Origin of the sequence: Halorubrum laminariae, assembly GCF_024494655.1 — an archaeon.
Lineage (GTDB): Archaea > Halobacteriota > Halobacteria > Halobacteriales > Haloferacaceae > Halorubrum > Halorubrum laminariae.
In genome coordinates, this window is record NZ_JANHDL010000001.1 from 1 (window position 1) to 114,519 (window position 114,519).

The following is a 114,519-nucleotide window of genomic DNA, read 5'->3' on the forward strand; positions in this document are numbered from 1 at the left end:
TCCAGAACGCCCGAAACAAAGCCGCCGACGCCGTACAGGGCGTCGTCGCCCGCTGGAAACAAGGTGAGTACGCGGGCAAACCACACTTCTCGAACCCGACCGCTGTGTACGACAAGCGGTGTGCGACTTTCCACGACGAGTACGTGTCGTTGGCGACCGTGGACGGACGCATCGAAGTCGAGTACGTCCTGCCAGACCCCGAGCGGGACACGCCCCACAGTCGGTATCTCGACAACAGTGACTACGAAGTGACGGGCGCAGAACTCCACTACACGGACGGCGAGTGGTTCCTTCACCTCCGAACAAAGGCGGAGGTGGAGTCTGACACGCCGAAACAGGCGATGACCGGGCACAGCACAGTCCTCGGTGTTGACCTCGGCGTGAACCAACTCGCTGTCACTTCGACGGGCACGTTCTGGAGCGGCCACGAGTTCGACCACTGGCGACGAGAGTACGAAAAACGGCGTGGCGACCTCCAGCAGTGTGGAACTCGGCACGCTCACGAGAACATACAGGCAGTCGGGCGCAAAGAGACGGGACGGTTCAAGATGATGCTCCACCGGATTGCGAACGGTATCATCGCAGAAGCCGTCGAGAACGGCTGTACGGTCATCGCCGTCGAGGAGTTGACTGGCATCCGCGACCGGCTCTCCGGTGCCTCGTGGGGACACAAGTGGGCCTTCGAGCGGTTGTACGAGTACGTCGAATACAAGGCCGAACTCCACGACATCGACATAGCACAGGTAGACCCGGAGAACACGTCACGCCGTTGCTCACACTGTGGGTTCACACACCCGGACAACCGCGAGGACGAGGGCTTCGAGTGCATGAAATGCGGCTACGAGAACCACGCCGACTACAACGCCGCGAAGAACATCGGATTGCGGTATCTCCGTCGTAACCAAACTGGGGACGGCGGAGGCGCACCCGTAGGCGTGCGCTTGAATCGCGGGACGTTGAACGCGAACGGAGAGTATGAACCTCCTGCCGGAGATTCCGGCCAGAGCGGGAGTCCACGCGAAAGCCCCATCCTCAACGAAGCGAACGGCGAAGCCGTGCGCGAGTAGGGTGGGGTAGTTTACGTGTGAGACGATCGCCTCTGTCGGGATCGATTGAGCGATTTTTTGCGAGCGACAACCGAACAATACCTTGTATATTCGAGAAAGCGTATAATGAACATAGGAACAACGTTAAGGTCTATCCCGCGGTACGAACGGGCATGGAAACGCGGAAGGTCCAACGGCTGGGTCCGTCGACGCTGGCGATGACCCTCCCCGCCGAGTGGGCGAAGGAACACGGCGTCAACAAGGGAGACGAGGTGTCGTTGCGGATGGGTGGAAAAGGAACGCTCACGGTGCTTCCCGAGTCGGTGAGCAGCGAGGAGTCGGAGGCCGTCATCAACGCCGACGGGCTCGATGCGCAGTCGTTAGAGCGGGCCATCGTCGCGCAGTACGTGCTCGGTCGGCGCGTGATCCACGTCCAGAGCGAAGGGACACTCGACAGCGAGCACATCAACGCGGTGTACAAAGCCGAGACGCAGCTGATGGGGCTCGGCGTTATCGAGGAGACGCCCGAGGACATCTCCATCCGGTGTTCCGTCGATCCCGAGGACTTCACTCTCGACAACCTGCTCGAACGGTTGGAAAACACGGGCTCGACCATGCGTGGCGAGGCCGTCAAGGCGCTCGCGCACGGTAACCCCGATCTCGCCCAGCGCGCGCTCAACCGCGAGCGACAGGCGAACAAGATATTCGTGCTCCTCCTGCGGCTGATCTTCACGGCGTACCAGAACCCGAACCTCGCCCGGGCGGTCGGGTTGGAGGAGGGCTTCCCGCTCATCGGCTACCGCTCCGTCGCGAAGAACCTCGAACTCACCGCGGACAACGCCGAGGACATCGCCGAGATCGTCATGGAGGCGGATGGGCACACTCTCGATGTCGACAGCGCGACGATGCGACAGATTCGGGAGTTCACCGATCAGGTTGACGAGCTGACGGCAGTCGCCGTCCGCGCCGTCGTCGAGCGCGACTACGACCTCACCGTCGAGTGCCGCGAACTGTTCGCCCGGCTGGAGGATCGCGAACAGGAGATCCTCGGCGAACTGCCGGCAGATCTGGACAACGACACGCTGCTCATGACCCGCGAGGTGCTCGTCAGCCTCCAGCACACCGCCGAGTACGCGATGCGAAACGCCGAGATCGCCGCGAACCTCGCGCTCAACGAGGAGTCCGACCACGTCGAGATCATCTGACGGGTCGCCCGTCGAGCGGTTCGTGTGAACTAAGTAGTCGCCCGCGAACCGACCCGTATGAGCGAAGCATCCATCGAGTCTGACAAGGGGATCGGCGTGGCACTCGCGTTGGGGGCCGTCGCGCTCGTCGGGAGCGTCGCGATGTTCGGCGCGCCGTCACAACTCGGCCGCGCGTGGGGGTTCGCCGCGGCATTCGTGTTCGCACTGTGTGCGGTTCTCGCCGTCCAGCTATACCAGTAGCGAGAACCGAAACGGTCGACGAGAAACGGTTAAACCCGTCACGCCCGTACCGCCGACAATGAGCGAGTACACCGAGGAAGAACAGCGGATCCTCGCGTACCTCACCGACAGCGTCACTCGCGGCGAGCGGTACGTCCGCTCGAAGACGATCGCAGACGCGATCGGTCTCACCGCGAAACAGGTCGGGTCGCGGCTCCCCCGGCTCGCCGAGAAGTCGGACGATGTGGACATCGAGAAGTGGGGTCGCGCTCGGTCGACGACGTGGCGAGTGACACCGCAGAGGTAATCGGAGACGCGGCAGGACCCGCGGGCAGACTCGCGTATTTTTAACCCCCGTGGTACCAAGAGTGAGTATGACAGTCCGAGTCTCTCGGACGTTCGAGTTCGACGCGCCCGCTGAGGACGTGTGGGCGTTCATCTCGGACGCCGAGAAGCGCGCCGGTGCGATAAGCGTGGTCGACACCTTCGAGGTGCACGGCGACGGGAACGCGACGTGGCACGTGGCGCTTCCGATTCCGGTGATCCGGACGACGATCGCCGTGGAGACCGAGGAAGTCGCACGCGACCCCCCGAACCGAGTGAAGTTCGTCGGGAAGTCGCGAGCCTTCCGCGTCACCGGCGAACACGAGATCACGGAGACAGACGGCGGCTGTCGGCTGGCCAACGAGTTCGTCGTCGACGGGCAACTCCCCGGTGTCGAGTCCTTTTTCGAGCGCAACTTCGACGCAGAGCTCGACAACTTGGAAGACGCGCTCCGAGCGTCGCTGGGATCGCCGGTATGAGGATCGCGTGCGTGCAGCTCGGTGTCGAGGGAGGCGCGGTCACGGCCAACGTCGAGCGCGCGCTCGCCCGCATCCGGACGGCCGCGGCGGCGGGCGCAGACGTGGTTGTTCTCCCGGAACTGTTCGACGTCGGGTACTTCGCGTTCGAGGCGTACGCGCGGGCCGCGGAGAGCGTCGCCGGCGACCGGCTCTCGCGGTTCGCGGCGGCGGCGGCCGACGAGGGCGTCCACGTGCTCGCGGGGACCGTCGTCGAGGACCTCGCGGCCTCCGCGGCCGACGGCGTCGTCGTTCCGGCAACGGAGGGACTCGCGAACACCGCCGTCCTGTTCGACCGCACTGGCGACCGCCGACTCGTCTACAGAAAGCGCCACCTGTTCGGGTACGGGTCAGAAGAGACGAACCGGATGGTCCCCGGCGAGTCAACGCCGGTCGTCGAGATCGACGACGTGTGCGTCGGGGTGACCACCTGTTACGACCTCCGCTTCCCGGAGCAGTTCCGGCGGCTGGTCGACTCGGGGATCGACTGCGTGCTCGTACCAAGCGCGTGGCCGTACCCCCGAGTGGAACACTGGCGCACGCTCGGCCGGGCCCGCGCGATAGAGAACCTCGCGTACGTCGCGACGGTGAACGGGAGCGGCACTTTCGACGGGGACGCGCTCTGTGGACGGACGTCCGTCTACGACCCGTGGGGAACGACGCTGGCGTCGGCGGGCGACGAGCCGACGACGGTGACCGCAGACGTCGATCCAAACCGCGTCGCGACCGTCCGCGAGGAGTTCCCGGCGCTTCACGACCGCCGATAGCGTCGTGCTTCTCGCGTGCTCGCCAGCGCGATAGTGGGTCGACCGACTGCGTCCGTCGACCGCCTCATTTATACCGGAGAACATCGTACGTGGACATGCCGAAGTCCGACGCTTTTCTCGTTGGAGTTCGGTAACCAAACCACGCGCGCCCGTCCCGACCGCTCGGGCGGCGACGCCGCACACAGCCCGGGGGTCCGCTGTTCGGCCGCCGCCCGCCCGCCTCTCGCTTCGCTCGCCTTTCGCCTCCCCTTTCGTCGCCGACTCCACGATATCAGGCCCGTGTCTCGTGTCGGTTCGGTCTGGGCCATCTCGTATCGATTGTGATAATTTGACCAGTATATTCTTATATCGGTGTCGGCAGGTGTGAAACGCCGCGGACGAAGCCGGCCGGCCCCATCCCGACGCCGGGCGGGCCGGTCGGACACTCGCTTCCACCGTCCGTCGTCCGCCGGCTCACGGCGTCGGGTCCGACCGCTCCCACACCGTACCCGACCCGTTTCACGGCACCCGAACACAACCCCTGTCATCGACGTGCGTGGTGCCGATCCCCCCACTTTCATCGATTCCGCGTCGAGTGAAATCTGTCGACCGCGCGGCCGACCGCTCAGGCGGTGACGGAATCGGGTTCGTTACCTCCGAGACGCGCGACGAACCGGGGTGAAACGCAAGGACGAAACCCCCGCGTCTCGAATCGGCGCTTGAATGTTTCCCCGCGAGTATCGTGGCGTCGCCTTCGTCGTCGGCCTGTTTCTCGTCGTGCAAATCGGCGCGCTCGCGCTCGTCCCCGAGTTCGTCGAGAGCGGCTATCAGGCGGTCGAGAACCCGAACGACCCGACGAACAGCCTCGTGTACATCCTCGCCATCCTCGCAATGACGGGGCTAATGCTCGCCGCGTTTCGGTACGACTTCGATCACGCGATCCGGCTGTTGATCGTCGGCGTCTCGGCATGGCTCTCGTGGTACGTCTTCTCGGCCGTCCTCTCGCCGATCGCGGCGGCCGTCCCCGCACTCGCGGTCGCCGTCGCGTTGCTCGTCTACCCCGAGTGGTACGTGATCGACACCGCCGGCGTGTTGATGGGCGCGGGCGCGGCGGGGCTGTTCGGCATCTCGTTCGGTCTCTTGCCGGCGTTAGTTCTGCTCTCGCTGCTTGCCGTCTATGACGCCATTTCCGTGTACGGCACCGAGCACATGCTGTCGCTCGCGGAGGGCGTCATGGATCTGAACATCCCTGTCGTGCTCGTGATCCCGCTATCGCTGTCGTACTCGCTTCTGGACGCCGACGAGTCGGACGAGGCCGATGATGCAGACCCGACCGAGACCGCCGCAGACGACGAGCGCGATATCGACGGGGACGACGAGCGCGATCCCACGTCAATCGAGGACCGCGACGCGTTCTTCATTGGACTCGGAGACGCGGTGATTCCGACGGTGTTGGTCGCGAGCGCGGCGACGTTCTCCCCGGCGTCGAGTTTTGCAGTGCCGTTCGTGGGGCTGAACCTCCCCGCGCTATTCGCGATGATCGGACAGATCGCAGGGCTGCTCGTCCTGATGAGCTGGGTGATCAAGGGCCGTCCCCACGCCGGACTCCCGCTGTTGAACGGCGGTGCCATCGGCGGGTACCTGATCGGATCTATTGCGGCAGGCGTCTCGCTGGTCGAGGCGCTCGGCCTCTCGGGACTCGTTTGAGGTGCGCGAGGCAAGCGGCCGCGGTCACGCGGACCGCTGACGGATGTCGTAGACGCGGCCCCCTCCACGCGAAGTCGTGGGGAGCCGCGATACCGAAACCGTGAGCCCAGCAGAAGGCTCAGAGCGGAATGACTCGGTCAACAGGGACGACCACGCGAGTGTGTTGCGGTGTCGGAGGTAGATCCCGCGACGTGTGGATCAATTTATAACAGAATATACACTGTTTTGTTGAATAGACAACAAACAATAACAATAAGATAAAGGAGCAGTGCGAAAAGAGATCCGTAAAGAATGAATTTTATAATAATATAGAAATAAAAATGTGATAAATGAGTTTGTCCCTATATTTTTACTAAATTCTAAAATATACAAAATGAAATTTATCAGGTCCACTACGATGGTAGAAACATGACGAGAAAAATATTCATCTATATATATTATGTGTCGTCAGGATGAATAGTCGAGAGGACCGGAACGGACGCGTTGAGGATGATCGACTGTGCAGCGCTACCGAACAGCACTTTACCGGTTTGCGAGCGTCGCTTCGGGCTCACGACGATGTATCTCGCGTCCTGTTCGTCGGCGTATCGCACGACCTCTTCTGCGGCTCCGCCGACGAGACCGACCGTCTCGTAGGGGACACCGATGTCGGTGATCGCCTCTTCGGCCATGTCGCTGGCCGCCTCGCGAATCTCGTTCATGTCTTTCGGTTCTTCGGCCTGCGCGCTGGTAATTCCGAGGTCGAGGAACTCCGACCGCGTCAGGGCGTGCACCACGTGAACGGTGTCGTCGAACGCCGCCGCAAGTTCGGCTGCCTCGTCGACAACACGTGATGCTCTCTCGGACCGATCGACGGCTGCGATGACTGGCATACGCTTCAATTCCGTACCGGGTATCATATAGCTTTGGCGACCACACCGCCAAGGGCTCGACGCGAGTTACCGCAGCCTCAGTTTCACTCATAGTGAAAGATATGCTCGTTTACTGATTGAGAATTACATTCATATGATTGTAATTATTCTAGCGTATACGGATATTCACCCAGATATTTTCAGCAATGATGAAATAGTGGATCTGAAATCGACTCGCGATATGTGGATCCTGTGTGCGTGATGCGATGCCGAAGGCTACGCGGACACCGGACCATCAAAAACATCGTATCGCGGAAGCCGACGCGGCGAGAACTACTCGCGGATCGCCCGCACGGCGGGCAGGAGAACCGTTCCGACGCTCAACAGGAGGATAACGAGCGCGATGGGGCTCGTGAGGAAGATGTCCGGAGAGCCGTTCGACAGCTCGAGCGATCGGCGTAGATTCTCCTCGGCAATCGGCGCGAGGATCAGTCCGAGGACCATCGGCGCGAGCGGATACCCGCGGAGGCGCATCGCGTAGCCGAGCACCCCCGAACCCAGCATGATCCACGCGTCGAACAGGTTCCCCCGGAGTGCGATGGCACCGATGACACAGAGCAGCAGGATGATCGGCCAGAGGAACTGCTTGGGGATGTTGATGAGCCGCGCCCAGTAGTTGGCACCGAGCAGTCCGAAGACGAGGATGAACACGTAGATGAGCAGGAATCCGACGAATATCGTGTACAGCAGCTCCGGCTCGTCTTGGTACAGTCCGGGACCGGGATTGACGTCGTGGACCAGCAGGGCACCGATGAGGATCGCGGAGACGGAGTCACCGGGAATACCGAGCGTCAGCGTCGGGATGAGAGCGCCCCCGGTGCTCGCGTTGTTTCCCGACTCGGCGGCGGCGACGCCGCGGACGTTACCCTCTCCGAACGCGGGCATCGCGTCTTTGATCCACCGCGTCGCTTCGTTGTAAGTGATGAACGCGGCGATATCGCCGCCGGCACCGGGAATCGAGCCGATGAGCGATCCGAGGACACCGCCGCCGGCACTCACGGGGAGGATCGCCTTCAGGTCCGAAAGGGAGGGGAACACCCCAGAGACGTCTTGATCGACCCGCTCTCTGTCGGCTTGGATACCCTGTCCGTACTTCCGGAACCCCTCGGCGATGCCGAACAGCCCGATCATCACCGCGATGAATTCGACGCCGGTGAGAAGCGCGGGGAGGTCGAACGTGAATCGGTGGTACCCGGTGACCGGGTCGATCCCGACCGTCGCGATCAGCATCCCGAGCAATCCGGAGACCATCCCCTTCGTGACGGAATCGCCGCTCACGCTCGCGATGATCGTCAGCCCGAACACGGCGAGCGCGAAGAACTCCGGAGACCGGAAGCGCTGTGCGGCGTCGGCAATTATCGGCGAGAAGAACATCAGCGCCAAGACGCTGATGAACCCACCGACGAACGAGGCAATCGTGGCGACGCGGATCGCCCGTCCGGCTTCTCCCTGCTGTGACAGGGGATACCCGTCGAAGATGGTCGCCGCCGCGGACGGGGTACCGGGAGTCCGAATGAGGATCGCTGGGATCGATCCCGCGTAGACCGCACCGCCGTAGATGCCGAGAAGCAGCATCATCCCGTTGGCGGGGTCGAGCGTGAACGTGAACGATAGGAGCACCGCGATCGTCATCGTCGCGGTCATCCCGGGAATCGATCCCATCAATATCCCGAGGAGGATACCGAGAACCATCAGCGCGATGGAGATCGGTTCCGTCGCGTTGAGCGCGCCTTGGACGATGTACTGGACCGTCATCAGAGTCCCACCACCAGCGGTAACTGCGGCAGCAGCCGGGACACGGGAACGATCGCCTCGGGGAGCCGAACGAGGAATACCCGTCCGAAGACGTAGAACAACAGCGTCGGCACCCCGAGTGAGAGCACGAGAAGGAGCGGCGGGGATCGGATGGCAGAGTAGTACAACAGCGCCCCGAGGAACAGCATGGAGCCGACCCAGAAGCCCAGAATCGGCATCGAGACGACGTACACGACGAGGAGTCCGAACACGACGGCGGGCGGCCGCATGTCGATATCACTAATTTCGAGTTCGGATTCCGCCCCGTTCAGCATGTCCGCGACGGCGAAGACGATGATCCCGATCGACGTGACGATCGGGAATAAGCTCGGTCCGAACAGGCTGTCGTCGGGGAATGAACTCGCCGCAACGATGACCACGAGCGAGACGAGGACAAACCCGACCGACAGCGGGTTCGACACGAGTGTCCCCACGGAGACACGATCGATTACGTCTGCGATCCGTTGTCGTACCATGTGTACTTCTCACTCGACATACAGGGAATATGGTTGTATAAAGCTACTGGAACATTCTACGCGGGCGAATCACGAGCGGGACGGTCGATCGCCCGTCTCAGCTGACGGACCGAATAGCGACCATCGCTCACACGCGCAGACTACTCGGATCTGAGAAGATCCGGCAGATTTAATTCTCGGCTTCGGACAACGGTAAGACGACTATGAGCGCCAGTAACGTAGTCGACGGAATCGACCAGATCCAGTTCGAACACGTTCGCGTGTTCGTGCTCGAAGACATGCCAGAGCCCGGATCGATCACGCTCGTCGACACCGCGTTCGACGAGAACGGCGCGGAGCTCGTCAACGTGCTAGAGTCTCGATACGGCGACGTTGACCGCGTGATCCTCACTCACGGTGACCACGGACACCACGGCGGGCTCTCCCACGTCGTGGAGGCGTTCTCACCGGAAATCGCGGTGCCGGCCGAGGAGTCGAAGCTCTACGACCACTTCGAAGAGGCGGGACTCGACATCGAGCCCGATATCGCCTACGAGGACGGTGACGTCCTCGACGGCAACATTCGAGTGATACAGGTCCCCGGTCACACGGAGGCCACATCGGCGCTGCTGCTCGAAGACAGAGACATCCTGATCTCCGGCGACGTGCTCGACGGCTCGGACCGCGGGGGGCTTCCCGCGGGGTACCTGCTCCCGCCGCCAGCGCTTTTCAATGACAGCCACCGAGACGCAGAGCTGAACCTCTACGCACTGCTCGACTACGACTTCGACACGCTGTTGGTCTTCCACGGGTCACACGTCTTCGACGATCCGAAGCAGAAGCTTGACGACTACCTCGTCGAGCGCGAGTGGAACGAGTGGGATCCGCGAACTGACTGATTTGGACTCTGCAAACGGACTAACTCGAAATCTGCGGACGGACTGACTCGGTTTCGCGGTCGGCGTTTCTCACGAGACAACGACACAACGGCGGCCCTATTCTCGCAGGACGGACACATCGAACACCGGCTTACACGTCTCACCGGCCAAGAACGTCTCGAACGCCTCCGCCGCGTCAGTGAGGGAGAATCGGTCGTCGAGGAACGTCTCGAGGTCAACGTCACCGGTGGCGATCAGTCGGAACGCGCGATCGAAGTCGCGGTACAGCGCGCTGTACGAACACTGCAGGTCGACTTCCGCGCGGACGAGTGGCGTTGTCGGAATCGATGTCTCACCGGCCTGTCCGACCAAGACGATCTGGCCGCCTTTCCGAACCGCGTCCGCCGCCATCGGCAGTCCCGAAGGATGACCGGTCGTGTCAAAGACGACATCGTACCCGATGCCGTCCGTGGCCGCCTCCCAGTACGCTTCCGCGTCGGTGTCCTCGATGTTCACGGTGTCGTATCCGAGTTCCGTCGCCAGTGGGAGTCGGTAGCTCGTGTCCCGGCCGACGCCGGCGACGGTCACCGTCGCCCCTTGCGCGTCCGCGACCTGTGCAGTGAGGAGTCCGATCGGGCCTGGTCCGGCGACGAGGACTCGATCGCCGGCACCGACGCGCGAGTTCTCGATGACCGCGCGCGTACAGACCGCAGTCGGCTCCGCGAGGGCAGCGTGCCGGGGATCGACACCGTCCGGGACAACCTGCAGCGACTCGACCGAGGCCGTGATGTAGCCGGCGTACGCGCCGTCTCGATCGATACCCGTCAGTTGGATGTCCTGACACAGGTTCTCCGCACCGGTCTGACACTGGAAACACTCACCACAGCCGCGGATCGGTCGTTCGACGACGCGCTGACCGGGAGCGAGCCGTGTGACCTCCTCGCCCACCTCGACGACGGTACCCGTGTACTCGTGGCCGATTATCGTCGGGACCGTCATCCGTTCGAACGCGGGCTTGAACTGGTATATCCCGGCGTCGCTGCCACAGAGTCCCGCGTACTCGACTTCGATGAGCGCCTCGTCTGCCGCCGGTTCCGGGCGGTCGACGGTGACGAGCTCCATACTCTCAGCGTCGCGGCTCGTTTTTGCGAGTCCTCGCATACCAATCGCTGGGCGGGTGTGTGTTATAACGTTTTGGTCTCGGACGCTCTGCGGAGCGCGCCACGCGGGCTTCCCGGTGCTCGTACACGCCAACCGATGGATCTCGCGGGCTGATTGCGGCACCGATCCAAATATTTATTATACATGGTCGAAAATGGGAGATCCGCATGCCAAGAGATACTAGCGGCCGAACCGCATCGAACAGGCGGACCTTTCTGAAGGGTGCCGGCATCACCGGACTCGCGGCGACTGCGGGCTGCCTCGATCAGCTCAGCGGCGGGCAATCCTGGCCGTCACGACCCGTCGAGATCGTCTCACCGTGGGCTGCCGGCGGCGGAGCAGACCGGACGAGCCGTGCGGTTGCCGACGCGGCAGAAAACTACACGGAGGTCTCCTGGAACGTCAGCAACCAGACGGGCGGGTCGGGTTCGGTCGGAATGAACGCTGCCGCCAACGCCGACGCGGACGGCCACACGATCGGCTGTACGGCTCCGGAGATCGCCCTGTTCGAGCATCTCGATATCGCCGATCTCAGTCCGGACGACATCACGCCGATCATGCAGTACACGGAGTTCCCCGCGACCCTGCTTGTCAACCAAGACTCCGAGTTCGGCTCCGTCGACGACTGGATCGCCTACGGACAGGACAACACGATCCAGATGGCGAACTCAGGGTTCGGGTCGTCTTGGCACATGGCCGCAGCGGGTATCGCGAGCGAGGCCGACGTGCAGGTCGAACATATCTCGTATGAGGGTGCCGCGCCCGCGATGAACGCCGTCGTGAACGGCGAGGTCGACGCCACCGCGGTCGGAGCCGCGGAGGCGGCACCGCAGGTGCAGGACGGCCAGCTCGAGGCGCTCGGGGTCGCGTTCAGCGAACCAGTCGCCGCGCTGCCTGACGTGCCGACGCTGGCCGACGAGGGCCTCGACATCGAGATCGGGTCGTGGCTGGCACACTTCGCGCCCACCGGAATCGCCGACGAGGTCCAACAGAGCCTCCTCGACACGTATCAGTCGGTGTACGAGGACGAAGGATTCATCGAATTCATGGAGAACAACGGGTTCATCCGGACGCGGCGGACCGGCGACGAACTCAGTACGTTCCTCGACGAACAGTACCAGTTCTACGGAGACCTCGTCGAGGAGCTCGGCATCAACGAGGAATAGAGCCACCGCGAACGAGATACGCTTCGCGTCCAGATAGAGCGATCCCTGATTTTCGGTCGTATTGGAAGACGCAGATGGGCGGCGACGAGAGATCGCAGCACCGGCGTCGTCTCCTCACCGATGAATTTATGCGTTGGGTCGACCTCGCCCGAAATGTGCACACGATCGAGCACGACATCGAGCGACCAGATCGGCGTATCGTCGACGCGTTCGAGGACGTTCCGAGCACGATCGTCTCCGACGTGACGGGGAACATCGGTATCACCATGGACGCCGGCATGAATCCCGCGGGCGACGGAGTTGAGATGGCTGGGACGGCGGTGACGGTCAAGGCGGCACCGGGTGACAACCTCATCATCCACAAGGCGATCACGATGGCCGAGCCGGGCGACGTGCTCGTCATCGACTGCGATGGGTACACCGACGTCGGCCACGTCGGAGAGTTGATGTGCGGCTCGTGTAAGGCGAACGGACTCGCCGGGCTCGTCATCGACGGCGGCTACCGGGACAGCCGCGAGCTCGCCGAGATGGACTTCCCCGTCTACGGACGCGGCGTGAACCCGCAGGGTCCACTCAAGCAGGATCCGGGATCGGTGAACGTCACCGTCTCGGTCGGCGGCGTGAGCGTCGATCCCGGTGATATTCTCGTCGGCGACGACGACGGGATTGCGGTCATTCCCGGCGACGGGGCCGAGCAGGTTCTCGACCTCGCGAGAGAGAAGATGGACGCCGAAGACACCACGCGCGAAGAGATCCAGTCGGGCGACTACCTCCTCGATCTGAAGGGGTACGACAAACTGCTAGAAGACCTCGAAGTCGTCGGCCCGGAAGATTCGATCCAGTAGCGACGCGGCGAAGTCGCGTCGAGGCGACCGCTTCATGCAGTGATCGGCCGCTTCACCACGAGCGAAACGGCCGACGAAACGAACTGACCAAGAACGCGGTCCACACCTGTGACAGGTATCGGGGCACGCGTACGACGGGGTCTCCGTTTTTGATCTGTTCTGATGACCGATACCGTGTCGCTATGCTACCAATTCTCGTACCGCGTCGTTATTCCGGCGGTCCGTCCCACTCTCCGCCGTCGTCGCGGGGTTCGTAGCCGAGAACGGCCTGTGCGTGCTCGATGTCGAACCAGCGAGCGGCGTTCCCGCTCACGGCGTAGAACGCGTCGTACGTGACCTCGTCGTCTTCGAGACAGCACTCGAGTAAGTGTGCGAAATCGCGCTGCGACGTCCACGAGGCCTTCAGCCGGTTCACCATCTCTTGGTACTCCTCGCTGCCGCGCTCCCAAGAGCCGGTCTGTGACTGGTCCCACACCTCGTCGTCGTCGACGCGGTGTTCGTCCCCGCGGTCCACTCCCCGCTCTGCGTCCCCGTACGGGTGGTCGTACTCTGCGGTTCGGACGCTCGAAATGCGCAGGGAGTACACCTGTTCCGGCGCGCCCTCGCGACGGGCGTGGACGCGACAGATGTGTTCGCCGAACATCTTCGACGCCCCGTAGTAGCCGTCAGGCTTGGGGAGCGTCTCGTGAGTGAGCCGCAGCGGGTCGTGTTCGCTCGGGTAGTCCTCGTCGTAGAGTTCGGGGGCGTGGTCCTCTTCGTAGAGACCCATCACGCGCTGTGAGGACGCGTAAATGAGCGTTTCGACGCCTGCGTCCTCCATCGCTTTGAGCACGTTGTACGTCCCGAGGATATTCGGGTCGATGATATCCTCAAACTCAGCACCAGCGTCGGACTGCGCCGCGAGGTGGATGACGGCGTCTTGTCCGTCGAACGCGGGACGCATCGCCTCGTAGTCGGCGATGTCTGCGACGTGCGTCTCGTAGTCTGGGTGGTCGCTTCGGTTGAGATACGTGAATTCGTACCGATCGTCGTCCGCAAGGTGGTTGAGGATCGCCTCCCCGGCTTCGCCATACGGACCCGTCACAAGGACATGTTGGGCGTCCATCGCTATGTGGCGCTCGTTCGTCGGGTCATATAATTCTTTGCATGAGCGGAAACCGATCCGAGGATAGAACCGCCCAGTCGGCGCTCGGCGACGGCCGCCGACCGGAAACGTCTGGGTCTACACCCTCTCGATCTCGGTCAGAGACTACTACCGCGACTCTGCCGCGAGCACAGCGGCGTTCGCGCTGAGTTGTTTCACTATTGTTGGAATAGACATATCGAATATTCATTGCAATTACATCCATATATATGTAATATCACTCCGCGATCCGGTGAGCGAAGCGAGAGACGTCGACCAAGGATGAACTGATTGCCATCCAGATCCAACCATTATGAAAACACATGACCGAGACAGTACCGACATGTCGGCAAAATGACTGGAGCAGCGTTACGGAAGCCGGTCGGGATGGAGCCGAGACGATACACTGGCAGACCGGTGGACTTTTTTAACCGCTCGTGAAGCGTGCGGACATGGATCGGGCACGGGCGTGGACAGTTGCGGTGTTCTCGTTCATCTTTGCCGATGCGGTGGCGGTACAGGCGCGCGGGCCGATACTCGCGAGTCTCGGCGAGGAGTTTGGCGCGTCGACGGCCGCGCTCGGGCTCGTCGCGCCGGCGGGGACCGCGGGATTTCTTGTAGCCGTCGTGGTCACGGGGATACTCGCCGGTCGGGTTCGGATGCGACCGACGCTGCTCGCCGGAGCGGCGTGTACCGTCGGCGCACTCGTCGCGATGAGTGCGGCCCCCACCTATGCCCTCTTCCTGTTCGCACTGCTCGGCCAAGGGACGGCGGCGGGCGCGTTTCGCGGACTCGACCGCGTCGTGTTGAGCCATCTCCACGCTGACAGCCGCGCACGGATATACACGGTCTACACACTCGTGTGGGCCGTCGGTGCCGTCCTCACGCCACAGCTCGTCAGCGTCGTCCTCGCTGTCGACGAGTGGCGGACACTGTTTCTCGTCGTCGCGTGCGCGTTCCTCCCCGCGACGCTGCTGGCCGCGCGGTACGATCTCCCGTCCGTGGACGCGGAGCGGTCGATATCGCGGTCCGATCTGGCTCGACTGCTCCGGCGACCGGCCGTCCTCGGAAGCTGTCTGGGAATGGCACTCACCGGCGCACTCGAGGGTGTCCTCTTCACGTGGCTCGTCTACTACGCCGAGACGATGTACCCGACTACGACGGCGAACGCCCTGCTGTCCGTCTACCTCCTCGCGTACATCCCGGCGCGGCTGGGGTGTGCGACGGCGATAGAGCGAGTCCCCCACCTACTGCTCCTGCTGACGGCACTGGCTCCCGCGGTCCCGGCGCTCGCCGTCGCGTTTTCGGGCGTGACGGGTCCGACGCTCTTCGTGACGGTGTTCGTCGCCGGTGCGGCGATCTCGATCGGCTTCCCGGTGCTTTCCGCGTACGCCGTCGAGTCGGCACCCGAGTACAGCGGTCCGCTCAACGCGGTGACGAACGGATCGACGTACGTCGGCCTCGCCGCCGCACCGGCGGTCGTCGGCGTGCTCGCAAACCGGTATGGGATCGGCTCCGCGATCCAGTGGACAGTCGTCGCCGTCGCCATCGCGTTCCTGCTCACCATCGGAACGCTGTGGCGGTGGACAGGGACACCGGGCGTTCCGCAAGGCGAATAAGTATCAAAATTTAATATATAATATAATATATAGACTTTGTCGAGAGTAGAATACAGAGAAAATACAGTAAGTATTGGTATAAAACCAGATCAGTAAATTTTTCGGGTTCAAACAGAAATATAGATAATTCATCCCGCTTAAAGTATATACAATCTCAAATATTATCGAGATTATCCTCTTCACTGCTACTAAGGCAATCTAAACGTGATTCAAGTCTCCTAGAATTGTGTTTCCATCAACAGCAGCCACAATACATCCTGATTTTAAAAAGTAAAAAATGGAATATTTTTTTGAAAATATAGAGATGTTTATATTAAAGAAAGGTGGGGGTTCAGCGTCGAAGTTTGAGTTCGATAATGTTCTTTTTGTTCAGCAGTTCGGGACCGAGGTCGCTCTCGATCCGATCCGAGTCCATTCGCCTGAGGGGGCCGCTGACGCTTATCGCGCCGATCGCGTCGTCTCGTTCGGAGACGATGGCCGTGCCGACGGCGCACACGCCTTCGAAGTGTTCCTCGCGGTTGATCGAGTAGCCCCGCTCGCGGATCTCGTCGAGTTCATCGCGGAGCCGATCCGGGTCGGTGATCGTCGAGTTGGTCACGGAGACGAGCTCCCGCTCCGCCAAGATGCGGTCGATGTCGTCCGCGGGCAGCGCCGCGAGGATGGCCTTCCCCGTCGCCGTCGAGTGAATGTGGAAGCGATCGCCGAGCGGGGCCTGATCATCAACGGAGGTCGGGCTCTGTGACTTGTACAACTGGACCGAGTAGCCGCTCTCCTCGACGACGACATTCGCGTGTTCGCCCGTCTTCTCCCGCAGGTCGTCGATTTCGGGCTTCGCAGCCTGGTACAGCGCTGTCCCGTCACGAAGTCGGCCGCCAATCCGCAGGAATTCGAGCCCACACCGGTACTCCCCCGACTGCTTGACGACGTACCCCGTCTCGACGAGGGTCGACAGATGGACGTGAGCCGTGCTCACGGGCATGTCGAGGCGCTCCGCGGTCTCAGAGAGCGTCGCGCCGCCGCTCTCGTCGAGGAACTCGATGATGTCGAACGCGTGGCGGACGCTCTTGATCTGACGCGATCCGGTCGAGTCCGACCCGTTCGGCTTCGGCATGTCCGGACCGTTTCGAGCCCCCGTACTAATAGCTGCGCGTTTGTTTCAACGATAGTGGAACGATAGCGCATACTCGTGCGTTGACGACCGATATCGGCGGGAAGGTCGAGGGAACACTGGCGATCGATCAGGTGGGAGGTAGCCGGAGAGACAGTGAACGTTTTTAGCTCTCGGATGATAGCGTGTCGCATGAACTTCGATACGTTCGCGCTCGCGGCCACGACGAACGACCTGACACGGGAGCCAGCGGCGCGCGGGCTCGCCGACATCATCGAGTTCCGCATGGACAAAGCAGACGATCCGCTCGCGCAACTTGACGACTACGACGGAGAGCTACCGCTCATCGCGACGAACCGGACCCGCTGGTTCGGCGGGCAGGCGATCGACACGGGACGGCTCGACCGGCTCTCGGCGGCGTCGCGGTCGGATCACGTCGAGGTCGTCGACATCGAACTGGAGACGGCACGGGGAATGGAGTGGGTGCTCGACGAGTTCCGCGACAACGGCGTCGACTGTATCGTCTCACATCACACGTTCGAGGACACTCCGGAGCGCGAGGTGCTCGACGCGATATTCACGCAGTGCGGGGAATACGGCGACATCGCCAAGGTGGCCACGTTCCCGCGGAAACACACCGACGTACTCCGCCTGCTCCGCTCGATCAACGTCGCGACGAAGACGGGGATCGACGTAGCGGGCATCTCGATGGGACGGGTCGGGAGCCACTCCCGGGCGATCGCTCCGATATACGGCTCAAAGCTCGGCTACGCACCGCTCGCGGACGACGAGAGCGACTACGCTCCGGGGCAGATCCCCTTGGAACGGCTCCGCACCCTGATCAACGACCTCACCGAAGACAGCGAGATCCAATGCGCCGCCGCGCCCGTAGAGGACCAGCCGGAGCAACGACAGCCCGCAGAACACTGATTCGTCTCCGACCGCCGCGGCGATCGTCGGCGAGCGGGCCGTCTCCGATGCGACGTTTTGTCGGCGTTTCGGAAGCCCCGTTCGAGACTCGCCGTTCTAGGAGAGCCGTTTCGGGATTCTTATGGTCGTACCGCGCGACCTACCGCCAATGTGTACACGGAGCCTGAGCGGGGGCGACCTGCGATGAACGAGGACGAGGATGCGGTCAACGCCTACATGATCCGGCTCGAACTCGTCGACGAGCCGGGGGAACTCCTCCGAGCGCTCGAACCGATAGGCGAGAACGGCGGGAACCTACTGTCGATCTTCCACGAGCGCGGGAACATTACGCCGCGCGGACACATCCCCGTCGAGGTCGACATCGAGGCGACGGCCTCGCAGTACGAGGCGATAGTCGAGGTGCTCAAAGAGGAGGGAATAAACGTGATTCAGGCGGGCGCAGAGCGGTACAGCGAGTCGGTCGTCTGTATTCTCTCGGGGCATATCGTCGACACCGACCTGTCCGACACGCTCTCGCGGATCCAAGAGATGTCGAACGCCACCGTGACGGACCTCTCGCTTTCGGCACCTCAGGGGACGCGAAACACCTCGAGCGCCAAGCTCCGGCTCGCCGTCGAGGAGGGAGAGATCGGTGACACGGTCGCGAGCGTCCGCGCAATCGCCGACGAGAAGGACCTGCACCTCATCGAGTCGCTGACGCGGGGGGACGCGTGAGGCTCGCAATCGTCGGCGCAGGGATCGTCGGCCGCGCCGTCGCCGAACTCGCGCCCGACCGCGGCCACGAGGTCGTCGCGATCGGCGACTCGACGAGCGCGGTCGTCGCCGACGGCACGGGCGAGTCGGTCGACGTCGACGCCGCGCTCTCGCGTAAGGCCGAGCGAGGGATCGTCGGCGACGACGCCCCCGACGACGTGCTCGCGGCCGACTACGACGCGCTGGTGGAGGCGACGCCGACGACGCTCGGCGACGCCGAGCCGGGGTTTGCACACGTCGCCGCGGCGCTGGAGCGGGACCGCCACGCCGTGCTCGCGAACAAGGGGCCGGTCGCGGAGCGATTCGGCGACCTGCGAGCGGCCGCCGCCGACAGCGCGGGCGAGGTCCGCTTCGAGGCCACCGTCGGCGGGGCGATGCCGGTTCTCTCGACAATCGAGGACCACGGAGCCGCCCACGTCGACGCCGTGCGGGGCGTGCTCAACGGGACCGCGAACTTCGTCCTCTCGCGGATGGCCGCGGAGGGGCTCGACTACGAGCACGTGCTTGCGGAGGCGCAGGACCTAGGCGTCGCCGAGGCGGACCCCGCCTTCGACGTGGACGGCACCGACGCGGCGCTCAAGTGCGTCATCCTCGCGAACGTGCTCTCCTTCGGTGCGGCCGACAATATCGACGACGCCCGCGAGTTCACCCTCGACGACGCTGACGTGGAAGGGATCCGGAACGTCGCCGGGAGCGCGCTCGACCTCGCCGGCGAGGACGGACTGACAGTCCGGCTGATCGGCGAGGTCGCCGACGGCTCGGTCCGCGTCGCGCCGCGGCTCGTGAAGCGCAACTCGGCGCTCTCGGTGTCCGGGACGACGAACGCAGCGCAGATCGAGACGGCGTCGGCCGGGACGCTCACCGTCTCCGGCCGCGGTGCCGGCGGCGAGGAGACCGCAAGCGCGGTGTTGATGGACCTCAACCGACTCCAGTAAGGCACGATCCGGCGCGTGCGCGTTCGCCGTCGATCGCCCGAGATAGGTCAGTCGACTCGATCGGCGGTGAAAGCGAGCTCGATCACCCGACGCGGCCGACCGTCACGTCGAACGGGACGCGCTCGACGCGCTCGTACTCGTCGGCGCGCATCGCGTCTACGATCGCGCGGCCCATCTCCCGCCAGCGTTCGCGGAGGTCGTCGTAGGTGTGCTCTGAGGTCGCCGCCACCAGTTCCTCTCGGTGGTCCGCGAGCCCCGCACCGGAGGCCTTTCGCGCCGCCGAGGTCAACGCGGCCTCCGCGTACGGCGGCTCAGTCCGCTTCTCGTGGACGTATCGTCGGGTCCGAACGTCGCCGATTTCCGCCTCGGCGAACGCTTCGCGGACGCGGCCGCCGAGCGCCACGTCGGTTCCGACGCCGTCGACGTACGCCTCTCGCGCTTCGCGCTCCAGTCGCTCTTCGGCCGGAACAGTCGAGGACACCGACACGTCAGCGTTGTTCGGTTCGATCGCGGCCACGAGATCGGACGAGACCCGCGCGAACTCCCGGACCGCCGCAGTCGGATCGGGAAGGTTGATCAGGAGCGCCTGACAGACGACGAGGTCCACGGCGTCGTCGGGAAACGGGAGCCGCGTCGCGTCGCCGGCGAGGAAGGCGGCCGTCCCGTCGGTCGACCCGCGAGCGACTCCGAGGAGGTCGCGGTCGGCGTCGGCCCCGATCACGGTCGCGTCCGACGGCGACTCGGACTCGAGGACGCGCGTCAGCTCGCCGGTGCCGCAGCCGACGTCGAGGACGCGTCGACGGTCCGGGAGCCGGAGTGGCGCGAGTGCCTCGCGATCGTCGTCCCACATCCCGCGACGCGTGTGTTCGAGGTACTCGGCGGAGAAGCGTCGCACGAAGGCGCGTTCGTCCCATGGCGAAATAAGCGTGCGGGAACGCGTGCCGGAACCGGCGGTCGACCCATCGTGTCAGTCCCTGTCGTCGGTCGCGGCGTCGTCGATCGCGTGGTTCCGTTCGTCCGGTTCGGTGTCGGCGGCGTCGTCTCGGAGCCCAGCGAGATCGGCGAGCATCGCGGCGGTGACGCCTGCGCAGTATCCGACGAACGCGCTGCTCACACCGACGAGCACGAACGAGGCCGTGACGCCGCCGAGCGGCGCGTCGGCCCCGCCGACGCCGGGAACGCCGAGGACGGTGCCGACGAGGACGAGAGCGGCGAACACGACGGCCGGGACCGCGCCAACCGCGAGACAGGCGGGACCGCCACAGCGCGCGTAGGCACCGGCCGCCGCGATCGGAGCCGGCGCGTAGAAGACGAGCAGGGGAACGAGTCGGTCGGCCAGCCTGCCCACGGTCTGCAGGTCCGCGAGGTCGGCGACAACGGTACCTGCGAGCGCGAGTGCTACCAGACCGGCGAACCCGGCGACCATCGTGACGGCCAACCGCCGTCGACGCCCGAGGAGGAGCGCCTCCGTGGTGGTCATACCCACGGATCGGCGCGCAGGATATATAAAACCGCGTCGGACGCGGCACACGACCGCGCTGGGCCGGCCTCACTCCGCTCGCAGTTCGCGGACGCGATCGATGTTCCACGCGAAGCTCTTGCCGTCTTCCGTCGGCGTCTCAAGCGCGAGCGGCACGTCGGCCACGGCCGGGTGGTTGAGGAACCACTCCATGCCGGCCTCGCCGATCTCGCCCTCACCGATGTGGGCGTGTTCGTCCTTGTGGGTGCCGCAGGCGTGTTTCGAGTCGTTGAGGTGGACGTACCGGAGGTGATCGAGCCCGACCACGTCGTCGAACTCCGCTATCGTCTGGTCGACCGCCTCGGGCGTCGAAAGGTCGTAGCCCGCGGCGAAGGCGTGAGCGGTGTCGAGACAGACGTCGATGTCGGTCTCGGTGCGGTCGATGACGCCGGCGAGGTGTTCGAACTCGCCGCCGAGCTTCGTGCCCGCGCCCGCGTCGCTTTCGATCAGGATCGTGACGCCGTCCGGCACGTCGAGTTCGTCGATTACGGAGGCAGCGTTGTCGAGCCCCCCGTCGACGCCCGCGCCGGTGTGCGCGCCGAGGTGGACGTTGACGTACGGAATTCCCAGCTTGTCGGCCGCGTCGACCTCCGCTTGCATCGAGTCGAGCGACTTCTCGCGGAGCCCTTCCTTCGGCGTGCAGAGGTTCACGAGATACGACGTGTGGATGACCCACGGTCCCGCCAGTTCGCGTTCGGTTCCCCCGCGGAACCGCTCGGCCTCCTCGTCGCCGATGTTCGGATCCTGCCACACCTGCGGCGAGTGAGTGAATATCTGTCCGCAGTTGCCGCCGACGTCGAGCTGGTTCGCCACGGCGTTGTCCACGCCGCCCGCGATTGAGACGTGCGCGCCGACTCTGAGACTCATACGGGGTCCACGCTCCCGTCCGAAAAAGCCCCTTCGGAACCCGATTCGGCCCGCCTACCGGTCGCCGCCCACCTACCGGTCGCCGCCGGGGCGCGTCCGGACCCACTCCGGGTCGCGGTACTTCGCACCGGCGAGTTCGGCCGCGCGTCGGAGTTCGGCGTCCGTCCACGAGCCGTCGCGGTCGACGGTGGCGGTCTCACGGCCGGTGTCGCTCCCGGAGGTCCCTTCGGCTCCGACCGACCCGTCGCCCCCGATCGTCTCGTCGCTCCCGACCGCCTTCTCACTCCCGGCCCACGTGGCGAGCGCGTCCGCGACCGCGGACACGGCATCGTCGCGGGCGGCGTCGGTGAGTTCGTCCATCCCGACGACGCGGTTCCGAAACGCTTCCGGCGTGACGGGCGGATCCGCGAAGGTCCCGAGGTGTCGATCCGCGTCGACCGAAAAACTCAGCGAGCCGTGCTGGATCACGGCCTCGCGCTTCCGGTACTGCGCGTTGCCGGCGATCTTCCGCCGCCTAGATCCGTCCGCGTCGGACGCCGCCGATCCGGACCCGTCCGTTCCGCCCGCCACCACGTCGTGTGCCGGGTGGAGTTCGCGGAGGTAACACGCCGGGTGATACAGCTCCGGCGTCTTTTCGTCGACGTAGGCGGCGTCGATACCGAGCCGCGCGAACGCGTCGAATATCGGCTCACACAGCAGGTGATAACAGTCGAGCAGTTCGCCCGGAACCTCGTCCGCTGGGACCGCGATCGAGTAGGCTATGTCGCCGTATGCGTCGTGATAGATCCCGCCGCCGCCGGTCTGCCGTCTGGTCACGTCGATCCCCTCGCGCTCGCAGAAGGCCCAGTCGACCGTGTCCGGATCCTGCCGGTAACCGAGCGTGAGACAGCTCGGGTCCCACCGGTAGGTGCGGACCGTGGCGGGCCCTCCCGCGGCGGCCGTCTCGGCCGCGACCTCGTCGAGCGCCATCTGCATCGGCCCCGGACGGGCCTCCTCGGCGATCACCCGCCAATCGACGGACGGTGCGGTCATACCGACACCGAAGCCGCCCGCTCCGATAGCCGTTTCGCTCGACGGATCGTGTTTCGTTTGTTGTACGAGGTATGGCTTCAGTTTTTCACTATTTTTCTATCCGAATCACCCGGTAGAACGAATCTTCGAAGTGGGCAAGGACAGTTTATCAGATTCAGATACTCTCTGAATAGAGGGCGCATACCCAACAGAGAGTCGAGAATCAAACAGTACCCTAGCACCAGAACCATTGGGGTTTGTCTCTCTTTCCAACTACACGGTTTGAACGAAGCGAAATCAGAAAACGGCCGAAAGCACCTCCAATAGATCGATCTTCACGCCTATCCATTCGACTCCCTTATATCCCAGAAAGATTCCGATGATTCCAAGGACACCGGGGAGATTTGGCGGGGCCGGGATGGGTACTTGTATCACACTGAACAGGCCCCCGGCGAAGATCCCTGACAGCAAGGCCAAAACGAGTGTTGAACCCATACTCACACCTGTTGTTCACGTACAATAGAGAATTCGATATACCTCGCTCGTGAGCGAGTCACTAGACACGGACGCGTGAGGAGTATCCCACTGTCTGCTGTAACAAGTCATCTAGATGTCTGATGAGCCAAGATACCCAGTGCTGCGTGAAGTACCACGGGCGCGGTGGCCCGTGGCGTCCATGTTTAGTCCTGCAAAGCTGACGCAACGGATTTTAATTCCTCTCGCGCTTGGATTCCACCTTGCGCCGACGTTCCGTGTCGGTCAACACCCGAAGCGAAAATTGCTCCGTGAGAGTCGGTCGCTCCACCACGACCCGATGCCGCCCGTCTCACCTTCTTTACTCTTGGAAGGGTTTCGAGAGACGGCACATTTCCATGCTGTTCATCAAACCAGTTCTGTCCCACGCATACTGCTGCTTTCCGATCGGCGTGATCTTGGAACTCACACTGTCGGCACTTGAACCGCTTTTTGCGCCGATTCGCTCGTTCTGTGTGTTGGCACTCCGTTCGTGGACATCGTTGACTCGTGTACTCGGGATCAACCTTCGTCGAGGGAATCCCGTCCCACGCAGCCTTGTACGCAACCATGTCTTGGAGTGCTGCGAACGGGAGCGAATGCAGTCGGCGGTTCATGCGCGTTCCGTAGTCGATTGAGTCTCGCATATCTTTGAGGTCTTCAAAGACGATGAGCGGAGTCGAAAACTGCGACACCCAGTCGACTACTTGACGCGATACTTTGTGTAAACAGTCGTGGACATAGTCGCGCTCTTCAGTCTTCACGACCGTCTCGAAGGCGGTCTGATTGGCTTTCTGCATCCGCTTTCGCTTGGTGAAAAACTCGTGGCGTTGTTCCTTGATTTCAGGATACTCCAGAACCACGGAGTCTTTCACGTCACCGTCTCTGTCCATCCCAGCGAGCGCAACGCAATCTTCGTTCACATCCACGCCGACGATCGTCTCTGAATCGTGCTGGCCGGCAACGTGATGATTCTCATGCGTGACGGTCACGTGGAGTCCCCGTTCGTCGTGTTTGTGAACGACTTCAGCCGTTCCAACTCGCCACTCGTCATTGCTGAACGCGGTTCGCAGACGATCGAAGTGGCCGGGGCTCCCCCGCAGCTCACCTTTGACGTGTGTCCCTCTTGTCGCAGTGATGCGGAAGCGAACCGTGTCCTCATCTTTGATGAAGAGACGATAGCCCTCGCCGTGGTTCATCACTAGCGGGTACATTCCATCCTTGTACGGGTACGGACGACCCCAGCCGTCATCGGTGTGATCGTGATATCGTTCGATTTCACCGAGAGCTTTGTCAACGATGAGTTGACTAGTGTTTTTGACGTGATCGGCGTTATCAACAACAGTCGATTTGAGGTTGGTCCACTCCCAGCCGTCTTTGTCGAGACGATTAGCTTCGTTACGGATGCGTCGCGCTTCGAGACAACCAGTTTGCAGATCGTCACCACCCCCCGTCTCGATATCTAATCTGAACGACAGTGTGTGGGTGAGTTGTGACGCCTGCACTGTATTCTTATATGGTTTAGATATTGTTAAGTGTGGGGATTTGAACGCGCTTCACCCCCGACCGCGGTGGGTCGGGGTACTCGCGCTGCTCTTTTTATAGATCCTCTATATTCAGCTTGGCATAGGCGCTAAGCGAAGTCACCCCGTGGAGACTGCGATCTCTGTGGAAACCGAGAGAGGTTCTTCTTCGTCGGTTCCTGCAAGTCGCGTCGTTGAAACGGGAAGCCTCGGGGCTTGACCCCAAGGCGGCTCACTCATACGTACGCCTCGAACTCCTCGCCAAACGCGAGGAAGTAGCCGGTGCCGATGACGCCGATGGCGGCCGCGATGGTGAACGCGACCTCGGGGCTCACGAACTCCCAGAGATATCCCCCGAGCGCGGCGCTCGGGATGACGATCGTGTTCCGCAGGAGGTAGTATGTCCCCGTGACGCGTCCCCCAGAACCCTGTTCTGCGGGACCAACGATCAGCGCCTTGTGCGAGGGCAACCCCGCGAACCGAAGGCCCGAGAACGCGAAGATGAGGACCATCGCCCACTGAAGAGACATCACCGGATCGAGGAGTTCTGGCCCGCCGATGAGGACGATCGGGAATAACGCGTACACCGCGAATCCCAGCGCAACGACTGGCTTGAGCCCGACCCGTTCGGCAGCTTTGGCGGCCGGTGCCATCGAGACGAGGGCGATCAGCATCTCGACGCCGAGCAGGAAGCCGAAGAACGCCTCCGGCGAAAGGTCGAGCGCGTACGAGAAGCTAGCCAACGACACCGTGGTCTCGAAGCCGACTTGGTAGAACTGGGTGATCACCAACACGAAGAAGACGTACACCATCCCGTTCGCGAACCTGACGAGCGTGTCCCCGACCAACAGCGGTCGGAGCGGCGCTGGCATCTCCCGCAGATCGCGTTTGATCTGATCGATCCCGTCGAATGAGTCACCGATGGAATCGCCGCTGGCGTCGTACAAGAGGTGCTGAGCGACCGTCCCGATGATTCCGAAGACGACGGCGACGGCGAGGACGTACTGGAAGCTCACCGTGAAGTCGGGATGGAGGCCGATGAGGAGTGCCGCGAGCACCGGCCCGATGAGGAACGCGATGCGGCGGAACGTCTCGGTGCTGGCGAAGCCGGCGGCCAACCGTGAGGGATCGGTCGCCTGCTTGACGACCGCGAACGTGGCCCCCAGCCCGAACGACTTCCAGCCCTGCGCGAACAGGAGTCCGACGAAGATCCAGATCCACGGCTGGATCGTCACGCCGGCGACGGTGACCGCCCCGAGGTTCGGTGCGACCAGCCAGACTCCGAGGCCGAGCGTCGAGATCAGTCCGAACAGCGTGAGCGCGTACCGCGACCCGATCCGGTCCGAAATGGCACCGCCGGGGTACGGGAACACCGCCGAGACGACGTTGCCGACGGTCCCGAACAGCCCGACGACGAACCCCGATGCGCCGAGCGCGACGATGTACTCCGGGAGGAACCGATTGGTCATCTGGAAGCCGAGGCTGAAGGCGAACATCGCCAGCGATAACACTAGCACGTCCCGCTCCAGCGCGAAGAACTGCCTGAATGTATCTAGTGGACCCGATTCGTCCGTCTCGGCCGCAGATCGTTCCTGTCCCATGATCGGGGTCGGCAGCGGCGGTTGCTGTGCGCTGTGCGTCCGTACCTCCCGGACATACCGCACGGAGCATTGAAGTACCGGTTCCGGAACCGCAGACAGTATCGGCCGTCGGATGTTGTTTTGGTATCGCAGTATATGATTTATACACTCATCCGTGGAACGCGCGTCCCTTTTAGGATTCGCCGGAGTACGGTCCGTATGGTTCGAAACGTCGCCAGCGACATGGCGGACCTCGACACCGAGGATTTCTATCTCCTCTCGGGCGTCGAGCAGGGGATGCGGTTTTCGGAGTGGGTCCGCCGCGACAAACTTCCCGAGTACGCCAGTCTAACACGCGAGGAGGTCGACTATCGGATCGACCGGTGTCTGGACCGCGAGCTCATCGAACGGAAGACGATCCAGTACGAAGGGTACCAACTCACCTTCGAGGGGTACGACGCGCTCGCGCTCCGAACGTTCGCCGAACGCGAGACGATAGACGGCGTGGGGTCACCACTCGGGCTCGGCAAGGAGGGCGACGTGTACGAGGTGCAGTCGTTCAAGCCGCTCGCGCTGAAGTACCATCGGGAGGGCTACACCAACTTCCGAGAGGTGAACCGCGAGCGGGAGTACACCGCCGACCGCGATCACGTCTCGTGGCTGTACACCGCGCGCAAGGCAGCTGAACGCGAGTATGAGGCGATGGAAGCGCTGTATCCCGACGTTTCGGTGCCTCGGCCGGTCGATCAGAACCGACACGCCATCGTGATGGACAAGTTCGATGGCGTCGAACTCGCTCGCGCGACCCTCGACCCCGAACAGGCCGTGGGTATCTTGGATTTGGTGCTCCGCGAACTGCAGACGGCCTACGACCTCGGGTGGATCCACGCGGACGCGTCCGAGCACAACGTCGCCATCGCCGAAAGCGGCGTGACAATATTCGACTGGCCGCAGGCCGTCGCCGTCGATCACGAGAACGCCCGCGAGTTCCTCGAACGCGACGTGAAGAATCTCTACCAGTACTTCGGACGGAAGTATCCGCATGAGATCCCCGACGCCGATATCGGCGCTGTCGCCGCCGCTATCGCCGACAACTCGTTTGAGAGCGTTCGGGCGTTTAGCGAGACATAAATCATATAGTGCAATAGAGAATATGCTCCCTGTGGTTCACAAGTTCTGAAGGTAGCTCTGTACAAATGAATAACTTAATCACACTTTTTGACGGAGTCTGCGCCTATGCTAACAATTCACTCATAAACTATTACGTAAAATATACATATATAATGTGTGCTTGCCTCTGCTGAAATCCACTTGTTCAGACACAAGCTGGGTGAAACAACTGGTCGCTGATAGTACGTATTGCTTACAGGAGGGAGCGAAGAGATGTTACCTCGACAAAAGGTTAATGAGAAATATAGTCGAATGCTACTGTATGGAAGAGAGTCAAAACCGACTTGGAGCGTACCTCGTTGGTGATGATCTCGATTTGACTAAACGTTGGGGAGCAATAGCTGCTAGCCTCTTTGTCGTCACCTTCGCCATCTATGTGTTCGGGTACTACCAGACGGTATATGCGCTCATACCGGGCCGAGTAATTGTCTACGGGGCCGCAGGGATCCTGGTTCTGTTATCTGCGTGGCAGGCGTATCAGAACCGTAGCCTCGTAGGGAGCCTTCTGCTATGTATTGCACCCGTGACTGCGCTCTTTTTTACCATTATTGGAGAGGGCCAAGTCACCGATCCGACGGTCGCTAAAACACTCCTACTCGGCACCGGATGGGGACTGGTGTTTGGCGTTCCACTTGGTGTTCTTGGCTTTATTCTTGGATACGCGGGTCGGGTATCGACCGACCGTTTCATCCGTTACTCTGAATAAAGAAACTGTGTTACATGCGGTTAGGCCATCTGTGTTCCGGTGAGTCGTTTGATGGTAGCGTCGGCGAGAACAGCGAAGACGAGGATAGCCGTGGCGAGGGAGACGAAGAGCGAGCCCCAGACCACGCCGGGGGTGAGGGCGAGGTGTTCGTAGAGGGCATAGGCCACGGCGAGGATGCAGGGCACGGTGACGGCGGCGAGGATGATGTCGACGGGTTCGTGGGTGACGGCAGCGCGTGCGAGGACGGCAGCGACGAGAACAAGGGGGCCGAGAAGGATGGCAGTTGTGGATAGAGGTTCGACGTCAGGGAGAGCAGCGGCGAACGGGACGAGCAGGGTGAGGGCGGCAAGAACGCGCGGGAGGGCGCGGATGGTGCGTTCGCGGTTCATGCGCCGGCGTCTCTCGGGTGGGAAGTTAGGTGTTACTCCTCATAACGCTCATTCGCCTTGATTGAGGGCTCAAATTCAGCCTAACGGCTATGTTGAATCGCCTTCTTCAGACACATTTGCTCTGTTGAATCCGATGACAGCAAGCGGATCACGATATCTGAAGGAGCGATTATATTGCTCTTCGGCATAGCTGTGATGCCTCGATATACCCTGCGATGTCTATCTTTGCACCTCCTTGCTGAGTTTGCTTCTCAGGACCCTCTCGTTAGTGACACTGAACCAGCCGTATTGCGACCCGATCCCGACGCCTTCTGCGGATTCAACAGAGCAGACACATTCGAACCTGAAACAGCTGGCCGCTGAAGAGTGCGTACGACTCAGTACGATATTTTATCTTGGTTTCTTGAGTGGAAAACTCGACTCCATATAGTGTAAAGAGCTCCCGACCCAGCGCTGATTAGTATCCCCGTTGTGAGGCTTACAATCAACCATTCTCGCGGGTGAGTGGTAACCGTTCTCCCTTTAATTACCTCAAAGTACAGATAACCAATTTTAGACTCGTGAAAATATGGAACAAGAAACCCACAGAAACTGATAAGTCCGACGATACTCAGCCACAAAAGTCGACTTGAAGTTGGTAGTCCACGGCGCTTTGTATCGAAATAACTGATACCACCGAGGATCGATGAGGCGAGCAACCCACCAATCAAGAGAGTTCCGAGATAGGTCATATAATATCGGTTCGTAAGGCGGTAGTAAATCCTTTTCACCACAATTACGACTTCATCTGTACTGAGCGATCCGCGGATCCCCTGAACTGAGCGATCTACGGTCAATTCTTCCGAGTTTGTGTAGCTGAATCAACCAGAAGATCGCGCTTGCTTATTGACCCCGGCCATGGAGTCCCTGCTCGTTTTGGATACTATCTCTCCCGAAGGCATTTATTCTCAGTCAAATCACTATAAATCAATGAACAGGCGTCAATTCCTTGCCGGAACCATACCAACAGCATCCGTATTTTTGGGCGGATGCCTCGGTGGTAATCCGTCTTGTACGGGAGAAGATAGCTGGCCACCGGATGTCCAAGTGGAAGAATTAGAACTCACACCGGGCGACTCGGACACCTTCGAGATACAGGTAAACGGTGTTACGGGATTCCGTTCGACCAACGATTATATTCATGCGGCACCACTGATGCGCCAGTTAGATTTGGAGATATCGACATATCACCAGCGATAGATGCTCAACTTGATTCGTGCCCGCCAATGTGGATATGGGATGACTGTACACGTGTGACGGTGAACGTGCCGATTCATATTGCTCCTGATGCCGAAATCGGCACCCACGAATACGGTTTCAGCGTTAGAGAAACGATTGGCGATCGGAATTCACAAGACTATGAATATACGATCTCTGTGACTGAAAACTGAAACCTGACGGTCAAGTACTAAGCAACAAACCTGTACTACGCGATTCGCGAGGCTCTGTACTGACTATAGGCAGAGGCAAACATATCACTCTCTGAGGATTTCAACAGAGCCAAATCTTATACACCAGTGAAACAATTTACATGTATGGATCCGCAGTTAGAATCGTTTCTTCTAGGGAAGTCGTTGAAACGATCGCTTCGGTATCTCGGCTACTCGGTCATTCTCCTAGCCTTGTTCTTCGGCCAACTCTATCTTGCTGGGAATTTCGATGTGGGAGAATCATCTAGTTTACTTATGAGTCCACTTGGAGTCGCAGTATCAGCGAGTATCCTCGCAGGGATACATACATATCGAAATGACGGAATACTAGTGAGTATTGCTGCCGCCGTCATCACCATCATCGGCTATACTCTGTACGGTGTCATCTCGCTTAATCACCCCCAACCTGACTATGGACTGTTAACCGGTGTTGGGGGAGCAATTCTGTATGGTGTACCAATAGGGATTACAGCATCCACTATTGCGTATGTGTTACGTCGATATGCCCCGAGCCGATCTTCAGTAGCATCTGAGGAAAAATAGTGTAGTATGGCTTTGTTGAAATCTGATCCTTCAGATATATTGTCGCCTGAAACCCGTTCGGTGAGAGTTGCATGTTAAACGAGTCTGTGTTTAGGACATACTACTCAACGGGAATACATTCCATGAGATCGCCATCAGTAGGGTTTTCATTGGGGTCATCGGTTCGTCTAATGACTCTCTCATCGATGTAGTACCGTGCGGATTCTCTATTGTCAGATACTCCTTCCCCGTCGCCCATCTCAATGGTTATAGACCAAATCGTTTCGACGTGGACCACGAGACTATCTTCGGTGGTATTGACTTCACGAACAGTAGAGGATGGTTCTGTCACGAGCGATTTTTTCTCGCCATCGGTATCAATAAGCTGGTCAGAGATATACTCTTGCTCGTAGTTCTCCACAAACGATCTTGCTTCGCTTACAGTGGTATTGTCAGGAAGAGGGACATTGTAGTCGTGAGAAGTGGGGCATTCATCAGGGTAAGATTCGGTGTCCGCTTCAGCGGATTCGTTGACCGAGTTGGATCTCGCTATACAGCCTGCGAGGAGAACATTGGTTCCGAGAAGGGTGAGAAGCGTTCGGCGGTTCATACCTGTATTTAATGTGTTGTGTTGTAACTGCTTTCTGGTGTAATATATTCCACCGATACTGAGCGATCTGTGAGTCCCCTGTACTGAGCGATTGAGGGTGTAAAAATGTCAACTTTTGAGGATTTCAATAAAGCCAGAATTCTATTTCACCCGAAAACACTTATTCTCAGTCAAGTTCTGATAAAACAATGAAACGTCGTCTATTCCTATTCGGTGCTACTGGTGTTGTGGGATTGTCTGGGTGTCTTGGAACGCAAACCGGTTATATTCAACCTGAAGGTGACCCTACCGAAATTCCTAGTGAGTTCGTCTGTGAGAACAGCGAATTCAATAGACATGTCAAGCCGTATGATTTGGATCGCCTCAGATGGGGTGACACTGAGGACGAATCACTTCGAGTGAACGGACTCTCGTTCAACTATGGGGAAACTGCTGAGATCAGCTTACATGCTAACGAACGAGGTACTAGTGACTCATTCAACTTCGAGATATACACCGAGAACGGGTGGCGCGATGTGCGTGGGACAACAGACGGGAGTGACATCGGCTACACCGATGAAGGTGTCAGTGGTGGCCACACGTGGGAAATCGAATTGACTGAAGATGGAATCATCTCCGCAAGTAATGATTCAATGCCCCTCAAAGTTTGTCCTGATCTCGTTTCCGGCCGCTATCGGTTCGTCTTCTGGGGTTTAATTGGCGACGAATCTGTTGCAGTCAGTTTCGATATTGACGTGTGAATAAACTGTGTTGAGCGATTTCTGAGTCTTCCGTACTGAGCGACTGAAGGAGCAAAAATGTCAACGGTTGAGTATTTCAACAAAGCCCAACAGGAGGAGTGGGTGATACTGCGTACCAACTGCTCCGTCTATCAGATCTCGACCACGAGTACAGAACTGCGCTTTTCACGTGCCGATCGCATAGATATCACCTGCTGCAGTTCCGAGAAAGACACCGTCGTCTGTGACGACCGGTTCACACGAGACAGCACGTTTTCTTTCGTGCCCAACGGCACCTTCTTCCACAGTTTGCTCCCAGAGGTGCGTCCCGTCTGTCAGATCTAGACACACTGCACGATCACCCGGTACGAGAAGTGTTTCACCGGCAACCACTGGCGCACTGCCCAGCGTATTCTCACTGAGGGTTCCTGTCCACTGCTCCGCTCCGTCATCACTATCGAGGATCGTTATCTCATTCATCGCGGGAACGTACACAGACTCGGTAGTTGCTGCGACTGATGCACTTGGATTCATGTCAACGCTCCACTCTTCTGTGCCGTCAGTAGCATCGAGTGCGTACACCCGCTGAGCGAAACTAGAGGGGATGTAAACCGTTCCATCAACGACTGTCGGTGGTAATCGCATCCGATCCTGAGTCGAGAACTCCCAGCGTGTCTTACCTGTTTCTGCATCGAGTGCGTACACGATACCGTCGTTACCACCACCGACGTAGACTGCCCCGTCGGCAACTGCTGGTGTCGGTGGCATCTGTGCCGTTTGGAACCGCCAGCGGACATCTCCATCAGCGGTATCGACGGCGATGATCGCCCCTCCCCGAGACTCACCTTCTTCGAGGACGGACAGATATACTGTCTCCTCGACAAGAGTCGGGCTTGACGTAACCGAAACGACCGAATCCAATCGCCATCGCTCGCTCCCGTCTGTCAGGTTGAGTGCGCTGAGGCCACTCCCATTTTTATCGTTCGAGGAAACGTATGCGGTATCAGCTGAGAGGGCGGGCGTGACTGCACGAGTGCCGCCGCCATCTCCAGTATCTGTCTGCCAGTGTTCAGCCCCGTCGCTAGGATTGAGCGAATGGACTGCCTCCCGTGTCGCTACAAGTAACTGATCGTCACGGGCTACAAGGCCGTCGATCATCTCTTCATTCGAGCCTAACTCGTCTCGACGTACTCGCCAACGTAGAGACCCGTCCATCGGCGGTCCACGCCCCGCCACACTCGTGTTTTGCGCATCGTACTGGAGCTGTTGCGGTTCGGTCGCGGGTTGTCCTGAAGGAGGAAGATCGCCGAGCGAGCTTGACGTAGACCCATTGGTTCCAGTGGTGAGACAGCCGACTAGGCTAACAGTGGCTGCGGAACCCAAGGCGAGCACAGAGCGCCGGGTAAGTTGATCTGTCATCAGTCTCTCGATCTATTTTTGAAAATGTATGCTACCCTGATCATTCTTTTGGGGTAAAGAGGCCATAATAGCGGTGTCAATCCTATCGTTCCTGTGCGAAACTGTTGTTGCTTATCTACTGTTTGCTTGGTCTCTTCAAAACATCAGAACACATATAAAACAGTAGAAATAACATAATTCATAGAATTTGCTGTCATTGTTATTACCACATAACTATGTGAAATCAAGTCATGAACATTCTCTGGCGTTCGTAACTACAGTGCTCCGGGTCGTCGATCGACGCAGAGCGGTGAATCATCGTCCTTCGAGGGATAGGCGTCTCGGCCGGGAGTTTGCCGGCAGATCGCGTTGGAATTGCCGGCAACCGTAAGCGATTACGCCGGTGCCGCGTTTCGACGAGATATGGAGACGGAGTCGGAGACATCGGGCGAGTCGGCAGAATCGGAATCCGAGCGACGCGGACGCGACGTGGTCGTCGTCGGTGGCGGCGTCACGGGGCTCTCGGCAGCCGTATTTACCGCGCGACACGGACTGGACACGCTCGTCATCGACGCCGGTGGCTCGATCCTCCGCCGGAACGCTCGGCTGGAGAACTTTCCGGGGTTCCCGGCCGGCGTCGACGCCCGACAGCTGCTCGATCTCCTCGGTGAACAGGCCGACGCAGCCGGAGCCGACCAGATCGACGGACGGGTCACCCGGATCGAACGCCTCGATACGTCGGTCGACAACGGGGACGCGCGGATCAGCGACGACGATATGCGCCGGTTCGCGGTCGAGTCCGAGTCGGGGAACCGATTCGAGGCTACGCACGTCGTCGCCGCGAGCAAGAACGAGGTGGGGTACCTCACCGATCTCGCGGGCGTCGACATCGTCGACCGCGGGAAGGCCTATCTCGATGTCGACGAACGGGGACGAACCGGCGTCGATGGGCTGTACGCGGCCGGCCGACTCGCGCGAAAGCCGCATCAGGCAGCGGTGTGTGCCGGCCACGGTGCGGAGGTCGGCGTGACGCTCTTGGAAGACGCCGACCGCCCGTTCTACCACGACTGGGTCGCGCCGGATGGATATTTCACCGACCGCGGACGGGACCTGCCGTCGGGTTGTGAGGAGATCGACGCCGCCGAGCGGCGCGAGCGCGCGACGGACGCCCGCGAAACGATGCGATCGGCGTTCGCAGAGCCACACCCGGACCCGCAGGAGACGCATCCGAGTCTCGAAGAGTAGATAAGAACGGTCTCGAGCGTCAGCAGGCGTCTCGCGACGGAACCGACTCCCTACACAAAACATTAATACGATTTCGAGTCAATACCTTCGCAGATGCAGCTCCGAGACGCGCTCGACGACTACAAGCGGACCACCGGCCACGAAACGCGGTTTCCCGGCGAGCGCCGGACCGTCACTGGTCGGTTCTCCGGCGGTGACGGTCGCCTCGTCCACGTCGACGGCGACGGTGAACTCCGCGACTTCGGCTATCCGCTGACGGGGCAGACCGGCCTCGTCCGGGCTCGATTCGGACTCACGATCGATGGCAATATCTCTTGGTTCAACGCGGCGGACACGCAACAGCGATATGTGGACGACGCGCCACTGGTCGAGACCACGCATGAGGTCGCCAGCGCGACGGTAACCCGCCATGACGCGACGATCGGAGACGCCCATGTCACGCGAGCGGTCGTCGAGGCCGGCGACGACCTCGCGGTCGGGGACTGCTCGCTCGTCGTATACGCTCGGTTCGCGCCCGACGGGCGCGACGAGCGCGTCGGTCAGCTCCGGTACGACGACGCAGTCGAGGTGTACCACGCCGACGAACACGACTTCCTCGCGAGCGCCACCGGCTTCACTGACCTGCGCGGGCAGCTCCCGGCGACGTTCGAAGAGCTCCTCGACGATGCGCCGACGGAGCTACCGCGCGACCGCGACAACGCTCGCTACGAAGAAGAGCGGCTCTCGGGAGAGGTCGTCGTCGACGTTCCCTTGGAGGATGGGGTCGCCGTGGTCGGGACACTGCTGACCGACCGCGCTGAGTGGAACCGCGAGGCCGCGCACGATCACCTCTCGACGCTACTCGCCGACGCGCAGTCCGTCGACGCACTCGCCGACGCCGCGAGCGAGACGGTCCCGACGGTCCCGGAGTCGACTCCCGCCCGAGAGTCGCTCGTCGCGGATCTCCGCGTGCTCTCGTTGCTCTCGGCGGACTCGGGGCTCCGGATCGCCGGGCCTGACTTCGATCCGCACTACCAGCACTCGGGGGGATACGGCTACACGTGGTTCCGCGACGACGCTGAGATATCGACGTTCGTCTTGGACGCCGACGACCGGCTCGGGATCGGGCTCGACGACTGGCACGCCCGATCGGCTGCTATGTACGTCGACACCCAGCGACCCGACGGATCGTGGCCGCACCGCGTGTGGCCGCGGGACGGCGCGCTCGCGCCCGGCTGGGCGAACGCCCGCATCGAGGACGGACCCGATGTCGACTACCAAGCCGACCAAACGGGAAGCGTCATCACCTACCTCGCGCGAGCGCGCGCCGCGGGCGTCGCCGGACAGAGTCCGGCTGCTAGCGGGACGTCGTCCCGCTCCGTCGACGGGCTCGACCGGGCACTCGTCGCCGCGCTCGCGGGCCTCGACGCCGCGCTCGCTTCGGACGGTCTCCCCGTCGTCTGTCAGAACGCGTGGGAGGACTCTATCGGCCGGTTCGGGCACACCGCGGCGACGTTCCTAGAGGCGTACAGCGAACTCGCGCGCCACGGCGAGGGGATCGACGCGGCGGCGCTCGACGCAGACAGCGATCTACCGGACGGGAGTCGGTTGGACGCGGATCTCCCCGACGACCTCGCCGCCCACGCCCACGTTCAGGCCGAACGAGTGTTCGACGCGCTCGACGATCTGTGGGTGTCAGATCGGGGATGTTACGCCCTACGCGAGACGCCCGAGGGCGACATCGACGACCGGCTCGATTCGTCGACGCTGGCGCTTTCGAGCGCACACCGCTCGTTCGACGCGGTTCGAGATATCGGCGAGGAACGGCTCGATCGGCTGGTCGCGCACGTCGAGACCGTGGTCGACGGGCTCGCGCACGAGACGGAGAACGTGTCGGGGTTGCAACGGTACGAGGGCGACGGCTGGCGGCGCGCGAGCCAGCACTCGGAGAAGGTGTGGACCGTCTCGACCGCGTGGGGGGCGAATGCCTGCGCCGAACTCGCCGTGCTGCTCGATGACCACAACGATCCACGGGCTGACGAGCTGTTCGCCCGTGCGCGCGAGCTTCTCGCATACGTCTCTCCGGGCGGATCGCTCTGTGCGTCGACGGGACACCTCCCCGAACAGTTCTTCGACGACGGGACGCCCGACAGCGCGACGCCACTCGGCTGGCCCCACGCGATCCGGCTCGCGACGGTTGCGCTGCTCGCCGACGCCGATCGCTTGTCGCCGGTCGTGGCCGACTGAGCCGCAATCTCGCCTCACGTCGCGTCGGCGAGCACGGCCCCGCCGGTCTGCTGGACGACGTAGAAGACGATGATCGACGCGGTGACGAGCGGCTCGGCAAAAGGTAACGAGACCAGCAACGCGATTCCGAGGTTCTTGAGATTGGTGGTAAAACACAGCGCGAACCCCCGCTCTCGACCGATACCGAACGCGCGCTGACACACCACGGTGAGCGCCGTACCGACAACCAAAAGGAGGACAGCGACGCCGACAACCGCGAACAGCGCCGCCGAGTCGATACCGGAGAGTCCGACACCGGCGACCGCCGTGTAGATCAGGAGGAGTATCGCGAGCGTCGAGGTTCGCTCTATCGTCTCGGCCGACAGCGTGTCGGTCGGAACGACAACGGTGAGCAGCACTCCCCCACCGACGATCACCGCGAGATCGACGAGGATGGACGCGGTGGGGACGGTGATCCGCGAGCCGACGAGTCGGGTGAGAACGAGGGGAGTCGCCGCGGGCGCAACGAGGAGGGATGCGATTGAGGTGATCGTCGCTAGCTGTACGTCGCCGCGTGCGAGCCGTGTCCAAATTATCGCGCTCCCCGCGGTCGTCGGGACCGAAAGCGCGATCGCGAAGCCGAGCACAGCCGCGTCCGAGAGCACGGCTTCGACGAGATGCATGCCCGCGACTGGCAACACGACGTACGAGAGGCAAAGCGAGAGCGCGACGACTGCGGTGTACGACGAGTAATCGATCGCCGCGAACCGGACGCCGCGGAGCGACGTGAACACGAGGAAGATGACGAGCGGCGTGATGAGCGGGTCCAGATACGGTGACAACTGCGGCGCGAGCACGCCGACGCCGGCGGCTCCGAGCACGAGGAGCACGTTCGAGAACCGCGCGAGTGCGTTCCGGATCATTGCGTGGAAGTCCAGTCTCACTCACTCTGACGGGACGCGGAATATATCTGCTGGCTCGCCGCCGACCGCCGGCCGCCGCGAGCGACGGTCGATGATACCCGCCGACCGACTGCGACGATGAAAATAAATTACAGGCGGACGCGGTCGGCGCGCCGGTGAGCGCCGCTCGCGGCGCGAACCGCCCGCGAGGGAAGCCGTGAGCGATGTGGGCGACCGTCGAGAGCCCCGAGCGAACGGCGAGGTTGGGGAGGGTGAGGCTGCGGTGCTGTGCGGGGCGGGACCCGAAGAAGAAGCCGAGAGGCCGGAGATTTGGCGGGCGACACCGCGTCAGCGACGAGATCAATATGTCCACTCCAACGCGACTACCATTTATAAGCAAACGCGACGGGACGGCGAACAGTTATAAACGGAACACGGCTCACGGCAGAACTCAGGTATCGAACGTCCCCAAACGCCGCTCGCGTCGACCGCCTACTCCGTGGCCGTCGCTTCGAACTTCTCGCGCACTTTCTCCATCTTCGGCTTCGCGTGGAAGGTGCAGTAGGCGTCGTCGGGGTTCTTCGCGAAGTAGTCCTGATGGTGTTCCTCGGCGCGGTAGAACGTCTCTAGCGGTTCGATCTCGGTGACGACATCGTCGTCGTATGCTGAATTAAGCGCGTCGACGTACGACTCGGCGACCTCCCGCTGCGTCTCGTCGTGATAGAGGACGATCGACCGGTACTGACTCCCCACGTCCGGCCCCTGTCGATTGAGTTGGGTCGGATCGTGGATCTCGAAGAACGCCTCCAGCACGTCCTCGTAGGCGATCACCGTCGGATCGAATTCCACCTGCACGACCTCGGCGTGGCCGGTGTTCCCCGAGCAGACGGCCTTATACGTGGGATCGTCGGCATTGCCGCCGGCGTATCCGGAGGTGACTGACTCGACGCCGGTGAGCTGTTCGAGCGCCGCCTCTGTACACCAGAAGCACCCACCGCCGAGCGTCGCCGTCTCGCGTGTCTCAGACATACTCGGAAGGAGGACACGGAGACGTATCAATCGTGTGCGTCAGAAAGTAGCGAGAGGACGACACGTATCGGTCGCGACCGACCTACTGCACGTCGTAGACGACGTTGACCGACACCTGCACGCTCACGTCACCGGTCTCGATGCCGGTCGACGCGTCGCCGGCGTCACCGCCGTCAAGCGCTGCGGTCTCGGCAACCCGGTACGGCGACACGCCGGACCCGCCGGTCGAGACGGCGTGGACACCCTCGATCGTCAGGTCGCTGGCGTTCGCGAGCACGTCGGCGTCGGCCCGGGCGTTCGTCATCGCGTTCTGGAGCGCCTCCTCGCGTACCGCTGCCTCGCGCTCCTCGCTCAGGCCGAACTGGATCTGTTGGACCTCGTCAGCACCGGAGCCGATCGCGACATCGATGACCTCGCCGACGGCGTCAACGTTGTCGAGTTCGATCTCGTACTGGTGGACGCCCTCGAACTGCGTGCGATTGGGATTCTCGCGCGACGCGTACGTCTCGCTTACGTCGTAGCGGACGGTCTGAATGGCGTCCTCGGAGAGTCCCCACTCCGTCAGTCCGGCGCGCAGCGAGTCTTCGTCGGCCGCGAGGTCGTCACGGACCGACTGTGCGTCCGATCCCGACGCGGTGACTGCCACCCGGATCGTCGCGCGGTCGGGGCTTGCCGTGGCTTCACCGTTCGCGGCCACGTCGATGCTCTCGTCGAGCGTCGCTTGGTCGCCGGTACCGCTGCCGGCCCCACCGGTCGAGCCCGCGAGTCCAGAACAGCCTGCCAGCGCGACGAGCAGCGTCACGCCGACGATCACTGTGAGTCGTCTGTCCATACGAGGCGATACGACACTCGTCTCCAAGAAGCCGCCGGTGACACAAAGAGCCGTTTGCGCTATCGATCGTCGCGGCCGCTATCGTCTGTTTCGGACGCGTCGTTCGCGTCGCCGTTGCTGTTGTCGGTCTCTGAGCCGATATCCTCGTCGTCATCATCTGCAACCTCGTCTGCGTCGTTCCTGTCCACATCGGCTGCGTCGGCCCGGTCCGAATCGTCTGTGTCATCCTCGTCTGCATCGTCGTGATCGGTGACGACCGCCGGCTCGATCGGTCCGTCGTCGTCTCTGTCCGTATCGTCGTCTCTGTCCGTATCGTCGTCTCTGTCCGTATCGTCGTCTCCATCCGCATCGTCGTCTCCATCCGCATCGTCGTCATCGTCGTGATCGGTGACGACCGCCGGCTCCGGGGATCGATCGGACTCGGTGTCCTGATTGAGCTCCTCGTCGAGAACGACCGTCTCGTCGTCGCCGGGCGTCTCCCGATGGGTTGATTCGGCGCGCGTGCTCCTCGCGTCACCCGTCTCGTCGCTTTTGTCGACCTCGGCTCCGCGGGTATCCGTCGAGTCGCCGAGTGAGTTGTCGTCCATATCCACGAGATCGGCACCGCTCGACTGCTCTGGGTCGCGTTCGACACCGTCGAGGACGGGGGTCGAATCCCGTCGACCGGAGCCGAACAGCCGCTCGCGGAGCGAGCGCCTGCTCGGGCGCTCGGCGAGCAGCAGCGAGCAGTCGACATCGTTTGTGATGTCGATGTGCAGGGAGTTCGAGACGAGCCGCGAGAGCATTCCCTTCTCCGTCGCGCCGAGGATGACGAGCGTATTATCGGTCGCCTCTCGGACGATCGCTTCCTCCACGTCGCCGCTGTCGTCGACGACCTGCTCTGCGTCAGCCAGTCCGTTCTCTCTCGCCCACGCCGCGAGGAACCCCTCACCATCCTCGCGATTCTCGGGGGCGTCGACGACGTGTAACAGCCGCACCGTCGAACCGGCCGTCCGCGAGAGGACGCTCGCGACCTCCGCACCGAGCGTCGAGTCGGGGCCGCCGGAAGTGGGGAGAAGGATCCGCGACGTGTCGAGTTCGTGGTCGTTCAAGATGAGGAAGTCACAGGGGAGCTGGTTCGTCAGCTCGTCGATCGGGCGCTCCGCGCGGGCGGCGCTCCACAGCTGGTCGTCGCCCCAGCCCAGCAACACGGCGTCGGGGCGCGTGCGGCGAGCCATGTTGAACACCTCCTCGAAGGACCGATGCGTGACGACCGTGGAGGTGGAAACGTCGATGTCGTACGACTCGGCAGTCGCTTTGAGCCCCTCCATTCCCTCTTCTGAGACATCAGCGATCCGACCGGCACCCGCAGACAGCGACATCCGCTCCGGGGCCTGCACGACGTGAACGATGTGGACGAGCCCGTCCTCGCGGTCGCTCGCGAGTCGACTCGCGAGTTCGACGATCTGCCCGTCGGTGCGCGGGTTCGTGATCGGCACCATGATCCGGTGGCCCTCGTTGGCGAACAGCGTCGCCTCCGTGGCGTCTAAGATCGGGACGTACGAGCGACCAGCCGCCCGGCCGAGCGCCCACTCGGGCACCGTGAGCCGACGAGTCATCCCTTCGAAGCGCGCCTCCTCTAAGCGCTCCTCGCTCGTCTGGAAGTAGTTCACCAGCGTGACCAAGACGACACCACCGATCGTGTTTCCGAGTAGCACGGGAAGGATGAAATCGACGAGTCCGCCGTACAGGCTCACATCACCTGCGTACAGGCCGAGATCCGCCGCGAACAGTAGGTACAGCACTTCGGTGAAGGAGACGACGACGTGATACAGGTCACCGAGCGGGATCGCGAGGAACGCGAGGTAGACGACGAGCAGCCGGGTGACGGAGTTCGTCGAGGCGAACCCGACCCAGACGACGCCGGCGACGATCAGCCCCGCCATCGCGGCCTTGAAGAAGAGCGGCCAGAAGCCGACATCGAACCCACCGCTGGAGATGTAGATCGCGGAGTCGATCGTCTCGCCGGTGAAGACCCCGCCGTACGAGAGCACGATCGCGCCGAACGCGCCGCCGGTGAAGTTGCCGGCGAGGACGATAGTCCAGTGCCGGAGGAGGGTGGGGAGACTCGCGAGTCTCTCCAAGGTCAGCGCCACCGGCGGAAGCGTGTTCTCGGTGTACAGTTGGTAGCCGCCGATGATGATGTAGATGAATCCGAGCGGGTAGAGGAGCACGCTCAGGATGGGATGAGAGTCGGTCGCGGCCGACAGCGACGCGTACAGCATGAACGTGATCGTGATCGCGAGCCCCGCGGCGAGCCCGCTGAAGAAGAGTTCTCGGCTCCCCGAAGTCACCTCCTCGTCGGCGGCGGCGATGATCCGCTGGAACACCTCGTCCGACGAGAACCGGTCCCGGACGGCCTCGCCGACCGCCGGCGCGCCGCTGCGGGAGCGCTCGACGACTTCGCGCATCGAATCGTCGTCGGGTCGCGTTGAATCGGTCACTGTCGGATCACTGGAGCCGCGATAAAAAGTAGTTCCTCTTTCGGCAGACACTCCGAAACTATCCGTTCACACACTTCTCTTCCGGATATGAGCATCTTGTACACGAATACACAATTCGTGCGCGTTCGTCTTGTTGACCTGCTGTGGGCGGTGTCAGACCTGTCAGGCCCGCGCGACCGTCACGAAGCGGACTTCGACGCTGACCTCGTCGCCGATCGTTGTCTCGATCCGGTCGTCGAGTGCGGACGCCACGCCGTCGATCGTCCCACCCGGCGGCGCGCCGACCGTGACGGTCACGCGTTCGGTGTCGAGCGGCGGGATCGTTCCGCCCCGCTCGACATCCAGTTCGAGCAGCTCTAGCCCGGAGTCAAGCGTCGCCAGTTCGTCGCCGGTCGCGGACCGGATATCGGCCTCGGTCGTCGACGCTACGTACGACTCGTAGGTGACGCCGCCGAGAAACACCGAGAGGATCGCGATGGCGGCGACGAGTACGGCGACGCGCTTGAGGAACGCCGCGCGAGCGTTGTCCTCGCGGAACCAGCGCTGGGGACGGTATCCCTCGTACCAGAGCACGACGAGTGCGGAGAGGTTGATAGAGAGCACGTTGACAGCGACGATCACGCCGGCTCCGACCACGAGTCGCGGGATCTGAAAGGCGATGCCGATGCCGACCGCGGCCGCGGGCGGGATCAACGCGACAGCGATCATGACGCCGACAAGGGTCGCCGAGACGCCGGTCATGAGCGAGACGATGCCGGCGATACCGGCACCGATCGCCACGACAAGCACGAGGACGTTGGGTGCGAGCCGCTCCGCCACCTCCGCGAGTTCGAGCGGGTCGAGCCCCGGCGGAACGAGGGCGAGCGACCGCACGGCGTAGGCGAAAAGCGTCGCCGCCGCGATCGCCACGACGACGCCGAGCACCTGCATCCGCACGCCACGCCGAAAGGTGTCCTCGTCGTCGACAACGGTGCCGACCGCGGCCGACATCGCGGGGCCGATGAGCGGGGCGATCACCATCGATCCGACGACGGTCGCCGGCGAGTCGAGCAGGAGTCCGGCAGTCGCGATGACTGCCGATATCACCGTCATCAGCACGTACGTTCCGAGCCCGGAGGCGAGGTCGTCCGCCTTGGCCTGCAGCTCCTCGCGGGAGATGCGATCGCCGCCGTGTTCCGATTCCTCGGCGTACTCTTCCTCTAGGGCCTCAAACCGTCGCGATATCACGGTCTCGGCGGCGACGATCACGGTGTAGGTACTCTCATCGATCCCCGCCTCCCGGAGCCGTTCGAGAACGGGCTCGACGGCGGCGGTCGGCAGGGGAAACGTCGCGACCGCGGTGTACTCGCGTCCGCTGGTCTCGTCGGTGACGACGTAGTCGACCCCTTCGTCGTCGAGCGCGCGCACGACGGCCGCACGCTTCCCCGCCGGAATCATGACCTGAACGAGTCGCACGGTCGGTAGTCTCTCCCGCGAAGTATATAAACAGGCGGTGAGCGCCGGGGCGGATCCGGTGGCGACGTTTCGGGATATCCCGCGCGAAACGGAACTTTAATGCGCGAATCCCTCACACCTTCGGACAAGAATGCTCTCGCCGCTGGCTATCGACACGTTCCTGCTCGATTACCATCTCGGGCACGTCATACTGCTCGGGTTCATCGTCTCGCTTCTGGGAGCCGCGCCCCTGAAGTCGCAGAAGGTGTTCGCGTCTGTCTTCGCCGGCTTCGGGCTGATCTTCATGGTCGCCCCGTTCACGACGATGCCGAAAGTGTACGTTCTCGCCGGAATCCCGCTGATCCTCGTTGGCGCGCTGTTGTGGACGATGAGCGGCCGGTAACCGAGCGGTGAACTGACGCGCGCCGGACTCGCGTCCCGCTGGTCGATCGTCTCGCCGGTCGATCCCGCTCCTTTTTGCACCCCGAGCGAAACTGGCCGCCATGGTTACGGTACGAGCACCCGCCACGAGCGCGAACCTCGGCAGCGGGTTCGACGTGTTCGGGGCGGCGCTCACGCGCCCGGCCGACGTCGTCACCGTCGAGAAGGCGGCCGAGACGACGATAGAGGTCACGGGCGTCGGCGCGCAGTACATCCCAGAGGACCCCGAGAAGAACACCGTCGGCGCGGTCGTCGAGGCACTCGACGCCCCGGCGCACATCCACATCGACAAGGGTGTTCGGCCGGCATCCGGACTCGGCTCGTCTGCCGCCAGCGCTGCCGGCGCGGCCGTCGCGCTCAACCGGCTGTACGACCGCGGGCTCTCTCGATCGGAGCTCGTGCCGATCGCCGCCGAGGGCGAGGCGGTCGTCTCCGGCGTCGCGCACTCGGACAACGTCGCCCCCTCGATCCTCGGCGGGTTCACGGTGACGACGCGAGAGAGAACTCACGCGGTCGACGCCGCGGTCCCGCTCGTCGTCTGTCTTCCGGATGTCGCAGTCTCGACGCGGGACGCGCGTCGCGTCGTCCCCGAGACCGCCTCGATGGACGACCTTGTCGAGACCGTCGGCAACGCGGCCACGCTCGCCGTCGGGATGTGTCGGTCGGACCCCGACCTCGTCGGTGCCGGAATGAGCGACCCCGTCGTCACGCCCGAGCGCGCGCGCCTGATCACGGGCTACGACGACGTGCGGGCCGCCGCCTTCGACTCCGGGGCCGCGGGCGTCACGGTGAGCGGTGCCGGTCCCGCGATTCTCGCTGTCTGCCGGGACGGCGCTCGCCGCAGCGTCGCCGCCGCGATGCTCGATGCCTTCGCAGACGCCGGCATCGACGCCCGTGCCTATCAGACACGGATCGGGCGCGGGTCGATCGTGCTCAACGAGTAGCTCGGTGGGTGTCGAGCCGGGCGGTCTGTCGTTTCTGACCGCGCCGTCGACGCCGACCTACCGATCGATGCTGGCCGCGCCGTCGACGACACCTGCGATATCGTCGGGATCGATCACGGCGATGTCGCCGCCGACCGTGCGTTTCAGCGCGGCGGCCGCGGCGGCCCACTCCAGCGCCTCGGCGACGCTTCCGCCGTGAATTTGCTTCGCGAGGTAACCGGCCACGAACGCGTCGCCGGTGCCGATCGCGTCGAAGGTGTCTGCGTCGAAGACGCCCTGTTCGTGTACCTCGCCGTCGCACAGCGCGACTGCTCCCTCCGTGCCACGGGTGACGACAACGGTCTCGAAGTCGAAGTCGGCGGCGAGCCCGTTGGCGATGGTGACGGCATCGCCCTCACGGCCCAACACCCGCCGGGCATCTCTGCGCGGGACGAACAGCGTGTCCACGTGGTCGAACAGATCCTCGTAGGCGGCGCGGGCGGTCTCGGGGTCCCAGAGCTTCGCCCGGTAGTTCAGGTCGAAGCTCCGAGTCGCGCCGGCCTCGCCGGCCGCGCGGAGCAGGGCGGCCGTCGTCGCCGCGGCTCGCTCGGAGAGGGCTGGCGTGATCCCCGTCGTGTGGAACCGCGAGGCCGACTCCAGCGCGCCGGTGGGTAGCTCCTCGGCCTCGACGGTCGTGATCGCGGCGTCGGCGCGGTCGTACACGACGTTCGTCCCGCGTGGGTCGCCGCCGTGTTCGAGGTAGTAGGTCCCGACGCGACTCGCGTCGGGGTCGGCCCATGCCACGCCGGTGCGGACGCCGTGGCTCCGCAACTCCGAGACAACTCGTCGACCGAGCGGCGAGTCCGGGAGCTTCGAGAGCCAGACCGCGTCGGCACCGAGGCGCGCCGCGCCGGCGGCGACGTTGCTCTCCGCGCCGCCGGCCTGCACGTCGAACGTCTCGGTCGTCTCCAGCCGCTCGCCGCGCGGCGGCGAGAGCCGGAGCATCGTCTCGCCGAACGTCACCAGATCGGTCACGCCGACCACCCGATTTGCGGGGTCGCTGCGGTGTGCATACGGCACCGTCCGCGGGCGAGTACAAAAGTGGCAGCGATCGGACGAAGAGGGGGAATCGATCGCTCAAAGCGGAAGCGATCAACGCGTCGGACGCGTCGGATCCGGATGCGTTTTTGTTCGCGGAGTCCCACATATCGGTATGTCCTACCAACCCGGGGTCTGTAACATCGGACCGGCACAACAGCGGCGGCGGCTCCTGCTCGGGGTCGGGTCGCTCGTCGCCGCCGTCGCCCTCGTCGGTGCCACGCTCGCGCTGTCGTGGCCCCGGTGGGTGCTGCTCGCGTCCGTGTTCCCCCTCTATGGGGCCGCGCTCGGTATCATCCAGTACCGCGAGCGGTTCTGCATCGGCTTCGCCGGCATCGGCGTCTTCGACGTGGGCGACGGAACGAATGAGGTGGCCGACGAGGCCGCACTCGCGGCCGATCGGAAGAAGGCGGTTACGCTGAACCTGAAGGCGATCGCGATTGCGGCTCCGACCACCGCCGCGGTGTACGGCCTCTCAGTCGTCGTGTAACGGAATAGATCACACGAACGTGCATATAGAAAAGCATTCAAACACCCTCGGTGACCACGTAAGTGAATGAGTCTGTCCGAGCCGGACCACGAGCTCGTCGTCGCGGAGCTGGGCCGGGAGCCGACGGCGGCCGAGGCCGCGCTGTTCGAGAACCTCTGGAGCGAGCACTGCGCGTACCGCTCCTCGCGCCCGCTGCTGTCGGCGTTCGACAGCGAGGGCGATCAGGTCGTCGTCGGCCCCGGCGACGACGCCGCCGTCCTCGCCCTCCCGGAGCCGGACGCCGCGGACGCGCCCGCGCCGGAGCGCGACCCCGACGACTACGGCGACCAGTACGTCACCTTCGGCGTCGAGAGCCACAACCACCCCTCCTTCGTCGACCCGTTCGACGGGGCCGCCACCGGCGTCGGCGGCATCGTCCGCGACACGATGAGCATGGGCGCGTATCCGATCGCCCTGCTCGACTCGCTGTACTTCGGTGACTTCGACCGCGAGCAGTCGCGGTACCTCTTCGAGGGCGTCGTCGAGGGGATCTCCCACTACGGCAACTGCATCGGCGTCCCCACCGTGGGCGGCAGCGTCGCGTTCCACGGCGGCTACGAGGGGAACCCCCTCGTCAACGTCGCCTGCGTCGGGCTGACGAACGAGGACCGGCTCGTCACGGCCACGGCCAAAGAGCCGGGCAACAAGCTCGTCCTCGTCGGCAACGGCACCGGCCGCGACGGCCTCGGCGGCGCGTCGTTCGCCTCCGAGGACCTCGCGGAAGACGCCGAAACGGAGGATCGACCGGCGGTGCAGGTCGGCGATCCCTACGCCGAAAAGCGACTGATCGAGTGCAACGAGGCGCTCGTCGACGAGGATCTGGTCCTGTCCGCTCGCGACCTCGGCGCGGCCGGCCTCGGCGGCGCGTCGTCCGAACTCGTCGCGAAGGGCGGGCTCGGCGCGCGGATCGACCTTGACCGAGTCCATCAGCGCGAGCCGAACATGAACGCGATGGAGATCCTGCTCGCCGAGAGCCAAGAGCGAATGTGCTACGAGGTCGCCCCCGCCGATGTCGAGCGTGTGGCGGCGTTGGCAGCGCGGTTCGACCTCGGCTGTTCCGTCATCGGCGAGGTGACCGACGGAAACTACGTCTGCGAGTTCGCGGGCGGACGGGGCGAGGACGACGGCGGCGACGATGGCGATTCGGAGGTCGTCGTCGACGTCGACGCCGAGTACCTCGCCGACGGCGCTCCGATGAACGACCTCGCGAGCGAGGCCCCTATTCAGCCCGAGCGCGACCTCCCGGACCCGGATCCCGCGCTCGACGAGGCGGTCGAGGCGGTCGTGTCCGCGCCCACGACCGCGAGCAAGCGGTGGGTGTACCGCCAGTACGACCACGAGGTCGGCACGCGAACGGCACTCAAACCCGGCGACGACGCCTCGATCATGGCGATCCGCGAGGCGGCGAACGACGGGGCCAGCGCGGGTAACGACGCGGGCGTCGGCCTCGCGCTCTCCTCGGGGGCGAACCCGAAGTGGACCGAAGCGGCCCCATACGAGGGTGCCCGCGCAGTCGCCCTCGAAAACGCGGCGAACCTCGCCGCGAAGGGCGCGGTCCCGCTCGCCGCGGTCGACTGCCTCAACGGCGGCAACCCGGAGAAACCGGACGTTTACGGTGGTTTCAAGGGTATCGTCGACGGACTCGCGGACGCCTGCGCCGACCTCGGCACGCCGGTCGTCGGCGGGAACGTCTCGCTGTACAACGACAGCGTCGAAGGGCCGATCCCGCCGACGCCGACCCTCGCGCTGATCGGCACCAAGCGAGGGTACGACGCGCCGCCCGCGGCGCTCGACGCGGACCGCGAAGATGACTCCGAACTGCTGTTGGTCGGCGCGGGCGGAGACGCGCTCGGCGGCTCTGAGTACCTCGCGCAGGTCGGAGGATCGGACCGGTTCCCATCGCTGCCGGCAGGAACAGGCGACGATTCCGGCGGTCGCGGCGATGACGACGGTCGTGACGACGCCGACGGACTCGGCGACCTCGTCGCGTCGCTCGCGGCGGTCGCGCGGCACGAGGCGACGCTCGCGGCCCACGACGTGAGCGACGGCGGGCTCGCGGTCGCGCTCGCCGAGATGGTGACCGACGACGCGGGTGCCGACGTGAGTCTCCCGGATCGGGTCGCGGCCTTCGAGGAGACGCCCGGCCGGCTCGTCGTCCAGACGACCGATTCCGACGCCGTGGCCGACCTCGCGGGCGATATTCCGGTCCTCCGGCTCGGCGAGGTGACGGGGGACGGGACGCTGTCACTCGCCGTCGGCGAGGGGTCAGTCACGCTCGACGCCGACGCGATCCGCGACCATCGGGGCGTCATCGGGCGCGAACTCGCCTGATCCAGCCTCCGGCCACGGAGCGAATCTCCCCGAGCGCGGCGATACCTTTTCGTGCGATTTCGACGAGAGAGACCGAGCGATATGTTTTTAGGGCTTCCTAAAATACGTAGCGACACTCACGGGACACCGGTCGCTCCGGTGCCCGCTCCATCGATGGCTCAAACGCAATCAGTCGGAACGACACAGTCGGACGGGGAACGCGAGGAGGCGAGCGGGTCGTCCGACGCGGCGCGGCCGGCAGCCGGAGCGTCGTCCGATCCGGTGTTGTCGCTGTCGAACGTGCGCAAGAATTTCGGTCCGGAGACCGCCGTCGACGGCGTTTCGCTCGACGTTCGACCCGGCGAACTACTCACCTTCCTCGGACCCTCCGGCTGCGGCAAGACGACGACGCTCCGAACGATCGCGGGACTAGAGGAGCCGACCGACGGCCGTGTCGACCTCGGCGGCGAGACGGTCGCCGGCGACGGCGCGCTCGTGCCGCCCGAAGAGCGCGACGTCGGCATCGTTTTCCAGAACTTCGCGCTGTTCCCACACCTCACCGTTCGTGAGAACATCGCGTTCGGGCTGGAGGACGCGGACGCGGCGGCGACCGAGGCGCGCGTCGACGAACTGCTCGAACTCGTCGAGATGATCGATCACGGCGAGAAGACGCCGGACCAGCTCTCCGGCGGGCAAAAACAGCGCGTCGCGCTCGCTCGATCGCTCGCGCCCGAGCCCGAGGTCCTCCTCTTGGACGAGCCGTTCTCGAACCTCGACGTGCGGCTGCGCGTGGAGATGCGCGAGGAGGTCCGTCAGATCCTGAAGAAGGCCGGCGTCACCGCCGTGAGCGTCACCCACGACCAAGAGGAGGCGCTATCCATCTCCGACCGGGTCGCGGTCATGAACGACGGGCAGATCGAACAGGTCGGCCGTCCCGAGGAGGTCTTCGAGCGCCCCGAGTCGAAGTTCGTCGCCTCCTTCCTCGGTCGGGCGTCGTTCCTGCAGGGTCACCTCCGCGACGGAAACGTCGAGACGGAGATCGGTCGGTTCGACGCCGTCACCCTAGAGGGGTACGACACCGTCTACGACGGCGCGCCGGTCGACGTGCTCGTCCGGCCGGACGACCTCCGGGCGACCCCCGCGAGCGCCGAGATGGCCGACGGGGTCATCGTCTCCAGACAGTACGTCGGCCCCTCGTTCGTCTATCGCGTCGAACTCGACTCGGGCGACGCGGTCCACTGCCTGCACAACCACGTCGAGGAGTTCGACCTCGACGAGCCCGTCACGATCGACCTTTCGGCCGATCACCCGCTCGCGTGGTACCCGCGGTAGACGACGGCGAGAAAGCGAGAAAGCGAGAAGGCGAGAAGGCGAGAAGGCGAGAAGGCGAAAACCGCGGTCGCTGTGGGAGTTCGGCTCAGTTCTCCGGGAGAAACGGCGCGGCTCAGAACGTGAACAGGAAGGGGAGCACGTACGCGATCAGCAGGCCGACGAGGGTGACGGCCGCGCCGATGCCGACCTCACGGCTGCCGAACGATTGCATCGGAGCTGTCACGCGCTTGTCCGGGTCGGGCTCGGAGTGATCGTCCATAGTCTCGGGTCAGAACGGCGGACACATAAACGCATCTGAACGCGAGCGCAGCCGGAGACGACACATCACCACCGAACTCCCTGCCGGATCCCTCACCGGGTCTCCCACCGATCGCAGCACTGTCGTCCGCCACGGGAACAATTTAGTTGGTTCGACTAGAATTCAGTTTTACTGATGAATTTTCTCGTCGGTGACGCCGAGTCGGTGCTCGTCGCAGGGCCGGTACTGTCGGGTCGTCGGCGGGTGGTCCACCGGACGCTCTGCGAGCGGTCGGAGCGGTCGGAGCGGTCGGAGCGGCCGATCCTGATCTCGACGCGACAGCCAGCTGCGGGCGCGCGGTCAGAACATCGGCGGCTGGCGGTTCCGGCGGCTGCGACGGACGTGGACGCCGACGTGAGCGGAACAGAGTGCGGCGACGGTGGGGCCGTTGAGCCGGTCGTCGTCGACTGCGTGACGAGCGCGCTCGGGAGGTCGCCGACGGACGACGCCGAGACGAGGTACGCGCAACACCCGAGCAACCTCACCTCCATCGGCACGAAGTTCACGGAGTGCCTGGAGGCGCACGGAGACGGATCGGTGGCGGTCGGCGTCGACACGATCTCGCCGCTGCTCGCGTACGCCGACGCCGCCAGCGTGTTCCGGTTCGTCCACATCCTCGTCCAGAAGGCCACGGCCGCGGACCACCCCGTCGTCGTCGGCATCGACACGGGCGCACACGACGACCAGACCGTCGAGCAGTTCGTTCCCATCTTCGAGCAAGTGGTCGAGACGCGCCACACGGACGAGCAACGCGAGGGTCGGGTCCGATATCCGAGCCCGAGCGAGTGGCGGCCGTTGTGAGGCGATCGCCGCACCGGCCGAGAAAGGGGCAGCGAACGATCACGAGGGCGGCCGCGAACCGCCTGTGTGATCACCGCGCGCGAGCGACGGGGCGGCGAGCGATCACCGGGCGACGACGATCGTTCGATATAATGGGATTGTACGGTACGGACTGTCACGCGTTCGTCTGACGTACTTCCCACCGGATTTACGCGTTTGACCGGCGTTGAACCACGCGCGATCGAGTCGGCGCGACCGCTCGATCCCGACGAGTGTCGCCGCCAGATATATTCCGGTTAATTACACATCAAAATAACATGTAAACACAGCGAAGCGTGTCTGACGCCCGCGATGGCGGGAGAGGAATCGACGCCGGGGATCGCCGTCGCGCAGTCCCGGAAATTCCCCACCTCCGGTAGTTTCATATGAATGTAGCTAACTGATTGTCATTATCGGCGACAGACGGTTCGATCGCGTCGGACATCCGGGGGGATATCCGGTCGCGATCGCGTCGCTGGTAGTTCAACCAACGATGACAGCACGCAACAGGCGGTACGAGACAGGGGTACAGCGACTGCGTTCTCGATCCAACGGGAGTGATCCGCAATGAGTGCGTCGCGTCGGAAGCGCGCGCAAGCGGTGCTGTTTTCGGCGATTATGGTACTGTCCATGGTCGCCGCTGGTGTTGGTGGTTTGGCGGGGAGTGCGGCGGGTGTAAGCATTGACGGCGACACAGTTACAGTCGCGCCAGACGAGAGCATCCAAACTGGCATCGATGAAGCGATCGGAAATGATAGCGTGGATACCGTCCAAATCGAAGGCGATCACACACTCGACAGTTCAATCGTCATCGCTGGTCCTGGTGCTGAGGGGCTCACCATCGAATCGGCTGGTTCCCGTTCAGATACCACAATCAGTTACAGCGCCGATGACGGAACGCCCACATTTGCTATCGACGCTGATGGCGTTACCGTTCGGGATCTCACGATTGAGCGCGGTGGCGAAAGCACTACCGTTGCTCAGGGTGTTCGAGTCGCTGCCTCAAGCGTCGAGGTTAGCGGCAACGTAATTACCAGCACGAACGATACCGATCAGACTGATAACGGTGTCATCGTTACCGATGAAAACTCTAGCGGTGAGTCGGTCGGATCAGATGTCGCAGGCGTAACCGTTCTCGATAACGAAATCAACGGTTTCCCCGTTGGCGTTGCAGCCGCCACTCAGACAGGAGAGAACACCGTTAGTGATCTCACTATCTCTGGAAACGACCTATATTCCAACGGTGTAGGGGTAGGTTTGTCTCAAGTAGCGGGTGCCGCTGACTTTGGGGATCAGATCGACATCGACAGCAATACTTTCGACGGAAATGGGGTTGGAGTATACGTTTTCGGAGAGGATGATTCCGAAGATGATGGATTGACGTTCGACGACGCTCGAACGGATGGAGTCTCTATTACGAACAATGACTTCCTGAATCCGAACTCAGACTTGGCTGTCGACGGCAATGCGTATCACGTCGTCAACAACGGAAACGAGATGAGTGACGACGCAGAAGGGCCAGTTCCTTCGACGTTTGTGGATGAAAACGGCCAATTCGACGGTGCCGTTCAGTACGATGATAACGTCGTCTCCCCGGCGATTCAGCCGGTGTTCGATAACTTCGTCGAGGAACCGGATCCTGACGACACGGAACAACGGACAGTTAGAGTCTTCTCCGGAGTTTACAACGAGCGCGTAACTATCGACACGCCGAACGTCACGCTCGAAGGCCCGAACGCGGGAGAACCCGGAACCAGCGACAATCGAGACGACGAAGCAGTAATCTCGACTGACGACGGTACGACGCAAGCCGTCACCGTCACCGCTCCTAATGTGATCATCGACGGTGTCCAAGTCGACGGTCCTGCACGTACTGGAATCTCGATCGACAACACGAATAATGTCTCTGGTCTCACGGTTGCTAACACGCAGATAACCGATATCGAAAGTACGGCCTCTGACCAGAACTACAACGATGGTCGCGCGATTGCGGCCTACCTTGATGGTGATGGGGAGGCTTCCGACATTGCGATCGAGAATACCCTGATCGACGGCGTTAGCAACACGGAAGGTGGTGACGAACGCGCTCGGGGAATCTCGGTGAACACCCAGGGAACCGATGTTTCGGGACTAGAGATCCGAGACAACGTCATCAGCAATGTTGAAGTATCCGAATCCGTCGGCGATGGTGTTGACTCCGCCAAAGCAGACGGTGTTCAGCTGAATGTTGAACTCGATACAGATGGCGACGATCCCGGAAGTCTGACCGGCGCTGTCGTTGATGGAAATACCATTGAAGGACTCACCGCCGACAAAGCAACCGGCGTTCGTCTCGCCGAAGACGGGGACTTTGATTCTGACGATGGTCCGAGAAACTTCGCAATCACCAACAACACTGTCAATGACGTGACCGGCGACACCGACGAGAATGCAATTGCAGTCGGTGGATACAGCGACCTTGGTGACTACGATATCAGCCAAAACAACCTCTCGGATGGTGCAGTCGAGTACTACGCAGGTGACTCTGCGACGCTCGATGCAACCGAGAACTACTGGGGTAGTGCGGATGGCCCCGATGAGAGTGATTACACTAGTAACGTCGACGTTAATCCGTGGCTTACTAGTGCGGACGGAGAAGCTGACATCGCAGCCACCGTCGGTGACGAAGAATTCTCCAGTATTCAGTCGGCTGTGACCGCTGCAGATGAATACGATACCGTGGAGGTGAACGCAGGAACGTACGATGAGCGAGTTACAATCAATACTCCGAATGTCACTCTTGAAGGGCCTAACGAGGGTGTCTCTGCAAACAGTGATGAGCGGTTGGAAGCAGAAGAAGCGACGATCGAGGGACAAATTAGTGTTAACGCAGATAATGTCACCGTTGACGGAGTAGAGGTCAGTCCAGATACGGAGGCCTTCGATACGTTGCCTGCTGCAGCGATCATCGTGGGTGAGTCAAATGCGACTATTCAGAACAATCGCGTTGGTGATATCGAAATCAACATCACAGATATCGAAGATGTTGATAACGTAAATTCAATTCAAGGAATTCAGATATACAACGCAGATACTGAATTGACTGGAATCACAGTCCATGATAATCTTGTCGAGAATGTGAGCTTCAATGGGAGTTCGCAAGCGACAAGTGGTGAGTGGGGCGTTGATTTTGGCAACCTGTACGGGATTCATGTCCAAGGAGAGATTGGTAACGCTGAGGTCAGAGAAAACACTCTCCGTAACCTGAATTCAGATGGATACGTCCTTGGTATGGCGGTAAGTGGAACAGATAGCAACGATGATGCGAATCCAGAGAATGTCAATATTACGCAGAACACACTAGAAACGTTCAACGCTGAAGGTGCACCAGCGGAAGGTGTTGTAATTAGTAGTGATAGAGTGAACGCAGACTATGAGAGTATTAAAATAAATAGGAACTCACTCGATGTTCCGGTCGATATCGTAAATTACGCGTCCGAGTCTCCTGATGCCCGTCTCAACTACTACGGAGACGATGTCCCTACTGTCACCGGGAATGCAGTCTACGACCCAGTTCTGACGACTGCTCCGAGCGATCTCGATGTGGATTCAGTCGAAGATACAACTGAATACGGCTCAGTTCTCGAAGTCAAGAGTGATGGAGAGGCAGTCGCTGTCGGATTTACCGCTCCGTCAGAGGAACCGGTCAGTGATCTATTCAGCGATGTCGAATTCGAGAGTGGTGCTGCAGCGTATCGGTACGATGTCGACTCCGGATTCGAACTCGTCAGTAATATCGAATCTGCTGACGGTGACTACACCCCGAATGCAGGCGAGGTTATCGTCATCGCAACCGACAGCGCAATCGACGACGAGATCGTCGTTCCGATTGATGTCACAGAGACAGATACCGAAAGTGCAACTGAAGTCGACATCAACAGTGGTTGGAACCTCGTTCCGACCGGTGCCGCCGACGGAGACGCTGACGGGAACCCCGATATCGTTGTCCGAGACGGATCGATCCTTGAGACCACGCAGGAATTACAGGAGCAGCCCGAACAGGTTGGTGCCCCGTATGCTGAGTACGGTGCGTTCGACGGTACCTGGGTCTACGTTGAGCGGACGAGTGGGGACAATAACATCGGGCTCCTCACCGGATACGCAGAGGGACAGTCGGCAGAACAGTACTACCAGGACGTACTGAATCCGAACGACGAAGAGAGCGAAGAATAGACCGATGCACGGACAACGAATCGCAGCGGTGCTCGCCGCAGTCCTGATGGTCACATCCATGGTGGCCGTTTCGGGTTCCGTGGCGGCACAATCAGATCCGACATCGGATCCGGAACCGGTTCCGGCGTCCTACTACGGGACCGTCCAGATCGACGGTGACCCGGCCGGCAGCAGTGCGACCGTTTCCGCGGTCGTCGACGGTGAGGTCGTCGACGAACTCTCGGTCAACGAATCCGGGTGGTACGGCGGCCCGGACCTCGGTCAAGAGAAACTCACAGTCACCGCCGATGACGTCGAGAACGACACCACAGTCGAATTCCGCGTGAACGGCGATCCAGTCACGCGGACCGACCCATCCTCGATCGAGTGGGGGTCCAGTGATGTCCAGCGCGTCGACCTCCGCGCCGGCAGCCTCGACCCGATCTACGAGTTCGACATCGAGGACCTCGACGAGACGGTTCCCCGCGGTGACGACGCCGAGATATCGGTCTCGATCGAGAACACCGGCGATCCGGGCTCGGGCGAACTCACCGTCACCGCCGACGGCGAGGACGAACCCCGCGCGAGCCGACAGCTCGACCTCGACACGAACGAGACCACGACGGAGGTGCTCTCGGTCCCGACGAGCGAGGACGACGGCGAGCAGGTCACCTTCCAAGTGGCGACCGACGAGGAGTCACAGGAGGTCACGGTCGACCTACAAGATCCGTCGAACTTCACCGTCTCGCTCGATCCGGTCGAGCCTGCTGACGGCGATCAGTACGTCCCAAGTGAAGACGACCTCAACGGCACCGTCACGGTCCAGAACGCCGGCGAGGTCACGGACGAACAGAACGTCTCCGTCTCCTTCGGCGACGAGACGCTCGTCGACCGCGCGGTCGAACTCGACGGGGGTAACGACGACACGATCGAGTTCAACCGCACGCTCGACGCGGTCGACGCGGGCGACACGACGCTGACGGCGACCACCGACGACGACATCGCGACGCAGACCGTCTCGGTCCTGCGACCGGGCGAACTCGAAGTCGACGTGATCGAAGCCGAGTCGACGCTCGATCCGGTCGCGAGACAGAATATCTCCATCGTCGCAGAGGTCACGAACGTTGGTGAGACGGAGGTAACCGATCGAACGGTGACTCTCACGAACGTTACCACGGACGCGAGCGACGTTGCATCCGAGGACTTCACTCTGGCTCCCGGCGAGAGTGAGGACTTCGATCCATCCGTCACAACGAGCAAATCCGACGCCGGCAACGAACTCTCCTACGAGATTGATACGGACGATGATTCCGAAACGGTCACTGCCGATATCGGCGAGGTCAGTCCGTTCCTTGACGTGATAATCGACGGGCTGAACGAGTCGTCAGTGAAAGAGCCGGCCGAGGATGAGACGATTCCAGTCCGAGTAGACGCGACCGCCGAGAACCTCGGAACGGAGGATCTAAACGGGAACGTGACGTTCACTGCGAACGGCGAAGAGTTCGAGACAGTTGATGTCAACCTCGGAGATCAAGAAGAGACTTCCATCGATGCGACGTACGACCTCGAACTCGGCGACGCGCCCGAGGTGACGATCGAGGCGACTGCCGAGCGCGACGACGCCGAGGAACCGGACAGCGTCGACGAGACAACGCTGGATGTCACGCCACAGGCCGAGTTCGCGGTGTCGATCAACGAGGCAACCAACGTTAGCGACGATCTGAGTAACGAAGAGTTCACGCCGACAGTTGTCGTGGAGAACGTCGGCGAGCAGCCGGGAAGTGGCTCCGTCGAAGTATTCTTCAACGGTTCTTCGCAGGAGACCTTCGACGTGAGCCCCGGTCCTGGAAGTGACGAGACCGCCGTTCAACCGAATGATGGGTTCTCGATCAACGCCAGCGACTTCGATGAGGGCGAGTACCTCCTCGAAGCGCAAGCCGCGAACGACGCGACCGGCGAGACGACCGCCGACACCGACCGTGTCGCGATCGGCGAGCCCGCAAACTTCGTCGTGAACGACGTGAGCGTTCCGTCGTCTGTCGACCAAGGTGACGCGGTCGATGTCGAAGCGACGATCGAGAACACCGGCGGCGTCGACGCCGAGAAACCGGTGACGTTCGAGTTCGGCGGTACGACGCTGGGAACGACGGATCTGAATCTCTCGGACGGCGAGGTGACGACAGAGACGGTCACCTACACGACGACATCGGCCGACGCCGGAGAGACGATAGAGACGAGCGATGTGTCCGTCTCGACGCCGGACGACGAGGCGACGGAGTCGGTCGATGTCCGCGCGAACGCGGAGTTCGAAGCGGACCTGACTATCGACGAGAGCGCGATCGCGGGTGACACCGTGACCGCGGGAGTCACCGTCACGAACGTCGGCGGCAACGCGAGCAACACCACCGATGTCCGGCTGCTGGCCGACGGGCAGGAGGTCGCCAATACGGCCGGCGTCGAACTCGCGTCAGGTGAGCAGACGACGGAACAGTTCGAACTCTCGCCCGAATCCGCGGGCGAGCTCGCGGTTCAGGGCGTCACCGACGACGATGTCGCCGAGGCGACCGTCGATGTCGGCGAGCCGGGCGAACTCGATCTCTCGGTGCGTTCGGTCACCGATCCGGTGACGGCCGACGAGAACGTCACGGTCACGGTCGCGGCCGAGAACGTCGGCGACGGCGATCTCGAATCGCGACGTGTTCGGTTCTCGATCGACGGGAGCCTCACCAACACGACGACCGTCGATGTCGCGGGCGGCGCGACCGAGACGGTCGAACTGAGTGGCGATCCCGACCTGACTGTTCCCGATGGCGAGAGCAAAACCGTGGCGGTTTCGGTCGTCACGCCCGAGGATCGCGTCGATCGCGACGTGACGGTTCAACCCGTGCCGGACGACGCCTACTTCCGCGTCGACGGACTCGAAGCCAGCGCAGACGAGGTTCTCAACACCTCTGACGCGAACGTGACTGTGAACGCCACCGTGACGAATATCGGAGATCTCGACGGCACACAGAACGTCACCTTCACCGCGGGCGACGCGGTGTCTGAGACGAACGAGGATATCCAACTCAACGGAAACGACGATTCGACCGAGGTCTCCTTCGAGTTCGATATCAGCGAGCTCGACCTCGACGAGGAGGAGTCGACGGACGTGACCTACGAGATCGGAACTGTGAACCAGACGGACGAGGGGACGCTCACCGTCACCGAGCCGGAGCCGGCGACGCCGGAACTCGTCGACGTTGCTGTCGACGAGACCACGACGCAGGAAGAGTCGCTGACCGCGACCGTCACCGTCCGGAACGTCGGTGACCAGCCGCTCGACGGCAACGAGACGGTTACCCTCGACTACGAGGACGGCTCGGTCGCCAACGACTCGGTCGGGCTCAACACCTCCGATTCGATCGCCGAGGGCGGGTCGCTCGAATCCGGCGCGGAGGCCACAGTCGACCTCTCGGTCGCACCGCCAGCCGAGCCGCTCGCGGGGACGTTCGATCGCGAGGTGACAGTCGGCTTCGGTAACGACGAGTTCGCGGACGACACGGTCGCTCGGACGGCGGCCGTCGACTTCGAAGGCGTCGCGAGCGGCGTCGATGCCGCAGAAGCGGACGACACCGCGGACACAGTGACCGTCCGACCGGGCGAATACCAAGCCCGAAACACGATCGAGGTTCCGTCGGGGATTACCGTTGAGGCCGACAGTCCGGTCGACGCGCCGGTGATCCGTCAGCCGAGCCGAGACGACGAAACCGCGATGCAGATCGTTGGCGAAGACGTCACTCTCGACGGCCTGACCTTCGAGGGAGACGGTAACGGCACGGCGGTCGAGGTCGACGCCGACGACGCGACGCTCACGTCGGTTCGAGCGACGAACTGGTCGACCGGTATCGACGAGACCGCAGGCTCGAACGCGTTGACCGGCGTTGAGGTCTCCGACACCGATGTCGGGATCCGACTTGCGGGCGACAACGGAACCGCCGTGGACTTCGCGCGCGTGACCGGCGCGAGCGACACCGGGATCCTCGTCGAGAGCGGCGAGAACGAGATCGCCGGTGCGGAGGTTCTCAGTTCGGCGACCGGGATCGAACTGCTCTCCGCGGGAACCGTGGTCGAGGGCGCGACGGTGCGGAACAGCGCCGACTACGGGATCCGCGTGACGGAGGTTCCCGGTGACGTCCCCGAGGACGCGAACGCGAGTGATATCGACGAGAATCGGAGCGTGACGATCGACGACAGTGTGCTCGAATCCAACAGCGTGAGCGTCTTTTCCGACGACAGCTACGTCGACGCCACCGACAACTGGTGGGGTGGCGGCGCACCCGTCGAGGGATCCGACTGGATCGCACGCAGCGTCGTCGACGACGGCGACCCGCTCGACAGCCGTCCCGCATCGAACTTCGTGGTCGACGACAGCGACCTTCCGGACTCCGTCCTCCGCGATGAGGACTTCACGATCGAACCGACGATCGAGAACGACGGGTCCGGGGCGGACCGACAGCGGATCGAACTCCGCCGCGGTGACGGTACCGTCGTCGACAGTCGGGATCTCGGGCTGAACGCGAGCGAATCGGATACCGTCTCGCTCTCGGACAGCACGGACGTGACCGACGGCGAGGAGGTCGCGCTCACCGTCGCGAGCCTGGACGACACGACGAGCGACGATTCGGTCCCTGTCGACGACCCGGCCTCGTTCGCGCTCGGAACGCCGCAGGCGACGCCTGAGACCGTGCCGCTCGGTGAGGAGCTGTCCGTCGAGGCACCCGTCGATAACACCGGCGACCGCGAAGGTACGGTGACGGCCGAACTGATTGCCTTCGACGGAACGACGACGGTCGATTCGACCGTGGTGGCCGTCGGCGGCACTGAGACGACGAACGGCACGCTGACGTGGACACCAGGAGCGACGAACAGCGGACAGGTCACCGTTAGGCTCACCGACGACGGGACGACGATTGCCCAAGAGTCGGTGTCGGTGACCGTCACCGACGCGGCGCTGTCCGATGTCTCGCTCTCGCTCACGGGAGCGGCCGACGACACGCTCGTCGTCGACGAGTCGGCGACGGTCTCCGTGAGTTCGACCTTCACGGATGGCTCCGGCGGCGACGTGACTGCCGGCGCGACCGTCACGAGCAGTAATGAGACGGTCGCCACGATCAGCGGTGATACGGTCACGGCACAGGCGGCCGGAACGACCACGATCGAGGCTGAGTACGATGCCGGCGATGAGACGGAGAACGACACAGTCAGTCTGACCGTCGAAGCGCCCGAACCGGATAATGAGACAGACGACGAGACGGGCGAGGACCCCGTCAGCTCCGGCGGTGGAGGCGGCGGGGGTGGCGTCTCGTTCGGTGACGATCCCGCGGACTCGCTGGAGTTCGACGCGGTCGAGACCGAGACGGTGACGCCCTCGATCGACTTCGAGACGAACCAGCGCGTCGCGACGCTCGAGTCGGTCTCGAACGTCGAGTCCATCGCGTTCGACTCGACGGATCGGGTCGGCGAAGTCGCGGTCTCGGATGTCGACCCCGACTCGGCGGACGTGAACCCGCCGGGCGGGGCCGTCACGGTGCAGGAGATATCGGTCCCCGACGACCAGACCGACCGGTCGGCGACGATCGCGTTCCGCGTCTCGGCGGACCGACTCGACGCGATCGGAGCCGAGCCGAGCGAACTCACCGCGGTCCGGCTGAACGAGGGGCAGTGGGAGACCCTCGACACGACGGTGGCCGAAGAGACCGCAGACGGCGTGAGGCTCGAAGCCGAGACGCCCGGGTTCTCCGTGTTCGCGGTGAACGCGGTGAGCGAGCCCGACGCGGCCGCGGCCGTCGACCCCGGAACCGTGACCGCCGGCGAGGAGGTCACGCTCGACGGGAGCGACTCGACCGACGAGTACGGCGAGATCGTCGCGTACGACTGGTCGGTCTCCGGCCAGTCACTCTCCGGCGAGACCGCGACCACGACGATCGACGAGACGGGGGAGTACACGGCCGAACTCACCGTCACCAACGACGCCGGCGAGACCGACACCGCGACCGCCGACCTCGTCGTCGAACCCGCCGCGGACGGCGGCGACGGCACGGCTGGCGGTGACGGGACGGACGGTGGCGACGCGATCGACGAGCCCGCGGGGCTCGGGACCACGGCTATCGCGCTGCTCGTGGCCCTCGCGGTCCTCGCGGCCGCGGCGGTCGTCTGGGTCCGCCGCAACGAATAACGCGGCGGACCGCCCGCGGTCCGCTCCGTGCGGGCTGCGGGACGCGGACGACCGAGCGAGCGGTACCGACGGAGGAATCGTCTACGCGAACGAACACACGAAATCCAACCGATGACAGATCCCACACCCTCGAACCGCACAACGCGATCGACAGCCACCGAACGGCGCACGTCCCGACCAGCTCGACGCGCGTCGCAGACCGCCGGCAGCCTCGCCGCTGCCGAAACGCCACTCCGAGAGCGGCTCACCGTCGGGGTGACCGTCCTCCTCGCCGTGCTCGTCGCGACGGCGGCGGTCCCCGGACTCGCCGCGGGACAGGAGGCCGTCCCGGCCTCGTACTACGGCGACGTGACGGTCAACGGCGAACCGGCCGAGCCTGGCACGGAGATCGAAGCGGTCGTCGACGGCGACCGCTACGACACGATCACCGTCGAGGAGGAAGGAACGTTCGGCGGGTCCGGTCCGTTCGAAGAGAAGCTCACCGTGGAGGAACCTGACTCCGGCGAGACCGTCGAGTTCCGCGTCGGCGACGTGACCGCCGACACGACTGTCACGTGGGAGGCGAGCGACGTGCGTGAGGTGAGCCTCGCGTTCGAGGGTGTTGCAAGCGAAAACGTAGGCGGCAGCGACGGCGGAGACGGCAACGACGATGAAGACGGCGGCGATGGCGGAGACGGTGGCGATGGGAGCGACGGCGGAGACGGTACTGCCGGCGGAGGCGGTGGCGGTGGCGGCGGTGGCGGCGGAGGCGGAAGCGGAGGCGGAGGCGGAGGCGGCGGTGCGGCTGCCGTCGATGACGACACGAGCGGCGACTCTGCTGTTCAGAGCGCCGAGGCGTCGATCGAGGCCGACGACGCTGGTGAGGGCGCGCAGGCGACGTTCGACGCCGGGTCGCCGGTGGAGTCCATCGGCTTCGAGAGCGCCGACGTGCAGGGGTCAGTCGAGGTGACGACGCAGGAGTCCGAACCGTCCGATATCACGGGGTCACCGGGCACTGTGGTGCAGGTGTCGGAGATAACCGTTCCCGACGACGCGACCGACGCATCCGCGACGGTCCGCATGCGGGTCTCCGCCGACCGGCTTGAAGAAGTCGATGCGACCGCAGACGAATTGCGGGTCACCCGGCTGAACGACGGCGAGTGGCAATCGCTGGACACGACGGTGGCCGAGGAGACCGATAGCGGCGTCGCCCTCGAAGCCGAAACGCCCGGATTCTCGTACTTCTCGGTGAACGCGGTGAGCGAGCCCGACGCGGCCGCGGCGGTCGACCCCGGAACCGTGACCGCCGGCGAAGAGGTCACGCTCGACGGGAGCGACTCGACGGCAGAACACAGCGAGATCGTCGCGTACGACTGGTCGATCGACGGCCAGTCGCTTGCCGGCGAGACCGCGGCCGCGACGATCGACGAGACGGGTGAGTACACGGCCGAACTCACCGTCACCAACGACGCCGGCGAGACCGACACCGCGACCGCCGACCTCGTCGTCGAATCCGCCGCGGACGATGGTGACAGCGGTGCGACGGACGGCGATGCGAGCGGTGACGACCCGGCAGAGGAGCCGGCCGGCCTTGGTCTCCCGGCCATCGGGGGACTGGTCGCCGTCGTCGTCGTCGTGGCGGCCGCCGCGGTCGCGGTGCGCCGCCGGCGTCAGTCGAACGATAAGAACCCCTTCCGCTGAGGGCCGGTCTCATCCGTTTCGCGTCGGTTTTTCGTTCCGATATTTTTCGTCACTACCACGTCTTCGTGAAGCGCCGTACTTCGGCCGAGTACCGCGATTCGATCCGATTTCGTATTGATGGCCCGCTAGAAATCAGACGAGATAATTTGCGACGAACAGCTAAATCGATCGCTCTCGTTATCCGATCCGTGACAGTAACCGACGGCGGGGAACCGATACACGAGCGGAGCGAGATCGAGCGGTCCGGACCGACGGTGCCTGAGGCAGCGCCGACCCGCGTCGGCATCGACGCGGTCGTGTTCCTCGTCGTCCCCGTCGTGGTGCTCGCCGCGGTGTTTCTGCTCTCCGATTCGGCCAAGCGAGCGGCCGCCTTTTCGTACACCGAGCCGACGCTTCTCACGGCGTTTACCGCCCACTACGTTCACCTGACGGTGCCGCACCTCGTCGGTAACGTCGTCGGGTTCGTGCTGTTGGCGTCGGTGGCGTACGGAGTGAGCCTGCTCGCCGGGCGGAGACGCCTCTTTTTCGCGTCTGCGATCACGTTCGTACTCGTGTTTCCGTTCGTCCTCTCAGGGCTGAACCTCGCGGTTCCGCGAAACGCGATCGGGTACGGATTCTCCGGCGTCAACATGGCCTTTTTCGGATACATCGCGGTCGTCCTGCCGGTCGCGATCGACGAGCGCTTCGGCGTCGCGTGGCGGCGGTACGCACCCGGGCAGTTCTTCCTCTCGGTCGCATACATCGCCCTCATCGCGCTGCCCGTCTCGACCGTCTCGGCTGGAATCGGGGCCGCGAGCGCCGCCTTCGCCCTCCCGTACGGTCGCGAGGCGGTTCGCGGCCGAGTCGCCGGCTGCAGCCGAACCGCTGGCCGCAAGCGGGACGACAGACGCGATCGGAGCGACACGGACGGTCGGCGAGACGGCGGACACGAACCGCTGCGAGCGACGCTCCGGCGGATTCTCGCTCGTCCGGCGGACGGCGAGTTAGTCGTCGCCGCCGCCGTCGTGCTCCTCGGGTACCCGTTCATCGGGTTTCCGACGGTCTCGCCCACGGGGACGCAGGTCAACGTGTACGTCCACTTTCTCGGCTACGCGCTGGCGTTTCTGGTCGTTCACGTCTCGCTTCTGGCGGATCGGGACGGGACGACGTGGCGCGATCGGTCCGTCGCAGCGTGACCGTTCGGCGGGACGCGTGCGGTCGCGTTGTGGGCGGTCGCCCGGCGGTCGCCCGGCGGTCGCCCTGCAGTCGCCCGCCGATCGAACGGTAGACCTTTGCCGCCTCCCGTGCGACCGACGGTATGGTCTCGCTGGGACTGGTGGTGGCGCAGTTCAACGACTCCGTCACGGAGCCGATGGCCGAGGCGGCCCGCGAAGCGGCGGCCGAGCGCGACGCGATCGTCGTCGACGAACTGTCGGTGCCGGGCGCGTACGACAGCCCCTTGGCCGCCGACCGACTCGCTCGCCGCGACGACGTCGACGCCGTCGCCGTCGTCGGAGCCATCGTCACCGGCGACACCGACCACGACCGAGTCATCGCGAACGCGACCGCCGAGACGCTCACCCAAGTGAGCCTCGACCGCGACACCCCCGTTACGTTCGGCGTGAGCGGTCCGGGGATGTCGGGCGCTGAGGCGCGAGAGCGGATCGACAAGGGCGCGGACGCAGCCGACGCCGCGATCGACCTCGCAGCAGAACTCGACTGACAGACCGATGTGCCGACTCATCATCCACGACAATGACTGACGCATACGACTTCTCGGACCGCATCGAACGCGTAGCACCCAGCGCGACGCTGGCGATATCGAACCTCGCCGCCGAAAAGGAGGCCGAGGGAGCCGACATCGTCGACCTCTCCGTCGGCGAGCCCGACTTCGACACCCCCGACAACATCGTCGAGGCGGGGAAGGAGGCCCTCGACGCCGGCCACACGGGCTACACCTCCTCAAACGGGATTCCGCCCCTCAAGGAGGCGATCGCGGAGAAGCTCCGTGGCACCGGCGTCGATGCCGACGCCGACGAGGTGATCGTCACTCCCGGCGGCAAGCAGGCCCTGTACGAGACGTTCCAGACGCTGATCGACGAGGGTGATGAGGTCGTCCTGCTGGACCCGGCGTGGGTCTCCTACGAGGCGATGACGAAGCTCGCCGGCGGGGACCTCTCGCGCGTCGATCTGGCTCCGCACGGGTTCCAGCTGGAGCCCGCGCTCGACGAACTCACCGAGACGGTCTCCGACGACACCGAACTGCTCGTCGTCAACTCCCCGTCGAACCCGACGGGCGCGGTCTTCTCGGAGGCCGCCTTGGAGGGTGTCCGCGACCTCGCCGTCGACCACGACATCTCCGTGATCTCCGACGAGATCTACGAGCGGATCGTCTACGACGCAGAGCACGTCTCGCTGGCGAGCCTCGACGGTATGTCCGACCGAACGATCACGGTCAACGGCTTCTCGAAGGCGTACTCGATGACCGGCTGGCGGCTCGGCTACATCCACGCGAAGGGTGACTTCGTCGGCGAGGCCGGCAAGCTCCACTCGCACTCGGTGTCGTGCGCGGTCAACTTCGTCCAGCACGCGGGTGTCGAGGCGCTTTCGAACACCGATGAATCGGTCGAAGAGATGCGGCAGGCGTTCGCGAAGCGGCGCGATCTGCTCGTCGACCTGTTCGACGAACACGGGGTCGACGTCGACGTGGGCGACGGTGCGTTCTACATGATGATCCCCGTGGACGATAGCGAGGTGCAAGGCACCTCGGACGCGAGCGGCGACGAGCCGCGAGCCGACGATCAGGCGTGGTGTGAGGCCGCGATCGAGGAGGCCTCCGTCGCGTGTGTTCCTGGTAGCGCGTTCAACGCGCCGGGGTACGCCCGCATCTCGTACGCCGCGAGCGCGGAGCGGCTCCGCGAGGCGGTCGACCGGCTCGTCGCGAACGACCTCTTATAAACCTCAGTACCCCGTTCTGAGCAGCTTGTTCCCGACCAGTACCGCGAGCGCGATCACGTACAGCCCCGAGAGCAGCGCGAAGGAGACGCCCCAGCCGAACAGGTCCGCAGCCAGCCCGACGCCGAAGGATCCCGTTGAGCCGACGACCGTGTAGACGGTGCGAACGAGGCCGAACCCCGCGCCGCGTTCGGTGTCGCTCAGTGCGTCCATGAACCGCGGATCGATGGCCGAAAAGAAGCTGGACCCGAGTCCAGCACCCACGACGCCGACCGCGACGCCTGCGACACCGGGGACGGCGACGAACCCGGCGGCACCGACCGCGCCGGCACCGATCGAGATCCCGATCCCGGTGTCGCGGCCGAACCGGTCCGCCACCTTCCCGGTGGCGATCTGTGCGACCGTCCGGACGACGAAGAACGCGGAGAATATCGCGGCGGCGGTGCCGGGCGAGTAGTCCCGAAACGCGACGAGGAACGTCGGGAGGAACGACATGACGCCCTGAACGACGTACGTGCCGATCATCGCGACGAAAAGCGGGAGCAGTATCGACGGCCGCGAGAGCAGCTCCACGAGCGGGGCGAGCTGCAGCCGGTCGCGCATCGGCTGATCGGGTCGTCGGGGCTCAGTCGGGCGGACGCCACGGAAGAACAACACGAAGACAGGCACGCCGACGACCGCCGCGAGCGCCACCGCCGGCCGCCAGCCGTACCTGACGCCGACCCACGCGGCGGCGACGGGGGCGGTCAGCCCGGCGAGGGGGCCGCCGACGGAGTGGAGCCCGACCGCAGTTCCGAGCTCGTCGAACGTCCGCGAGAGCAGCGTCGTCGCGACTGCGTAGTGGAGTCCCGCCGCGAGCCCGAGCAGAACCGCCACGAGCACGAACACGGGGAACACCGGCGCGAACGCGAGGAGGGCGCTCATCGCCGCCGAGCCGCCGACGGCGACGAGGATCACCCGCCGCTCGCCGTACCGGTCGGCGAGGATTCCGCTCGGGAACTGCGAGACGCCGTACGCGAGCCACATCCCCGACAGCGCCGCCCCGATGGCGGTGTTCGACACCGCGAAGTCGTCGACGATGAACGGGACGACCGGGCTTATCGCCAGTCGGGCGAAGTACGTCACGAAGAAGGCGAGCATACAGAGCGCCAGCACGGTGTGGCGGTACTGCCAGTTCATGGATCTGTGCGCCCCACCGGACCACCGGATCGCTCGCGGACCTCTCCGATTCGTCGCCAACTCCGACACATGAATCGGCCTTTCCGGCGCGGCGAAATGTACCCTCCGATACCGGTCGACCTCGCGTCGGCAGTACTCGGAGTCGACGCTCGTGTGGCGTTCCGAAACCCTTACTCCCGGTCCGGGACACCCCTCACGTATGAGCGATACGTCCGAGTCGACGGACGGCGGGGAAGAGGAGGGAGCCGACGGCTCCGCCGTGTCCGCCGCGGCCGTCGACGCCGACGAGGTCCGCCACGTCGCGGAGCTGGCCCGCGTCCGCCTAGACGACGAGGAAGTCGCGGCGTTCGTCGACCAGTTCGGCGACATCCTCGACTCCTTCGACGCCCTCGACGAGGTCCCCGAAGTCGACCGCGAGGAGGACCTGATCAACGTGATGCGACCCGACGAGATCGAGGAGGGACTCACGCAGGAGGAGGTGCTGTCGAACGCCGAGGAGACGGAAGACGGCTTCTTCGTGGGGCCGAAGGTGTCGTAATGTCGGCTGATCTCAACCTGTTCATCACCGAGGAGACGATCGAGGGCGACTCGGAGGCCGTGGGGGCGCTGGCGGACGCGACGGTCGCCGTCAAGGACAACATCTCCACGGCGGGGATCCGGACGACCTGCGGCTCCGAAATGCTCGCAGATTACGTCCCGCCGTACTCCGCGACGGTCGTCGACCGGCTGACCGCGGCCGGCGCAACGGTCGTCGGCAAGACGAACATGGACGAGTTCGGGATGGGGACGACCACGGAGACCTCCGCGTTCGGTCCCACGCGAAATCCCGCTGACCCCGAGCGCGTCCCGGGCGGTTCGTCCGGGGGATCTGCGGCCGCGGTCGCGGCGGGCGAGGCGGACATCGCGCTCGGCTCCGACACGGGCGGGTCGGTCCGCTGTCCCGCAGCCTTCTGCGGCGTCGTCGGGATCAAGCCCACCTACGGGCTGGTCTCGCGGTACGGGCTCGTCGCGTACGCGAACTCGCTCGAACAGATCGGCCCGATCGCGAGTACCGTCGAAGAGGCGGCCGCCGCGCTCGACGTCATCGCCGGACACGATCCAAACGACGGAACGACGCGGGACCTGAGCGAGGTCGACGGCGCGGCCCCCGATTCGAGCTACGCCGCCGCCGCCGACGGCGACGTGGACGGACTCACTGTGGGCGTCCCGACTGAGCTGTTCGACGGAGCGGACGAACGCGTCGTCGAGACGGTTGAGGCCGCGATCGACGACCTAGAGGCACGGGGCGCGGAGACGACGGAGATCTCGCTTCCCTCCGTCGAGCACGCGGTGCAGGCGTACTACGTGATCGCGATGGCGGAAGCCTCCTCGAACCTCGCGCGCTTCGACGGAGTACGGTACGGGCACCGGAGCGACGGTGATGGCAACTGGAACGAGTCGTTCGCCGAGACCCGCGAGGCGTTCGGCGCGGAGGTCAAACGTCGGATCCTGCTCGGGACGTACGCGCTCTCGGCGGGATATCACGACAAGTACTACGAGAAGGCCCAAGACGCCCGCGCGTGGGTCCGTCAAGACTTCGAGGACGCCTTCGCCGATGTCGACGTGATCGCCTCGCCGACGATGCCGGTGCTTCCCTTCGAGCTGGGCGAGAGCCTTGACGACCCGCTGCGGATGTACCTCGCGGACGCGAACACGACGCCCGTCAACCTCGCGAACCTCCCCGCCGTCTCCGTGCCCGCGGGCGAGGCGGACGGGCTTCCCGTCGGCCTCCAGCTCGTCGGGCCGAAGTTCGGCGAAGAGACGGTTATCCGGGCAGCGAGCGCGGTCGAGGAGCGATGAGCCTCAGCGACGAAGAGCGGAGCCGACTCGCCGACGTGGTCCGGCTCCAGCCGACGAAGAACGGCGAGCTGCAGGAGGCGTGGGGGTTCGAAAGCGGCAGCGAGGTCCACCAGTACCTCGAAAACCACCTGAAGGAGTACTACTACCGCGACGACGACAGCCTGATCCGGTCGACCGCCGAGGCGAACGATCTCGTCGACGTCGAGCCCGGTATCGAGGCCGATGCGGTCGCGAAGGGCGGCGTGCCGGACCGGATAACGGTCTCGAAGCTGGAGGCGCAGGTGTTCGACGTGGTCGCCGGTCCCAACGAGCGCTCGCAGTCGGTTGTCGCCGTGCTCGACGCCGTCCGCAACGCGTTCGACGCCGATCCCGAGGTCGACGCGGTTCGGCGTGCGCTCCGCAGCCTCGAACGCAAAAACATCGTCGAGGTCGTCTATCGGACAGTCCCGACGTTCAAACTCGCCGTCGATCGCGACGAGGTCACGGTCGAAGTCACAGAGTGAGATCTGACCGACACAAGACGCAGTGGCCGCGGCGGCGACGAGCCCGGAGAGGCAGCGCTATAAGTATCGGCCGACCGAACTGATGGGCAATGAGCCGGAACGACGAGGTCGCCGACCGCCTCGACGAGTTCGCGGACTTGCTCGAAGCGACGGGCGTGGAGTACAAGCCGACCGCGTACCGCCGCGCCGCCGAGAACGTTCGCGACCATCCTGCGGCGGTCGAGGCTCTTGCGGCCGACGGAGAGGACGCAGTCAGCGAAATCGATCGCGTAGGCGACGCCATCGCCGCGAAGATCGTCGAGTACCTCGAGACCGGATCGATAGAAGAGTTAGAGGAGCTTCGCGCCGAGCTTCCGGTCGACATGGCGGCGCTGACTGCGGTCGAGGGCGTCGGTCCGAAGACAGTTGGGTCGCTGTACGAGGCGCTCGAAATCACGGACCTTGATGAACTCGAAGCGGCGGCGGAAGCGGGCGAGATCCGGACGGTCTCCGGCTTCGGCGAGACGACGGAACAGAACATCCTCGACAACATCCCGTTCGCGCGCGAGTCGCGCGAGCGCACCCGCCTCGGTGACGGTCGTCCCGTCGCTGATGCGGCGCTGTCGTACCTCGACGCGGTCGACGAGGTCGCCGCGGTCGAGGTGTGCGGGTCGATCCGGCGCTGGCGAGCGACGATCGGCGACATCGATCTGCTGGTCGCGAGTGACACGCGCGAACCGGTCATCGAGGCGTTCACCGCGTGGCCCGACGCTGATTCGACGATTGAGGCGGGCACCGGGAAGGCGAGCGTCCGCGCGGACGGCACGCGCGTCGACCTCCGAGTTGTCGACCCCGACGAGTTCGGCGCAGCACTGCAGTACTTCACCGGCTCGCGCGCGCACAACGTCGCGCTCCGAAATCGGGCAATCGATCGCGAACTGAAGCTCAACGAGTACGGTCTCTTCGACGTGAGCGGCGTTGAGGACACGGATGAGTCGACCGAGTCGGGCGACGACTCCGAGGAAGCGACCGCCACTCGCGTGGGTGAGCGCGTCGCGGGCGCGACCGAGGACGGCGTCTACGAGGCGCTCGATCTGGACCCGATGCCGCCCGAACTCCGCGAGGATCGCGGGGAGGTCGCGGCGGCGGCCGAGGGGCGACTCCCCCTCCTCGTCGAGCCGGACGACCTCCGCGGCGACCTTCACACCCACACCGACTGGTCAGACGGCGGCTTCTCGATCGCGGAGATGGCCGAGGCCGCCGCCGAGCGCGGGTACGACTACCACGTCGTCACCGACCACGCGACCGGGCCGGGGATGGTCGGCGGCGTCGGCCTCGATGAGAGCGACATCGAAGCGCAGGCGGCGGCGGTCACGGAGGCGCGCGAGGCGATCACTGAGGATCCCGACGCCGACATCGCGATCCTCCACGGGATCGAGGCCAACATCGACGCCGACGGCGACCTCGCCACCGACGACGAGATCCTCGCCGCCCTCGATCTGGTCGTCGCCTCGCCGCACGCCGCGCTCGGACAGGACGCCGACGCGGCCACCGAGCGGCTGGTCCGCGCGGTCGAACACACCCACGTCGACGTGCTCGGCCATCCCACCGGCCGACTCATCAACGAGCGACCGGGGCTCGACCCGGACATCGAGGCGGTCGCCGAGGCGGCCGCCGGGGCCGGCACCGCGATTGAGGTCAACGCGAATCCCGCCCGACTCGACGCCGACGGCGAGTTCGTCCGGGCCGCCGTCGAGGCTGGCGCGACGATCGCCGTGAACACGGACGCGCACTCGCCAAGCGAACTGGACAACGCCCGATACGGCGTCCACACCGCGCGGCGCGGGTGGACGGAGACCACCGATGTGCTCAACGCCCGATCGCTCAACGGCCTTCGCTCGTTCCTCCTTTGATTTTCCCGTGTGAAACGCGGATCGTGGTCCGCGAATCTTCGTAACCGGTTTGCCCGACCGTCGCGTACGTGCCGTCGATGGACAGAGACCGGGCCGTCGACCGACTGGAGACGCTCGTCGAGCGCGTCGAGCGCGAGCCGATGCCCGTACCCGTCCGCGAGATTTGGGCGTTTGGGGACGTTGCGCTCGGGTTAGACCCGATCGAGCGGCTCGACGTCTACCTCACGAAGGACGTGATCATGGGCGGCGACGCCGACGCGGCCGCCGACTTCGAGACTGAGTACGGCGTCAAGGGAGTCGGAACCTCGGTCAGCGCCGAGTGGGCCGAGCGACACCCCGACCGCGTGCGCGTGAGCGACAACGGCTACGCGGCCCCGGAGAAGTGTCTCGCAGCCGAGCTCGTCGACAACAGCGGGGGACGAGGTCCCTCTAGCAGTCGGACGAAGCCCGACGACGAGCCCATCCACCTCGAAGTGTGCAACGCGAGCTTCGAGGACAACGTGCGCCAGCGACTGAAGGGCGCGCTCGCCCGCGACGCCTACGAGGAGGTGCTCGACCCCCGCGGCGTCTGCCTGTGGGTGGACGGGACCCGCGACGCGGAGGCGTTCGACCGGCTGCGGGCGGCATCGTTCGCGATGCCGACGCTTTCCGACGCGCTCGAGATGCTCGGCGCGGACGAATCTGTCGCGACCGCGGCCGCAGAGACGCTCGCCGCGAGACGGGCCGAACAGGAGGGCGCGTCGGTGCGCGGCGATATGGTGTGACGAGCCGCTAGAAAGGTTACTCTCGACTGCCGGCCCGATCAGGCGACGAGGCCGTCCTCGGCCTCTAACAGCTCGTGGTAGCGGTTCCGGATCGTGACTTCGCTGATGTCGGCGACGTCTGAGACGGCCGCCTGCGTCGTCTTCTCGTTGGTGAGGAGCGCGGCGGCGTAAACCGCGGCGGCGGCGAGACCGACGGGCGATTTTCCGGAGTGGACGCCCTTCTCTTTGGCGTTTCGAAGGAGGCTCTTCGCGCGCATCTCCGACTCCTCGCTCAGTTCGAGGTCGGAGGCGAATCGGGGGACGTACTGCTCGGGGTCTGCAGGCTTCACTTCGAGCTTGAGCTCGCGGACGACATAGCGGTACGTGCGGGCGATCTCGGCCTTCTCGACGCGCGACACGTCGGCGATCTCGTCGAGGCTGCGCGGGACGCCGGCCATCCGCGCGGCGGCGTACACGCAGGAGGTGGAGACGCCTTCGATCGAGCGGCCCGGCAGGAGGTCCTCGTCGAGCGCGCGGCGGTAGATGACCGAGGCGGTCTCACGGACGTTGTCGGGGAGCCCCTGCGCGCTCGCCATGCGGTCGATCTCGCCGAGCGCCTGCTTGAGGTTGCGCTCCTTCGAGTCGCGGGTGCGGAAGCGTTCGTTCCACTTGCGGAGCCGCTGCATCTTCTGGCGCTGGCGCGCGCCGAGCGAGCGCCCGTACGCGTCCTTGTCGCGCCAGTCGATGTTGGTGGAGAGCCCCTTGTCGTGCATCGTGTTCGTCGTCGGGGCACCGACGCGGCTCTTCTCGTCCTTCTCGCGGGAGTCGAACGCGCGCCACTCCGGCCCGCGGTCGACCGAGTCCGCCTCGACGACGAGCCCGCAGTCCGCACAGACGCTCTCCCCGTGCTCTTCGTCGTTGATGACGTTACCGCCGCACTCCGGACAGTTCAGCGTCTCGTCGGTCTGTTCCGATTCCGTCTCGTCCGTCTCCGTTCGGGAGCGACTCCCCCGCGTGTGTAATCGTTCACTCATGGCTAAACCCCCTCTCGGTAACTGAACACGGCCCGAGAGCGATCTTGCCCGATAGACGGCGGAACCGAACTTAAAACGACCGGAACGTGTCGGTGAAAACCCGACGAAAGCACACGATCTATCACGTGTTTTCGGCGATCGTACGGTGAGGCCATCCGGATCGTTCGCTCACCGACCGAAACGCTTGCACCGTTCGCGCGCCGATTCCCGACCATGTCCGAACCCCGCGTCGTCTCGCTCGCGCCGAGCGCCACGGCGACCGTCGCGGCCCTCGACGCGGCCGACCTGCTCGTCGGTGTCACACACCACGGCGATCCGCCCGCCGGCGCTGGCGGGGCGCACGGCAGAAATGAGCTACCCGAGACGGTTGGCGGATGGCTGAACCCCGACCTCGACCGCGTCGCCGACCTCGATCCCGACGTGGTCCTCACGAGCGACGGACTGCAGGCCGACCTCGCCGGGCGGTGTCGCGACCGCGGACTCCCGGTCAGCCACCGCGAGCCGATCGACCTCGACGCGGTCGTGGCGACGTTCGCGGCCCGCGGCGACGACGTGGGGAGACCCGACGCCGGCGAGCGGCTCGCGACCGCGGCCCGCGACCGGCTCGATCGCGTCGCGGCCGCGGTCGCCGACCGACCCAGACCCACCGTCTACTGCGAGGAGTGGTCGGATCCGCCGATGGCCGCCGGTAACTGGGTCCCCGAGGCCGTCCGCGCCGCCGGGGGACGATACCCCTTCGTCGACTCCGGTGAGCGCTCGCGCGAGGTCGACCTCGACGCCGTCGCCGCGGCCGATCCGGATCACGTCGTCCTCCACGTCTGCGGACGCGGCGACCGGGTCGACCCAGCGACCGTCGACGACCGTGACTGGGGCGTTGACGCGCCGACGCACGTGATCGACGACTCGCTTTTGAACCAGCCGAGTCCGGCACTGATCGACGGGATCGAGCGACTGGCACAGGTGTTTCATCCCGATGCGGTTCGGTCGTCTCCGGCGAACGCGGCGGATGACACCTGAACGGGGTCCGAGTCGGCGCGGGTGGCGGAAACCGAACCGGCGCGGCGTCGAACGGCGCTCGACGGGGCGAGACTGCCAGTGTGCTGGCGAGCGAGCGTGTCGACCGCGGGGTTCAGAGATCGTACCGAAACGCGCCGCTATGCCGTCGCGTCACTTACAGTATATGGACAAAAACGCACGACTGCGGCATGTTAATCCGCTCTACCAACCGCCTTATGTGGTGAGACGACCAGAGGCAGGTATGAGCACGGCACACTCGAACGCGGCCCTCGTCGAGTCGACCGGCCTCTCCGCGAAGCAGGCACGGATCTTGCGGTACCTCCGCGAGAACGCCGACGACCGGACGTATTTCAAGTCGCGGCTGATCGCCGACGACCTCGGCCTCTCGGCGAAGGAGGTCGGCGCGAACATGGGGCCCGTCGCGGACGCCGCCGGCGACATCGACGTTGAAAAGTGGGGCTACTCCTCGGGGACGACGTGGATGGTCACGAACTGACTACGGATCGTACGTCACGATGTCGGCGGCGTCGTCGGCGAACGCGACCGCGTCCGCGTCGAAGGAATCCGCGTACCGGATCACGAGCGTGAGCAGCCGCTCCGGTTCGGTCAGCGTGTAGCCGTCGGTCCGATCGAGGAGATCGGCGTCTTCGAGCGCGGCCGCGGTCGCGCTCACCGTCGGCCGCGACACGTCGAGGGCCGCCGCCAGCCTCGCACCGGTCGCATCCGGGTCGCGCAACAGCGCGAGGACCATCCCGCGAGGCGTGTCACGCCGGAGATACCCGAGTGCGCGCTTGTCGAGCTCGTCGAACCTGTCAGCCGGGAAGTACCGCCGGTAGTCGGCGTCTTTCATCGACTCGATCTCGCCGGCCTCCTCCAGCTTCCGGAGGTGGTACTGCGCCTCGCCGGTGCCGAGTCGGAGGTCGTCGCGGAGCTTGGAGAAGTGTGCGCCGGGTGTCGTCGGGACGTACCCGCGGATCGCCTCGCGGGTCTCGTTCGTGTCGCCCTCGCCGTCTCCGGTGTCCGCGCTCGCGGTCCCGACGAACGGGGCGGCCGCTCCGATGGCAGCGAACCGCCGGAGCGTCTCCCGCTTCCGTCCGTCGAAGTCGTCCGTCACGGCGCGAGGTACTCGTCGACGGCGCAAAAGCACTTCGTTCGGGGAGAACGGGCACGAAACGGCAGAGAGCGCGACCTCGTCAGGTGTCGGAGTCGGGCTCGCGTTCGACCTCTGCGTCCGAGCCCTCCTCGTCCATCTCTTGGATGACCTCGTCGGCCGACCTGATGTTCGCGCCGGCGTCGCCGGCTTTCACCGCCTCCGCCTCTTTCTCCAACTCCTCGACGTTCATCTCCGCGGATTCTTCTATCTGCCCGAGAATCTCGTCGATATCGTCGAGTCCCAGCATGGTGCGAGTCTCCTCGTCGAACTCCTTGCCGTCGAGTCCCTCCATTTCCTGCACGTCGGAGCCGGACAGCGCCTTGCCGTACCGGCCGACGAGGCTGGTGAGCTCCTGTGGGAGGACGAACGTCGTGGACTCGCCCTTGCCGATCTCTTCGAGGGTCTCCATGCCGCGCTCGATGATCGCGCGTTCGCCCATCGACTCGGCGGAGCGGGCGCGGAGCACGGTCGAGATGGCGTCACCCTGCGCTTCGAGGATCTGCGACTGCTTTTCGCCCTGCGCACGGATGATGTTCGACTGCTTGTCACCCTCCGCCTGCTCGACCGCCGAGCGGCGCTCGCCCTGCGCCTCCAGAATCATCGCCCGGCGACGGCGCTCCGCCGAGGTCTGCTGTTCCATCGCCTGCTGGACGTCTTTCGAGGGGTTCACTTCGCGGACTTCGACGCTCTCGACGCGAATGCCCCACTCGTCCGTCGGCTCGTCCAACTCCTTGCGGATCTTCGCGTTGATCTCTTGGCGCTTGTTCAGCGTGTCGTCGAGTTCCATGTCGCCGAGGACGGCGCGGAGGGTGGTCTGCGCGAGGTTCGAGACGGCCTTCTTGTAGTCGTCGACTTCGAGGAACGCCTTCTTCGCGTCCATCACCTTGATGTAGACGACCGCGTCCGCCGTCACCGGCGAGTTGTCTCGCGTGATCGCCTCTTGGCGGGGAACGTCGAGCGTCTGCGTCCGCATGTCGAACGGGTACGTGCGGGAGACGAACGGCGGGATGAGATTGATGCCCGGTTCGAGCAGCTTCCGGTACTCGCCGAACACGGTGAGCGTCTTCTTCTCGTAGGCGTCGACGATCTCGAACGACTGCCACAGCGTGATGATCGCCAGCAACAAGAAGAGCAGACCGACGCTCACCAGTCCGAAGCCGAGACCGGATTGGAGGGTAATCGGGCCCATACCGAAGGTTAGGCCATCGGACGCTTAATACTTCGGCCGCGGCGTGTCGACGCCGGGTGGACCCGTCGCCGTCTTCGAGCGCGATAATAAACCCTAAACCCCGGCTCGTCGACCGATCCGGTATGTACCTGCGGTTCGTCGAGCGGCTGGGGCTCGCGGACGCGGTGACGGTAGCGAACGCGGCGATGGGGTTTCTCGCCGTCGTAGCCGCGACCGTCGACGCCGCGCTCGCGGCCCGGCTGATCCTCCTCGCCGCGGTCGCCGACGGGCTCGACGGCGTGGTCGCCCGCCACCGCGGCTCGACGGACGCCGGGCCGTACCTCGACTCGCTGGCTGACGTGGCGTCCTTCGGCGTCGCCCCCGCCGGGCTGGTCGCGTTTCTCGTCCTCGACGCGCGGTCGGTCGCGGCCGATCCCCTGTTCGTCGGTGTCGGCGTGGCGGCGACGGCGCTTTTCGTCGCGGCCGCTGTCGCCCGGCTCGGGATGTACACTGCCTACGACAGCGGCAGCCGCGAGACGGTCGGCGTCCCGACCACGCTCGCCGCGACGGTGCTGGCCGCGGGAGTCATCGCCGGGTACACCGCGCCGGGGCTGCTCGTCGCGGCCACCGCCGTGTTCGCCGTGCTCATGGGGTCGACGATCACCTACCCCGACCTGCACGCGCAGGACGCGCTCGTCATGGGCGTCGTGCAGGTCGCCGTGATACTCACCCCGGCGGCGCACATGGCGACGACGCGGCTCCCGCCGTGGATCGGCGAGGGGTTCGCGTTCGCGCTGCTTTTCCTCTCGTGCGGCTATCTGCTCCTTGGTCCGCGGTTCTACTGGGGTGACGGGATCCGGTCACCGCCCGAGGAGACGACAGAGCGGCAGGCGTGACCGAGTGCTGGGGAAACGCGGTGGGGCAAAACGCCGGGGAGGAGGAATTCGACGGAGCGGGGTCGACAGCGACGCGCCTACAGCAGCTCGTCGAAGTCCTTGTAGCGAGTGATGTCGACGCCCTCATCGGTGACGACGGCGACGTTGATCCCGTTACCGGACGCGAGGTCGCGCTCGACGGCGGACTGGATCGCCTTGGCGGCGACACCCTTCGCCTCGTCGATGGTGAGTTCGTCGTGGTGTTCCTGTTCTAAGACACCGAGGGCGTACTGCGAGCCGGATCCCGTGACGGTGTACTCCTCTTCTGTCGTGCCGCCGAGGGCGTCGATGGAGTAGATGTGTGCGCCGTCGTCGTCGACGCCGCCGAGGATCGGCTGGACGATGAAGAACGCGCCCGTCCGGAGGAGGTTTCCGGTGAGTGTAGAGAGCGCTTCCATCGACATATCATCTCCACGACGGGTCTCGTAGAGGCTCGTTTCGGCTTTGAGCGTCGAGATGAGGTTCTGTGCGGCAGAGACGGAGCCGGCGATGGTGAGCGCGCCGTGAGGGTGGACCTCCTCGACCTTCTGCACGTCCTTCGAAGAGACCATGCCGCCCATGGAAGCGCGCATGTCGGTCGCCATCACGACGCCGTCGGCGGTACGGATGCCGACCGTGGTCGTGCCGGTCTTCATTTCGCCCTCGCCGTCGGCTTGTGCCGCGCGGCGTTCGCTGTGTTCGAACTCGCCAATCTCCGGTCCGAAGACGGGCTGATCGCGGCCCAACTCGTCGACCGGGCTACTGGAGAGATCGCCAGTCGGTGGTCGCATTACGCGTCTGTTGGTCCGGCGCGCTGATAAAGGCAGCCCTTCGGGGACCGACCGCCGGTTCCGACGGGGTTATGCGTCCAAAAATGAGGGACATTTTATAACTGAGATGCGGACGCGACGGTGACATATCGATCTATGACAAAAAACGCCGTGCTCCGGTGGGGGTCGCGTTAAGTTAGAGAATGAGGCGCTCGACTTCAGAGTGTCTATGGCCGAAATCGAACGCCTCAGCGAACGTATCGCGTGGATCGACTTGTCGTTTGTGGAGCGAGATCGAACGCCGCGATGGGCGATTGAAGTAGGGATTCGCTGTCACTTGGTCGGTATGTCACTACGTGAGGTAAGTAAATTTCTCGAAAGCTTTGGGATCGATCGGAGTCATGTCGCTGTCCATAACTGGGTTCATAAAGCCGATCTACAGCCGATCTCGACCGTCTCTGAGGATCAACTTGCGGTTGACGAAAAGATGATCCGCCTCCACGGCCAGAAGTTCTGGCTGTACGGCGCGGTTGATCCGTACACAAACGAAATCCTTCACGTGAGCCTCTATCCGACCGCAAATAAACAGACGACGCGATGGTTTCTCACCGAGCTTCACCAGCGTTATCAGCTCGATGGTGTCGAATTTCTCGTCGATGACGCCGATTATCTCGGCCCAGTTCTTGCTGAAGATGGCTATCGATTTCGGGTGATTCGCCATGGAAATCGGAATGCCATCGAACGTGTCTTTTGGGAAATAGAACGACGAACATCATCGTTTGCGAATAGTTTCAGCAATGTCGCGCTAGAGACAGCTCAAAACTGGCTCGAAGCCGTCGCCGTCTACCACAATTCACGCCAAACTTAACGCGACCCCGGTGGGGTCAGCGCGATGGGGACTGGATCGGCGGGCTCACTCGTCGGCGTTTTCGTACGCGGTTGCGGTGGTCTCGACGAGCCGGCCAACTGGCACGTTGATGCCGAGTCGCGTGCGAGTGAAGACAGCCACTGGGAACAGCGAGATACCGATAGCGACAGTCGCCTGGTGCAGCCCGAAGAGGGCCGACGAACGGATGCGGTCGAACATTGGTCTTCACCCGACCGGAGCAGCGGGGTATATAAATACTTTCCGTGCCGCGTGTCGCGCCCACCTCGGTGTGGTCATGCGATTTTGGATCGTTACGGAACGATCCTGAAAAATATCGATCGGTCGCCAGCGATCCGCATATCACAGGTGGTGTGAACCCCGCTCGTTTCCATAAGTTATGTGAATTACGTCCGACTCGTGCGCCTCGCTTCGGCGGTGTGTCGAACCGGAACGGACACGACGGGAGATCCGACGGGCACGGCGAGCGCAGCCCAGACAAGATCGGATCGGACGAGAGCGGACCGAACGGGATATATTCAAGCGCGCACCTATCGGTTTGCGTGCAGAACGTTACGGACCGGATCCGCAACCCGTTCGGGATGCGCCCCGACTGTGAGTCGTACGTCTCCGGCTACGGCGACGCCAACGCTGACTTCCACGTCGTCGGCGATCATCCCGGCGTCCACGGCGGCGTCGAGGCCGGCGTCCCGTTCACCGGCGAACCGTGGTCGCCAGCGTTTCTCGCGGCGCTGACCGACGCCGGCCTGATCGCGGGGTTCGACGCAGACGAGACTCCCGAGGCCGCCGAACCGACGCCGATTCGGACCGAGCGCACGTTCTTCTCGTACCTCCACATGTGTGTGACGACGGGGACGCCGAGCGCGGATGACTACGCCGACATGGAGCGGTTCTTCGACGCGGAGCTCCGGGCGATCGCGGCCCACGTACTGCTCCCGGTCGGCGAGCGCGCGACCGATCACGTCCTTCGACAGTACACCGCCCGAGCGTGGAAAACCGACAGCGACATGACGGCGCTTCACGGCGAAGAGATACTCGGGTCCGGCTGGCTCGTCGTCCCGATCAAGACCCCCGCCGAGTGGGTCGACGGCGACGCGGAGCGTCTCGTCGCCTCCCTCGAAGAACTCCGATCGACCGACTTCCGACGAGAGAGCGACCTCGGCCGCTTCATCGCCGGCAGCGATCCCTATCTCGTCAGGTGAGTTGCCACGTCCCCCACGCTGGTCTCCCCCGCGCCTGATGCACGTGAAGTTCCGATGGTTCTGTGAGCCGTAGATCGGATCGTTCGACAATATCCAGTCGAAGGACAGGTCGATCGTCAGCATTTCTGCCCGCAGGGTAGCTATATTTGTCACTACTACCCGTATTTTATAACGACCACTGCCATCTCACACTAGACGCCCGATCGATCGGGCGTCAGCCGTAGGACTGGTACTCCATACGGTGGCTTGGTCAGCACCGGCCCTCACGGGCCGTTTTTGCGCCGAAAGTGTCACTCGTCGACCAGCAGATCGTCGAGGTACTGTCCAACGTGATCGTCCATCCGTCGCTTGAAGCCCGCTTGCCGCGCGAGCCGGTCGAGCTCGCGCGAGACGTACGTCCCGTACTGGACCGCCTTTTTGTCCGCGACGCGAACCGATTCCGGGACGCGACCCGCCGCGGCTCGGCGGAGCGCGATCTTCCGCTCGTCGTCGGCCGCGAGGTGGTCGCCCGGAAGCGCCAGCGCGGCCGCCACGATCCGGTCGTCGAGCAGCGGCGCGACCGGCTCGGCCCCGGCCGCCCGGACCGCGAGCACGTCCCGTTCGAGCTGCGCCGGGAGCGTTCGCACGGTCTCGGTCCGCGCTCCTCTGACGGTGTCCGCGTCGACTCGGCCGTCGCGTGCGGGCGCTTCCACCTTGCTGTAGCCGCCGAACAGCTCGTCCGCGCCCTGTCCGACCGCGAGCCGATCGAACCCGTCCGCGGCGGCCGCCTCGGCGACGAGGTACAGCGGGACCGCGATGGCGACATCCATCGGATTCCGCCGTCCCGTCGCGCCGGCGACCGCGCGGACGGCCCGAAGCAACTCCTCGTGCGTGATCTCGACGACGCGGAGATCGACCGCTCGGTCCGTCGCCGCGGCCGCCTCGCGCGCGGCCGCGACATCATGGCATCCCTCGAAGCCGGCGACGTACCGCGGGACGTCCGGCACCGCGGCGGCGACGACGCCGGAGTCGACGCCGCCGGAGAACGCCACGGCGAGGTCGCCGCCAGTAGTGAGTTCATTGAGGGAGGCGTCGAGCGCGGCGTCAACGGCCGCCTGTCCGTGATCGGGTTCGGCGGGTCCGTCGTCGGGGAGCGTCCAGACGCGTTCGACGCCCGCGCGAGACACGACGCTGCCGGCGGGGACGGACACCGGATCGGCGAGATCACCGCGGTCGAAGCTCCAGTTGTCCGGTGCGGTCGGGTCGACGGCGTCGAGGGCCAGCGGTTCGCGTTCGACGAACAGCGGCTCTCGCCCGAGCACGTCGCGGACGAGAACCGGGCCGGACCGACCGGGCGGGTCGGCGATGCGCCCCGCGAAGCCGCGCCCGCTGGGAAGCGGGTCGCGGGTTCGGAGCGCCTCTCGAACGCGGTCGACAGGCGCGCCGCGGAGCACGCGGGAGGAGGGTCGCGTCATGGCTGTCAGCGCAGCGTTCGGAGCGCGCGGAGGGCTCGCCGCTTCGCACCGCCGCCGAACTGGCGGAGCGAGACGCGCCACGGCGTTCGTTTCCCGACGACGCTCGTCCGGCCGTCGGCGATGGCGTCGAGGATCGCCTCGGCCGACCGCTCGCCCGCCGCGACTTCGGTCACCGCCTGACCGACCATCTCGGAGATGTGCGCGTCGCTGCCGGCGGTCATCGACAGCCCGTTGCGGATCGCGAATTTCTCGGCCTGTCGGTTCGAGCGTCCCGTGAACAGCCGGGAGTTGTACACTTCGATGGCGTCGGCGCTCGCCAGTTGCTCGTCGGTGATGTGGGCGGCGACGCCGTGGCGGGACTGCTGGAAGGGATGCGGGACGACCGCGATCCCGCCCTGGTCGCGGATCCGGTCGAGCGTCTCGTCGAAGGGGAGGCCGCTCTCGACGCGCTCGTCGATGCCGAACGCGAGGACGTGGCCCGCGGCGCAGGTCACCTCCATGCCGACGATACCGACGAGCCCGTAGTCGGAGGCCTTCTCGGCCGCCTCGATGCTGGCGTCGATCTCGTCGTGGTCCGTGACGGCGAGCGCGTCGAGGCCGACCCCCGCCGCCTGTTCGAGCAGAAGCTCGACCGGGTCGCGCCCGTCGTACGAGAGCGCCGAGTGCGCGTGCAGCTCGACCGATAACACGCGCTCGACTTCGAGTGTCTACTTAAAAAACGCCTCGGTCCGCGGCGGTTCCATTACCTGTGCAGGTGACTGTCACGCTGTCACCTGCGACGAGCTATGTGAAAGAATACGAGCGGTGGCGCGCCGCCGAGCGGCCGCTCTCGGCGGCCGCGAGGTGCCCGCGAGGGAGGTCGACGACGGCCGCGTGCGGTGCGGTCCCGCGGCCGCCGCCGACCGAGGCTGGGGAGGCGTGAGGTGCGGCTGCCGTGCGGCTGCCGTGCGGGGCGGGACTCGAAGGGGCAGCCGCGAGGCGGTGTTCGTGACCAGATCGATGACGACCACGTATCTGCAGTCACCGAAGTATCCGCAGTCACCGAAGTATCTGCAGTCACCGAAATATCCGCGGTGGACAAGGCGCAAACGACCGGACCGACGACACCGGAAAAAAAAACGAACCTTCCAGACCAGTCAGAACGCGCTCTCGCCGACCGTCTTGCGATAGGTTCCCGTCCCGCGGCGCTTGCTCGCGTCCCACGTCTCGACCTCGACGAGCACGCGAGTGTCCACGGCGTCAGCCGGAGCGTCCGGGATCTGCAGCGTCGAATCGCCGATACGAGCGATCCTCGTCTCACCCTCGCGGCCGGTGACCATCACCTCGATCGTCTCGCCCGGCTCGTAGTCCGGCGTCGAACTCCGGAACGACCAGCCGGCGAGGAACTTGTCGAAGACGCTCATGCGCGCGACACCTCCTCAGAGGTGCGGTCGGGAATGTACTCCCGCCCGAAGCCGGTCACCGCAGCGATCAGGAAGACGATCACGAGGAACCAGCCGTGGAAGACGTACGGGACGGCCTGAATCGGATTGACGACCATCTCCGGGCCGTACTCCGCGCCGAGGCCGTTCGGGCCGACCATCACCTGATACCCGACGAGGACGCCGCCGGCCCACGGGAAGATGTAGCCGAGCGCCGACGTGTTGGCGTCGAGAATGTTCGCCCGCCGGTAGCCGTTGATGTTGAACTTCTCGCCGATCCGCGCGATGTACGGCGCGATTGCGATCTCGGCGGCGGTGTTGATCGTGATCATGCCGTTGATCGCCGCGGTGCCGAGCACCATCGACACTTCGGCGCGGCGGACGGTGGTGGCGACGGAGTTCAACAGGAACTCCAAGATCGCCTCGAAGCCGCCCCCGCGGATCATGATCCGCGCCATCCCGACGATCAGGAGGGTGAGTACGATGAGCGGGAAGAAGCCGATCGCGCCGGCGTAGAGGCTCCCGCCCACGCCCGCAGTCTCGCCGACAGCGACGAACGGGAGCGAGGTGAACGCCCCCTGGTCGGTCACCGTGAACACGAGGATGTCAGACACCGAGGAGAGCCCGAAGACGAGGTTGAACGCGATCGCGACGATCAGTCCCCACGAGATCGCCTCGACGATGTGGCGGCCGGCGACCGCGGTCGCGATCACCACGCCCATCGAGATCAAATGAAGCAGTCCGGGCGCAGTCGCGGACTCGCGGAGCGCGGCCGCGCCTTCGAGGCTCGCGCCAGAGAGCACGGATCCCATCACGAGGTACGCGACGAACGCGGGCACCGCGGCGAGGATCGCGTACTTGAACCGCGAGGCGACGACGCCGCCGATGTCGGCGTCCTGCGTCACCGCGCTCACGATCGTGGTGTCGCTCACGGGCGCAAGGTTGTCACCGAAGACCGCCCCGGACAGGATTGCGGCGAATAGCAGCACGGGGTTCGCGCCGATGAGGACGCCGGCGGGGAAAAACAGCGTCACGAACGCGACGGTCGCGCCGTATCCGGTGCCGATCCCCGTCGCGAGCAGGCCACAGAGGACGAACGCGGCCGCCGGGAACGTCGCCGCGCCGACGTTTAGCGCGTCGGCGGCGTAGATGAGCCCCTCGACGAACCCGCCGACCTGTAGCGTCTCGGCGAACATGCCAGCCCACAGCCAAGCGACGATCGCCGTCGCCGCGACGCGCTGCGTCATCCCTTCGAAGATTGTGTTCGCGTACGCCTTCCAGTCGCCGCGCACGAAGAACATCCCGAGGATCGTACCGAGCAGCGCGCCGATCACGAGGCCGTTGGTGTCGCCGATGCCGAGGACCCCGCTCTGGAAGATCGCCCAGAGGATGAAGACGACGAGCGGGATCGTGCTGGCCCACTTCCCGCCGTAAAAGGATATCCGCGGTCCGACCGCGTCGTTCGCGTCGTCCGCGAAGCCGCCGTCCGTGACCGCGGTCGGTTCCTCACCGGTGCTAGTCTCGACTCCGCCACCGCTTCCCGGTGGCGCGTCGTCGGTTCGATCCGTCGAATCGTCGTCGGGTGGGTTGATCATGTGTCTCTCCTACACACTCGGTGCCCGACGGTCCACGTAAATCCTCGCTTCTCTGCCACAGCCGGGCCACACGAACACGCTTAAGAGTCTCGCCAGCAATCGATCGAACGGGAACAGCACAGCCGCAGATCCGACGCGCCGGGGCCTTTTCGCCCACGGCTTGGGAATGTGGCAGTGCACCGACGCCTCCGGCGTCGCGGCCCGGACCGATCCGCGCTTGCGGATCGGTCCGTCACGGTCGCTCGCAGCCGCGAGCGTCCCGTAGCCGCGTCGCGCGGAGTCGCGGTCACGTTGTGGTTGTGCCGTTCCAATTTCGAAACAATGGCACGAATGCACACGCGCCGTCGCGGTTCGTCCGGTTCGGACAAACCGGCGACGGACGAGAACCCGGAGTGGAGCGACGTCGACGCAGAGGACATCGAGTCCCGCGTCGTCGAACTGGCGGAGCAGGGCCACGATCCCAGCATCATCGGACTCAAACTCCGTGATGAGGGCGTCAAAGGCGTCCCGGTCCCCGACGTGAAGCTGGCGACCGGCAAGAAGCTCACAGAGATCTTAGAAGAGCACGACGCCGCCGCGGAGTACCCCGAGGACCTCCGCAACCTGATGGCGCAGGCCGTCCGCCTGCGCGACCACATGGAAGAGAACGGCCAAGACTACCAGAACAAGCGCGCGCTCCAGAACACGGAGTCGAAGATCCGCCGCCTCGCGAACTACTACCGCGGCGACGAGATCGACGAGGAGTTCACGTACACCTACGAGCGCGCGGCCGAGCTGCTCGACGACGAGTAACGCCGCCGAGCAGCCACGCAGACGAAACAGCAAACACGACACAGTCAATGACCGAAGCGACATCCGCTGCGCCCGCCCCCGACGCCCTCGCCGGCGTCCTCGCCGACGCGCCGTTCGTCCGGCTCGTCGCGACCGATGACGGCGACGCGCTCGCAGCCGCCGGGCTGCTCGCGAGGGCACTCCGAGCGGCCGGCACGCCGTTTCAGGTCCGCGTGGACCGGGACCCGGTGCCCGACGACATCGCCGACGGGATCACGGTGACGGTCGGCGTCGACCGCGGCGCACACGCGATACCGGGGACGGCCCGCCCGGCGAGCGCGGACACGTTCGCCGTCGCCCGCCAACTGGGCGTCGACCCCGATCCGGTCGTCGCGCTCGCGGGCGTTGTCGCCGCCGGCTCCGTTCCCGGCACGGACGGGTCGGGCGACGCGCTCGACGCGGCCAAGGAGGGCGGTCTGGTCGAGCGACGCCCGGGAGTCGCGGTCCCGACCGCTGAGACGCCCGAGTTCGCGGACGGCCTCGCGGCCTCGACGCTCGTGCGGACGCCGTACTCCGGCGTCCCCGAGGCGACCCGTGCGGCCCTCGACGACCTCGGTCTCCCGGCCGAGATGGACGACGACGACCATCGGCGACTCGCGTCGCTCGTGGCGGTCGACGTGGTCGACGCCGCAGACGCGACCGCTCGGTCGGCCTCGGCGGTCGAGCGCGCGCTCCGTCCGTACGCGACCGTCGGCGACGCGGCACCGGTTGAGACCGTCGGCGGATACGCCGACGTGCTCGACACGCTCGCGCGCGAGGCTCCCGGAACGGGTATCGCACTGGCGCTCGACGCCGATCCGAGCGACGCGCTGCAGACCGCGGCGCTCGACGCGTGGCGGGCCCACGGGCTCGCGGCGCACCGCGCGCTCGACGCCGCGACGATCGGACGATACGACGGCTGCGTCGTCGCCCGCGTCGAATCTCCGGAATCGGCGACCGACGCGAGCGGCGCGTCGCGCGCCGTCCTCCCAACCGTCGCTCGACTGCTCCGCGACTTCCGGTCGCCGGAGCCGGTCGCGGTCGCAGTCGACGAGTCAGGCGGTCAGCTCGCCGCGGCCGCGACGGAGTCGAGGGGACTCGGCGACGCCTGCCGGTCGGTCGCAGCCGAACTCCACGCCGACGGCTGGGGGACCACAGACCGCGGCGGGATCGCGGTCGACAACGACAGTGACTCGGACGTCAGCGACCCGGACAACGGGGCCGAGACGAAGTCAAACGCCGACATCACGAGCGCACTCGCCGCGCTCAGGGAGGCGCTATGACGGGGGGAGACTCCTCGGATGCCGGGCGCACCGAAGCAGATTCGCCCCGGACGGCGACCGTCCAGACGACGCACGCCGACGCCGCGCTCGTCGCGGCCGCGCTCGCTCCCGACGACACCGAGTCGATGACGACCCGGGTCGACGGCGACGCGATCGCCTGCGAGATCGAACGAGAGACGACCGGCGGGCTGCAGTCGACCGTCGACGACTACGTCGTGAACCTGCGCGTCGCGGACCGGATCGCCGAACGCGGACGGGCACATCGCGCTCGCGCCGACGGCGGTCCGGGCGAAGCCACCGAAGACATCGAAGAAACCACAGACATCAGAGACGCTGTCGGCATCGACGCCGCAGCGGCAGCAGACACCACAGACACTAACACATGAGCGAACGATCCGTATCCAAGAGCAGAGAACAGAAGCGCTGGTATTCCGTGCTAGCGCCCGAACAGTTCGACCGGCAGGAGATCGGCGAGACCCTCGCCGAAGAGCCCCAGCAGGTCGTCGGTCGCACGATTACGACGACGCTGGGCGATCTCACCGGCGACTCCGGCGCGAACAACACGAAGCTGACCTTCAAGATCACCGACGTGGGCAGCGACTCGGCGTACACCGAGTTCATCAAGTACGAGCTGACGCGCGATTACCTGCGCTCGCTCGTCCGCCGCGGGGCCTCGAAGGTCGAAGCCTCGATCACGGTGCTGACGACCGACGACTACCGGATCCGCGTCCAGCCCGTCGCGCTGACGACGAAGAAGGCAGACCGGTCTCAGGAGAAGGCGATCCGCCGCGTCATGATCGACAAGGTCAACGCGGCCGCCGCGGACCGGACCTTCGAGTCGTTCCTCGACGCGATCGTCGACGGGAATCTCTCGTCGGCCGTCTACGGCGAGGCGAAGACCATCTACCCGCTCCGCCGCGTCGAGGTTCAGAAACTGACCCTCGAAGCGCGACCATCCGAGGTCGCAGCCGAGGAGGAGGCCGCCGTCGACGTCGAGGCTGACGAAGTGGCTGTCGACGCCGACGAGTAACTCGGTCACACCGCGATTCCCGGAGACTATTTATGCCGTCGTGCCCGTCCCGTCAGCGGCGGCTCCACGATGTCCGAGACAGGTGCGAGCGGTCGGCGCGCCGCCGAGCGCCCGCCTACAAGCGGGCGCGAGGAGCCCGCGAGGGAGGTCGGCGGCGGCCGCGCTGCGGTGCGATGCTGTCCGCGGCCGCCACCGGCCGAGGCTGGGGAGGCCCGAGGTTGCGGATGCGGGGCGGTCGAGGGGACTGGCTTTGGCTCTGGTGGTGGTCATGTCGATCAGCGATTTCTGCAATTCACAAGACGAAAGCTTGAAACGCCGCTCTCCCGACTTTTCGGGCATGGAACTGCGGGTCATCGAGAAGACCGACACGGAACTCCGCATCGAGGTCGCCGGCGAGGATCACACCTTCATGAACGTGCTGAAGGGCGTCCTGCTGGAGACCGACGATGTCGCGGCCGCGACCTACGACGTGAACCCCGAGCAGTCCGGCGGACAGACGGAACCGGTGTTGACAGTGAAATCCAAGTCCGGCGACCCGCTCGACCTAGTCGGCGAGGCGGCAGACTCGATCACGGACCAGACGGACGCGCTTCGCAACGCGGTGCAGGCGGCCTGACCAGTTTGATAGGCAACCGACGGGAGGGAAGACTGGACGGCGTGGCGATCCGTTCGTTCGCATCGCTGATTCGTTCGCGTCTGTGCTGACACTTCTCCGAGCGAACGAGGGGCATACCTAAGTGGTGACTCCCAAAACGAGTGGATATGCCGCCGAGCGTACTCATGTTGGGATGGGGGTATCCGCCGAACATCACCGGTGGCCTCGATGTTCACGTCGGTGAACTGTTCACCGGGCTCCGCGACGATCTTGGGATCGACACCACCCTCGTGTTGCCCGCAGAGTTCGCACCGGACGACGAGTCGGGGCTCGAACCGGTCGAAACGGGCGACGGGGACGTGGCGACTCGGGTGGAGCAGCTCAGCGACCGATTCGCCGAACTCGCGCCCGATTACGACGTGATACACACCCACGACTGGTTCGGGTACGCTCCGGGGCGACAGGCCGCCCGCGTGTCGGACGCGACGTGGGTGTCATCGTTCCACTCGCTCGCGAGCGACCGCAACATCGACCCACCGAAACGCGAGGTCGAGACCGAGCGCCGCCTCGCGAACGCAGCCGACACGAACATCGCGGTCAGCGAGATCGTCCGCAACGACATCCGCGAGCTGTACGACGCCGACTCCCGCGTCGTGTACAACGGCTTCTCGACGCCGACGTTCTCCGGGAAAGACGTTCGCGTCGACCTCGGAATCGACGGCGAGATGCTGTTCTTCGTCGGTCGCCACACGGATCAGAAGGGGATATCACATCTCCTGTACGCGATGAAGAAGCTCCGTGGACGCGACACGACGCTCGTCGTCGGCGGCTCTGGTCACCAGACGGAACAGCTGAAGCGGTTCGCCGAACTGCTCGGTATCGCCGACCGCGTCGAGTTTGTCGGATACGTCCCCGAAGCGGAGCTCGGCGACTACTACGCCGCCGCCGACGCGTTCGTCTCTCCGTCCTTCGCAGAGCCGTTCGGGATCACGATCACCGAGGCACTGGAGGCAGGCACGCAGGTCGTCGCGACGCGATCGGGGGTCGCGGAGGTCCTTCCGGACGGCTGCCTCGTCGAAGTAGAGACGGACTCAGAATCGATCGTCGAGGGCCTCATCACCGCGCTCGACCGCGAATCGCCGCCGACGTACGAGCGCCGCGAGTGGTCGGCGGTCGCCGAGGACACGCTGGCGGTGTACGAAGATGTCGCGTAAGCAGCGAACCGAGCGCACGCTTCGCTGCGCTATCGCCGGTAGCTACGTCTCGTGACCGCGGAACACATCGAACTCGGTCACGGGTTCCGGATGCGTGATGCGGAACCCGTCCGCAGTCTCGACGACGCCGCGAGTGCTCCCGGAGGTACCGCCGTACGGGCTCTCCTCACCCTCAATCCCGCTTCCGCCCTGATACGGGGAGGTGTACGGCGACTCGGACACGGGTTCGTCGAACCCCTCCGGTGGAAGGTAGATCCGTTCCCCGCCCGTCGATCGGACGACGACGGCGACGTCGCGGGTTCCAGCCACGTCGATGACGGTTCGGCCGTCCGTGACGCGCGTGTCGATGTCGACTTCGTCCATGGCTCACGTTGCGGACGGAGGCGGTTTAGCCCTACCGGCCGTGTCCCCGATCGCCGACCGGCTTCGTTTCGATGCGCCGCCCTGCCGCGACGAATGGACCCGCCGGTCAGACGAGCCGTGTTAGCATGGTCCGATCTGACTCAGTCGCCGGCCAAGCGAATCGCCACGAGCGCGACACCGCCGGCGACGGCCGCGACGGCGAAGAACGCCTCGTCGAAGTACCCCCGATCCGCGACCGCACCGAAGACGGCCGGGCTGGCCGCGCCGAACGCGAGGTAGACGGTCCGAAGTGCACCGAGGCTCGTCCCCCGCGTTCCGTCCGGAAGCCGGTTCGTGAGGTCGGAGACGACGACCGTCTCGAACCCGAGGAGACCGCTCGCGAGGATGGTCACGAGGACGAACGACCGAACGCCCTCGACGAGCGGGAGCGCGACGAACGCTGCAGCGGCCGCGCCGGCGATCGCAAGCAGCGGCCGGCGGATCCCGATTCGGTCGTACGCCCGCCCCGCGATGGGCTTCAGCACCATCCCGAGCGAAAAGAAGAAGCCGAACAGGACCGTCGCCGTCTGTCTCGAGACCGACTTCTGTTCGATCAGATACGTCGGATAGAACCCCATGAACGCTTGGATGATGACCGCCCACAACACGAGCAGCAGCGTTCCCCGGCGGACGGACGGGAGAGACAGTGTCGCGACCACGTCGTCGAGCGCGACGGCGTCGCGCAGCGAGGACTCGGTCGCGGTCGGGCGCGGGAGGACGACCCACAGGCCGCCCGCCGCGACGAGAAAGAGGGGCACGGCGATCCCGAACCCGTACTGCCACGTCAGCGCGGCCGCGACGAACCCCGCCGCCGGCGGCATCACCGCGTTACCGAGGTCGCCAGCGGCCATCGTGACACCCGTCGCCGTGCCGAGGTGCTCCGAGTACACCGTCTCCAAGATCGTAAATCGAGAGACGCCGTACAGCGCGGTCGCACCGCCGAACAGTGCCGTCGCCGCGTACAGCACCGCCGCCGAATCCGCGAGGACTACGAGCGCGAGCATCGCAGCGGCGAGGAGCTGACTGGCGATCAACAGCGGCCGGTCGCCGAGCCAGTCGCCGAGGACGCCGGCGGGGAGTTGTCCGAACGCGTACGCGGTCCACAACACGGTTAACAAGAGACCGACGGTCGTCAGGGTGAGCCCGTACGTCTCGCGGATATAGGGCAAAAGCGCCGGGTAGATCATTCGGACGCTGATCGAGAGGAACCAGCCGAACGCGACGACGACGAGTATCCTGCCCCGACCCTCGCTCCGGAGATCTCGAATGACGGTCGCGGCTGTCGAGAGGTATCTCACGTAATCACCTTCGTGGCTCGGCGTTCGACATCGCGTGGTTTGAGTCTTCGCGTCTCATGACGGCGGGTCAGAACGCCGTCGGAGAGGGGGAGACGATCGGCTCGACTCGGCAGCGAGGCGCACGTGGTGAATCCTTTTGTGCGGTCGCGTCGAATCTTGGTCTGATGGACGTCAACAGCCATGCCGAGGAACTCGCCTCCGACCTCGGTGTCGACAAAGAGGAGGTCAAAGCCGACCTGCAGAACCTGCTGGAGTACAGCGTCCCGATCGACGAGGCGAAACAGAGCGTTCGCCGGAAGCACGGCAGCGGGAGCGGCGGGTCAACGCCGACGCCAGACTCGGTCGATGTCGACGAGATCACGACCGACCACGACGGCGTGACAGTCACCGTCTGCGTGCTCACGAAGGGGACGCGAACCATTCGTTATCAGGGAGACGACCTCACGATCCGCGAGGGGGAACTCGCCGACGAGACCGGGGTCGTCTCGTACACCGCGTGGCAGGACTTCGGCTTCGAGCCGGGCGACTCGCTGACGATCGGCAACGCCGGCGTCCGCGAGTGGGACGGCGAGCCGGAGCTCAACCTCAACGACTCCACGACCGTCGCGATCGCCGAGGAGCCGGTCGAAGTCGATCACGAGATCGGCGGCGACCGCGCGCTTGTCGACATCGAGGCGGGCGACCGCGGCCGCAACGTCGAGGTCCGCGTGCTGGAGGCCGAGTCGAAGACGATCTCGGGACGCGACGGCGAGACGGAGATCGTCGAGGGCGTCGTCGGCGACGAGACCGCGAAGCTCCCCTTCACCGACTGGCAGCCGCGGCCGGAAATCGAGCCGGGTGCCGACCTCCGAATCGAGGACGTGTACGTCCGCGAGTTCCGCGGCGTCCCCTCGCTCAACCTCACTGAGTTCTCGACGGTGACGCCGCTCCCTGATCCCATTTCGGTTGCGACCGACGCGCCGCGGCTCTCCGTCGCCGACGCAGTCGCCTCCGGCGGCATGTTCGATGTCGAGGTCGTCGGTAACGTCCTCGAGATCCGCGACGGCTCCGGACTCATCGAACGCTGTCCGGAGTGCGACCGCGTCGTTCAGAACGGACAGTGCCGGAGCCACGGTGACGTCGACGGCGAGGATGACCTGCGCGTGAAAGCCATCCTCGACGACGGGACAGACACGGTCACCGTCGTCCTCGACGACGATCTGACGGCCGAGGTGTACGGCGGCGGCCTCGACGACGCGTTGTCGGCGGCACAGGACGCGATGGACAAGTCGGTCGTCGCAGACGAGATCGCCGACTCGTTGGTCGGACAGGCCTACCGCGTCCGTGGGAACCTCTCCGTGGACGACTACGGGGCCACGCTCGACGCGACGGAGTTCGCGCTCGCGGACGACGATCCGGCGTCGATCGCTCGCGCCGCGCTCGCGGAGGTGGGCGAATGAGCGCCGACGGACCCGGGACGCGCGAGGTCGCTCACCGCGTGTTCGCCGCCGAGTTCGACGATGCGTCGCTGTCGTACTCCGAGAGCGACGAGGAGCGCGCGCCGAACTACGTGGTCACGCCGACTGGCGCGCGCGTGAACCGGCTGTTCGTCGCGGGCGTGCTCACCGAAGTCGAGCGCGTGAACGACGAGACCCGCCGCGGACGGGTCGTCGACCCCTCCGGCGCGTTCGTCACCTACGCCGGCCAGTACCAGCCGGAGGCACAGACCTTCTTGGAGCGCGCCGACCCGCCGGCGTTCGTCGCGCTGACGGGGAAGGCACGCACCTTCGAGCCCGAGGACTCCGACCGCGTGTTCACCTCGGTCCGGCCAGAGAGCCTCAACGAGGTGGACGCCGACACCCGCGATCGGTGGGTCGTCTCCGCGGCGGAGGCGACGCTCGACCGGCTCGCCGTCTTCGCGGCCGCGCTCGACTCCCCTCTCCGGGGTGACGATCTCCGCGCGGCGCTGGAGGCAGGAGGTGCGCCGACGGCGCTGGCGGACGGTGTTCCGAGAGCGATCGCCCACTACGACACCTCGACGGCCTACGTGGAGGCCGTTCGCCGGCTCGCGGTCGACGCGCTCGAACTCGTCGCCGGCGACCGTGACGAGGTTCGCGCGCCCGAGTTCGCCCCGGACGACGGCGACGACGCCGCGATCGGCCCGCTCCCGGAGACCGACGTGACGATCGACGCGTCCGCAGACGCCGGCGTCGAAGCGACCGCCGAAGGCGGATCCGCAGACACGGAGGACACGGAAACGCGATCCGAGGTCTCGGAGCCCGAGACGGCAGTCTCCGAAGGAGCGGAATCGGGCGGCGAGGCGGACGCGACTGAGGCGGTGACACCGGCCGAGGAGACGACACCCTCGTCTGACGATCCGGGGCTCGGTGATTTTGACGCCGGGACTGACGGAACGGAACTCGACGACGCAGTCGCTGACGCTGGCGACAGAGCGACTGTCGACAGCTCGACAGGCGACGAGACGCCGACAGACGAGACGATGGGAGGCGACGAGTCCGACGCTGCGGTAGAGACGGACGACATGTACGAACTCGACGACGACGAGCGCGAAGCGATCGAGTCCGAGTACGGGACGGACTTTTCGACCGGTACGGAGGTCGACGAGCCCGGCGAGGCCGACATCGATGTGCCCGATCCCGACGAGGTTGCCGAGGAGGCCACCGACGGATCCAGCGCGGCGGTCGACGGTGATAGCTCCGACGACGGCGACGACCTCGTTGGCGACTCCCGTGACGGCGCTGTCGGATCGACGGACGCTAGCGGCGACAAAGCGGACTCCGCGGACGACGACGCAGGAGACGGCTCGGACGGCGAGGTCAATCTGGAAACCGCCGTCGTCGACGTGATGACTGAACTCGACGACGGCGACGGTGCAGGCCGTGAGGACGTGATCGACGCGGTCGTCGACGAACACGGCACGGCCCGCGACGAGGTCGAGGACGCGATCCGAGACGCGCTGATGAGCGGGAAGTGTTACGAGCCGGGCGACGGCGTTCTCAAGCCGATCTGATGGCGCGGGTCGAGCCGGTCGTGGGCGAGCCGGCCGCGATCGCCGACCTCGGCGAGGAGCGAGTCCTGCTCGTCGCCGACGTTCACGCCGGCATCGAAGCCGGGCTCCGATACGAGCGCGGAGTCGAACTCGACAGCCGGGCGGACGACCGGCGCGAGCGGCTCTGCGCACTGGTCGGCGAGACGAGCGCCGAGCGGCTCGTCGTCCTCGGAGACTTGGCCCACCGCATCGGCGCGCCCGAGAACGACGAACGCGAGGAACTGGCGGCGCTGATCGACGCGGTGACCGACCGCGTCCCGATGACGCTCGTCGAGGGCAACCACGACGCGGGCGTCGCAACGGCGTTCGGCGACCGCGTCGACGTGATCGGTCCGGAGGGCGGCGTGATCGGGGCGGCGGCCGGTACGAACGGATCCGGCGGCGTCGCCGTCTGTCACGGCCACACGTGGCCAGATCCGCGGCTCCTCGACGCCGACGTGGTCTGCATGGGCCACGAGCACCCGCAGGTCAGGCTCGAAGACGCGGTCGGCGGCTCGCGCGTCGAGCGCGCGTGGCTCCGTGGTCAGATCGATCCGGACGCGTTCGTGAACGAGAGCGATGCGAGTGCGCCCGCCGTCACGGACCCGCCCGAGATCGTCGTCTTCCCGGCGTTCAACGACCGGTCCGGCGGGACGTGGGTCAACGTCGAGGGACAGTCATTTCTCGCGCCGTTTCTGCCGGCCGCACTCCCGACGGGCGAGGCGTACCTGCTCGACGGAACGCGGCTCGGAGAGTTCAGACGGGTGTGAGCCGCGAGCGCGTCCGACGCTACTCGTCGACCGGACGGAACCGGAAGCCGTCCCACGTCTGGCTGTCGGGTTCGCGGATCCCCGCACCGGGCTCGCGGAGGTCGTCGGCGTGGATCGGTTCGACGCGGTCGCCGATGGCAACGTCGAACGGCTCGGCCTCGTCGTCCGACCCGTCGTCGGGCGTGGCGACCTGTCCGAGCGCGCGAACCGGCGGCCCGTCGTAGCCATCTTCCATCTCGAATTCGACGATTGCGAGCGTATTCGGCTCGCGGACGCCCGGCGGAGTCGCCGTCGATGTCGTCCACGTGATGACCTGCGCCTCGCGGTCAGAGAGGTCGATCGACCCGGTCCGGTCCGCGCCGTTCGGACCCACGGTGTGGGGCGGATACGTGACCGTCCCGTCCGCATACTCGGCAGCCTCGAAGGCCGGCCCCTCGCCCGTCTCCTCTCCGCCGTCGGTCCGTGTCTCCTCGTGGTCACTCATTGGTTACCCTCCAAGATCGCGGTTGTCACGCAGTTGCCGAATCCACCAACGTTGCAGGCGAGTCCCGTGTCGGCCTCGACCTGTCGCGCGCCGGCGTCGCCGGTGACCTGCTCGAATATCTCGTACACCTGTGCCACGCCGCTCGCTCCGAGCGGGTGTCCCTTGGATTTGAGCCCGCCCGAGGTGTTGATCGGGAGGTCGCCGTCTCGCTCGGTGACCCCCTCCTCGACCGCCTTCCACCCCTCGCCCTTCTCGAAGAAGCCGAGGTCCTCGCTCTGAAGAAACTCCAGAATCGTGAACATGTCGTGCAGCTCCGCGACATCGACGTCGTCAGGACCGATCCCGGCCATCTCGTAGGCGATCTCGGAGGAGTCGACGACGCCGCCCATCGTCGTCGGATCGACGCGCTCGTGGACCACGTGCGTGTCGGTCGCCCCGCCGATTCCACTTATCACGGCGTACTCGTCTTCAGGGACGTACTCCGCCGCGACTGACTCCGGACAGAGCACGAGCGCCGCGGAGCCGTCCGTGATCGGACAGAAGTCGTACAGCCGCAGGGGGTCGGCGACGATCGGTGACTCCAGTACCGTGTCGAGGTCGACCTCCTTCTGGAACTGGGCGTGCGGGTTGTCCACGCCGTTTCTGTGGTTCTTCACGGCGACCTTGCCGAGGCTCTCGCGGGGCGCGTCGTACTCGTCTAGGTAGAGCCGCGCCGTCATCCCCGCGAAGGAGGGGAGCGTGACGCCGTGTTTGTACTCCACCGGGTGCGTGAGCGACGCGATCACGTCGGTCGCTTCCGAGGTCGACCGGTGGGTCATCTTCTCGCCGCCGACGAGCAGGGTGAGGTCGCTCGCGCCGGACGCGACCGACTGCCACGCGGCGTACACGCCGGCTCCGCCGGAGGCAGAGGTCTGATCGATTCGGGCGGTGTACGCCGGCTGTGCGGCCAGATCGTGGGACAGCGCGTTCGAGACGCCGGTCTGTCCCTCGAACTCGCCGCTCGCCATGTTCGAGACGTACAGGTGATCGAGGTCGTCGCCGTCGACCCCGGCGTCGTCGAGCGCGGCCGCGCCCGCCTCCGCCAACAGTTCTTGCACCCACGCGTCACGTTGCCCGAACCGGGTCATCGACGCGCCGATGATCGCTACGCGTTCCATGTCCGTCGGTTCACCGCGGCCGACTAAAACGTACCTCTCTGCGGGCGGGCGAGAAGGTCGTCGTGACTCACTCCGCGCGGCGTCCGGCGTGTCCGGGGTAGTCGCGCTCGAACCGGGAGCCAATCTCCTCGCTATCGAACCGAATCACGACCGGCCGCCCGTGCGGGCACGCGTAGGGATTTTCACACGCGTCCAGGCGGTCGAGCAGATCGACGACCCGCCCCTCGGTCAGCGAGGTGTTTCCGGTGACGGAGGGGTAACACGCCAGATCCGCGAGCAGTTCGTCCACCACGTCCGCGACGGGCTCGTCGCCCTCGGTCGCGTCGCCGACGAGCGACGAGAGCGCGTCGCGGAGGAGGTCGGGGTCGAGCGCGGTGTCGAAGACCGCGGGGACCGCCTCGACGACGACCTCGCGGTCGCCCGCGCGTTCGGCCCGGAAACCGATCTCGGCGAGGGCGTCAACGAACTCCGCGAATAACGCCGCCTCCCGCGCCGTCAGCTCGACGCGGACCGGTTCCGCGAGCGCCTGCGCCTCCGCGCCGTCGGCGAACGCCTCGCGGAGACGCTCGTAGTTCACCCGCTCGTCGGCGGCGTGCTGGTCGATCAACACGAGGCCGTCCGGCGTCTCGGCCACCACGTACGTCTCGTGGAGTTGCCCAAGCATCCGCAACGGGGGCAGCGAGTCGTATCGCCGCTCCGTCGCCGTCGTCCCACCGGCGAGCGTCGACTGGTCCGTCGACGCGGACGGGGTGTCGCCGCTGGACGGGGCGTCGCCGCCGAGCACTGACGGCACTGCTGCGGTCTCGGGCTCGTCTGTGTTCGTCTGCGGTTCGGTCGCCGACGATTCTGTTATTTGGGGTTCCGTCGTGCCCGTCTCTCCGTCAGAGCCGATCGGTCGGTCGGTCGTCTCGCGGTCGGTGCTCGTCGTTGCCGAGTTCCGATGGTCGGGGCCGTCCGGCGACTGGTCTCTGCCGACATCATCGACCGCCCACGCGGCCGTGTCGGTCGGGTCGAGTTCGGTCGCTCCCGCGGTCCGACCGCCTTCGGTGCCGGCGTCGGCCTCGTCTCCGGCTCCCAGCCCGGCGTCGGCGTCGATATCGCTCTCGGTGTCGGCGTCGATATCGCTCTCGGTGTCGGCGTCGATATCGCTCGAACCCTCGATTCCGTCTCCGATCTCGCGTTCGATCCCCCGCTCGTCGCCGTCGCGGTTCTCGGTCGCCGCGCGCTCGTGTTCCGTTCCGGCACCGCCGACGGCGGTATGGTCAGGCGACTCCGGGCGAACCGCCGTCTCCTCCGGTGCAGACTGCCCGCGAGGAGCGGTCGATCGGATCAACCCGTGGTCGAGCAGCGCCGATTCGACGGCCGTCTCCACCGCCGACCGCACCGCCGGCTCCTCGTCGAATCGGACTTCGAGCTTGCGAGGGTGAACGTTCACGTCTACGTCGCCCGGCGGGACCTCCACGAACAGCACCGCGAACGGGTACCGGTCGGGCGCGAGTTGGCCGCCGTACGCCTGAAGCGTCGCGTCGCGGAGCGCGCTCGCAGTCACGTACCGGCCGTTAACGTACGTCGAGAGGTACTCGCGGGTCGAGCGGGTCGTCTCGGGATGCGAGACGAGCCCGGTCACGCGAGCGACGGGCTGTGCGTCGTCGGATTCGAGGGTTTCAGCGCTTTCGGCAGATCCGTCGATTTCGTCGTCTCCCGGCGTCCACTCGACGTCGATCATCGACTCGGCGACCTCGCGGCCGTACACGGCGAGGACGGCCGACCGGAGGTCGCCGTTCCCTTCAGTGGCGAACGTCTCGCGGCCGGCGTGCTCCAGCGAGACGGCCACGTCGGGGTTCGCGAGCGCGTAGCTCGTCGCGACGGTGTTGACGTGGTCGAACTCGGTCGCCGTCCGCTTGAGGAACTTCTTTCTCGCGGGCGTGTTGAAGAAGAGGTCTTCGACTTCCACGGTCGTACCCGCGGGACACCCCGCGGGGCGAATCTCGCCGATGTCGCCGCCGTCAACCGTGATTTCGGCCCCGGCGTCGGCGTCCGGCGGCCGGGAGCGGACCGTGAGCCGCGAGACGGCACCGACGGTGTACAGCGCCTCGCCGCGGAATCCGAGCGTTGAGACCCCGCGGTCGAGGTCGTCGATGTCGCCGATCTTCGAGGTGGCGTGTTCCGCGACGGCCGCCTCCAACTGATCTTCGGCGATCCCGACGCCGTCGTCGCGGACGCGGATCCCCGCAGTTCCGCCGGCCTCGACGGCGACGGCGATCCGGCTCGCGCCCGCGTCGAGGCTGTTTTCGATCAGCTCTTTCACGACGCTCGCCGGCCGCTCGACGACCTCTCCGGCCGCGATCCGCTGTACGGTTTGCTCGTCCAGCCGCTCGATGTTCGGCGGATCCATCGGTACGTCGGTCGGAGCAGCGCACACTTGAACCCGTTGGCGACCGCCCCAGCGACGCGGCGGCCACCGGCGACCCGCCGAACCGTGGTAACCGAACGGGCCCGTCGTCAGGGCTCTCACATCGCGAGACGGACGGTATCAGTCGACAGCAGTCGGCGTCGGGGCGTCGCCATCGAGTCGGTCGCGGTCGTGTGAGGCGTCGAAGTCCAGATCAGGTCCGTGTGCGATGATCCCCGTGGGAGTCACGTCCGGATGCGTCGTATAGTAGTGCTCTTTGATGTGGTCCATCTCCACCGTCTCTGCGACGCCCGGCGTCTGATAGAGGTCCCGCAGATACGGCCAGAGGTGCTCGTACTGATGGATGAACCGCTGATTGCACATGAAGTGGGTGTGGTACACCTGATCGAAACGGATCAGCGTCGTGAACATGCAGATGTCCGCCTCGGTAAGGGAATCTCCGACGAGGTACCGCTGGTCGGCGAGTCGGTCGTTCCAGCGGTCCAGCGCGGCGAAGAGGTCGTCGATCGCCTCGTCGTAGGCGTCCTGTGACGTGGCGAACCCGGCACGGTAGACGCCGTTGTTGATCGGCTCGTAGATGTCGGTGATCACCTCGTCGACATCCGCGACGGTCGACGCCTCGTCCTCGTCGGGGAGGAGCGACAGACCGTTCCCGAGATCATCAAACGCGGTCGACAGCATACGGAGGACCTCACGGGACTCGTTGTTGACGATGGTCTCCTCCTCGGTGTCCCACAGGACGGGGACCGTCACCCGACAGGTGGCCTCGGGGTCGGCGGCGACGTACAGCTCCCGGAGGTAGTCGCTGTCGTGGAGCCGGTCGGGGGTGCAGCCGTCCTTTTCGGGAGAGAACTGCCACCCGTCCTCGCCGCGCCACGGGTCCACGACGCTCACGCCGATGGCGTCTTCGAGGCCGAGCAGCGACCGCGCGAGCAGCGTCCGATGCGCCCACGGGCAGGCGTACGAGACGTACAGGTGGTACCGACCCGCCTCCGGCTGGAACCGCTCGTCCGGCTCGGCATCGACGTGGGCCGGCACGTCGCTGCCCGCGATCCAGTTCCGGAAGGTCGTCTCGCCGCGTTCGAACGCCCCGTCCTCGTTCGTGGTCTCGTAGGTGTCCGTACGCCACTCGCCGTCGACGAGTTGGTTCATACCGAGACAAGGGGCTCGACGCCCATAATGGGGTCGGGGACACGCGTGTCACCGGTACCGTCTGCGGACGTGCGGTCGGTTCCGACTGCGGGCGCTCGGAGGGGTCGATTCTACTCGGCGCGATCGATACGAGTTCGGCGCGGCGCGGTCGGTGAAACGGATCGGGAGCGTTCGCCGCTTCGACGCCGCTTCGGGCGAAAACGAGCACGCTCGGGGCGAACGCAGACGGGCACACAAGACTCAACGCTTATGAGGGGGCGGTCCAAATCCTCGCACGTTACGGAGACCTATATGAGCGATTGGATAGCGATCGGCGCCTTGGCGGCCGTCGGCCTGCTCATTCCGATAGGGATGATGAGCGTGTCGGCGTTGCTCCGTCCGAGCGTGCCTGAGACCGGTAAAAGTACCACCTACGAGTCCGGGGAGACGCCGACGGGCACGACGCGGATCCGGTTCAACATCCAGTACTACATGGTCGCGTTGTTGTTCGTCGTGTTCGACATCGAGACCGTGTTGCTGTTCCCGTGGGCCGTCATCTATCGTCCGGCGATACAGGCCGGCGTCCCGATGACCGCTCTCCTGTGGCCGATGTTGGTGTTCGTCGGCATCCTCGCAATCGGACTCGTCTGGGCGTGGCGGACCGGGGCCATCAGTTGGGCCCGGAGCCCCCGCGCGTCCAGCAGAAAGACGGAGCGTGATCTCAACTAATGAGCAGCGATCAACCTTTCATCACCGACGAATCGCAAGTCGTAACCGAGACCCGCGACGCCCGGATGACCGGGCAGGGCGACCGGTTCAACTCCCGACTCCGGGAGGCGTTCGGCTCCTCGCCCTTCATCCTCACCAAGTTCGACAAGTTCCTGAACTGGTGTCGCGGCTCCTCGATGTTCATGCTGCAGTTCGGTATCGCTTGTTGCAGCATCGAGATGATGCACACCTACGCCGTGAAACACGACCTCGACCGGTTCGGGTCGGGCGTGCCGCGCGCGTCGCCGCGGCAGGCCGACGTGATGATCGTCCCCGGGACGATCGTCTCGAAGTTCGCGCCGCGGATGAAACGCGTCTACGACCAGATGCCCGAGCCGAAGTTTGTCGTCGGCATGGGCTCGTGTACCATCTCCGGCGGCCCGTTCCAAGAGGGGTACAACGTGATCAAGGGCGCAGAGGAAGTCATCCCGATCGACATCCACGTCCCGGGCTGTCCACCTCGCCCCGAGGCACTCGTCTACGGCGTCGTGAAACTGCAGGAGCGCGTCGCCAACGGCGAGGCCGCGCCGGTGACAGTCAAGCCCTACGAGCTGGAGGAGTTCTCGGATCTCGAACGCGACGAGCTCGTGGACAAGCTCGCCGATCAGATCGACGACGACGAACTCGTCATGCGGTACAACTTCGCTGATTCGCCATGAGCCTCGAACGACCAGACACCGTCGACGACGAGGTTCCGGCACAGACCCCGGACGAGCTTGAGGCGCTGCTCGGCGACCTCGTCGTCGACCGCGACGACCACCTGAACGCGCCCGGCTACGTCATCCGCCCGGACACCGTTCAGGAGACGCTCTCGATCCTGAAAGAGCAGGCGGGGTACGACCACCTGTCGGTGGTCACCGCACAGGAGTACGAGAACCGATACGAGTCGATCTACCACCTGAAGAAGTTCGACGACCCGACCCAAGAGGTCAGCATCGTCGTGCCCGCCGACAAGGACGACCCCGTCTCGGAGTCCGCTGAGCCCGTCTTCCGGACGGCCGACTGGCACGAGCGGGAGGCGTACGACCTGATCGGCATCGAGTACGACGACCACCCGGACCTGCGCCGGATCTTGCTTCCCGAGACGTGGCAGGGGCACCCGCTGTCGATGGACTACGACAAGGACGGTCCGCAGATCGCCACGCTGCCGGAACACGCGAATCCGCTGCAGGAGCACCACAAGGACGCCGAGTCCGACACGATGTTCCTCAACATCGGACCGCACCATCCGGCGACACACGGCGTGCTCCACCTGAAGACGGTGCTCGACGGCGAGCAGGTCGTCGACGTCGAGCCCGACATCGGCTACCTCCACCGCAGCGAAGAGCAGATGGCCCAGTCGGGGACGTACCGCCACCAGATCATGCCGTACCCGGACCGCTGGGACTACATCTCGGCGGGGCTGCTCAACGAGTGGGCGTACGCCCGCGCGGCCGAGGACCTCGCAGATATCGAGGTGCCGGAGTACGCGCAGGTCATTCGCACGATGGGGGCTGAGATGTGCCGGATCGCGGCGCACATGCTCGCGCTCGCCACGTTCGCGCTCGACGTGAACGGCGATTTCACGGCGACGTTCATGTACGCCATCAACGACCGCGAGCGCGTCCAAGACCTGCTCGAAGACCTGACGGGTCAGCGGCTGATGTTCAACTACTTCCGGCTCGGCGGCGTCGTCTGGGACCTTCCGGAGCCGCGCGAGGAGTTCTTCTCGAAGACCCGGGACTTCCTCGACCAGTTGCCCGAGTCCGTCGAGGAGTACCACAACCTCGTCACGTCGAACGAGATTTTCCAGATGCGGACGATCGACACGGGCATCCTGCCGCCTGAGGTCGCAAAGAACTACGGCGCGACCGGACCGGTCGCTCGCGGATCGGGCATCGACTACGACCTTCGCCGCGACGACCCGTACGGCTACTACGATGAACTCGACTGGGACGTGGTGACCGAGGACGGCTGCGACAACTTCAGCCGCCTGCTCGTCCGGATGCGCGAAGTCGAGGAGTCAGCGAAGATCATCGAACAGTGCGTCGACCTGCTCGAAGACTGGCCGGAAGACGAGCGGACGATTCAAGCGAACGTGCCGCGAACGCTACGTCCCGATGACGACACCGAGATCTACCGCGCCGTGGAGGGCGCGAAGGGCGAACTCGGGATCTACATTCGCGCCGACGGGACGGACAAGCCGGGGCGGTTCAAGATCCGGTCGCCGTGCTTCTCCAACCTCCAGACGCTGCCGGAGATGGCGAACGGTGAGTATATTCCCGACGTGATCGCGGCGCTCGGGAGCCTCGATATCGTGCTCGGGGAGGTGGACCGCTGATGGGGACGGCACCCGCACAGCTGTTCCCCGAGTGGCTCGCCGAGACGTTCGGGCTGCCGGGCGTCCTCGGCGAGATCGTCGCGGCGCTCATCGCCGCGGCGGTCGTCGGGAACATCGTCCTCGGGTTCACGGGCGTCGCGGGCCCGTGGGCGAAACGGAAGATCACCGCGGCGTTCACGGACCGGATCGCGGTCAACCGCGTCGGACCGTTCGGCCTGCTCATCATCCCGGCGTCCGCGGTCCAACTGCTCGCGAAGGAGCTCATTGTCCCCGAGGGCGTCGATCGTCCCTCGTGGGACATCGCGCCCATCATCCTGCCGGCGTCCGCGCTGCTCGGATTCGCCGTGATTCCGATGGGCCGGCTCGGACCGATCAACTTCCACCTCGCGGACCCCGAAGTCGGGTTCGCGCTGGTGTTCGCGTTCGCGTCGATCGCGTCGATCTCGCTGGTGATGGCCGGCTACGCGTCGAGTAACAAGTACTCGCTGCTCGGCGGACTCCGCGCGGTCGCACAGAACCTCGCGTACGAGATCCCACTCATCGTCACGGCGATGTCCGTCGTGATCTTCGCGGGGACGCTCCAGATGAGCGGTATCGTCGGCGCACAGACCGAGACGCTCATCACGATCGCCGGGTTCGACATTCCGGCGTGGTACGCGTTCGTGAACCCGTTCGCGTTCGTGTTGTTCCTCACGGCGAACCTCGCCGAGATCGGACGGAACCCGTTCGACATCCCGGAGGCACCGACCGAGATCGTCGCCGGATACCAGACCGAGTACTCTTCGGCGTACTTCGTCCTCTTCTACCTCGGCGAGTTCGTGCACATCTTCCTCGGCGGCGCGATTCTCGCTGTGACGTTCCTCGGCGGCGCGTCCGGTCCGGGGCCGGAGAGCATCGGCTTCATCTGGTTCGTGGTGAAGCTCTGGGCCTTCTTCCTGTTCACGCAGTGGGCCCGCTCCGCGCTACCGCGCGTCCGCATCGACCAGCTGATCGAGATCGGCTGGAAGGGCATGCTGGTGCTGTCGTTCGCGAACCTGGTTCTCACGGCCGTAATCGTGGGGGTGATCGCCTGATATGATCGGACTCATGAAATCCATGGCGACGACGATGAAGCACGCGCTCGACGGGTCGACGTTCACGGTGGAATACCCGGAGGACGCTCCCGATGTGAGCCCGCGCTTCCGCGGCGTCCACAAGTTCAGCCAAGAGCGGTGCATCTGGTGTCGGCAGTGCGAAAACGTCTGTCCGAACGACACGATCCAGATCGTTCAGGACGACCAGCGCAACGGCGAGCAGTACAACCTCCACATCGGCCAGTGCATCTACTGCCGGCTCTGCGAGGAAGTCTGTCCCGTTGACGCCATCCTGTTGACCCAGAACTTCGAGTTCACCGCCGACACGAAAGACGACTTCGTGTTCAACAAAGAACAGCTCAAGAACGTTCCGTGGTACAAGGGAATCGATCCGCTGGAATCCCGAAACCCCGATCGCGGCGCGTGGATCGGGGAGGGAGACGGCGAGGTCGACTACCAGTAACGGGCGCGTCTCGAAATCTTCAAAGGGACTCTCATAGGAGACACACACAATGGTTTATGCTACCATCGCGTTCGGGCTGTTCGCCGCGGTCACGCTGGCGTTCAGCCTCGGGGTCGTCCTAGCGCGCGACGTGTTCCACGCCGCGTTGCTCTTGGGCGGTGCCCTGACGAGCGTCGCGGTGCACTACGTGATGTTACAGGCGGAGTTCATCGCCGCCATGCAGATCCTCGTCTACGTGGGCGGGGTTCTCATCTTGGTCACGTTCGCCGTGATGCTCACGCGATCGGACACGGAAACGGAGGTGAATAGCGCGTGAGCGATTCGAGTTCTGGGCCTGTCAGTCGCGTGGTTCCCGTCATCGCGGTCGCAGCCCTGTTCGTCGTGATGGCCCTCACGGCCCTCTCGGCAGAGTTCGGAGCAGTATCCGGATTCCCCGCCGACGCGTCGATCGTTCACAACATTGGGTACTCCCTATTCGGGCTCGGCGAGTACGACGTGACGACGGTCCCCGCCGAAGGGTTCCTCGCCGCCTTCCTGATCGCCGCCGTGGCCCTCGACGTCGCCGTCGACGGCGCGGTGTACCTGGCGAAACGAGAGGAAGACGGGTCGATCGTCGCGGCGGTCGGACAGGCATTGACCGACGGTGGTCGCGACGGAGGTGACCGGCAGTGACCGCCGTCGCCTCGTCGATCCCGCCGTCGTGGTACCTGCTGTTGGCGGCGACGGTGTTCTGTATCGGGCTGCTCGGCGTGCTCACACGCCGGTCCGCCCTGTACTTCCTCATGAGCGTCGAGCTCATGATGAACGCGGCGAACATCAACTTCGTCGCGTTCGCGCTGTACTACGGGGACCTCACCGGGCAGGTGTTCGCGCTGTTCGTCATCGCGCTCGCCGCCGCCGAGGTCGCTATCGGGATCGGGATAATCTTGGTGTTGTACCGCAACTTCGGCGTCACAGACGTCACCGTTCCAACGGAGATGAGGTGGTAACATGATAGACGTGTTCTCGTACGTTCCGGCGATCGTTCTCCTGCCGTTCTTCTCGTTCCTGGTGGCGCTCGGAGCGGGCAGGTACCTCCCGAAGGGGGGTGCCTTCGGCGGCATCGCGGCGACGGCGGGGTCGTTCCTGCTCTCGCTGTGGGTGCTCGCGACCGTCGCCGGAGGACAGGCAGCGAACCGAACCATCTACACGTGGGCGAGCGCCGGCGGGATCGGCGCGACCGACGTGGAACTGTCCTTCGGTATTCTCGTGGACCCGCTTTCGGCGCTCATGCTCGTCATCGTGACGCTCGTGGCGCTTCTCGTCCACGTGTTCTCACTCGGCTACATGAACGACGAGGGTGAGACCGGGCTCCCGCGGTACTACGCCGGGCTCGGGCTGTTCACGGCGTCGATGCTCGGCTTCGTCGTCGCCGACAACCTGCTCATGGCGTTCATGTTCTTCGAGCTGGTCGGGCTCTGCTCGTACCTGCTCATCGGCTTCCACTTCCGGGAGCCGGGACCGCCGTCGGCGGCGAAGAAGGCCTTTTTGGTCACCCGCTTCGGCGACTACTTCTTCCTGATCGGCGTCGTGGCGGTGCTCGCGACGTTCGGCACCGCGCAGTTCGCCGGACCCGAATCGTTCCCGGCGCTCGCGGAGGCCGGTGAGGTCGCGTGGACGCCGGGCGGGCTCGCGCTCGACACGTGGTTCACGATCGTCGGTCTTCTGGTTCTCGGCGGCGTCGTCGGGAAGTCGGCGCAGTTCCCGCTGCACACGTGGCTCCCCGACGCGATGGAGGGCCCGACGCCCGTCTCCGCGCTGATCCACGCCGCGACCATGGTCGCGGCCGGCGTCTACCTCGTCGCGCGGATGTACGGCTTCTACGCGCTGTCGCCGACGGCGCTCGCGGTGATCGCCTTCATCGGCGGCTTCACCGCGCTGTTCGCGGCGACGATGGGTGTGGTGAAAGACGAACTGAAGCAGGTGCTCGCGTACTCGACCATCTCGCAGTACGGTTACATGATGCTCGCGCTCGGCGCAGGCGGGTACGTGGCCGCCGTCTTCCACCTGACGACGCACGCGTTCTTCAAGGCGCTGCTGTTCTTGGGTGCGGGCTCGGTCATCATCGCGATGCACCACAACGAGGATATGTGGGACATGGGCGGACTGAAATCGAAGTTACCCGTCACCTACTACACGTTCCTCGCCGGGTCGCTGGCGCTCGCGGGTATCTTCCCGTTCGCCGGCTTCTGGTCGAAAGACGAGATCCTCTACGAGGCGCTCGTTCACGCGCCCGGCGAGCCGCTGTTGTTCGGCGGGTACCTGATGGGACTGCTCGCAGTCCCCGTCACCGCATTCTACACCTTCCGGATGGTCTTTTTGACCTTCCACGGCGAGCCGCGGTCGGCCACCGCTCGCGACCCTGAATCCGTTCGCTGGAACGTGAAGGGTCCGTTGACGGTGCTCGGATCGCTCGCCGTCGTCACCGGCGTCATCAACATGGTTCCGGTCCAGAAGGTGCTCGGCATCGAGGGGATCGACGTGCTCCACCGCTGGCTCGACAACGAGTGGGGCGGCATCGAGGGGCTCTCCTCTCACCACTACGCGGATCTCGGGCCGTACAGTAGTCAGTACATCGTCGGCGGCGAAGTCGGAACGGTTCTCGTCGGCGCGGCGGTCTCGCTCGGGCTGGCGCTTGCCGGACTCGGACTCGCGTGGCGGCTCTACGGCGTTCCGTCGCCGACGGAACACACGGCGAAGCTCGGCGGGATCAAAGACGTGCTGTACAACAACTACTACCTCGACGAACTGCAGGTATGGCTCGCGTATCGCACCGAGGACGTGGCCGGCGCGGCCAACGTCTTCGACCAAGGGATCATCGACGGCGTCGTCAACGGCGTCTCCTCGGTGAGCCTCTTCGGCGGGAATCGGATCCGTCGGATCCAGAGCGGCGTCGTCTCGCAGTACACGGCGCTGTTGACGCTGGGACTCGTCGCCCTCGTGCTTGTCCTCGGCGTGACCGGGGGGTGGTTCCTGTGATACTCGAAGCGCTCATCGCGGTCGCGTTCGTGAGCGCGCTCGTCGTCCTCCTCGCGCCAAACGAGTGGGCAGGCAAACTCGCGTTCGCGCTCAGCCTGATCCCGTTCGCGGGGTCGCTGTACCTGTGGTCTGCCTTCGACGGCTCGGGAAACGCGCTCACCGGCGGTGACATCGCATTCCAGACGCAGATCGAGTGGCTCGAAGTCGGCGGCCGGTCGGTCTCGTGGTTCGTCGGCCTCGACGGGATCAGCCTCCCGCTCGTGGTGCTCACGACGTTCCTCGTGCCGCTGGCGATCGTGAGCGCGTGGACGCCGATCGACTCCCGGCAGAGCCAGTTCTACGGGCTCATGCTGTTCATGGAGGCGAACCTCCTCGGCGTCTTCACGGCGCTCGACTTCTTCCTGTGGTTCATCTTCTGGGAGGCCGTCCTCGTGCCGATGTACTTCCTCATCGGCATCTGGGGCGGTCCGCGCAGGAAGTACGCCGCGATCAAGTTCTTCGTGTACACGAACGCGGCGTCGCTCCTGATGTTCATCGGGTTCATGTCGTTGGTGTTCGCGCTCGGCGAGTCGGTGAGTTCGTTCGCGCTCCCAGAGATCACGCAGGCCATCGCGGCCGGAGAACTCTCGACGTGGTTCGGAATCTCACCCGAGCGGATGGCGCTCGTCGCGTTCCTCGCGATGTTCCTCGGGTTTGCAGTGAAGGTTCCCATCGTTCCGGTGCACACGTGGCTTCCGGACGCTCACGTCGAGGCCCCGACGCCGGTGTCGGTGCTGCTCGCGGGCGTCCTGCTGAAGATGGGGACGTACGCGCTGCTCCGGTTCAACTTCACAATGTTGCCCGATCAGGCGTCCGCGCTCGCGGTCCCGATCGCCGCGATCGCCGTGATAAGCGTCATCTACGGCGCGATGTTGGCGCTGGCGCAGAAGGACCTGAAGCGTATCGTCGCGTACTCCTCCGTCTCGTCGATGGGATACGTCCTCCTCGGACTCGTCGTGTTCACCGAGTACGGCGTCGGCGGCGCGACGTTCCAGATGGTCGCGCACGGGCTCATCTCCGGGCTGATGTTCATGGCCGTCGGCGTCGTGTACAACGCGACACACACGCGGATGGTCGGTGACATGGCCGGGATGGCGGATCGGATGCCGATCACCGTCGGCATCCTAGTCGCCGGCGCGTTCGGCTACATGGGGCTGCCCCTGATGGCCGGTTTCGCCGGTGAGTTCTTCATCTTCGTTGGGTCGTTCTCCGCCCCGGCGCTCCCGTACGCGCCGGTGTTCACGGCGCTCGCGATGTTCGGTATCGTTATCGTTGCCGGCTACCTGCTGTCGGCGATGCAGAGCACGCTGTTCGGGCCGTTCAACCTCGAAACCGACTATGAGGTCGGTCCCGCGCCGTTCCACGATGTGGCCCCGCTCGCAGTGCTTCTGGTGGCGATCATCGTACTCGGTGTCGCACCCGACATCTTCTTCGAGATGATCCGTGACGCTGCGCTACCCGTGGTCGAGGGGGTGAGCATCAATGGTTAACGCGCCGACTGCGGTACTGGCACTGCTACCGGTGCTGCTCTTGGCGTTCACCGGGCTCGCGCTGCTTCTGGTCGACACAATACGGCCGTCCGGACGGTCGAACACCTCGATGGCGGTCGTCAGCGCGCTCGGGTCGCTCGGTGCACTCGCGGCGACCGTGTGGCTCGTCGTCGGTGGAACCGGTAGCGCCGCCACCGGCGGTGCACTGTACCTGTTCGCAGACACGATCGCCGTGGACACGATGGCGCTGTTTTTCGTCGCCATCTTCGCGTCGGTGACGGCGCTCGTCGTCGTCGCCGCCCACGACTACTTCCACGACCACGCGAACCCCGCGGCGTTCTATTCGCTCGTGATGTTCGCGACGACGGGCATGGCGCTTCTCGCGGTCGCTAACTCGCTCGCGATTGTCTTCATCGCCTTGGAGATGGTGTCGCTGCCGTCGTACGTGCTCGTCGCGTTCCTCAAGCAGAACCGCGGGAGCGTCGAGGCGGGGCTGAAGTACTTCCTCGTCGGGGCGCTCTCGTCGGCGATCTTCCTGTTCGGCATCTCGCTCGTGTACGCGGCGACAGGGTCGCTGCTGTTCGGTGACGTCGCCGAGGCGTTCGGCTCGCTCGACGGACTCGCCGGCGTCGCCGGGCTCGGTATCGTGATGATCGTCGGCGGCGTGGCATTCAAGACCGCCTCGGTTCCCTTCCACTTCTGGGCTCCGGAGGCGTACGAGGGCGCGCCCGCTCCCGTGAGCGCGTTCCTCTCGTCGGCGTCGAAGGCCGCCGGCTTCGTGGTGGCCTTCCAGCTGTTCACGGAGGCGTTCCCGATTGGGGCGTCCGCCGCCGCGAACATCGACTGGGTGCTCGCGTTCGGCATCCTCGCGGCCGTGACGATGACGCTCGGAAACTTCGCAGCCGCCGTTCAGGAGAACGTCAAACGGATGTTGGCGTACTCTTCCATCGGTCACGCGGGCTACGCGCTCATCGGCCTCGCCGCGCTGTCGGCCGGCGGGCAGGCCAACGGGACCGTGATGGGCGCTGCGATGGCGCACCTGCTCGTCTACGGATTCATGAACACCGGCGCGTTCCTCTTCGTCGCGATGGCGGAGCGGTGGGGCGTCGGTCGGACGTTCGCGGACTACGCCGGGCTCGCGCGTCGCGCACCCGTCGCGTCGACCGCGATGGCCGTGTTCATGTTCTCGCTCGCCGGGCTCCCGCCGTTCGCCGGGTTCTTCTCGAAGTACTTCCTGTTCCAAGCGGCCATCGACAACGGCTTCCTGTGGCTCGCAGGGCTCGGGGCGGTGAACAGCGTCATCTCGCTGTACTACTACAGCCGGGTCGTGAAGGCGCTGTTCTTCGACGACCCCGACTCGCCGAGCGCGCTCGACGCGATCGACGTGCGTCCGACGGCGCTGTACGCCGCGGTCGTGTTCGCCGCCGTCGCGACGGTGTTACTCTTGCCCGGCTTCGGGCCGGTCATCGAGACCGCCGAGGCGGCCGCGTCCGCGCTGTTCTGACCGCCTCGCGAGACTCGATTTCTCCGTTTCGTTCGGTTCGACCGGTACCCGTAGGTATTCCGGCGTTCGGCCCGTCGGTGACAGTATGAGTCGCACACGCACGTACCGGTGTCTCGGCTGTCTCGATCACACGCTAACTCGGGAGTTCGACACGTCGCACCTCTCCGTGACGTGTCCGGAGTGCGAATCGTTCGAGCGGTTCGTCAACGAGGCGGTGTTTCAGACGTTTCGCGGGTTTGAGAAGTCGCCGCCGGACGAACTCGAATGGGGGCGACTGGACCGGACGGAGAAGCTGGTGGTCGCGGAACGGCTCGCTCGAACGGCCAAGACGCTCGCCGACTTCGACGTGGTCGACGAGCCTGACGTGCAGCCAGTCGAGTGAAGAGGCTGTTTCGAGCCGGGGAGACCCGATCTACCGGGCATACAGCTTTCCGCCGACGAGCGACGCGAGCCCAACGCCGTCGTTCGGGGTCACAGCCACGTAGGGGTGATCGATGGGGCCGAACACGTCGACCACGCGGCCGACTGTCGAGAGCGACTCGTCGACGACCGACGAACCGATCCGCGGCGGTTCCGCTGCGGTGTCGGCGCGGGCGATAGCAAGCCCGCCCGCGGTGCGGACGACGAGACCCACTCGCCGCATCGCTACTCTCGGATGACCCCGAGGTAGGCGGCGATCGCCTGCACGAGGTCGTTTTTGGCCGTGTCTTCCGTTCCGCGGACGACCACCATGCCGCGAGGTTCAAACTCGCGGGAGTAGGCCTTGTCGCGTTCGATCACCGCGTCGTAGCCGATCTGCTGGACCGCCTTCGCGATCTCGTCGACGGTCGGGTTCTCGACCGCCAGATCCGTCGGGACGCGGCGGCCCGCCGATCGCGACCGATCGGCGTCGAAGTACGCGGGATAGACGACGTTCTCGACCATATACCGGAGTGGCGAGCGCGCGGGGTAAGGTCGTTTCGGACTCGGAGACGGCCGAACCCACCCCGGAACCCTTTTGCACCAACACGGGTCACGTTGCTGTAATGAGCGATCTCGAATCGGAGTACCGTCTCGACTACTTCGAAGAGGAGGGGTTCGAGCGCAAGGAGTGTCCCTCCTGTGGCGCGCACTTCTGGACTCGCGACCACGAACGAGAGCTGTGCGGCGAGCCGCCCTGTGAGGACTACAGCTTCATCGACGATCCGGGGTTCCCGGAGCCCCACTCGCTGTCGGAGATGCGCGAGGCCTTCCTCTCCTTCTTCGAAGAACACGGTCACGAGCGGATCGACCCCTACCCGGTCGCCGCGAACCGCTGGCGCGACGATGTGCTCTTGACGCAGGCGTCGATCTACGACTTCCAGCCGCTCGTCACCTCGGGGCAGACGCCGCCGCCGGCGAACCCCCTCACCGTCTCACAACCCTGTATCCGGATGCAGGACATCGACAACGTCGGCAAGACGGGTCGACACACGATGGCGTTCGAGATGATGGCCCACCACGCGTTCAACACCCGCGAGGAGGTCGACGAGGACGAGTACGCCTATCACGGCGAGGTGTACTGGAAAGACGAGACCGTCGAATACTGCGACGAGCTGTTCGAGTCGCTTGGGGCGGATCTGGAGGAGATCACCTACATCGAGGACCCGTGGGTCGGCGGCGGCAACGCCGGTCCCGCCATCGAAGTCATCTACAAGGGTGCGGAGCTCGCGACGCTCGTCTTCATGTGCATGGAGCGGGACCCCGACGGCGACTACGAGATGAAAGACGGGCACACGTACTCGTTCATGGACACCTACATCGTCGACACCGGGTACGGGTTAGAGCGGTGGACGTGGATGAGTCAAGGAACGGCGACCGTCTACGAGGCGATCTATCCGGACGCCATCGACTTCCTGAAGGAGAACGCGGGGATCGAACACACCGCCGAGGAGCGCGAGATCGTCCACCGCGCCGCGAAGCTCTCGGGGCGGCTCGACATCGACGACGTCGACGACGTGGAGGCCGCCCGCGGCGACATCGCCGACCGGCTCGACGTAGATGTCGAGCGGCTCCGCGATCTGGTCGAACCGCTCGAATCGATCTACGCGATCGCGGACCACTCGCGGACGCTCGCGTACATGTTCGGCGACGGGATCGTCCCGTCGAACGTCGGCACGGGCTACCTCGCGCGGATGGTGCTCCGGCGGATGAAGCGGCTGGTCGACGAGGTCGGCGTCGACGCGCCGCTCGACGAGCTGGTCGACATGCAGGCCGATCGGCTCGGGTACGAGAACCGCGACACGATCCGCGAGATCGTCCGCAGTGAGGAGCGAAAGTACCGCAAGACGCTGGAGCGCGGCTCGCGGAAGGTCGAACAGCTCGCAGACGAGTACGCCGGAACCGGCGATCCGATCCCGACCGAGGCGCTGTTGGAGCTGTACGACTCCCACGGGATCCAGCCGGACATGGTCGCCGACATCGCCGAAGAGCGCGACGCGGCCGTCGACGTTCCGGACGACTTCTACGCGCTCGTCGCCGACCGCCACGAGGAGGCCGACGGCGACGACGCGGCCGAGGAGCGCGACGAGCGGTTCGCGGACCTCCCCGAGACGGAGAAGCTCTTTTACGACGATCAGGGGCGCACGGAGTTCGAGGCGGTCGTCCTCGACGTGTTCGAGCGCGAGGAGGGGTACGACGTGGTGTTAGACCAGACGATGTTCTATCCCGAGGGCGGCGGACAGCCCGCAGACCGCGGGCAGCTCACGGTCGGTGAGACCACCGTTGACGTGACTGACGTACAGGAGGTGAGCGGGGTCGTCCTCCACCGCACCGACGCAGAGCTCGGGAAGGGAGAGTTCGTCAAGGGACAGGTCGACGGCGACCGTCGCGACCGGCTGCGCGCCCACCACACGGCGACGCACCTCATCGGACACGCGGCCCGCGAGGTGCTCGGCGACCACGTCCGGCAGGCGGGCGCACAGAAGGGGATCGACTCCTCGCGGCTGGACGTGCGCCACTACGACCGGATCTCCAGAGAGGAGGTCAAAGCCATCGAACGCGTCGCAAACGAGTTGGTCCGCGACGACGTGTCGGTCCGGCAGGAGTGGCCGGACCGCAACGAGGCGGAGGCCGAACACGGCTTCGATCTGTACCAAGGCGG

The 114,519-nt window shown here is 64.8% G+C and carries 107 protein-coding genes (1 of these 107 only partly in view); 64 read left to right on the forward strand and 43 right to left on the reverse strand.

What is annotated here, in order from left to right:
- The 6 genes from NO887_RS00005 to NO887_RS00030 form a co-directional block, all read left to right on the forward strand.
- Positions 1–1,067: RNA-guided endonuclease InsQ/TnpB family protein (locus NO887_RS00005; protein WP_256416400.1), on the forward strand; the 1,067-nt coding region annotated here is incomplete at its 5' end.
- A gap of 152 nt (positions 1,068–1,219) precedes the next feature.
- Positions 1,220–2,251, forward strand: coding sequence for a phosphate signaling complex PhoU family protein (locus NO887_RS00010; RefSeq protein ID WP_256416401.1), 1,032 nt, complete (start codon positions 1,220–1,222; stop codon positions 2,249–2,251).
- Between the two features lie 57 nt (positions 2,252–2,308).
- Entirely contained in the window at positions 2,309–2,491 is a 183-nt protein-coding gene (locus NO887_RS00015) for a DUF7525 family protein (protein ID WP_256416402.1), read from the forward strand.
- Between the two features lie 58 nt (positions 2,492–2,549).
- Complete coding sequence (locus tag NO887_RS00020; protein ID WP_256416403.1) at positions 2,550–2,777, forward strand: DUF7123 family protein; 228 nt, start codon at positions 2,550–2,552, stop codon at positions 2,775–2,777.
- Between the two features lie 67 nt (positions 2,778–2,844).
- Entirely contained in the window at positions 2,845–3,273 is a 429-nt protein-coding gene (locus NO887_RS00025) for an SRPBCC family protein (RefSeq protein ID WP_256416404.1), read from the forward strand.
- Positions 3,270–4,076, forward strand: coding sequence for a nitrilase-related carbon-nitrogen hydrolase (locus NO887_RS00030; protein ID WP_256416405.1), 807 nt, complete (start codon positions 3,270–3,272; stop codon positions 4,074–4,076). Before NO887_RS00025 ends, NO887_RS00030 begins: the two co-directional genes overlap by 4 nt.
- A gap of 343 nt (positions 4,077–4,419) precedes the next feature.
- Here the strand turns inward: NO887_RS00030 and NO887_RS00035 are convergent, their stop codons facing one another.
- The gene (locus tag NO887_RS00035) at positions 4,420–4,557 is read right to left on the reverse strand and encodes a hypothetical protein (RefSeq protein WP_256416406.1); all 138 of its coding nucleotides are present in this window, start codon (positions 4,555–4,557) and stop codon (positions 4,420–4,422) included.
- 221 nt (positions 4,558–4,778) lie between these two features.
- On the opposite strand from NO887_RS00035, the gene NO887_RS00040 reads away from it, so the two are divergent.
- The gene (locus NO887_RS00040; protein ID WP_256416407.1) at positions 4,779–5,762 is read left to right on the forward strand and encodes a presenilin family intramembrane aspartyl protease PSH; all 984 of its coding nucleotides are present in this window, start codon (positions 4,779–4,781) and stop codon (positions 5,760–5,762) included.
- 437 nt (positions 5,763–6,199) lie between these two features.
- On the opposite strand, the gene NO887_RS00045 is transcribed toward NO887_RS00040, so the two are convergent.
- From NO887_RS00045 to NO887_RS00055, 3 genes are all read right to left on the reverse strand, one after another.
- Complete coding sequence (locus tag NO887_RS00045) at positions 6,200–6,634, reverse strand: universal stress protein (protein WP_256416408.1); 435 nt, start codon at positions 6,632–6,634, stop codon at positions 6,200–6,202.
- Positions 6,635–6,946: 312 nt separating this feature from the next.
- Positions 6,947–8,428, reverse strand: coding sequence for a tripartite tricarboxylate transporter permease (locus NO887_RS00050; RefSeq protein WP_256416409.1), 1,482 nt, complete (start codon positions 8,426–8,428; stop codon positions 6,947–6,949).
- Positions 8,428–8,943: a tripartite tricarboxylate transporter TctB family protein gene (locus NO887_RS00055; RefSeq protein ID WP_256416410.1), complete on the reverse strand. Its 516-nt coding sequence runs from the start codon at positions 8,941–8,943 to the stop codon at positions 8,428–8,430. The genes NO887_RS00050 and NO887_RS00055 overlap by 1 nt, the downstream gene beginning before the upstream one ends.
- Positions 8,944–9,146: 203 nt before the next feature.
- Between NO887_RS00055 and NO887_RS00060 the strand changes: the two genes are divergently transcribed.
- Positions 9,147–9,821 (forward strand): MBL fold metallo-hydrolase, encoded by a 675-nt coding sequence (locus NO887_RS00060; RefSeq protein WP_256416411.1) that lies wholly within the window; start codon positions 9,147–9,149, stop codon positions 9,819–9,821.
- Positions 9,822–9,917: 96 nt separating this feature from the next.
- Here the strand turns inward: NO887_RS00060 and NO887_RS00065 are convergent, their stop codons facing one another.
- On the reverse strand, positions 9,918–10,961 hold the full coding sequence (locus tag NO887_RS00065; protein WP_256416412.1) for a zinc-dependent alcohol dehydrogenase: 1,044 nt from the start codon (positions 10,959–10,961) through the stop codon (positions 9,918–9,920).
- 167 nt (positions 10,962–11,128) lie between these two features.
- Here NO887_RS00065 and NO887_RS00070 point away from each other — a divergent pair, with 167 nt between their 5' ends.
- Positions 11,129–12,127, forward strand: coding sequence for a Bug family tripartite tricarboxylate transporter substrate binding protein (locus NO887_RS00070; RefSeq protein WP_256416413.1), 999 nt, complete (start codon positions 11,129–11,131; stop codon positions 12,125–12,127).
- Between the two features lie 155 nt (positions 12,128–12,282).
- Positions 12,283–12,972 (forward strand): 4-carboxy-4-hydroxy-2-oxoadipate aldolase/oxaloacetate decarboxylase, encoded by a 690-nt coding sequence (locus tag NO887_RS00075; RefSeq protein ID WP_256416414.1) that lies wholly within the window; start codon positions 12,283–12,285, stop codon positions 12,970–12,972.
- Between the two features lie 208 nt (positions 12,973–13,180).
- Here NO887_RS00075 and NO887_RS00080 read toward each other — a convergent pair whose 3' ends face one another.
- On the reverse strand, positions 13,181–14,077 hold the full coding sequence (locus NO887_RS00080) for an NAD-dependent epimerase/dehydratase family protein (RefSeq protein WP_256416415.1): 897 nt from the start codon (positions 14,075–14,077) through the stop codon (positions 13,181–13,183).
- A 470-nt stretch (positions 14,078–14,547) separates the two neighbouring features.
- On the opposite strand from NO887_RS00080, the gene NO887_RS00085 reads away from it, so the two are divergent.
- On the forward strand, positions 14,548–15,714 hold the full coding sequence (locus tag NO887_RS00085; protein WP_256416416.1) for an MFS transporter: 1,167 nt from the start codon (positions 14,548–14,550) through the stop codon (positions 15,712–15,714).
- Between the two features lie 331 nt (positions 15,715–16,045).
- Here NO887_RS00085 and NO887_RS00090 read toward each other — a convergent pair whose 3' ends face one another.
- Positions 16,046–16,825, reverse strand: a complete 780-nt coding sequence (locus NO887_RS00090) for an IclR family transcriptional regulator (protein ID WP_256416417.1) — start codon at positions 16,823–16,825, stop codon at positions 16,046–16,048.
- A gap of 282 nt (positions 16,826–17,107) precedes the next feature.
- Here NO887_RS00090 and NO887_RS00095 point away from each other — a divergent pair, with 282 nt between their 5' ends.
- The 3 genes from NO887_RS00095 to NO887_RS00105 all read left to right on the forward strand — a co-directional run bounded on the left by NO887_RS00095 (position 17,108) and on the right by NO887_RS00105 (position 19,440).
- Entirely contained in the window at positions 17,108–17,752 is a 645-nt protein-coding gene (locus NO887_RS00095) for a type I 3-dehydroquinate dehydratase (protein WP_379812152.1), read from the forward strand.
- Positions 17,753–17,935: 183 nt separating this feature from the next.
- Positions 17,936–18,466 carry an amino acid-binding protein gene (locus tag NO887_RS00100; protein ID WP_256416419.1) on the forward strand — a complete coding sequence of 177 codons (531 nt, stop codon included), beginning with the start codon at positions 17,936–17,938 and terminating at the stop codon, positions 18,464–18,466.
- The gene (locus NO887_RS00105) at positions 18,463–19,440 is read left to right on the forward strand and encodes a homoserine dehydrogenase (protein ID WP_256416421.1); all 978 of its coding nucleotides are present in this window, start codon (positions 18,463–18,465) and stop codon (positions 19,438–19,440) included. The genes NO887_RS00100 and NO887_RS00105 overlap by 4 nt, the downstream gene beginning before the upstream one ends.
- 82 nt (positions 19,441–19,522) lie before the next feature.
- Here NO887_RS00105 and NO887_RS00110 read toward each other — a convergent pair whose 3' ends face one another.
- The 7 genes from NO887_RS00110 to NO887_RS00140 all read right to left on the reverse strand — a co-directional run bounded on the left by NO887_RS00110 (position 19,523) and on the right by NO887_RS00140 (position 26,474).
- Entirely contained in the window at positions 19,523–20,335 is an 813-nt protein-coding gene (locus NO887_RS00110; protein WP_256416422.1) for a class I SAM-dependent methyltransferase, read from the reverse strand.
- A gap of 72 nt (positions 20,336–20,407) precedes the next feature.
- Positions 20,408–20,920, reverse strand: coding sequence for a hypothetical protein (locus NO887_RS00115; RefSeq protein WP_256416424.1), 513 nt, complete (start codon positions 20,918–20,920; stop codon positions 20,408–20,410).
- Positions 20,921–20,989: 69 nt separating this feature from the next.
- Entirely contained in the window at positions 20,990–21,826 is an 837-nt protein-coding gene (locus NO887_RS00120) for a deoxyribonuclease IV (RefSeq protein ID WP_256416426.1), read from the reverse strand.
- A gap of 72 nt (positions 21,827–21,898) precedes the next feature.
- Positions 21,899–22,858, reverse strand: a complete 960-nt coding sequence (locus NO887_RS00125; protein WP_256416428.1) for a lipoate--protein ligase family protein — start codon at positions 22,856–22,858, stop codon at positions 21,899–21,901.
- Positions 22,859–23,134: 276 nt separating this feature from the next.
- The gene (locus NO887_RS00130; protein ID WP_256416430.1) at positions 23,135–23,332 is read right to left on the reverse strand and encodes a XapX domain-containing protein; all 198 of its coding nucleotides are present in this window, start codon (positions 23,330–23,332) and stop codon (positions 23,135–23,137) included.
- A 185-nt stretch (positions 23,333–23,517) separates the two neighbouring features.
- Positions 23,518–24,855: a transposase gene (locus tag NO887_RS00135; protein WP_256416433.1), complete on the reverse strand. Its 1,338-nt coding sequence runs from the start codon at positions 24,853–24,855 to the stop codon at positions 23,518–23,520.
- 254 nt (positions 24,856–25,109) lie between these two features.
- Positions 25,110–26,474 (reverse strand): MFS transporter, encoded by a 1,365-nt coding sequence (locus NO887_RS00140; RefSeq protein WP_256416436.1) that lies wholly within the window; start codon positions 26,472–26,474, stop codon positions 25,110–25,112.
- A 198-nt stretch (positions 26,475–26,672) separates the two neighbouring features.
- Between NO887_RS00140 and NO887_RS00145 the strand changes: the two genes are divergently transcribed.
- Positions 26,673–27,584 (forward strand): serine/threonine-protein kinase RIO2, encoded by a 912-nt coding sequence (locus tag NO887_RS00145; protein ID WP_256416438.1) that lies wholly within the window; start codon positions 26,673–26,675, stop codon positions 27,582–27,584.
- A 301-nt stretch (positions 27,585–27,885) separates the two neighbouring features.
- Complete coding sequence (locus NO887_RS00150; protein WP_256416440.1) at positions 27,886–28,329, forward strand: hypothetical protein; 444 nt, start codon at positions 27,886–27,888, stop codon at positions 28,327–28,329.
- A gap of 20 nt (positions 28,330–28,349) precedes the next feature.
- Here NO887_RS00150 and NO887_RS00155 read toward each other — a convergent pair whose 3' ends face one another.
- Positions 28,350–28,718 (reverse strand): hypothetical protein, encoded by a 369-nt coding sequence (locus NO887_RS00155; protein WP_256416442.1) that lies wholly within the window; start codon positions 28,716–28,718, stop codon positions 28,350–28,352.
- A gap of 1,574 nt (positions 28,719–30,292) precedes the next feature.
- Here NO887_RS00155 and NO887_RS00160 point away from each other — a divergent pair.
- The gene (locus NO887_RS00160; RefSeq protein ID WP_256416444.1) at positions 30,293–30,730 is read left to right on the forward strand and encodes a hypothetical protein; all 438 of its coding nucleotides are present in this window, start codon (positions 30,293–30,295) and stop codon (positions 30,728–30,730) included.
- 100 nt (positions 30,731–30,830) lie between these two features.
- On the opposite strand, the gene NO887_RS00165 is transcribed toward NO887_RS00160, so the two are convergent.
- Positions 30,831–31,319, reverse strand: a complete 489-nt coding sequence (locus tag NO887_RS00165; protein ID WP_256416446.1) for a hypothetical protein — start codon at positions 31,317–31,319, stop codon at positions 30,831–30,833.
- A 188-nt stretch (positions 31,320–31,507) separates the two neighbouring features.
- Between NO887_RS00165 and NO887_RS00170 the strand changes: the two genes are divergently transcribed.
- The gene (locus NO887_RS00170; protein ID WP_256416447.1) at positions 31,508–32,059 is read left to right on the forward strand and encodes a hypothetical protein; all 552 of its coding nucleotides are present in this window, start codon (positions 31,508–31,510) and stop codon (positions 32,057–32,059) included.
- A 165-nt stretch (positions 32,060–32,224) separates the two neighbouring features.
- Here NO887_RS00170 and NO887_RS00175 read toward each other — a convergent pair whose 3' ends face one another.
- On the reverse strand, positions 32,225–33,253 hold the full coding sequence (locus NO887_RS00175; RefSeq protein WP_256416449.1) for an outer membrane protein assembly factor BamB family protein: 1,029 nt from the start codon (positions 33,251–33,253) through the stop codon (positions 32,225–32,227).
- 606 nt (positions 33,254–33,859) lie between these two features.
- Between NO887_RS00175 and NO887_RS00180 the strand changes: the two genes are divergently transcribed.
- Both NO887_RS00180 and NO887_RS00185 read left to right on the forward strand, forming a co-directional pair.
- Complete coding sequence (locus NO887_RS00180) at positions 33,860–34,681, forward strand: FAD-dependent oxidoreductase (protein WP_256416450.1); 822 nt, start codon at positions 33,860–33,862, stop codon at positions 34,679–34,681.
- A 93-nt stretch (positions 34,682–34,774) separates the two neighbouring features.
- On the forward strand, positions 34,775–36,907 hold the full coding sequence (locus NO887_RS00185; protein ID WP_256416451.1) for a DUF7997 domain-containing protein: 2,133 nt from the start codon (positions 34,775–34,777) through the stop codon (positions 36,905–36,907).
- Positions 36,908–36,921: 14 nt separating this feature from the next.
- Here NO887_RS00185 and NO887_RS00190 read toward each other — a convergent pair whose 3' ends face one another.
- The 5 genes from NO887_RS00190 to NO887_RS00210 form a co-directional block, all read right to left on the reverse strand.
- The gene (locus NO887_RS00190) at positions 36,922–37,809 is read right to left on the reverse strand and encodes a bile acid:sodium symporter (protein ID WP_256416452.1); all 888 of its coding nucleotides are present in this window, start codon (positions 37,807–37,809) and stop codon (positions 36,922–36,924) included.
- A gap of 471 nt (positions 37,810–38,280) precedes the next feature.
- Positions 38,281–38,817 carry a peptide-methionine (S)-S-oxide reductase MsrA gene (msrA, locus tag NO887_RS00195; RefSeq protein ID WP_256416453.1) on the reverse strand — a complete coding sequence of 179 codons (537 nt, stop codon included), beginning with the start codon at positions 38,815–38,817 and terminating at the stop codon, positions 38,281–38,283.
- A gap of 82 nt (positions 38,818–38,899) precedes the next feature.
- Positions 38,900–39,649 (reverse strand): SIMPL domain-containing protein, encoded by a 750-nt coding sequence (locus tag NO887_RS00200; protein ID WP_256416458.1) that lies wholly within the window; start codon positions 39,647–39,649, stop codon positions 38,900–38,902.
- A gap of 59 nt (positions 39,650–39,708) precedes the next feature.
- Positions 39,709–42,132, reverse strand: a complete 2,424-nt coding sequence (locus NO887_RS00205; RefSeq protein WP_256416460.1) for a formate/nitrite transporter family protein — start codon at positions 42,130–42,132, stop codon at positions 39,709–39,711.
- Positions 42,133–42,294: 162 nt separating this feature from the next.
- Complete coding sequence (locus tag NO887_RS00210) at positions 42,295–43,569, reverse strand: TIGR00341 family protein (protein ID WP_256417005.1); 1,275 nt, start codon at positions 43,567–43,569, stop codon at positions 42,295–42,297.
- A 148-nt stretch (positions 43,570–43,717) separates the two neighbouring features.
- Between NO887_RS00210 and NO887_RS00215 the strand changes: the two genes are divergently transcribed.
- Together NO887_RS00215 and NO887_RS00220 are read left to right on the forward strand one after the other, a co-directional pair.
- On the forward strand, positions 43,718–43,969 hold the full coding sequence (locus tag NO887_RS00215) for a DUF8006 family protein (RefSeq protein WP_256416462.1): 252 nt from the start codon (positions 43,718–43,720) through the stop codon (positions 43,967–43,969).
- Between the two features lie 100 nt (positions 43,970–44,069).
- Complete coding sequence (locus NO887_RS00220; RefSeq protein WP_256416463.1) at positions 44,070–44,951, forward strand: homoserine kinase; 882 nt, start codon at positions 44,070–44,072, stop codon at positions 44,949–44,951.
- A 57-nt stretch (positions 44,952–45,008) separates the two neighbouring features.
- Here NO887_RS00220 and kdgK1 read toward each other — a convergent pair whose 3' ends face one another.
- On the reverse strand, positions 45,009–45,974 hold the full coding sequence (kdgK1, locus tag NO887_RS00225; protein ID WP_321169350.1) for a bifunctional 2-dehydro-3-deoxygluconokinase/2-dehydro-3-deoxygalactonokinase: 966 nt from the start codon (positions 45,972–45,974) through the stop codon (positions 45,009–45,011).
- Positions 45,975–46,143: 169 nt separating this feature from the next.
- On the opposite strand from kdgK1, the gene NO887_RS00230 reads away from it, so the two are divergent.
- The 3 genes from NO887_RS00230 to NO887_RS00240 all read left to right on the forward strand — a co-directional run bounded on the left by NO887_RS00230 (position 46,144) and on the right by NO887_RS00240 (position 50,199).
- Positions 46,144–46,518, forward strand: coding sequence for a hypothetical protein (locus tag NO887_RS00230; RefSeq protein ID WP_256416465.1), 375 nt, complete (start codon positions 46,144–46,146; stop codon positions 46,516–46,518).
- A 66-nt stretch (positions 46,519–46,584) separates the two neighbouring features.
- On the forward strand, positions 46,585–48,888 hold the full coding sequence (purL, locus tag NO887_RS00235; RefSeq protein ID WP_256416467.1) for a phosphoribosylformylglycinamidine synthase subunit PurL: 2,304 nt from the start codon (positions 46,585–46,587) through the stop codon (positions 48,886–48,888).
- A gap of 153 nt (positions 48,889–49,041) precedes the next feature.
- Positions 49,042–50,199 carry an ABC transporter ATP-binding protein gene (locus NO887_RS00240; protein ID WP_256416468.1) on the forward strand — a complete coding sequence of 386 codons (1,158 nt, stop codon included), beginning with the start codon at positions 49,042–49,044 and terminating at the stop codon, positions 50,197–50,199.
- A gap of 112 nt (positions 50,200–50,311) precedes the next feature.
- Here NO887_RS00240 and NO887_RS00245 read toward each other — a convergent pair whose 3' ends face one another.
- Positions 50,312–50,458, reverse strand: coding sequence for a DUF7550 family protein (locus NO887_RS00245; RefSeq protein ID WP_256416469.1), 147 nt, complete (start codon positions 50,456–50,458; stop codon positions 50,312–50,314).
- Between the two features lie 174 nt (positions 50,459–50,632).
- Here NO887_RS00245 and NO887_RS00250 point away from each other — a divergent pair, with 174 nt between their 5' ends.
- The 7 genes from NO887_RS00250 (at position 50,633) to NO887_RS00280 (ending at position 66,341) form a co-directional block, all read left to right on the forward strand.
- The gene (locus NO887_RS00250; protein ID WP_256416470.1) at positions 50,633–51,298 is read left to right on the forward strand and encodes a DUF7504 family protein; all 666 of its coding nucleotides are present in this window, start codon (positions 50,633–50,635) and stop codon (positions 51,296–51,298) included.
- Positions 51,299–51,970: 672 nt separating this feature from the next.
- The gene (locus NO887_RS00255; RefSeq protein WP_256416471.1) at positions 51,971–55,528 is read left to right on the forward strand and encodes a right-handed parallel beta-helix repeat-containing protein; all 3,558 of its coding nucleotides are present in this window, start codon (positions 51,971–51,973) and stop codon (positions 55,526–55,528) included.
- A gap of 4 nt (positions 55,529–55,532) precedes the next feature.
- The gene (locus tag NO887_RS00260) at positions 55,533–61,724 is read left to right on the forward strand and encodes a CARDB domain-containing protein (protein ID WP_256416472.1); all 6,192 of its coding nucleotides are present in this window, start codon (positions 55,533–55,535) and stop codon (positions 61,722–61,724) included.
- 111 nt (positions 61,725–61,835) lie between these two features.
- The gene (locus NO887_RS00265; protein WP_256416473.1) at positions 61,836–63,404 is read left to right on the forward strand and encodes a PGF-pre-PGF domain-containing protein; all 1,569 of its coding nucleotides are present in this window, start codon (positions 61,836–61,838) and stop codon (positions 63,402–63,404) included.
- A 188-nt stretch (positions 63,405–63,592) separates the two neighbouring features.
- A complete protein-coding gene (locus NO887_RS00270; RefSeq protein ID WP_256416475.1) occupies positions 63,593–64,579 on the forward strand; it encodes a hypothetical protein in 987 nt (328 codons plus the stop codon).
- A gap of 122 nt (positions 64,580–64,701) precedes the next feature.
- Positions 64,702–65,106 (forward strand): 6,7-dimethyl-8-ribityllumazine synthase, encoded by a 405-nt coding sequence (ribH, locus tag NO887_RS00275; protein WP_256416476.1) that lies wholly within the window; start codon positions 64,702–64,704, stop codon positions 65,104–65,106.
- Positions 65,107–65,138: 32 nt separating this feature from the next.
- On the forward strand, positions 65,139–66,341 hold the full coding sequence (locus NO887_RS00280) for a pyridoxal phosphate-dependent aminotransferase (RefSeq protein WP_256416477.1): 1,203 nt from the start codon (positions 65,139–65,141) through the stop codon (positions 66,339–66,341).
- 3 nt (positions 66,342–66,344) lie between these two features.
- On the opposite strand, the gene NO887_RS00285 is transcribed toward NO887_RS00280, so the two are convergent.
- Positions 66,345–67,517: an MFS transporter gene (locus tag NO887_RS00285; protein ID WP_256416478.1), complete on the reverse strand. Its 1,173-nt coding sequence runs from the start codon at positions 67,515–67,517 to the stop codon at positions 66,345–66,347.
- 199 nt (positions 67,518–67,716) lie between these two features.
- Here NO887_RS00285 and gatC point away from each other — a divergent pair, with 199 nt between their 5' ends.
- The 5 genes from gatC (at position 67,717) to NO887_RS00310 (ending at position 72,515) form a co-directional block, all read left to right on the forward strand.
- Positions 67,717–68,055 (forward strand): Asp-tRNA(Asn)/Glu-tRNA(Gln) amidotransferase subunit GatC, encoded by a 339-nt coding sequence (gene gatC / locus NO887_RS00290; RefSeq protein WP_256416479.1) that lies wholly within the window; start codon positions 67,717–67,719, stop codon positions 68,053–68,055.
- Positions 68,055–69,356 (forward strand): Asp-tRNA(Asn)/Glu-tRNA(Gln) amidotransferase subunit GatA, encoded by a 1,302-nt coding sequence (gatA, locus tag NO887_RS00295; protein ID WP_256416480.1) that lies wholly within the window; start codon positions 68,055–68,057, stop codon positions 69,354–69,356. The genes gatC and gatA overlap by 1 nt, the downstream gene beginning before the upstream one ends.
- Entirely contained in the window at positions 69,353–69,859 is a 507-nt protein-coding gene (locus NO887_RS00300) for a DUF5797 family protein (RefSeq protein WP_256416482.1), read from the forward strand. The genes gatA and NO887_RS00300 overlap by 4 nt, the downstream gene beginning before the upstream one ends.
- Before the next feature lie 89 nt (positions 69,860–69,948).
- Positions 69,949–71,751 (forward strand): DNA polymerase/3'-5' exonuclease PolX, encoded by a 1,803-nt coding sequence (polX, locus tag NO887_RS00305; RefSeq protein WP_256416484.1) that lies wholly within the window; start codon positions 69,949–69,951, stop codon positions 71,749–71,751.
- 77 nt (positions 71,752–71,828) lie between these two features.
- Entirely contained in the window at positions 71,829–72,515 is a 687-nt protein-coding gene (locus tag NO887_RS00310) for a DUF7095 family protein (protein WP_256416486.1), read from the forward strand.
- A gap of 38 nt (positions 72,516–72,553) precedes the next feature.
- Here NO887_RS00310 and NO887_RS00315 read toward each other — a convergent pair whose 3' ends face one another.
- Complete coding sequence (locus NO887_RS00315; protein ID WP_256416487.1) at positions 72,554–73,528, reverse strand: transcription initiation factor IIB; 975 nt, start codon at positions 73,526–73,528, stop codon at positions 72,554–72,556.
- A 213-nt stretch (positions 73,529–73,741) separates the two neighbouring features.
- Between NO887_RS00315 and NO887_RS00320 the strand changes: the two genes are divergently transcribed.
- Positions 73,742–74,545, forward strand: a complete 804-nt coding sequence (locus NO887_RS00320; protein ID WP_256416489.1) for a cobalamin-binding protein — start codon at positions 73,742–73,744, stop codon at positions 74,543–74,545.
- Positions 74,546–74,786: 241 nt separating this feature from the next.
- Complete coding sequence (locus tag NO887_RS00325) at positions 74,787–75,041, forward strand: DUF7123 family protein (protein ID WP_256416490.1); 255 nt, start codon at positions 74,787–74,789, stop codon at positions 75,039–75,041.
- Here the strand turns inward: NO887_RS00325 and NO887_RS00330 are convergent, their stop codons facing one another.
- Entirely contained in the window at positions 75,042–75,659 is a 618-nt protein-coding gene (locus tag NO887_RS00330; RefSeq protein WP_256416491.1) for a winged helix-turn-helix transcriptional regulator, read from the reverse strand.
- Positions 75,660–75,738: 79 nt separating this feature from the next.
- Positions 75,739–76,887, reverse strand: a complete 1,149-nt coding sequence (locus NO887_RS00335) for an SPFH domain-containing protein (RefSeq protein WP_256416494.1) — start codon at positions 76,885–76,887, stop codon at positions 75,739–75,741.
- 122 nt (positions 76,888–77,009) lie between these two features.
- On the opposite strand from NO887_RS00335, the gene NO887_RS00340 reads away from it, so the two are divergent.
- Positions 77,010–77,762, forward strand: coding sequence for a protein sorting system archaetidylserine synthase (locus NO887_RS00340; RefSeq protein ID WP_256416495.1), 753 nt, complete (start codon positions 77,010–77,012; stop codon positions 77,760–77,762).
- A gap of 77 nt (positions 77,763–77,839) precedes the next feature.
- On the opposite strand, the gene psmB is transcribed toward NO887_RS00340, so the two are convergent.
- Positions 77,840–78,571, reverse strand: coding sequence for an archaeal proteasome endopeptidase complex subunit beta (gene psmB / locus NO887_RS00345; protein ID WP_256416496.1), 732 nt, complete (start codon positions 78,569–78,571; stop codon positions 77,840–77,842).
- 208 nt (positions 78,572–78,779) lie between these two features.
- Here psmB and NO887_RS00350 point away from each other — a divergent pair, with 208 nt between their 5' ends.
- Complete coding sequence (locus tag NO887_RS00350; protein WP_256416498.1) at positions 78,780–79,418, forward strand: IS6 family transposase; 639 nt, start codon at positions 78,780–78,782, stop codon at positions 79,416–79,418.
- 45 nt (positions 79,419–79,463) lie between these two features.
- On the opposite strand, the gene NO887_RS00355 is transcribed toward NO887_RS00350, so the two are convergent.
- Positions 79,464–79,637, reverse strand: a complete 174-nt coding sequence (locus NO887_RS00355; RefSeq protein ID WP_256416499.1) for a hypothetical protein — start codon at positions 79,635–79,637, stop codon at positions 79,464–79,466.
- A 341-nt stretch (positions 79,638–79,978) separates the two neighbouring features.
- Between NO887_RS00355 and NO887_RS00360 the strand changes: the two genes are divergently transcribed.
- The gene (locus tag NO887_RS00360) at positions 79,979–80,638 is read left to right on the forward strand and encodes a uracil-DNA glycosylase family protein (RefSeq protein ID WP_256416501.1); all 660 of its coding nucleotides are present in this window, start codon (positions 79,979–79,981) and stop codon (positions 80,636–80,638) included.
- Positions 80,639–80,928: 290 nt separating this feature from the next.
- Here NO887_RS00360 and NO887_RS00365 read toward each other — a convergent pair whose 3' ends face one another.
- The 4 genes from NO887_RS00365 to NO887_RS00380 all read right to left on the reverse strand — a co-directional run bounded on the left by NO887_RS00365 (position 80,929) and on the right by NO887_RS00380 (position 85,108).
- Positions 80,929–82,092, reverse strand: coding sequence for an asparagine synthase C-terminal domain-containing protein (locus NO887_RS00365; RefSeq protein ID WP_256416503.1), 1,164 nt, complete (start codon positions 82,090–82,092; stop codon positions 80,929–80,931).
- 5 nt (positions 82,093–82,097) lie between these two features.
- Positions 82,098–82,781, reverse strand: a complete 684-nt coding sequence (locus NO887_RS00370; RefSeq protein ID WP_256416508.1) for a PHP domain-containing protein — start codon at positions 82,779–82,781, stop codon at positions 82,098–82,100.
- A gap of 447 nt (positions 82,782–83,228) precedes the next feature.
- A complete protein-coding gene (locus NO887_RS00375) occupies positions 83,229–83,495 on the reverse strand; it encodes a DUF7513 family protein (RefSeq protein ID WP_256416510.1) in 267 nt (88 codons plus the stop codon).
- Complete coding sequence (locus NO887_RS00380; protein WP_256416511.1) at positions 83,492–85,108, reverse strand: Na+/H+ antiporter NhaC family protein; 1,617 nt, start codon at positions 85,106–85,108, stop codon at positions 83,492–83,494. Before NO887_RS00380 ends, NO887_RS00375 begins: the two co-directional genes overlap by 4 nt.
- 321 nt (positions 85,109–85,429) lie before the next feature.
- Here NO887_RS00380 and NO887_RS00385 point away from each other — a divergent pair, with 321 nt between their 5' ends.
- Genes NO887_RS00385 through NO887_RS00400 form a run of 4 tightly spaced genes read left to right on the forward strand, consistent with a single transcriptional unit; the run spans position 85,430 to position 88,231 of the window.
- On the forward strand, positions 85,430–85,900 hold the full coding sequence (locus NO887_RS00385) for a 30S ribosomal protein S15 (RefSeq protein ID WP_256416512.1): 471 nt from the start codon (positions 85,430–85,432) through the stop codon (positions 85,898–85,900).
- A 47-nt stretch (positions 85,901–85,947) separates the two neighbouring features.
- Positions 85,948–87,201 carry an exonuclease RecJ gene (locus NO887_RS00390; RefSeq protein WP_256416513.1) on the forward strand — a complete coding sequence of 418 codons (1,254 nt, stop codon included), beginning with the start codon at positions 85,948–85,950 and terminating at the stop codon, positions 87,199–87,201.
- Positions 87,198–87,587, forward strand: a complete 390-nt coding sequence (locus NO887_RS00395) for a KEOPS complex subunit Pcc1 (RefSeq protein ID WP_256416514.1) — start codon at positions 87,198–87,200, stop codon at positions 87,585–87,587. The genes NO887_RS00390 and NO887_RS00395 overlap by 4 nt, the downstream gene beginning before the upstream one ends.
- Positions 87,584–88,231 (forward strand): 30S ribosomal protein S3ae, encoded by a 648-nt coding sequence (locus tag NO887_RS00400; protein WP_256416515.1) that lies wholly within the window; start codon positions 87,584–87,586, stop codon positions 88,229–88,231. The genes NO887_RS00395 and NO887_RS00400 overlap by 4 nt, the downstream gene beginning before the upstream one ends.
- A 30-nt stretch (positions 88,232–88,261) precedes the next feature.
- Here the strand turns inward: NO887_RS00400 and NO887_RS00405 are convergent, their stop codons facing one another.
- Entirely contained in the window at positions 88,262–88,501 is a 240-nt protein-coding gene (locus NO887_RS00405) for a hypothetical protein (RefSeq protein WP_256416516.1), read from the reverse strand.
- A 67-nt stretch (positions 88,502–88,568) separates the two neighbouring features.
- Between NO887_RS00405 and NO887_RS00410 the strand changes: the two genes are divergently transcribed.
- Positions 88,569–88,847, forward strand: coding sequence for a DNA-directed RNA polymerase subunit L (locus tag NO887_RS00410; protein WP_256416517.1), 279 nt, complete (start codon positions 88,569–88,571; stop codon positions 88,845–88,847).
- 164 nt (positions 88,848–89,011) lie between these two features.
- Entirely contained in the window at positions 89,012–90,040 is a 1,029-nt protein-coding gene (locus NO887_RS00415; protein ID WP_256417007.1) for a glycosyltransferase family 4 protein, read from the forward strand.
- 42 nt (positions 90,041–90,082) lie between these two features.
- On the opposite strand, the gene NO887_RS00420 is transcribed toward NO887_RS00415, so the two are convergent.
- Both NO887_RS00420 and NO887_RS00425 read right to left on the reverse strand, forming a co-directional pair.
- Positions 90,083–90,403, reverse strand: coding sequence for a DUF7510 family protein (locus tag NO887_RS00420; protein WP_256416518.1), 321 nt, complete (start codon positions 90,401–90,403; stop codon positions 90,083–90,085).
- A 140-nt stretch (positions 90,404–90,543) separates the two neighbouring features.
- Complete coding sequence (locus NO887_RS00425) at positions 90,544–91,740, reverse strand: MFS transporter (RefSeq protein ID WP_256416519.1); 1,197 nt, start codon at positions 91,738–91,740, stop codon at positions 90,544–90,546.
- Positions 91,741–91,904: 164 nt separating this feature from the next.
- Between NO887_RS00425 and NO887_RS00430 the strand changes: the two genes are divergently transcribed.
- The 3 genes from NO887_RS00430 to NO887_RS00440 are packed head-to-tail and all read left to right on the forward strand — an operon-like array spanning position 91,905 to position 95,538.
- Entirely contained in the window at positions 91,905–93,179 is a 1,275-nt protein-coding gene (locus NO887_RS00430; protein WP_256416520.1) for a Single-stranded DNA binding protein, read from the forward strand.
- A complete protein-coding gene (locus tag NO887_RS00435) occupies positions 93,176–94,750 on the forward strand; it encodes an RPA family protein (protein ID WP_256416521.1) in 1,575 nt (524 codons plus the stop codon). The genes NO887_RS00430 and NO887_RS00435 overlap by 4 nt, the downstream gene beginning before the upstream one ends.
- Positions 94,750–95,538: a metallophosphoesterase gene (locus tag NO887_RS00440; protein ID WP_256416522.1), complete on the forward strand. Its 789-nt coding sequence runs from the start codon at positions 94,750–94,752 to the stop codon at positions 95,536–95,538. The genes NO887_RS00435 and NO887_RS00440 overlap by 1 nt, the downstream gene beginning before the upstream one ends.
- Before the next feature lie 19 nt (positions 95,539–95,557).
- Here the strand turns inward: NO887_RS00440 and NO887_RS00445 are convergent, their stop codons facing one another.
- From NO887_RS00445 to NO887_RS00460, 4 genes are all read right to left on the reverse strand, one after another.
- Complete coding sequence (locus NO887_RS00445) at positions 95,558–96,022, reverse strand: PhlB family protein (RefSeq protein WP_256416523.1); 465 nt, start codon at positions 96,020–96,022, stop codon at positions 95,558–95,560.
- On the reverse strand, positions 96,019–97,179 hold the full coding sequence (locus NO887_RS00450; protein ID WP_256416524.1) for a thiolase family protein: 1,161 nt from the start codon (positions 97,177–97,179) through the stop codon (positions 96,019–96,021). Before NO887_RS00450 ends, NO887_RS00445 begins: the two co-directional genes overlap by 4 nt.
- Before the next feature lie 67 nt (positions 97,180–97,246).
- Complete coding sequence (gene mutL, locus NO887_RS00455; protein WP_256416525.1) at positions 97,247–99,574, reverse strand: DNA mismatch repair endonuclease MutL; 2,328 nt, start codon at positions 99,572–99,574, stop codon at positions 97,247–97,249.
- 138 nt (positions 99,575–99,712) lie between these two features.
- Positions 99,713–100,744 carry a glutathione S-transferase family protein gene (locus NO887_RS00460; protein WP_256416526.1) on the reverse strand — a complete coding sequence of 344 codons (1,032 nt, stop codon included), beginning with the start codon at positions 100,742–100,744 and terminating at the stop codon, positions 99,713–99,715.
- A gap of 291 nt (positions 100,745–101,035) precedes the next feature.
- Between NO887_RS00460 and NO887_RS00465 the strand changes: the two genes are divergently transcribed.
- The 12 genes from NO887_RS00465 to NO887_RS00520 all read left to right on the forward strand — a co-directional run bounded on the left by NO887_RS00465 (position 101,036) and on the right by NO887_RS00520 (position 111,780).
- Complete coding sequence (locus tag NO887_RS00465; protein WP_256416527.1) at positions 101,036–101,452, forward strand: NADH-quinone oxidoreductase subunit A; 417 nt, start codon at positions 101,036–101,038, stop codon at positions 101,450–101,452.
- On the forward strand, positions 101,452–102,150 hold the full coding sequence (locus NO887_RS00470) for an NADH-quinone oxidoreductase subunit B (protein ID WP_006113007.1): 699 nt from the start codon (positions 101,452–101,454) through the stop codon (positions 102,148–102,150). Before NO887_RS00465 ends, NO887_RS00470 begins: the two co-directional genes overlap by 1 nt.
- Positions 102,147–103,811 (forward strand): NADH-quinone oxidoreductase subunit D, encoded by a 1,665-nt coding sequence (locus tag NO887_RS00475; protein WP_256416528.1) that lies wholly within the window; start codon positions 102,147–102,149, stop codon positions 103,809–103,811. The genes NO887_RS00470 and NO887_RS00475 overlap by 4 nt, the downstream gene beginning before the upstream one ends.
- Positions 103,811–104,884 carry a complex I subunit 1/NuoH family protein gene (locus NO887_RS00480; protein WP_256416529.1) on the forward strand — a complete coding sequence of 358 codons (1,074 nt, stop codon included), beginning with the start codon at positions 103,811–103,813 and terminating at the stop codon, positions 104,882–104,884. Before NO887_RS00475 ends, NO887_RS00480 begins: the two co-directional genes overlap by 1 nt.
- 1 nt (position 104,885) lies before the next feature.
- Positions 104,886–105,347: a NuoI/complex I 23 kDa subunit family protein gene (locus NO887_RS00485; RefSeq protein WP_256416530.1), complete on the forward strand. Its 462-nt coding sequence runs from the start codon at positions 104,886–104,888 to the stop codon at positions 105,345–105,347.
- Positions 105,348–105,396: 49 nt separating this feature from the next.
- A complete protein-coding gene (locus tag NO887_RS00490; RefSeq protein ID WP_256416531.1) occupies positions 105,397–105,663 on the forward strand; it encodes an NADH-quinone oxidoreductase subunit J in 267 nt (88 codons plus the stop codon).
- Between the two features lie 68 nt (positions 105,664–105,731).
- Positions 105,732–106,019, forward strand: a complete 288-nt coding sequence (locus NO887_RS00495) for a hypothetical protein (protein WP_256417008.1) — start codon at positions 105,732–105,734, stop codon at positions 106,017–106,019.
- A complete protein-coding gene (nuoK, locus tag NO887_RS00500; protein WP_256416532.1) occupies positions 106,016–106,336 on the forward strand; it encodes an NADH-quinone oxidoreductase subunit NuoK in 321 nt (106 codons plus the stop codon). The genes NO887_RS00495 and nuoK overlap by 4 nt, the downstream gene beginning before the upstream one ends.
- Position 106,337: 1 nt before the next feature.
- Positions 106,338–108,365, forward strand: a complete 2,028-nt coding sequence (nuoL, locus tag NO887_RS00505; protein WP_256416533.1) for an NADH-quinone oxidoreductase subunit L — start codon at positions 106,338–106,340, stop codon at positions 108,363–108,365.
- A complete protein-coding gene (locus NO887_RS00510) occupies positions 108,362–109,894 on the forward strand; it encodes a complex I subunit 4 family protein (RefSeq protein WP_256416534.1) in 1,533 nt (510 codons plus the stop codon). The genes nuoL and NO887_RS00510 overlap by 4 nt, the downstream gene beginning before the upstream one ends.
- Positions 109,887–111,398, forward strand: coding sequence for an NADH-quinone oxidoreductase subunit N (locus tag NO887_RS00515; RefSeq protein WP_256416535.1), 1,512 nt, complete (start codon positions 109,887–109,889; stop codon positions 111,396–111,398). The genes NO887_RS00510 and NO887_RS00515 overlap by 8 nt, the downstream gene beginning before the upstream one ends.
- Positions 111,399–111,483: 85 nt before the next feature.
- Positions 111,484–111,780, forward strand: coding sequence for a hypothetical protein (locus NO887_RS00520; protein ID WP_256416536.1), 297 nt, complete (start codon positions 111,484–111,486; stop codon positions 111,778–111,780).
- A gap of 30 nt (positions 111,781–111,810) precedes the next feature.
- Here NO887_RS00520 and NO887_RS00525 read toward each other — a convergent pair whose 3' ends face one another.
- Positions 111,811–112,041, reverse strand: coding sequence for an H/ACA ribonucleoprotein complex subunit GAR1 (locus NO887_RS00525; protein WP_256416537.1), 231 nt, complete (start codon positions 112,039–112,041; stop codon positions 111,811–111,813).
- Positions 112,042–112,043: 2 nt separating this feature from the next.
- On the reverse strand, positions 112,044–112,322 hold the full coding sequence (srp19, locus tag NO887_RS00530; protein WP_256416538.1) for a signal recognition particle subunit SRP19: 279 nt from the start codon (positions 112,320–112,322) through the stop codon (positions 112,044–112,046).
- 101 nt (positions 112,323–112,423) lie between these two features.
- Here srp19 and alaS point away from each other — a divergent pair, with 101 nt between their 5' ends.
- On the forward strand, positions 112,424–114,519 hold the 5' portion of the coding sequence (gene alaS / locus NO887_RS00535) for an alanine--tRNA ligase (protein ID WP_256416539.1). Its footprint extends 685 nt past the window's final position; 2,096 of the gene's 2,781 nt are visible here — the first part of the coding sequence; it begins with the start codon at positions 112,424–112,426; its stop codon lies beyond the right edge, outside the window.

Excerpts from the sequence above, each read along its gene's own strand:
- NO887_RS00080 (WP_256416415.1), bottom strand. The coding sequence starts at position 14,077 with ATGGACGCCCAACATGTCCTTGTGACGGGTCCGTATGGCGAAGCCGGG.
- NO887_RS00470 (WP_006113007.1), top strand. The coding sequence starts at position 101,452 with ATGAGCAGCGATCAACCTTTCATCACCGACGAATCGCAAGTCGTAACC.
- NO887_RS00010 (WP_256416401.1), top strand. The coding sequence starts at position 1,220 with ATGGAAACGCGGAAGGTCCAACGGCTGGGTCCGTCGACGCTGGCGATG.
- NO887_RS00140 (WP_256416436.1), bottom strand. The coding sequence starts at position 26,474 with ATGGGACAGGAACGATCTGCGGCCGAGACGGACGAATCGGGTCCACTA.
- mutL (WP_256416525.1), bottom strand. The coding sequence starts at position 99,574 with ATGGATCCGCCGAACATCGAGCGGCTGGACGAGCAAACCGTACAGCGG.
- NO887_RS00285 (WP_256416478.1), bottom strand. The coding sequence starts at position 67,517 with ATGAACTGGCAGTACCGCCACACCGTGCTGGCGCTCTGTATGCTCGCC.
- NO887_RS00260 (WP_256416472.1), top strand. The coding sequence starts at position 55,533 with ATGCACGGACAACGAATCGCAGCGGTGCTCGCCGCAGTCCTGATGGTC.
- NO887_RS00445 (WP_256416523.1), bottom strand. The coding sequence starts at position 96,022 with ATGAGTGACCACGAGGAGACACGGACCGACGGCGGAGAGGAGACGGGC.
- NO887_RS00355 (WP_256416499.1), bottom strand. The coding sequence starts at position 79,637 with ATGTTCGACCGCATCCGTTCGTCGGCCCTCTTCGGGCTGCACCAGGCG.
- NO887_RS00250 (WP_256416470.1), top strand. The coding sequence starts at position 50,633 with ATGAATTTTCTCGTCGGTGACGCCGAGTCGGTGCTCGTCGCAGGGCCG.
- gatC (WP_256416479.1), top strand. The coding sequence starts at position 67,717 with ATGAGCGATACGTCCGAGTCGACGGACGGCGGGGAAGAGGAGGGAGCC.
- polX (WP_256416484.1), top strand. The coding sequence starts at position 69,949 with ATGAGCCGGAACGACGAGGTCGCCGACCGCCTCGACGAGTTCGCGGAC.
- NO887_RS00240 (WP_256416468.1), top strand. The coding sequence starts at position 49,042 with ATGGCTCAAACGCAATCAGTCGGAACGACACAGTCGGACGGGGAACGC.
- NO887_RS00130 (WP_256416430.1), bottom strand. The coding sequence starts at position 23,332 with ATGGGTTCAACACTCGTTTTGGCCTTGCTGTCAGGGATCTTCGCCGGG.
- ribH (WP_256416476.1), top strand. The coding sequence starts at position 64,702 with ATGGTCTCGCTGGGACTGGTGGTGGCGCAGTTCAACGACTCCGTCACG.
- NO887_RS00045 (WP_256416408.1), bottom strand. The coding sequence starts at position 6,634 with ATGCCAGTCATCGCAGCCGTCGATCGGTCCGAGAGAGCATCACGTGTT.
- NO887_RS00095 (WP_379812152.1), top strand. The coding sequence starts at position 17,108 with ATGGACAAAGCAGACGATCCGCTCGCGCAACTTGACGACTACGACGGA.
- NO887_RS00440 (WP_256416522.1), top strand. The coding sequence starts at position 94,750 with ATGGCGCGGGTCGAGCCGGTCGTGGGCGAGCCGGCCGCGATCGCCGAC.
- NO887_RS00065 (WP_256416412.1), bottom strand. The coding sequence starts at position 10,961 with ATGCGAGGACTCGCAAAAACGAGCCGCGACGCTGAGAGTATGGAGCTC.
- NO887_RS00340 (WP_256416495.1), top strand. The coding sequence starts at position 77,010 with ATGTACCTGCGGTTCGTCGAGCGGCTGGGGCTCGCGGACGCGGTGACG.
- NO887_RS00215 (WP_256416462.1), top strand. The coding sequence starts at position 43,718 with ATGCTCTCGCCGCTGGCTATCGACACGTTCCTGCTCGATTACCATCTC.
- psmB (WP_256416496.1), bottom strand. The coding sequence starts at position 78,571 with ATGCGACCACCGACTGGCGATCTCTCCAGTAGCCCGGTCGACGAGTTG.
- NO887_RS00245 (WP_256416469.1), bottom strand. The coding sequence starts at position 50,458 with ATGGACGATCACTCCGAGCCCGACCCGGACAAGCGCGTGACAGCTCCG.
- NO887_RS00220 (WP_256416463.1), top strand. The coding sequence starts at position 44,070 with ATGGTTACGGTACGAGCACCCGCCACGAGCGCGAACCTCGGCAGCGGG.
- srp19 (WP_256416538.1), bottom strand. The coding sequence starts at position 112,322 with ATGGTCGAGAACGTCGTCTATCCCGCGTACTTCGACGCCGATCGGTCG.
- NO887_RS00365 (WP_256416503.1), bottom strand. The coding sequence starts at position 82,092 with ATGACGCGACCCTCCTCCCGCGTGCTCCGCGGCGCGCCTGTCGACCGC.
- NO887_RS00315 (WP_256416487.1), bottom strand. The coding sequence starts at position 73,528 with ATGAGTGAACGATTACACACGCGGGGGAGTCGCTCCCGAACGGAGACG.
- NO887_RS00405 (WP_256416516.1), bottom strand. The coding sequence starts at position 88,501 with ATGACCACCACCAGAGCCAAAGCCAGTCCCCTCGACCGCCCCGCATCC.
- NO887_RS00490 (WP_256416531.1), top strand. The coding sequence starts at position 105,397 with ATGGTTTATGCTACCATCGCGTTCGGGCTGTTCGCCGCGGTCACGCTG.
- gatA (WP_256416480.1), top strand. The coding sequence starts at position 68,055 with ATGTCGGCTGATCTCAACCTGTTCATCACCGAGGAGACGATCGAGGGC.
- NO887_RS00380 (WP_256416511.1), bottom strand. The coding sequence starts at position 85,108 with ATGATCAACCCACCCGACGACGATTCGACGGATCGAACCGACGACGCG.
- msrA (WP_256416453.1), bottom strand. The coding sequence starts at position 38,817 with ATGTCTGAGACACGCGAGACGGCGACGCTCGGCGGTGGGTGCTTCTGG.
- NO887_RS00335 (WP_256416494.1), bottom strand. The coding sequence starts at position 76,887 with ATGGGCCCGATTACCCTCCAATCCGGTCTCGGCTTCGGACTGGTGAGC.
- NO887_RS00480 (WP_256416529.1), top strand. The coding sequence starts at position 103,811 with ATGGGGACGGCACCCGCACAGCTGTTCCCCGAGTGGCTCGCCGAGACG.
- NO887_RS00020 (WP_256416403.1), top strand. The coding sequence starts at position 2,550 with ATGAGCGAGTACACCGAGGAAGAACAGCGGATCCTCGCGTACCTCACC.
- NO887_RS00350 (WP_256416498.1), top strand. The coding sequence starts at position 78,780 with ATGGCCGAAATCGAACGCCTCAGCGAACGTATCGCGTGGATCGACTTG.
- nuoL (WP_256416533.1), top strand. The coding sequence starts at position 106,338 with ATGATAGACGTGTTCTCGTACGTTCCGGCGATCGTTCTCCTGCCGTTC.
- NO887_RS00460 (WP_256416526.1), bottom strand. The coding sequence starts at position 100,744 with ATGAACCAACTCGTCGACGGCGAGTGGCGTACGGACACCTACGAGACC.
- NO887_RS00185 (WP_256416451.1), top strand. The coding sequence starts at position 34,775 with ATGCAGCTCCGAGACGCGCTCGACGACTACAAGCGGACCACCGGCCAC.
- NO887_RS00190 (WP_256416452.1), bottom strand. The coding sequence starts at position 37,809 with ATGATCCGGAACGCACTCGCGCGGTTCTCGAACGTGCTCCTCGTGCTC.
- NO887_RS00175 (WP_256416449.1), bottom strand. The coding sequence starts at position 33,253 with ATGGACGGGTCTCTACGTTGGCGAGTACGTCGAGACGAGTTAGGCTCG.
- NO887_RS00165 (WP_256416446.1), bottom strand. The coding sequence starts at position 31,319 with ATGAACCGCCGAACGCTTCTCACCCTTCTCGGAACCAATGTTCTCCTC.
- NO887_RS00375 (WP_256416510.1), bottom strand. The coding sequence starts at position 83,495 with ATGAGCGTCTTCGACAAGTTCCTCGCCGGCTGGTCGTTCCGGAGTTCG.
- NO887_RS00515 (WP_256416535.1), top strand. The coding sequence starts at position 109,887 with ATGGTTAACGCGCCGACTGCGGTACTGGCACTGCTACCGGTGCTGCTC.
- NO887_RS00100 (WP_256416419.1), top strand. The coding sequence starts at position 17,936 with ATGAACGAGGACGAGGATGCGGTCAACGCCTACATGATCCGGCTCGAA.
- NO887_RS00525 (WP_256416537.1), bottom strand. The coding sequence starts at position 112,041 with ATGCGGCGAGTGGGTCTCGTCGTCCGCACCGCGGGCGGGCTTGCTATC.
- NO887_RS00475 (WP_256416528.1), top strand. The coding sequence starts at position 102,147 with ATGAGCCTCGAACGACCAGACACCGTCGACGACGAGGTTCCGGCACAG.
- NO887_RS00435 (WP_256416521.1), top strand. The coding sequence starts at position 93,176 with ATGAGCGCCGACGGACCCGGGACGCGCGAGGTCGCTCACCGCGTGTTC.
- NO887_RS00400 (WP_256416515.1), top strand. The coding sequence starts at position 87,584 with ATGAGCGAACGATCCGTATCCAAGAGCAGAGAACAGAAGCGCTGGTAT.
- NO887_RS00450 (WP_256416524.1), bottom strand. The coding sequence starts at position 97,179 with ATGGAACGCGTAGCGATCATCGGCGCGTCGATGACCCGGTTCGGGCAA.
- NO887_RS00485 (WP_256416530.1), top strand. The coding sequence starts at position 104,886 with ATGATCGGACTCATGAAATCCATGGCGACGACGATGAAGCACGCGCTC.
- NO887_RS00030 (WP_256416405.1), top strand. The coding sequence starts at position 3,270 with ATGAGGATCGCGTGCGTGCAGCTCGGTGTCGAGGGAGGCGCGGTCACG.
- NO887_RS00495 (WP_256417008.1), top strand. The coding sequence starts at position 105,732 with ATGGCCCTCACGGCCCTCTCGGCAGAGTTCGGAGCAGTATCCGGATTC.
- NO887_RS00320 (WP_256416489.1), top strand. The coding sequence starts at position 73,742 with ATGTCCGAACCCCGCGTCGTCTCGCTCGCGCCGAGCGCCACGGCGACC.
- NO887_RS00410 (WP_256416517.1), top strand. The coding sequence starts at position 88,569 with ATGGAACTGCGGGTCATCGAGAAGACCGACACGGAACTCCGCATCGAG.
- NO887_RS00025 (WP_256416404.1), top strand. The coding sequence starts at position 2,845 with ATGACAGTCCGAGTCTCTCGGACGTTCGAGTTCGACGCGCCCGCTGAG.
- NO887_RS00155 (WP_256416442.1), bottom strand. The coding sequence starts at position 28,718 with ATGAACCGCGAACGCACCATCCGCGCCCTCCCGCGCGTTCTTGCCGCC.
- NO887_RS00230 (WP_256416465.1), top strand. The coding sequence starts at position 46,144 with ATGTCCTACCAACCCGGGGTCTGTAACATCGGACCGGCACAACAGCGG.
- NO887_RS00040 (WP_256416407.1), top strand. The coding sequence starts at position 4,779 with ATGTTTCCCCGCGAGTATCGTGGCGTCGCCTTCGTCGTCGGCCTGTTT.
- NO887_RS00210 (WP_256417005.1), bottom strand. The coding sequence starts at position 43,569 with ATGATTCCGGCGGGGAAGCGTGCGGCCGTCGTGCGCGCGCTCGACGAC.
- NO887_RS00015 (WP_256416402.1), top strand. The coding sequence starts at position 2,309 with ATGAGCGAAGCATCCATCGAGTCTGACAAGGGGATCGGCGTGGCACTC.
- NO887_RS00160 (WP_256416444.1), top strand. The coding sequence starts at position 30,293 with ATGGATCCGCAGTTAGAATCGTTTCTTCTAGGGAAGTCGTTGAAACGA.
- NO887_RS00050 (WP_256416409.1), bottom strand. The coding sequence starts at position 8,428 with ATGACGGTCCAGTACATCGTCCAAGGCGCGCTCAACGCGACGGAACCG.
- NO887_RS00390 (WP_256416513.1), top strand. The coding sequence starts at position 85,948 with ATGACCGAAGCGACATCCGCTGCGCCCGCCCCCGACGCCCTCGCCGGC.
- NO887_RS00150 (WP_256416440.1), top strand. The coding sequence starts at position 27,886 with ATGGAAGAGAGTCAAAACCGACTTGGAGCGTACCTCGTTGGTGATGAT.
- NO887_RS00115 (WP_256416424.1), bottom strand. The coding sequence starts at position 20,920 with ATGACCACCACGGAGGCGCTCCTCCTCGGGCGTCGACGGCGGTTGGCC.
- NO887_RS00310 (WP_256416486.1), top strand. The coding sequence starts at position 71,829 with ATGGACAGAGACCGGGCCGTCGACCGACTGGAGACGCTCGTCGAGCGC.
- NO887_RS00145 (WP_256416438.1), top strand. The coding sequence starts at position 26,673 with ATGGTTCGAAACGTCGCCAGCGACATGGCGGACCTCGACACCGAGGAT.
- NO887_RS00060 (WP_256416411.1), top strand. The coding sequence starts at position 9,147 with ATGAGCGCCAGTAACGTAGTCGACGGAATCGACCAGATCCAGTTCGAA.
- NO887_RS00280 (WP_256416477.1), top strand. The coding sequence starts at position 65,139 with ATGACTGACGCATACGACTTCTCGGACCGCATCGAACGCGTAGCACCC.
- NO887_RS00200 (WP_256416458.1), bottom strand. The coding sequence starts at position 39,649 with ATGGACAGACGACTCACAGTGATCGTCGGCGTGACGCTGCTCGTCGCG.
- NO887_RS00300 (WP_256416482.1), top strand. The coding sequence starts at position 69,353 with ATGAGCCTCAGCGACGAAGAGCGGAGCCGACTCGCCGACGTGGTCCGG.
- NO887_RS00395 (WP_256416514.1), top strand. The coding sequence starts at position 87,198 with ATGACGGGGGGAGACTCCTCGGATGCCGGGCGCACCGAAGCAGATTCG.
- NO887_RS00430 (WP_256416520.1), top strand. The coding sequence starts at position 91,905 with ATGGACGTCAACAGCCATGCCGAGGAACTCGCCTCCGACCTCGGTGTC.
- purL (WP_256416467.1), top strand. The coding sequence starts at position 46,585 with ATGAGTCTGTCCGAGCCGGACCACGAGCTCGTCGTCGCGGAGCTGGGC.
- NO887_RS00265 (WP_256416473.1), top strand. The coding sequence starts at position 61,836 with ATGACAGATCCCACACCCTCGAACCGCACAACGCGATCGACAGCCACC.
- NO887_RS00325 (WP_256416490.1), top strand. The coding sequence starts at position 74,787 with ATGAGCACGGCACACTCGAACGCGGCCCTCGTCGAGTCGACCGGCCTC.
- NO887_RS00125 (WP_256416428.1), bottom strand. The coding sequence starts at position 22,858 with ATGACCGCACCGTCCGTCGATTGGCGGGTGATCGCCGAGGAGGCCCGT.
- NO887_RS00085 (WP_256416416.1), top strand. The coding sequence starts at position 14,548 with ATGGATCGGGCACGGGCGTGGACAGTTGCGGTGTTCTCGTTCATCTTT.
- NO887_RS00055 (WP_256416410.1), bottom strand. The coding sequence starts at position 8,943 with ATGGTACGACAACGGATCGCAGACGTAATCGATCGTGTCTCCGTGGGG.
- NO887_RS00070 (WP_256416413.1), top strand. The coding sequence starts at position 11,129 with ATGCCAAGAGATACTAGCGGCCGAACCGCATCGAACAGGCGGACCTTT.
- NO887_RS00415 (WP_256417007.1), top strand. The coding sequence starts at position 89,012 with ATGTTGGGATGGGGGTATCCGCCGAACATCACCGGTGGCCTCGATGTT.
- NO887_RS00520 (WP_256416536.1), top strand. The coding sequence starts at position 111,484 with ATGAGTCGCACACGCACGTACCGGTGTCTCGGCTGTCTCGATCACACG.
- NO887_RS00420 (WP_256416518.1), bottom strand. The coding sequence starts at position 90,403 with ATGGACGAAGTCGACATCGACACGCGCGTCACGGACGGCCGAACCGTC.
- NO887_RS00170 (WP_256416447.1), top strand. The coding sequence starts at position 31,508 with ATGAAACGTCGTCTATTCCTATTCGGTGCTACTGGTGTTGTGGGATTG.
- NO887_RS00090 (WP_256416417.1), bottom strand. The coding sequence starts at position 16,825 with ATGCCGAAGCCGAACGGGTCGGACTCGACCGGATCGCGTCAGATCAAG.
- NO887_RS00120 (WP_256416426.1), bottom strand. The coding sequence starts at position 21,826 with ATGAGTCTCAGAGTCGGCGCGCACGTCTCAATCGCGGGCGGCGTGGAC.
- NO887_RS00465 (WP_256416527.1), top strand. The coding sequence starts at position 101,036 with ATGAGCGATTGGATAGCGATCGGCGCCTTGGCGGCCGTCGGCCTGCTC.
- NO887_RS00385 (WP_256416512.1), top strand. The coding sequence starts at position 85,430 with ATGGCACGAATGCACACGCGCCGTCGCGGTTCGTCCGGTTCGGACAAA.
- NO887_RS00180 (WP_256416450.1), top strand. The coding sequence starts at position 33,860 with ATGGAGACGGAGTCGGAGACATCGGGCGAGTCGGCAGAATCGGAATCC.